This is a genomic window from Pseudomonas sp. 5Ae-yellow, from assembly GCF_014077575.1.
GTDB lineage: Bacteria > Pseudomonadota > Gammaproteobacteria > Pseudomonadales > Pseudomonadaceae > Halopseudomonas > Halopseudomonas neustonica.
The window spans coordinates 1-115,343 of record NZ_JACGWE010000008.1 but is presented as its reverse complement, the minus strand read 5'-3'; the positions used below and the strand labels follow the sequence as shown (position 1 = coordinate 115,343).

105 protein-coding genes and 3 tRNA genes (1 of these 108 running past the window's edge) are annotated in these 115,343 nt (G+C 55.3%); 31 read left to right on the top strand and 77 right to left on the bottom strand.

Annotated features, from left to right (window positions below; all coding sequences use genetic code 11):
• From H4J77_RS07510 to uvrB, 14 genes are all read right to left on the bottom strand, one after another.
• Positions 1-622, bottom strand: the 5' portion of a protein-coding gene (locus H4J77_RS07510) for a phosphoribosyltransferase domain-containing protein (RefSeq protein ID WP_123890546.1). 512 nt of this gene lie to the left of the window's left edge; the window shows 622 of its 1,134 coding nt (coding positions 1-622); it begins with the start codon at positions 620-622; the stop codon falls past the left edge of the window.
• Between the two features lie 71 nt (positions 623-693).
• The gene (locus H4J77_RS07505; RefSeq protein WP_123890547.1) at positions 694-1,830 is read right to left on the bottom strand and encodes a trypsin-like peptidase domain-containing protein; all 1,137 of its coding nucleotides are present in this window, start codon (positions 1,828-1,830) and stop codon (positions 694-696) included.
• 52 nt (positions 1,831-1,882) lie between these two features.
• Complete coding sequence (locus H4J77_RS07500; RefSeq protein WP_123890548.1) at positions 1,883-2,887, bottom strand: ATP-grasp domain-containing protein; 1,005 nt, start codon at positions 2,885-2,887, stop codon at positions 1,883-1,885.
• A 771-nt stretch (positions 2,888-3,658) separates the two neighbouring features.
• A tRNA-Pro gene (locus H4J77_RS07495) sits at positions 3,659-3,735 on the bottom strand.
• Positions 3,736-3,812: 77 nt separating this feature from the next.
• Positions 3,813-4,172 carry a MerR family transcriptional regulator gene (locus tag H4J77_RS07490; protein ID WP_123890549.1) on the bottom strand — a complete coding sequence of 120 codons (360 nt, stop codon included), beginning with the start codon at positions 4,170-4,172 and terminating at the stop codon, positions 3,813-3,815.
• Positions 4,153-4,455, bottom strand: coding sequence for an integration host factor subunit alpha (ihfA, locus tag H4J77_RS07485; RefSeq protein WP_083727852.1), 303 nt, complete (start codon positions 4,453-4,455; stop codon positions 4,153-4,155). Before ihfA ends, H4J77_RS07490 begins: the two co-directional genes overlap by 20 nt.
• Positions 4,456-4,458: 3 nt before the next feature.
• The gene (pheT, locus tag H4J77_RS07480) at positions 4,459-6,840 is read right to left on the bottom strand and encodes a phenylalanine--tRNA ligase subunit beta (RefSeq protein WP_123890550.1); all 2,382 of its coding nucleotides are present in this window, start codon (positions 6,838-6,840) and stop codon (positions 4,459-4,461) included.
• A 39-nt stretch (positions 6,841-6,879) separates the two neighbouring features.
• Positions 6,880-7,884 (bottom strand): phenylalanine--tRNA ligase subunit alpha, encoded by a 1,005-nt coding sequence (gene pheS / locus H4J77_RS07475; RefSeq protein WP_123890551.1) that lies wholly within the window; start codon positions 7,882-7,884, stop codon positions 6,880-6,882.
• Positions 7,885-7,989: 105 nt separating this feature from the next.
• Complete coding sequence (gene rplT, locus H4J77_RS07470) at positions 7,990-8,346, bottom strand: 50S ribosomal protein L20 (RefSeq protein WP_092283773.1); 357 nt, start codon at positions 8,344-8,346, stop codon at positions 7,990-7,992.
• Positions 8,347-8,369: 23 nt separating this feature from the next.
• Positions 8,370-8,564 (bottom strand): 50S ribosomal protein L35, encoded by a 195-nt coding sequence (gene rpmI / locus H4J77_RS07465; RefSeq protein ID WP_092283775.1) that lies wholly within the window; start codon positions 8,562-8,564, stop codon positions 8,370-8,372.
• 61 nt (positions 8,565-8,625) lie between these two features.
• Positions 8,626-9,177, bottom strand: a complete 552-nt coding sequence (infC, locus tag H4J77_RS07460) for a translation initiation factor IF-3 (RefSeq protein WP_177412355.1) — start codon at positions 9,175-9,177, stop codon at positions 8,626-8,628.
• The gene (thrS, locus tag H4J77_RS07455) at positions 9,174-11,099 is read right to left on the bottom strand and encodes a threonine--tRNA ligase (RefSeq protein ID WP_123890553.1); all 1,926 of its coding nucleotides are present in this window, start codon (positions 11,097-11,099) and stop codon (positions 9,174-9,176) included. The genes infC and thrS overlap by 4 nt, the downstream gene beginning before the upstream one ends.
• Before the next feature lie 178 nt (positions 11,100-11,277).
• Positions 11,278-11,354: transfer RNA gene (locus H4J77_RS07450), tRNA-Val, on the bottom strand.
• Between the two features lie 147 nt (positions 11,355-11,501).
• Complete coding sequence (uvrB, locus tag H4J77_RS07445; RefSeq protein ID WP_123890554.1) at positions 11,502-13,520, bottom strand: excinuclease ABC subunit UvrB; 2,019 nt, start codon at positions 13,518-13,520, stop codon at positions 11,502-11,504.
• 350 nt (positions 13,521-13,870) lie between these two features.
• On the opposite strand from uvrB, the gene H4J77_RS07440 reads away from it, so the two are divergent.
• Positions 13,871-15,073, top strand: coding sequence for an amino acid aminotransferase (locus H4J77_RS07440; protein WP_123890555.1), 1,203 nt, complete (start codon positions 13,871-13,873; stop codon positions 15,071-15,073).
• 80 nt (positions 15,074-15,153) lie between these two features.
• Positions 15,154-15,229: transfer RNA gene (locus H4J77_RS07435), tRNA-Asn, on the top strand.
• 51 nt (positions 15,230-15,280) lie between these two features.
• On the opposite strand, the gene H4J77_RS07430 is transcribed toward H4J77_RS07435, so the two are convergent.
• From H4J77_RS07430 to rutR, 8 genes are all read right to left on the bottom strand, one after another.
• Complete coding sequence (locus H4J77_RS07430) at positions 15,281-16,063, bottom strand: SDR family NAD(P)-dependent oxidoreductase (RefSeq protein ID WP_123890556.1); 783 nt, start codon at positions 16,061-16,063, stop codon at positions 15,281-15,283.
• A gap of 37 nt (positions 16,064-16,100) precedes the next feature.
• Entirely contained in the window at positions 16,101-17,030 is a 930-nt protein-coding gene (locus tag H4J77_RS07425; protein WP_123890557.1) for an ABC transporter permease, read from the bottom strand.
• Entirely contained in the window at positions 17,030-18,124 is a 1,095-nt protein-coding gene (locus H4J77_RS07420; protein WP_123890558.1) for an ABC transporter permease, read from the bottom strand. The genes H4J77_RS07425 and H4J77_RS07420 overlap by 1 nt, the downstream gene beginning before the upstream one ends.
• Positions 18,117-19,637: an ABC transporter ATP-binding protein gene (locus H4J77_RS07415; protein WP_123890559.1), complete on the bottom strand. Its 1,521-nt coding sequence runs from the start codon at positions 19,635-19,637 to the stop codon at positions 18,117-18,119. The genes H4J77_RS07420 and H4J77_RS07415 overlap by 8 nt, the downstream gene beginning before the upstream one ends.
• Positions 19,634-20,725 (bottom strand): BMP family ABC transporter substrate-binding protein, encoded by a 1,092-nt coding sequence (locus H4J77_RS07410; protein WP_123890560.1) that lies wholly within the window; start codon positions 20,723-20,725, stop codon positions 19,634-19,636. The genes H4J77_RS07415 and H4J77_RS07410 overlap by 4 nt, the downstream gene beginning before the upstream one ends.
• 43 nt (positions 20,726-20,768) lie before the next feature.
• The gene (locus H4J77_RS07405) at positions 20,769-21,155 is read right to left on the bottom strand and encodes a VOC family protein (RefSeq protein ID WP_123890561.1); all 387 of its coding nucleotides are present in this window, start codon (positions 21,153-21,155) and stop codon (positions 20,769-20,771) included.
• A gap of 1 nt (position 21,156) precedes the next feature.
• Entirely contained in the window at positions 21,157-22,164 is a 1,008-nt protein-coding gene (locus tag H4J77_RS07400; RefSeq protein WP_123890562.1) for an isopenicillin N synthase family oxygenase, read from the bottom strand.
• Positions 22,165-22,500: 336 nt separating this feature from the next.
• Positions 22,501-23,196, bottom strand: a complete 696-nt coding sequence (gene rutR, locus H4J77_RS07395) for an HTH-type transcriptional regulator RutR (protein ID WP_372237890.1) — start codon at positions 23,194-23,196, stop codon at positions 22,501-22,503.
• A 282-nt stretch (positions 23,197-23,478) separates the two neighbouring features.
• On the opposite strand from rutR, the gene rutA reads away from it, so the two are divergent.
• Genes rutA through rutF form a run of 6 tightly spaced genes read left to right on the top strand, consistent with a single transcriptional unit; the run spans position 23,479 to position 27,654 of the window.
• Positions 23,479-24,567 carry a pyrimidine utilization protein A gene (rutA, locus tag H4J77_RS07390; protein ID WP_123890563.1) on the top strand — a complete coding sequence of 363 codons (1,089 nt, stop codon included), beginning with the start codon at positions 23,479-23,481 and terminating at the stop codon, positions 24,565-24,567.
• A 59-nt stretch (positions 24,568-24,626) separates the two neighbouring features.
• Positions 24,627-25,322, top strand: coding sequence for a pyrimidine utilization protein B (rutB, locus tag H4J77_RS07385; RefSeq protein ID WP_235869754.1), 696 nt, complete (start codon positions 24,627-24,629; stop codon positions 25,320-25,322).
• The gene (gene rutC, locus H4J77_RS07380) at positions 25,319-25,702 is read left to right on the top strand and encodes a pyrimidine utilization protein C (protein ID WP_123890565.1); all 384 of its coding nucleotides are present in this window, start codon (positions 25,319-25,321) and stop codon (positions 25,700-25,702) included. The genes rutB and rutC overlap by 4 nt, the downstream gene beginning before the upstream one ends.
• Positions 25,703-25,718: 16 nt before the next feature.
• A complete protein-coding gene (gene rutD / locus H4J77_RS07375; RefSeq protein WP_123890604.1) occupies positions 25,719-26,519 on the top strand; it encodes a pyrimidine utilization protein D in 801 nt (266 codons plus the stop codon).
• Between the two features lie 11 nt (positions 26,520-26,530).
• Positions 26,531-27,121: a malonic semialdehyde reductase gene (locus H4J77_RS07370; RefSeq protein ID WP_123890566.1), complete on the top strand. Its 591-nt coding sequence runs from the start codon at positions 26,531-26,533 to the stop codon at positions 27,119-27,121.
• An 11-nt stretch (positions 27,122-27,132) separates the two neighbouring features.
• Positions 27,133-27,654: an NADH-dependent FMN reductase RutF gene (gene rutF / locus H4J77_RS07365; protein WP_123890567.1), complete on the top strand. Its 522-nt coding sequence runs from the start codon at positions 27,133-27,135 to the stop codon at positions 27,652-27,654.
• An 85-nt stretch (positions 27,655-27,739) separates the two neighbouring features.
• Here rutF and H4J77_RS07360 read toward each other — a convergent pair whose 3' ends face one another.
• Both H4J77_RS07360 and H4J77_RS07355 read right to left on the bottom strand, forming a co-directional pair.
• On the bottom strand, positions 27,740-28,342 hold the full coding sequence (locus H4J77_RS07360; protein WP_123890568.1) for an FMN-dependent NADH-azoreductase: 603 nt from the start codon (positions 28,340-28,342) through the stop codon (positions 27,740-27,742).
• A 103-nt stretch (positions 28,343-28,445) separates the two neighbouring features.
• Positions 28,446-28,766 carry a 3-phosphoglycerate kinase gene (locus tag H4J77_RS07355; protein ID WP_123890569.1) on the bottom strand — a complete coding sequence of 107 codons (321 nt, stop codon included), beginning with the start codon at positions 28,764-28,766 and terminating at the stop codon, positions 28,446-28,448.
• 105 nt (positions 28,767-28,871) lie between these two features.
• Here H4J77_RS07355 and H4J77_RS07350 point away from each other — a divergent pair, with 105 nt between their 5' ends.
• The 3 genes from H4J77_RS07350 (at position 28,872) to H4J77_RS07340 (ending at position 31,239) form a co-directional block, all read left to right on the top strand.
• Positions 28,872-29,762, top strand: a complete 891-nt coding sequence (locus H4J77_RS07350; protein ID WP_123890570.1) for a LysR family transcriptional regulator — start codon at positions 28,872-28,874, stop codon at positions 29,760-29,762.
• 66 nt (positions 29,763-29,828) lie between these two features.
• Positions 29,829-30,650, top strand: a complete 822-nt coding sequence (locus H4J77_RS07345; RefSeq protein ID WP_123890571.1) for an alpha/beta fold hydrolase — start codon at positions 29,829-29,831, stop codon at positions 30,648-30,650.
• Between the two features lie 28 nt (positions 30,651-30,678).
• On the top strand, positions 30,679-31,239 hold the full coding sequence (locus H4J77_RS07340; RefSeq protein ID WP_123890572.1) for a peptidylprolyl isomerase: 561 nt from the start codon (positions 30,679-30,681) through the stop codon (positions 31,237-31,239).
• Between the two features lie 15 nt (positions 31,240-31,254).
• Here H4J77_RS07340 and H4J77_RS07335 read toward each other — a convergent pair whose 3' ends face one another.
• On the bottom strand, positions 31,255-32,379 hold the full coding sequence (locus tag H4J77_RS07335) for a GNAT family N-acetyltransferase (RefSeq protein WP_123890573.1): 1,125 nt from the start codon (positions 32,377-32,379) through the stop codon (positions 31,255-31,257).
• 128 nt (positions 32,380-32,507) lie between these two features.
• Between H4J77_RS07335 and H4J77_RS07330 the strand changes: the two genes are divergently transcribed.
• Positions 32,508-33,431, top strand: coding sequence for a DNA-3-methyladenine glycosylase (locus tag H4J77_RS07330; protein WP_123890574.1), 924 nt, complete (start codon positions 32,508-32,510; stop codon positions 33,429-33,431).
• Positions 33,432-33,489: 58 nt separating this feature from the next.
• Here the strand turns inward: H4J77_RS07330 and H4J77_RS07325 are convergent, their stop codons facing one another.
• From H4J77_RS07325 to H4J77_RS07270, 12 genes are all read right to left on the bottom strand, one after another.
• Complete coding sequence (locus H4J77_RS07325) at positions 33,490-34,200, bottom strand: DUF2057 family protein (RefSeq protein WP_123890575.1); 711 nt, start codon at positions 34,198-34,200, stop codon at positions 33,490-33,492.
• Between the two features lie 176 nt (positions 34,201-34,376).
• Positions 34,377-35,426, bottom strand: a complete 1,050-nt coding sequence (locus H4J77_RS07320; protein ID WP_123890576.1) for a porin — start codon at positions 35,424-35,426, stop codon at positions 34,377-34,379.
• Positions 35,427-35,696: 270 nt separating this feature from the next.
• Positions 35,697-36,455, bottom strand: a complete 759-nt coding sequence (locus tag H4J77_RS07315; protein ID WP_123890577.1) for a DUF2063 domain-containing protein — start codon at positions 36,453-36,455, stop codon at positions 35,697-35,699.
• Positions 36,452-37,303: a DUF692 domain-containing protein gene (locus H4J77_RS07310; RefSeq protein WP_220469292.1), complete on the bottom strand. Its 852-nt coding sequence runs from the start codon at positions 37,301-37,303 to the stop codon at positions 36,452-36,454. The genes H4J77_RS07315 and H4J77_RS07310 overlap by 4 nt, the downstream gene beginning before the upstream one ends.
• Before the next feature lie 3 nt (positions 37,304-37,306).
• The gene (locus H4J77_RS07305) at positions 37,307-37,549 is read right to left on the bottom strand and encodes a hypothetical protein (protein WP_123890578.1); all 243 of its coding nucleotides are present in this window, start codon (positions 37,547-37,549) and stop codon (positions 37,307-37,309) included.
• A 111-nt stretch (positions 37,550-37,660) separates the two neighbouring features.
• Positions 37,661-37,912, bottom strand: a complete 252-nt coding sequence (locus H4J77_RS19930; protein WP_123890579.1) for a zf-HC2 domain-containing protein — start codon at positions 37,910-37,912, stop codon at positions 37,661-37,663.
• On the bottom strand, positions 37,906-38,511 hold the full coding sequence (locus tag H4J77_RS07295) for an RNA polymerase sigma factor (RefSeq protein WP_123890580.1): 606 nt from the start codon (positions 38,509-38,511) through the stop codon (positions 37,906-37,908). Before H4J77_RS07295 ends, H4J77_RS19930 begins: the two co-directional genes overlap by 7 nt.
• Before the next feature lie 27 nt (positions 38,512-38,538).
• Complete coding sequence (locus H4J77_RS07290; RefSeq protein ID WP_123890581.1) at positions 38,539-39,660, bottom strand: beta-ketoacyl-ACP synthase III; 1,122 nt, start codon at positions 39,658-39,660, stop codon at positions 38,539-38,541.
• Between the two features lie 209 nt (positions 39,661-39,869).
• A complete protein-coding gene (locus tag H4J77_RS07285) occupies positions 39,870-40,763 on the bottom strand; it encodes an alpha/beta fold hydrolase (RefSeq protein ID WP_158611290.1) in 894 nt (297 codons plus the stop codon).
• 67 nt (positions 40,764-40,830) lie between these two features.
• Complete coding sequence (hrpA, locus tag H4J77_RS07280) at positions 40,831-44,730, bottom strand: ATP-dependent RNA helicase HrpA (protein WP_182247777.1); 3,900 nt, start codon at positions 44,728-44,730, stop codon at positions 40,831-40,833.
• A gap of 87 nt (positions 44,731-44,817) precedes the next feature.
• A complete protein-coding gene (gene fadD1 / locus H4J77_RS07275; RefSeq protein WP_182247775.1) occupies positions 44,818-46,503 on the bottom strand; it encodes a long-chain-fatty-acid--CoA ligase FadD1 in 1,686 nt (561 codons plus the stop codon).
• 243 nt (positions 46,504-46,746) lie between these two features.
• Positions 46,747-48,435 carry a long-chain-fatty-acid--CoA ligase gene (locus H4J77_RS07270; RefSeq protein ID WP_123890585.1) on the bottom strand — a complete coding sequence of 563 codons (1,689 nt, stop codon included), beginning with the start codon at positions 48,433-48,435 and terminating at the stop codon, positions 46,747-46,749.
• A 242-nt stretch (positions 48,436-48,677) separates the two neighbouring features.
• Between H4J77_RS07270 and H4J77_RS07265 the strand changes: the two genes are divergently transcribed.
• Complete coding sequence (locus H4J77_RS07265) at positions 48,678-49,625, top strand: alpha/beta fold hydrolase (protein WP_182247773.1); 948 nt, start codon at positions 48,678-48,680, stop codon at positions 49,623-49,625.
• Positions 49,612-50,079, top strand: a complete 468-nt coding sequence (locus tag H4J77_RS07260) for a MaoC/PaaZ C-terminal domain-containing protein (protein ID WP_123890587.1) — start codon at positions 49,612-49,614, stop codon at positions 50,077-50,079. The genes H4J77_RS07265 and H4J77_RS07260 overlap by 14 nt, the downstream gene beginning before the upstream one ends.
• 170 nt (positions 50,080-50,249) lie before the next feature.
• On the opposite strand, the gene H4J77_RS07255 is transcribed toward H4J77_RS07260, so the two are convergent.
• The 3 genes from H4J77_RS07255 to H4J77_RS07245 form a co-directional block, all read right to left on the bottom strand.
• The gene (locus H4J77_RS07255) at positions 50,250-51,428 is read right to left on the bottom strand and encodes a VWA domain-containing protein (RefSeq protein WP_123890588.1); all 1,179 of its coding nucleotides are present in this window, start codon (positions 51,426-51,428) and stop codon (positions 50,250-50,252) included.
• Between the two features lie 140 nt (positions 51,429-51,568).
• Entirely contained in the window at positions 51,569-52,414 is an 846-nt protein-coding gene (locus tag H4J77_RS07250; RefSeq protein ID WP_123890589.1) for a MoxR family ATPase, read from the bottom strand.
• A gap of 152 nt (positions 52,415-52,566) precedes the next feature.
• Positions 52,567-53,637: a DUF748 domain-containing protein gene (locus H4J77_RS07245; protein WP_182247771.1), complete on the bottom strand. Its 1,071-nt coding sequence runs from the start codon at positions 53,635-53,637 to the stop codon at positions 52,567-52,569.
• Between the two features lie 130 nt (positions 53,638-53,767).
• Between H4J77_RS07245 and cysK the strand changes: the two genes are divergently transcribed.
• The 4 genes from cysK to H4J77_RS07225 all read left to right on the top strand — a co-directional run bounded on the left by cysK (position 53,768) and on the right by H4J77_RS07225 (position 57,919).
• Positions 53,768-54,742, top strand: coding sequence for a cysteine synthase A (cysK, locus tag H4J77_RS07240; RefSeq protein WP_123890591.1), 975 nt, complete (start codon positions 53,768-53,770; stop codon positions 54,740-54,742).
• Between the two features lie 115 nt (positions 54,743-54,857).
• On the top strand, positions 54,858-56,573 hold the full coding sequence (gene aceK / locus H4J77_RS07235) for a bifunctional isocitrate dehydrogenase kinase/phosphatase (RefSeq protein WP_123890592.1): 1,716 nt from the start codon (positions 54,858-54,860) through the stop codon (positions 56,571-56,573).
• Positions 56,574-56,858: 285 nt separating this feature from the next.
• A complete protein-coding gene (locus tag H4J77_RS07230) occupies positions 56,859-57,065 on the top strand; it encodes a cold-shock protein (protein ID WP_123890593.1) in 207 nt (68 codons plus the stop codon).
• A gap of 272 nt (positions 57,066-57,337) precedes the next feature.
• A complete protein-coding gene (locus H4J77_RS07225; protein ID WP_123890594.1) occupies positions 57,338-57,919 on the top strand; it encodes a TetR/AcrR family transcriptional regulator in 582 nt (193 codons plus the stop codon).
• Positions 57,920-57,943: 24 nt separating this feature from the next.
• Here the strand turns inward: H4J77_RS07225 and H4J77_RS07220 are convergent, their stop codons facing one another.
• The gene (locus tag H4J77_RS07220; protein WP_182247769.1) at positions 57,944-58,315 is read right to left on the bottom strand and encodes an MFS transporter; all 372 of its coding nucleotides are present in this window, start codon (positions 58,313-58,315) and stop codon (positions 57,944-57,946) included.
• Positions 58,316-58,369: 54 nt separating this feature from the next.
• Here H4J77_RS07220 and H4J77_RS07215 point away from each other — a divergent pair, with 54 nt between their 5' ends.
• Positions 58,370-60,388 (top strand): S9 family peptidase, encoded by a 2,019-nt coding sequence (locus H4J77_RS07215; RefSeq protein ID WP_182247767.1) that lies wholly within the window; start codon positions 58,370-58,372, stop codon positions 60,386-60,388.
• A gap of 75 nt (positions 60,389-60,463) precedes the next feature.
• On the opposite strand, the gene putP is transcribed toward H4J77_RS07215, so the two are convergent.
• The 3 genes from putP to H4J77_RS07200 all read right to left on the bottom strand — a co-directional run bounded on the left by putP (position 60,464) and on the right by H4J77_RS07200 (position 66,210).
• Positions 60,464-61,939, bottom strand: coding sequence for a sodium/proline symporter PutP (gene putP / locus H4J77_RS07210; RefSeq protein ID WP_220469290.1), 1,476 nt, complete (start codon positions 61,937-61,939; stop codon positions 60,464-60,466).
• Between the two features lie 92 nt (positions 61,940-62,031).
• Positions 62,032-65,187: a bifunctional proline dehydrogenase/L-glutamate gamma-semialdehyde dehydrogenase PutA gene (gene putA, locus H4J77_RS07205; protein ID WP_182247765.1), complete on the bottom strand. Its 3,156-nt coding sequence runs from the start codon at positions 65,185-65,187 to the stop codon at positions 62,032-62,034.
• 252 nt (positions 65,188-65,439) lie between these two features.
• Positions 65,440-66,210, bottom strand: coding sequence for an AraC family transcriptional regulator (locus tag H4J77_RS07200; RefSeq protein ID WP_182247763.1), 771 nt, complete (start codon positions 66,208-66,210; stop codon positions 65,440-65,442).
• 118 nt (positions 66,211-66,328) lie between these two features.
• On the opposite strand from H4J77_RS07200, the gene lon reads away from it, so the two are divergent.
• Positions 66,329-68,731 (top strand): endopeptidase La, encoded by a 2,403-nt coding sequence (gene lon, locus H4J77_RS07195; protein ID WP_182247760.1) that lies wholly within the window; start codon positions 66,329-66,331, stop codon positions 68,729-68,731.
• Positions 68,732-68,821: 90 nt separating this feature from the next.
• On the opposite strand, the gene H4J77_RS07190 is transcribed toward lon, so the two are convergent.
• Positions 68,822-70,837: a FimV family protein gene (locus H4J77_RS07190; RefSeq protein WP_182247758.1), complete on the bottom strand. Its 2,016-nt coding sequence runs from the start codon at positions 70,835-70,837 to the stop codon at positions 68,822-68,824.
• A gap of 338 nt (positions 70,838-71,175) precedes the next feature.
• On the opposite strand from H4J77_RS07190, the gene cmoA reads away from it, so the two are divergent.
• Together cmoA and cmoB are read left to right on the top strand one after the other, a co-directional pair.
• Positions 71,176-71,916 (top strand): carboxy-S-adenosyl-L-methionine synthase CmoA, encoded by a 741-nt coding sequence (gene cmoA, locus H4J77_RS07185; protein WP_182247756.1) that lies wholly within the window; start codon positions 71,176-71,178, stop codon positions 71,914-71,916.
• Positions 71,913-72,887, top strand: a complete 975-nt coding sequence (gene cmoB, locus H4J77_RS07180) for a tRNA 5-methoxyuridine(34)/uridine 5-oxyacetic acid(34) synthase CmoB (RefSeq protein ID WP_256671314.1) — start codon at positions 71,913-71,915, stop codon at positions 72,885-72,887. Before cmoA ends, cmoB begins: the two co-directional genes overlap by 4 nt.
• Before the next feature lie 23 nt (positions 72,888-72,910).
• On the opposite strand, the gene H4J77_RS07175 is transcribed toward cmoB, so the two are convergent.
• The 4 genes from H4J77_RS07175 to H4J77_RS07160 form a co-directional block, all read right to left on the bottom strand.
• Complete coding sequence (locus tag H4J77_RS07175) at positions 72,911-73,705, bottom strand: acyl-CoA thioesterase II (protein ID WP_182247752.1); 795 nt, start codon at positions 73,703-73,705, stop codon at positions 72,911-72,913.
• A 98-nt stretch (positions 73,706-73,803) separates the two neighbouring features.
• Positions 73,804-74,493 carry a hypothetical protein gene (locus tag H4J77_RS07170; RefSeq protein WP_182247750.1) on the bottom strand — a complete coding sequence of 230 codons (690 nt, stop codon included), beginning with the start codon at positions 74,491-74,493 and terminating at the stop codon, positions 73,804-73,806.
• Entirely contained in the window at positions 74,480-75,505 is a 1,026-nt protein-coding gene (locus H4J77_RS07165; RefSeq protein ID WP_182247748.1) for a TIGR01620 family protein, read from the bottom strand. Before H4J77_RS07165 ends, H4J77_RS07170 begins: the two co-directional genes overlap by 14 nt.
• Entirely contained in the window at positions 75,502-76,863 is a 1,362-nt protein-coding gene (locus tag H4J77_RS07160) for a YcjX family protein (RefSeq protein WP_182247746.1), read from the bottom strand. The genes H4J77_RS07165 and H4J77_RS07160 overlap by 4 nt, the downstream gene beginning before the upstream one ends.
• Positions 76,864-76,943: 80 nt before the next feature.
• Between H4J77_RS07160 and H4J77_RS07155 the strand changes: the two genes are divergently transcribed.
• Positions 76,944-77,345 (top strand): TM2 domain-containing protein, encoded by a 402-nt coding sequence (locus H4J77_RS07155; RefSeq protein WP_123891076.1) that lies wholly within the window; start codon positions 76,944-76,946, stop codon positions 77,343-77,345.
• A gap of 128 nt (positions 77,346-77,473) precedes the next feature.
• On the opposite strand, the gene H4J77_RS07150 is transcribed toward H4J77_RS07155, so the two are convergent.
• Both H4J77_RS07150 and rnd read right to left on the bottom strand, forming a co-directional pair.
• Positions 77,474-77,767 (bottom strand): YcgL domain-containing protein, encoded by a 294-nt coding sequence (locus tag H4J77_RS07150; RefSeq protein WP_123891075.1) that lies wholly within the window; start codon positions 77,765-77,767, stop codon positions 77,474-77,476.
• On the bottom strand, positions 77,764-78,912 hold the full coding sequence (gene rnd, locus H4J77_RS07145; RefSeq protein WP_235869784.1) for a ribonuclease D: 1,149 nt from the start codon (positions 78,910-78,912) through the stop codon (positions 77,764-77,766). The genes H4J77_RS07150 and rnd overlap by 4 nt, the downstream gene beginning before the upstream one ends.
• Positions 78,913-79,102: 190 nt before the next feature.
• Between rnd and H4J77_RS07140 the strand changes: the two genes are divergently transcribed.
• A complete protein-coding gene (locus tag H4J77_RS07140) occupies positions 79,103-80,530 on the top strand; it encodes a methyl-accepting chemotaxis protein (protein ID WP_182247744.1) in 1,428 nt (475 codons plus the stop codon).
• 39 nt (positions 80,531-80,569) lie between these two features.
• Here the strand turns inward: H4J77_RS07140 and H4J77_RS07135 are convergent, their stop codons facing one another.
• The 18 genes from H4J77_RS07135 to leuC all read right to left on the bottom strand — a co-directional run bounded on the left by H4J77_RS07135 (position 80,570) and on the right by leuC (position 100,225).
• Complete coding sequence (locus tag H4J77_RS07135; RefSeq protein WP_123891073.1) at positions 80,570-80,866, bottom strand: ComEA family DNA-binding protein; 297 nt, start codon at positions 80,864-80,866, stop codon at positions 80,570-80,572.
• Between the two features lie 165 nt (positions 80,867-81,031).
• Complete coding sequence (locus tag H4J77_RS07130) at positions 81,032-82,246, bottom strand: O-succinylhomoserine sulfhydrylase (protein ID WP_123891072.1); 1,215 nt, start codon at positions 82,244-82,246, stop codon at positions 81,032-81,034.
• 50 nt (positions 82,247-82,296) lie between these two features.
• The gene (purF, locus tag H4J77_RS07125) at positions 82,297-83,802 is read right to left on the bottom strand and encodes an amidophosphoribosyltransferase (RefSeq protein ID WP_123891071.1); all 1,506 of its coding nucleotides are present in this window, start codon (positions 83,800-83,802) and stop codon (positions 82,297-82,299) included.
• Between the two features lie 54 nt (positions 83,803-83,856).
• The gene (locus H4J77_RS07120; protein ID WP_123891070.1) at positions 83,857-84,339 is read right to left on the bottom strand and encodes a CvpA family protein; all 483 of its coding nucleotides are present in this window, start codon (positions 84,337-84,339) and stop codon (positions 83,857-83,859) included.
• A 129-nt stretch (positions 84,340-84,468) separates the two neighbouring features.
• Positions 84,469-85,068 carry an SPOR domain-containing protein gene (locus H4J77_RS07115; protein WP_182247742.1) on the bottom strand — a complete coding sequence of 200 codons (600 nt, stop codon included), beginning with the start codon at positions 85,066-85,068 and terminating at the stop codon, positions 84,469-84,471.
• Complete coding sequence (folC, locus tag H4J77_RS07110; protein WP_182247740.1) at positions 85,061-86,350, bottom strand: bifunctional tetrahydrofolate synthase/dihydrofolate synthase; 1,290 nt, start codon at positions 86,348-86,350, stop codon at positions 85,061-85,063. The genes H4J77_RS07115 and folC overlap by 8 nt, the downstream gene beginning before the upstream one ends.
• A complete protein-coding gene (gene accD / locus H4J77_RS07105) occupies positions 86,350-87,246 on the bottom strand; it encodes an acetyl-CoA carboxylase, carboxyltransferase subunit beta (RefSeq protein WP_123891067.1) in 897 nt (298 codons plus the stop codon). The genes folC and accD overlap by 1 nt, the downstream gene beginning before the upstream one ends.
• A 59-nt stretch (positions 87,247-87,305) precedes the next feature.
• A complete protein-coding gene (gene trpA, locus H4J77_RS07100; RefSeq protein WP_123891066.1) occupies positions 87,306-88,109 on the bottom strand; it encodes a tryptophan synthase subunit alpha in 804 nt (267 codons plus the stop codon).
• Between the two features lie 10 nt (positions 88,110-88,119).
• Positions 88,120-89,337: a tryptophan synthase subunit beta gene (gene trpB / locus H4J77_RS07095; RefSeq protein WP_182247738.1), complete on the bottom strand. Its 1,218-nt coding sequence runs from the start codon at positions 89,335-89,337 to the stop codon at positions 88,120-88,122.
• Positions 89,330-89,944 (bottom strand): phosphoribosylanthranilate isomerase, encoded by a 615-nt coding sequence (locus H4J77_RS07090; RefSeq protein ID WP_182247737.1) that lies wholly within the window; start codon positions 89,942-89,944, stop codon positions 89,330-89,332. The genes trpB and H4J77_RS07090 overlap by 8 nt, the downstream gene beginning before the upstream one ends.
• Positions 89,945-90,003: 59 nt before the next feature.
• Positions 90,004-90,864 carry a tRNA pseudouridine(38-40) synthase TruA gene (gene truA, locus H4J77_RS07085; protein WP_182247735.1) on the bottom strand — a complete coding sequence of 287 codons (861 nt, stop codon included), beginning with the start codon at positions 90,862-90,864 and terminating at the stop codon, positions 90,004-90,006.
• On the bottom strand, positions 90,864-93,737 hold the full coding sequence (locus H4J77_RS07080) for a FimV family protein (protein WP_182247733.1): 2,874 nt from the start codon (positions 93,735-93,737) through the stop codon (positions 90,864-90,866). The genes truA and H4J77_RS07080 overlap by 1 nt, the downstream gene beginning before the upstream one ends.
• 177 nt (positions 93,738-93,914) lie before the next feature.
• A complete protein-coding gene (locus tag H4J77_RS07075; RefSeq protein WP_123891061.1) occupies positions 93,915-94,925 on the bottom strand; it encodes an aspartate-semialdehyde dehydrogenase in 1,011 nt (336 codons plus the stop codon).
• A 104-nt stretch (positions 94,926-95,029) separates the two neighbouring features.
• Complete coding sequence (gene asd / locus H4J77_RS07070) at positions 95,030-96,142, bottom strand: aspartate-semialdehyde dehydrogenase (protein ID WP_123891060.1); 1,113 nt, start codon at positions 96,140-96,142, stop codon at positions 95,030-95,032.
• 80 nt (positions 96,143-96,222) lie between these two features.
• Positions 96,223-97,305 carry a 3-isopropylmalate dehydrogenase gene (gene leuB, locus H4J77_RS07065; protein WP_182247731.1) on the bottom strand — a complete coding sequence of 361 codons (1,083 nt, stop codon included), beginning with the start codon at positions 97,303-97,305 and terminating at the stop codon, positions 96,223-96,225.
• 44 nt (positions 97,306-97,349) lie between these two features.
• Positions 97,350-98,111: a class I SAM-dependent methyltransferase gene (locus tag H4J77_RS07060; RefSeq protein ID WP_182247729.1), complete on the bottom strand. Its 762-nt coding sequence runs from the start codon at positions 98,109-98,111 to the stop codon at positions 97,350-97,352.
• Positions 98,112-98,144: 33 nt separating this feature from the next.
• Positions 98,145-98,795, bottom strand: a complete 651-nt coding sequence (gene leuD, locus H4J77_RS07055; protein ID WP_123891057.1) for a 3-isopropylmalate dehydratase small subunit — start codon at positions 98,793-98,795, stop codon at positions 98,145-98,147.
• Entirely contained in the window at positions 98,792-100,225 is a 1,434-nt protein-coding gene (gene leuC / locus H4J77_RS07050; protein ID WP_123891056.1) for a 3-isopropylmalate dehydratase large subunit, read from the bottom strand. The genes leuD and leuC overlap by 4 nt, the downstream gene beginning before the upstream one ends.
• 153 nt (positions 100,226-100,378) lie before the next feature.
• On the opposite strand from leuC, the gene H4J77_RS07045 reads away from it, so the two are divergent.
• The 3 genes from H4J77_RS07045 to H4J77_RS07035 all read left to right on the top strand — a co-directional run bounded on the left by H4J77_RS07045 (position 100,379) and on the right by H4J77_RS07035 (position 105,421).
• A complete protein-coding gene (locus H4J77_RS07045) occupies positions 100,379-101,269 on the top strand; it encodes a LysR family transcriptional regulator (protein WP_182247727.1) in 891 nt (296 codons plus the stop codon).
• A 225-nt stretch (positions 101,270-101,494) separates the two neighbouring features.
• Complete coding sequence (locus H4J77_RS07040) at positions 101,495-104,728, top strand: EAL domain-containing protein (RefSeq protein ID WP_182247725.1); 3,234 nt, start codon at positions 101,495-101,497, stop codon at positions 104,726-104,728.
• A gap of 153 nt (positions 104,729-104,881) precedes the next feature.
• Positions 104,882-105,421: a glycine zipper 2TM domain-containing protein gene (locus H4J77_RS07035; RefSeq protein ID WP_182247723.1), complete on the top strand. Its 540-nt coding sequence runs from the start codon at positions 104,882-104,884 to the stop codon at positions 105,419-105,421.
• A gap of 80 nt (positions 105,422-105,501) precedes the next feature.
• Here the strand turns inward: H4J77_RS07035 and H4J77_RS07030 are convergent, their stop codons facing one another.
• The gene (locus H4J77_RS07030; protein ID WP_123891052.1) at positions 105,502-106,389 is read right to left on the bottom strand and encodes a LysR family transcriptional regulator; all 888 of its coding nucleotides are present in this window, start codon (positions 106,387-106,389) and stop codon (positions 105,502-105,504) included.
• A 101-nt stretch (positions 106,390-106,490) separates the two neighbouring features.
• Here H4J77_RS07030 and H4J77_RS07025 point away from each other — a divergent pair, with 101 nt between their 5' ends.
• Positions 106,491-107,264, top strand: coding sequence for a ferredoxin--NADP reductase (locus H4J77_RS07025; protein ID WP_182247721.1), 774 nt, complete (start codon positions 106,491-106,493; stop codon positions 107,262-107,264).
• Between the two features lie 94 nt (positions 107,265-107,358).
• On the opposite strand, the gene H4J77_RS07020 is transcribed toward H4J77_RS07025, so the two are convergent.
• The 4 genes from H4J77_RS07020 to aroC all read right to left on the bottom strand — a co-directional run bounded on the left by H4J77_RS07020 (position 107,359) and on the right by aroC (position 110,427).
• The gene (locus H4J77_RS07020; RefSeq protein WP_182247719.1) at positions 107,359-107,550 is read right to left on the bottom strand and encodes a PLDc N-terminal domain-containing protein; all 192 of its coding nucleotides are present in this window, start codon (positions 107,548-107,550) and stop codon (positions 107,359-107,361) included.
• 63 nt (positions 107,551-107,613) lie between these two features.
• On the bottom strand, positions 107,614-108,156 hold the full coding sequence (locus H4J77_RS07015) for a hypothetical protein (RefSeq protein WP_182247717.1): 543 nt from the start codon (positions 108,154-108,156) through the stop codon (positions 107,614-107,616).
• 10 nt (positions 108,157-108,166) lie between these two features.
• Positions 108,167-109,339: an MFS transporter gene (locus tag H4J77_RS07010; RefSeq protein WP_259364762.1), complete on the bottom strand. Its 1,173-nt coding sequence runs from the start codon at positions 109,337-109,339 to the stop codon at positions 108,167-108,169.
• The gene (gene aroC, locus H4J77_RS07005; protein ID WP_123891049.1) at positions 109,336-110,427 is read right to left on the bottom strand and encodes a chorismate synthase; all 1,092 of its coding nucleotides are present in this window, start codon (positions 110,425-110,427) and stop codon (positions 109,336-109,338) included. The genes H4J77_RS07010 and aroC overlap by 4 nt, the downstream gene beginning before the upstream one ends.
• Before the next feature lie 116 nt (positions 110,428-110,543).
• Between aroC and H4J77_RS07000 the strand changes: the two genes are divergently transcribed.
• Entirely contained in the window at positions 110,544-111,317 is a 774-nt protein-coding gene (locus tag H4J77_RS07000) for a sulfite exporter TauE/SafE family protein (protein WP_182247715.1), read from the top strand.
• A gap of 87 nt (positions 111,318-111,404) precedes the next feature.
• Positions 111,405-112,184, top strand: coding sequence for a hypothetical protein (locus H4J77_RS06995; RefSeq protein WP_182247713.1), 780 nt, complete (start codon positions 111,405-111,407; stop codon positions 112,182-112,184).
• A 12-nt stretch (positions 112,185-112,196) separates the two neighbouring features.
• On the opposite strand, the gene prmB is transcribed toward H4J77_RS06995, so the two are convergent.
• On the bottom strand, positions 112,197-113,108 hold the full coding sequence (gene prmB / locus H4J77_RS06990; RefSeq protein ID WP_182247711.1) for a 50S ribosomal protein L3 N(5)-glutamine methyltransferase: 912 nt from the start codon (positions 113,106-113,108) through the stop codon (positions 112,197-112,199).
• Positions 113,109-113,204: 96 nt separating this feature from the next.
• On the opposite strand from prmB, the gene H4J77_RS06985 reads away from it, so the two are divergent.
• Complete coding sequence (locus H4J77_RS06985; RefSeq protein WP_123891045.1) at positions 113,205-113,777, top strand: Smr/MutS family protein; 573 nt, start codon at positions 113,205-113,207, stop codon at positions 113,775-113,777.
• A gap of 17 nt (positions 113,778-113,794) precedes the next feature.
• Here H4J77_RS06985 and H4J77_RS06980 read toward each other — a convergent pair whose 3' ends face one another.
• Positions 113,795-114,589, bottom strand: a complete 795-nt coding sequence (locus H4J77_RS06980; RefSeq protein WP_182247709.1) for a hypothetical protein — start codon at positions 114,587-114,589, stop codon at positions 113,795-113,797.
• A gap of 153 nt (positions 114,590-114,742) precedes the next feature.
• Positions 114,743-115,207: a DUF4190 domain-containing protein gene (locus H4J77_RS06975; RefSeq protein WP_182247707.1), complete on the bottom strand. Its 465-nt coding sequence runs from the start codon at positions 115,205-115,207 to the stop codon at positions 114,743-114,745.
• Positions 115,208-115,343: the final 136 nt, after the last annotated feature.

Here is a 115,343-nt window from a genome sequence, read left to right as displayed (position 1 = left end):
CACTTCTGGTGACCGCACCCGCGGACCAATCGGTTAGTGTTGCAGTAACGACACGCTCAATGGATTTCAGTCCCGCATTAACCAATGAGTCATATAAGTTGATAAACGTTTTTCCGGTAGACGCTTCGTCATCCACCAACACTAACGAACGGGCATTGAGCATCATTTCGCGTGTATCTGCATCTACCGGGAGATGGATCAGGTGCGCGCTGGCGTGACTGTGTTCTTCCTCAAACCGAGCGAAAATTTCTGTGCCAAGAGGATGACGGGTACTAACAATATAAACAGAGTCTGGCCGGCGGCTACTCAATGCCCGGTGCACACCAGCGCCTAGACCAACCGCCGTCTCAGCCATACCCATGACAAGAATGGGGCCCGGCAAATCCTCAGGGATAAGTGAGGCAAGTTTTTCAAAGCTGCCTGACATAGCCGAGGGTCGTGCCGGAATGTGACGGCCAAGCACCTTTGAAACAAAGAGAAAAGCACGCTTTGGATTACGACGCTCAGCAAAGCCGAATAGGGCCTCGGGCTCGACGCTTGCTTTATCAATGTTGACCTCAAGCCGGCCACGCATAAGATCTGCTTGCAGTCGCTGAACATCTGAAGCGGTATTGTTGAACATGTACCTGTATGCCTATTTTCTGAAGCGGGAGGCCTAAGTAGCCTATATAGCTTTTACGTCAGCGAGGTGTGTTAAACAGCACTCGCCTCAATACGCCACAGAGACGCTTGTGCATCCTTGGCTATTTCAGTAGTGGTTCGTTGCTGACTGCTACCCCCCCGCTGCGCGTTGATGCTCGATGCGTCCAAAAACGCCAGTATCAGCGGGGACTTTACGGCGAAGTTCATACTCTGCGCATCTGCCATGGAAGATTTGACAAGCCCCACAACCAATCCCGAGCCATCAAACAAGGGGCTGCCACTGGAGCCAGGTTGGATCGCTGCCGTGAACTGAAGCAGACTGGCGTCGTCACGAATGCCAAAGAGCGCGGAAATCCCGCCTTGAGTAACATGCAGCCCGCGCCCAGCCAAACCAGACAACGGGTAACCGAGAGCGACTACTGTCTCTCCCAGCTCGCACCCTCTTCCTTCACGAAACGTAACAGGAACGAGTGGCTTGGCGCCATCAATCCGCAACAGCGCAATGTCGTTTCGTTCGTCTACAACCACCGGTTCCGCGCGGTATCTTCCCTCGAAAGACGCGATCGATACGCAGCTCATGCCCTCGATGACGTGGGCGCATGTCATTATGTGCGTCGGGCTGACGGCGAAGCCAGTCCCGGTAGCTGTCTCTGATCTTGAGCTCTCCGTCCGCGACGTGCCACGATTAGGATGGCTATCATCAATATCACGGCCCAAGCGCCGACCAAGGGCAGAAAGTCCATACGCTGAGCCTTCAGCTAGCGCCCTAAACTTCCATTCTGAGTTTCGGATGTAGAACTCACCCAAGACCACTGCTGCCTCACCAAAGCCAGCCAGACTATGTTTGTGCTCAATATGATCGTTCACGATCAAACGCACAGAACCGAGTTCGCTAATCGGCCCTGCCGCCGCATATACGTACGCTACGATCAGCACCTTCTCACAGCCTTGAGGGAGACTGCCAAAAGTTACTTTACAGCAAGCCTTTTCAGGGCCGCCGCTCCACTCCATCCACGGCTGTGGTGACTGAAACATTACGGGACTGCCGCAGGGGATGCGCTTGCCATCAACAGGCAAAAGCGCAAGGCCCGCGTAATCACCTAAAAGCGCTCCGCGGTCAGTCTCCATACTCCAACTGAAGTCATCATCACCGATACTGGCGTTTGCACCAGGTGAGAGAAAAATCATCCTTGTAATCTCCACATTAAAATCAACGACAATAGCTCCATGGGTAACACGGCTAACACCTACCGTCGAGAGAAATCGCCACATTAATAGGTTTAACACGAACGCCCATTTTCCATTGCGAAATAGGTTCTGGGAGACTCAGCCTGCGGCTGGCAAAGATGCCAGGCAAATTCACCCCCACTTCTCTGGTGTAACCGATACCACCGGAATAACGCGGATTGATTTCAAGCAGGTGCGGAATGCCTTCGCCGTCATCGCGAGTTTGAACGTTCACCAAACCATCGCACTTGAAATGCGTGGCCGCCCGAATCGCAAGATCTACAGCGCGCCCTTCACGCTCGAAAGTTTGGTAATAGCCTTGCTTACGCCGACCAACATAGGCGATGACATCACCCGCTTCGCATACCATATCAATCGAACACTCGCTGCCAGACAGGTACGGCATTAGCAAAAGAGGCGTTGGGGTTTTTGCCTGCGCATAGGTATCCGCGAATACTCGCAAGTTTGCTTCACATGCGCTGGCATTCGCAAAACAACGAAACGGATCAGTGTTTTCACTGAGCCTCCAAAAACCCTGCCCATAAACCCCTGCCACTGGCTTGACGCAAACCGGCCCCTGCAACACCAGATCATGGTAGACAGCCACCAACTGCTCGGAGCTCGTGACAGGGACGCCGGGAATACAATTCAAGCCACCAGCCAGCGCGGCGGCAGTAAACCGTCCTTTGTCTTCGACAATCTGAAGCCCTTCCAAGGAAATGCAGCCAGTCACCAGCCTGATGCCATTCGCTTCAAATCGCCCACGATGGGCTTCATAAAGTTGTCCAAATTTACCCGCTAATACTACTTCAATGCTGTTACTTAGGGCCTTGTCGATCACCCAATCTACTCTCACCGTATTGTCACTTGGCTCAGTCCAAGCAACATCAGCAAGCCCTGTAATCTCTGGGCGTTGCTCACGGTGAGAGGCGAAAATCTGAACTGACGGCGGTAGCGCATCTCGCGCGCCAGCGATCACGTCACGCTGGCTAGAATGTCCCTCAAGGACTAAAAGCATGCCTACCTTCCTGACAAATTGTTAACGCTAACGCACGTCGCAGACGAGATATTAGTGGCTCAATAGAAGCCTCGCACGATGCCGACCGGAACCGCCTAATTGAGCATAATGCGCCTTGATTACTTGCGTAAAATACTGGTGCGAGATTACTCCTTTTCATCGCCAACTACGGTGAACCAAGTCGATTTATATTGATTTTTTTCAACAATCTTTACCCCCATCGGAAGCAGACTGTAATCAATCAAGATCTCAAGCTAAGTGTGAGACGCCCATCAATGGCGCCAATGCTGTCATCACAACTTTCGGCGCGTTTAGCAGACGTCACCCTCTAGCAGGCTAACGCACCAAAGCCAACCTAATGAAGACCGGAGACGTTATCCAACCGTGGAACCAGCACTGCACACCCGAATTTAGGCGTCTATTATTTCAGTACTCAAACATGGACGATAAAATAAATAGCTAAAGACGGGAATGAACCAACTGGCACTTATCGGAATTTAAAGCCCCAAGCGAGTAACGAGGAGGTACGCTTGAATACTTAGAGGAAAGCAATCGGCTTCACCTCCATCCACACACGCAAAATTTCTTTAGCTCTCAGACATGAGCCGCAGTCGTCACGGAGAACACCGCCAACGAAGCATTTTTTTGCGGGCTGGTTCGGCCTCCGATATGCCTTTCGCCGACAAAACCCGTTAGATTTACGCGCATTTTGCGTACTCCAGACACAAAAAAAGGATCAGGCCGCTAAGTGCTTGATCCTTCTATTGAATTTGGTCGGGACGGAGTGATTCGAACACTCGACCCCTTGCACCCCATGCAAGTGCGCTACCAGGCTGCGCTACGCCCCGACGATGCTTCGATTTGTCTGTCGAAGCGGGTCGCATGATACATTAACTATCTGAAATGCGAAAGTTTTTTTTCGATATCAGCGCACGCGCAACACACTCAGAACTTCTTCCAACTCGGCAATAGTCTGACGGATCAGCTGCTTGTACTGAGTTACATCGTCCTTCGCTTCATCACCGGATAAACGCTGACGCGCACCGCCGATGGTAAAGCCTTGATCGTAAAGCAACCCGCGGATCTGACGAATCATCAGCACATCCTGACGCTGATAATAACGACGATTCCCACGACGCTTCACCGGTGAAAGTTGCGGAAATTCCTGCTCCCAATAACGCAGAACATGAGGTTTTACTGCACAAAGCTCGCTGACTTCACCAATGGTGAAATAGCGTTTGCCGGGAATCGCCGGCAGTTCGTCGTTATGGCTGGGTTCCAGCATAGGCTTCTACTCTTGCCTTGAGTTTTTGTCCCGGGCGAAAAGTCACTACCCGCCTGGCGGTAATAGGGATCTCTTCACCCGTCTTGGGATTGCGTCCGGGACGCTGACGTTTGTCACGCAGATCAAAATTGCCAAATCCGGACAATTTGACCTGCTCATTGGTCTCCAATGCATTACGAATTTCTTCGAAAAACAATTCAACCAGCTCTTTGGCTTCGCGCTTATTAAACCCTAGCTCTTCATAGAGCCGCTCAGCCATTTCCGCTTTCGTCAGAGCCCCCATAGGCTATTTCCTTAGTGTGGCATTGAACCCTTGCTCCAAGGACTGCAGCACTCTGTCCATGACAGCATTCACCTCTTCATCCGTTAGAGTGCGCGAGGAATTCTGCAAGGTCAAGCCGATAGCCATGCTTTTTCTATGCGGATCAATACCTTTGCCCTCATAAACATCAAACAACCTGAGGTTTTTCAAGTGCTCGCCCGCTTCGCGTCGAATACAAGACAACAAATCTTCGGCCAGCACAGTGCGGTCTACTACTAGCGCTATGTCTCTTCTGACCTCAGGGAAGCGCGACAATTCGCTGAATCGCGGCAATTTGCCTTGGCAAATCTTTGCCAATGCCAACTCGAACACAAAAACCGGCCCATTCAGATCAAGATCAGCGGCCAGCTTGGGATGCAGCGCACCCAACAAGCCAACTTGTTCACCATTGCGCTGGATACTGGCGCTCTGGCCAGGATGCAAGGCCGGATGCTCGACGGGAATAAAGGTGTAGGCGTCTGCTGCCCCACCATTGCCCAGGATTGCTTCAACATCAGCTTTAACATCAAAGAAGTCGAGCTTATCAGCACCATTGGCCCAGCCTTCCGGCAAGCGTGTGGCGCAGGCGATACCAGATAGCATGCGCTCTTGCAGCAACTCACCATCGGCTTGTGGCACAAAGCGCAAACCGCTTTCAAACAAGCGAACGCGACCTTGCTGGCGGTTCTGGTTATATTGCAGCGCTTTGCTCAAGCCCGGCCACAGCGACGGACGCATAACCGCCATATCGGTAGAGATCGGATTGGCCAGCGCCAAGGGTTCGATTTCCGGCTCAAACTGCTTGCTCAGGCCCGGCTCGATGAAGCTGTAAGTAATGGCTTCGTGGTAACCACGGGCAACCAGCAGACGGCGCAGCGTTGGCAGTTCGCCAAGGGTTTCTGGCTTGGCCGTCAGGTTGAGTGCTGCGGTAGGTGCAGTTGCCGGTAGGCGGTTATAGCCATACAAGCGCGCCAACTCTTCGATCAGGTCCACTTCGATGCTGATATCAAAGCGGTGACTAGGCACATCTACCTGCCATTGACCTTCACCTTGTGCGGTAACAGTCAGGCCCAGGCCTGTCAAATAGCCAACTACATCAGTGTGGCTCATTTGCATGCCGAGCATCTGATTGATGCGCTCGCCGCGCAGGATGATCTGCTTCAGTGTCGGCAGCTCGCCCTGCTCTACCGCCTCAATCACCTGGCCCGGCTCACCGCCAACGATCTGGAGAATAAGCGCAGTAGCACGCTCCATGGCCTCGCGCTGCAGCTGCCAATCCACGCCGCGCTCGAAGCGGTGCGAAGAGTCGGTATGCAGGCTGTAGCCACGCGCTTTACCAGCAATGGCAATAGTGTCGAAGAAGGCACTTTCCAGAAACAGATCCTGTGTACCTGTGCTTACGCCACTGTGTTCGCCGCCCATGATACCGGCCATAGCCAGAGGACGTTCGTGGTCAGCGATTACCAGGGTATCAGCGCGCAGGGTGATTTCCTGGCCATCGAGCAGCACCAGCTTCTCGCCCTCTTCGGCCAATCGCACGCGAATGCCGCCCTTGATCTCGGCGAGATCGAAGGCATGCAGCGGCTGACCCAGCTCAAGCATGACATAGTTGGTGATATCCACCACGGCGTCGATACTGCGAATATCGCTGCGACGCAGACGCTCGACCATCCACAGCGGAGTCGGTCGGGACAGGTCGACATTGCGGATCACGCGACCCAGGTAGCGTGGGCAGGCCTGCGGCGCCAACAGCTCGACCGGGCGCACGTCATCGTGCGTTGCGGCGACAGCGTCAACCTGCACGCGTGTCACTGCAGCGCCATAGTTAGCACCCACTTCCCGGGCCAGGCCGGCAATCGACAGGCAGTCACCACGGTTTGGCGTCAGATCGACCTCAATGATCGCATCGTCCAGCCCGAGGTATTCACGCACATCCTGACCAGCAGGCGCGTCTGACGGCAGTTCGTACAGACCGTCGTGATCTTCGGACAGCTTCAGTTCGGCAGCAGAACACAGCATGCCGAAGGATTCGACGCCACGCAGCTTGGCTTTCTTGATCTTGAAGTCATCGCCCAGGACGGCACCGACCATGGCGAAGGGTATTTTGATACCCACGCGCGCGTTCGGGGCACCACAGACTACCTGGAACTGCTCGCTGCCGTTACTAACTTGGCAAACACGCAATTTGTCGGCATCCGGGTGTTGCTCGGCACTGACAATCTCACCAACTACCACGCCGCTGAACGCGCCAGCGGCTGGGGTGACGCTGTCTACTTCGAGTCCGGTCATGGACAGGCGCGCTACCAGCTCGTCACGGGAGACGGCGGGGTTAACCCAGGTGCGCAGCCACTGTTCACTGAATTTCATTATTGATTCCTGCTTTCAAAAGGGTTGCGGGTGCGGCGCTCAGCGAAACTGCTCAAGAAAACGCAGATCGTTATCGAAGAAAATGCGCAAATCGCCCACGCCGTAACGCAGCATGGTCAGGCGCTCTACGCCCATACCAAAAGCAAACCCCTGGTATTTTTCCGGGTCGATGCCCGACATACGCAACACATCGGGATGCACCATGCCGCAACCCAGTACTTCAAGCCAATCGGCCTTCTCTTCACCGTTCTTGACTACGGTGCGGCGGATATCCACTTCGGCAGAAGGCTCGGTGAAGGGAAAGAACGAAGGACGGAAACGCACTTCCAGATCTGCCTCGAAGAATTCGCGCAGGAACTGCTCGATGGTCCCCTTCAGATCGGCAAAGCTCACACCCTCGTCAATCAGCAAGCCTTCAACCTGATGAAACATTGGGGAGTGAGTCTGATCAGAATCACAGCGGTAGACACGACCCGGACAAATGATCCGAATCGGCGGCTGCGTGGCCTCCATGGTGCGCACCTGAACCGGTGAAGTATGAGTCCGCAACAGGGTATTGGCATTAAAATAGAAGGTGTCATGCATTGCCCGCGCCGGGTGGTGGCCGGGAATGTTGAGCGCTTCAAAGTTATGGTAGTCGTCCTCTACTTCAGGACCTTCCTCGACGGTATAACCGACGTGGGCAAAAATCTGTTCTATGCGCTCCATGGTGCGCGTGACCGGATGCAGGCCACCGCTTAGCTGGCCGCGACCAGGCAGCGTCACATCAACACGCTCAGCAGCCAACTTGGCGTTCAGCGCTGACGCTTCCATCTCGTTCTTGCGTGCATTAAGCACACTGGATACGCGCTCTTTGGCTTCATTGACCATGGCGCCTACTTTGGGTCGATCTTCGGCCGGGATATTGCCCAGGGTTTTCATCACCTGAGTCAGCTCGCCCTTCTTGCCTAGGTACTGCACGCGGATCTGCTCCAGCGCATTGACATCAGCTGCCTGCTCGATAGCGTCAAGGGCTTGGGAGACCAGGGCGTCAAGGTTTTCCATTTACAAACTCCAGAAACAAAAATAGGGAAAGAGCGTTGAGGCTCTTCCCCTATCATTGACGTTGCCAACCACGCCTTGCAGCGCGGTGATTGTCGTAACGAGGGCTTAAGCCAGGCTAGCCTTTGCTTTTTCGACAATCGCGGTAAACGCCGCTTTTTCGTTCACAGCCAGATCAGCCAGAACCTTGCGATCGATCTCGATGGACGACTTTTTCAAGCCAGCAATCAGACGGCTGTAAGACATGCCGTTCTGACGAGCGCCAGCGTTGATACGAGCAATCCACAGCGCGCGGAACTGACGCTTACGCTGCTTGCGGTCACGATACGCATACTGACCAGCTTTGATAACGGCCTGTTTGGCAACGCGGAATACGCGTGAACGCGCACCGTAGTAGCCTTTAGCCAGTTTGAGAACTTTCTTGTGACGCTTACGCGCCATTACACCACGCTTAACACGAGCCATTCTTTATATCCTCGACCTTAGACTTAACGGAGACGCAACATGCGTTCGACTTTCTGGACATCGGCAGCATTAAGCTGCTGAGTGCCACGCAGTTGACGCTTACGCTTAGTGCTCATCTTGGTCAGGATGTGGCTCTTGAAAGCATGCTTGTGCTTAATGCCGTTCCCGGTTTTCTTGAAGCGCTTGGCTGCTGCGCTTTTGGTTTTCATCTTTGCCATGTTCAGTTACTCCACAGTGAAGTGCATCAGATAATCGCAAGGCCTGGCGTTGCCCTGGAGATTACTTTTTCTTTTTGGGGGCGAGGACCATCATCAGCTGACGACCTTCCATTTTCGGGTGCTGTTCGACAGTGCCGTATTCAAGCAGGTCAGCTTCGACCCGTTTCAACAACTCCATCCCCAGCTCCTGATGTGCCATCTCGCGGCCACGGAATCGCAAGGATACCTTGGCCTTGTCCCCGTCAGACAAGAAACGAATAAGGTTGCGAAGCTTGACCTTATAGTCTCCATCTTCCGTCCCTGGACGAAACTTGATTTCTTTAACTTGAATCTGTTTTTGATTCTTCCGAGCAGCAGCCTGCTGTTTCTTCTTTTCGAAGATACTCTTGCCGTAGTCCATAACGCGACATACCGGCGGCTCTGCATCAGGGGAGATTTCAACCAGGTCTAGCTTGGCCTCCTCAGCGTTAGCCAATGCTTCCTGAATGGACACGATACCGATTTGTTCACCATCGGCGCCAATCAGGCGCACTTCGCGCGCCGTGATATTTTCATTGATCGGCGGGCGTTGTGCGGCTCTTTTGTCTTGTCTCATCTCGCGTTTAATCGTTATAACTCCGAATTCGGGCGGCCTCTTAATGATACTGAGCGGGACAGGAATTCAGAAAACTCGGTTACAGTCATTGAACCCAGATCTTTACCCTCCCGCGTACGCACGGCCACTGTGTGCGATTCAACTTCTCTATCACCAATTACCAGGAGATAGGGGGTCTTTTGCAAAGTATGCTCACGGATTTTAAAGCCGATCTTCTCGTTTCTCAAGTCCGCAACAGCGCGATAACCCATTTCATTTAGGGTTTTCTCTACTTTTGCACAATATTCCGCCTGATTATCGGTGATATTGAGGACTGCCGCCTGGGTAGGCGCCAACCAAGCCGGGAAGTCGCCGGCGTAATGTTCGATCAGAATTCCGATGAATCGTTCAAATGATCCTAAAATTGCGCGGTGCAGCATGACCGGCGTTTTGCGTGCGCCGTCTTCTGCTACGTACTGCGCGCCAAGGCGGCCCGGCAGCATAAAGTCCAACTGCAGAGTGCCACATTGCCATACCCGGCCAATGCAGTCGCGCAGGGAGAATTCGATCTTCGGTCCATAAAAGGCGCCCTCGCCCGGCTGCAGCTCCCAATCCAGGCCAGCCTCATTAAGAGCGGCTTCGAGCCCCTGCTCGGCCTGATCCCAGAGTGCGTCGTCGCCAACGCGACTTTCCGGACGAGTGGACAGCTTCAGCTCGACATCATCGAAGCCGAAGTCCTTATAAACCTGCAAAGTAAGCGCAATAAACTCAGCCGCTTCCTTCTTGACCTGCTCATCGGTACAGAAGATGTGCGCGTCATCCTGGGTAAACCCACGTACACGCATCAAACCGTGAAGCGAACCGGAAGGCTCATTACGGTGACAAGAGCCAAATTCCGCAAGGCGCAGCGGCAATTCGCGGTAGCTCTTCAAGCCCTGGTTGAACACCTGAATATGACAGGGGCAGTTCATTGGCTTGATGGCGTAGTCGCGGCTTTCCGAATGCGTGGTAAACATCGCTTCGGAATAGTGCTCCCAGTGACCTGAGCGCTCCCACAACACGCGGTCGACTACCTGTGGTGTCTTGATCTCTTTATAGCCGCCATCGCGCTGAACCTGGCGCATGTATTGCTCAAGCACCTGATAGACAGACCAGCCGTGTGGGTGCCAGAACACCATGCCCGGCGCTTCTTCCTGCATGTGAAACAGATCAAGACGCTTACCGATCTTGCGATGGTCACGCTTCTCGGCCTCTTCCATGCGCTGAATATAAGCAGCCAGTTGTTTCTTATCTGCCCAGGCAGTGCCATAGATGCGCTGCAACTGCTCGTTCTTGGCATCGCCGCGCCAGTAGGCGCCGGAAATACGCGTCAGCTTGAACGCCTTCAGGAAACGAGTGTTCGGCACGTGCGGACCACGGCACATGTCGACATATTCTTCGTGGTAGTACAGGCCCATGGCTTTTTCATCGGGCATGTCTTCGACCAGCCGCAGCTTGTACTCTTCGCCACGCTCTGCGAACACCTTGATCACATCGTCACGTGGAGTCACTTTCTTGATTACGTCGTAATCAGTCGCGATCAGTTCGCGCATGCGCGCTTCAATGGCCGCCATGTCTTCGGGCGTAAAGGGACGCTCGTAGGCAATGTCGTAATAGAAGCCTTCATCGATTACCGGACCAATCACCATCTTGGCGGTCGGGTACAGCTGCTTGACGGCATGACCGATCAGGTGCGCGCAGGAGTGGCGGATTATTTCCAACCCCTCTTCATCCTTTGCGGTAATGATCTGCAACGTTGCGTCTTGCTCGATCAGATCACAAGCATCAACCAGTCTGCCGTCAACTTTGCCGGCAATGGTGGCTTTGGCCAGACCAGCACCAATAGATTGGGCTACATCAGCAACGGAAACAGAGTGATCAAAGGGACGCTGACTGCCGTCAGGGAGGGTAATAATGGGCATGTGTCGCTCCTGCTCAGTGGTGACCCCTACGCAAGGCCACATGATGAAAAATCCATTCGGACTGCTCGCTACAGTTCGTACCGACTCACGATCGTCGGCAGCCCTCATCAGGCTACTGCAGAAGCGCTCCAAACGGCGTAAAAACAAAAAACCCGGTCACAAGGACCGGGTTTAAATTTGGTAGGCACGATTGGATTCGAACCAACGACCCCCACCATGTCAAGGTGGTGCTCTAACCAACTGAGCTACGTGCCTGCAATGGCCGCGAACTTTACGCAGCAACCGGAACCCTGTCAAGCATAAGTGACTGAAAAATACGATTAAACCCGACTTTGTACAATAAACAATCAAGTTACCGCACTTAACCCTTCAGCCGCCTACTTCTCTTTCTAACCGTTTGGCTCAACCCAACCGGACCAGCTGATCACGTAGCTGCTGAATCTCATCCCGCAATTGGCCTGCAGACTCGAATTCTAGATCGCGGGCATATTGATACATCTTCTCTTCCAGGTGCTTGATCCGCTTGCCAATCTCCGCCGGCGTGCGCAACTCACTGGCTTTGTAGTCGGCAGCGTCTTCAGCCGCTTTCAGCTTTTTGCGACGATTCGATCGACTACCGGGCACCACAGCACCTTCAAGGATATCCGCAACACTCTTGGTTACACCCCTGGGCGTGATGCCATGTTCCTTATTAAAGGCGATCTGCTTTTCGCGGCGGCGATCGGTTTCGCCAATAGCTCGCTCCATTGAGCCCGTCATGCGATCAGCATAAAGGATGGCCTTGCCGTTCAGGTTACGCGCAGCGCGACCGATGGTCTGAATCAATGAGCGCTCAGAACGCAAAAAGCCCTCTTTATCAGCATCCAGAATTGCCACGAGAGAAACCTCAGGCATATCAAGACCTTCACGCAACAAGTTAATGCCAACCAACACATCAAAAGTACCAATCCTGAGGTCGCGAATGATCTCTACCCGCTCCACCGTATCGATATCGGAATGCAGGTAACGTACTCGGACGCCGTGATCAGCCATGTAATCGGTCAGATCCTCGGCCATGCGCTTGGTCAGCACCGTAACCAATACCCGGTCACCCTGCTCTACCCGCAGACTGATCTCAGACAGCAGGTCGTCGACCTGAGTGGTTGCCGGCCGAACCTCAATCACTGGATCAACCAGGCCCGTGGGGCGCACCACCTGCTCGACCACGCGACCCGCATGATCTGCCTCGTAGGGCCCAGGCGTAGCAGACACGAAGATGGCCTGCGGCGATATCGCCTCCCACTCGTCAAAACGCATAGGACGGTTATCCAGTGCCGACGGCAGGCGAAAACCATAATTGACCAGGGTTTCCTTGCGCGAGCGATCGCCTTTGTACATAGCGCCGACCTGCGGCACCGACACGTGCGACTCATCGATGATCAACAAGGCGTTCTCGGGCAAGTAGTCAAACAGCGTCGGCGGCGCGCCGCCCTGCTCTCTACCCGACAAATAGCGCGAGTAGTTTTCAATGCCGTTGCAGTAGCCAAGCTCCATGATCATCTCGAGATCAAAGCGCGTGCGCTGCTCAAGGCGCTGCATTTCCACCAGCTTATTCTCCGCCTTGAGCACCTCAAGGCGCTCAGCCAGCTCGACCTTGATCTTCTCTACGGCTTCAAGCAATGTCTCACGTGGCGTCACATAATGGCTTTTAGGATAGACAGTTACGCGCGGAACCTTACGTAAAACCTCACCTGTCAACGGATCAAAGAAACTGATGGTTTCCACGATATCGTCAAACAGCTCAATGCGGATGGCCTCCAAATCCGACTCAGCGGGAAACACATCAATCACATCGCCCCGCACCCGATAGTTGGCGCGCGCCAACTCCATGTCGTTACGGGTGTACTGCAACTCGGCCAACCGACGCAGCAAGGTACGCTGATCCAGGTGATCGCCACGGTCCACATGCAACACCATGCGCAAGTAGGATTTGGGATCGCCCAGACCGTAAATCGCCGAGACGGTCGCGACTATGATGGCGTCGGGACGCTCCAACAAAGCCTTGGTGGCCGACAAGCGCATCTGCTCGATATGATCATTAACCGAGGCGTCTTTCTCAATAAAGGTATCTGAGGAAGGCACATAGGCTTCAGGCTGGTAGTAGTCGTAGTAGGAAACGAAGTACTCAACCGCGTTGTGCGGGAAGAACTCGCGAAATTCACCATAAAGCTGCGCTGCCAGGGTCTTGTTAGGCGCCATGATAATTGTAGGGCGCTGCATCTGCTGGATAACATTGGCAATGGTGAAGGTCTTGCCGGAACCGGTTACCCCCAGTAGCGTTTGATGTGAAAGCCCTGCCTCGAGCCCCTCCACCAACTGCTTGATAGCGGTAGGTTGATCACCGGCTGGCTCGAACCGGGTTTGCAGATTGAATTCAGTCATCGACGGACGTACTCCGTGGTTCTGCGACAAACCCCCATCATAACGCACAAGACGCCCTGTCCGCCTGCAGCAACGTTAACAGGCCGATTAACTCGCAACCTCGCTTGGAAACCCGATTGGAGTTCTGCAATCACTTCTCTATAATGAACGGCCGCTCGCTTGCTGCTGAAAAGCACTGGCGAGACAGCCAAGACCAGGCAAAAATTGCCGAACAAGCAAAGTTTACGTAGTGTAAATACGCATTGTTTGGCGACTTTTAACGCCGCCTTGGCAACGCAGCCACGTTTCACTAGTCTGCGCAAGGCATAGCCCGACACCTTCCATTCACCTGTATCGAGTTAGCCCATATCATGAGTGTGTTTTCCCCGGTTGAACTGGCCCCGCGTGATCCCATCCTTGGTTTGAATGAAGCCTTTGGCGCTGATACCCGTGCTGACAAGGTCAATCTTGGGGTCGGGGTTTACTGCAATGAGAATGGCAAGGTGCCGCTACTGCGCGCCGTGCAGCAAGCCGAAGAAGCGCGTGTTGCCGAACATGCTGCCCGAGCCTATCTGCCCATCGATGGCCTTGCTTCCTACGATCTGGCTGTGCAGAAGCTGCTGTTTGGTAGTGACGCTGCGCTACTGGAGTCCGGCCGCCTGATCACCGCCCAATCCCTCGGCGGCACTGGCGCGCTGAAGCTGGGTGCCGATTTTCTCTACCGTCAGACCAACAAGCGCATGGTTGCCATCAGCAACCCAAGCTGGGAAAACCACCGCTCACTGTTTGAGGCAGCGGGCTACGAGGTAGTCGACTACCCCTACTACGATCCAGCCACCCACGGCCTGGACCTCGACGGCATGCTGGCTGGCCTGGAAGCCCTACCGGAAGGTACCGTCGTTGTACTGCATGCCTGCTGCCACAACCCTACCGGGGTAGACCTGGGACTGGCCGACTGGGCCAAGGTGATCGATGTAGTCTCTCGCCGTAAGCACGTGCCGTTCCTGGATATCGCCTATCAGGGTTTTGGCGAAAACCTGGAAGATGATGCGTTTGCGGTACGCCTGTTTGCTGAATCGGGTCTGGCGTTCCTGGTTGCCAGCTCCTTCTCCAAGTCGTTCTCGCTCTACGGCGAACGCGTGGGCGCACTCACACTGGTGACCGCCGATCAGACAGAGACCGCACCGGTACTTTCGCAACTCAAGCGCGTGATCCGCACCAACTACTCCAACCCGCCGACCCATGGCGCCAAGGTCGTTGCAGCTGTTCTTAATTCACCTGAGCTATATCAGCTATGGGAAGAAGAGCTGGCAGAGATGCGCGACCGCATTCGCGACATGCGCAGCGCCTTGGTCGCCAAGCTACAAGCCGCTGGCGTACAGACCGATGTCAGCTTCATCCAACATCAGCGCGGCATGTTTTCCTACTCGGGCCTGACTAAAGAACAGGTTGCTCGCCTGGCTGATGAGTTTGGCATCTACGCCGTGGGCAGTGGGCGCATCTGCGTCGCCGCGTTGAATACCAGCAACATTGATGCGGTAGCCAATGCCATGGCCGCCGTGCTCAAGGGCTGATCACAACGCTAAAGTGCATCACAATAAGGCTTCAAGACGTTGACTTTAATCACTATTTTGATAAAGTGCGCAGCGTCCGATCCGCGATAGCTCAGTTGGTAGAGCAAATGACTGTTAATCATTGGGTCCCAGGTTCGAGTCCTGGTCGCGGAGCCAAATTGAAAAAACCCGGTTAATCCGGGTTTTTTAATGTCTGCTATTTATGCCTTATGCGGTCTGTTCTTGCTCAACCGCGTCGCGGTGAATAGCGTAAGGCCCCCAGGCTTGTCGCACCGGCACGATTTCCAGACGGTTGATGTTCATGTGGGCTGGTAAGGCGGCGATATAAGCCACCTGCTCTGCTACATCATCCGCTGACAGTGGCACGGTATCGCGGTAGACCGCATCGGCTGCGCTCTCGTTACCCGCGTTGCGCACCAGACTGAACTCGGTTTCGGCAATGCCCGGCGACAGGTCTGTCACTCGCACGCCGGTACCTTGCAGGTCGCAGCGCAGGTTAAAGGAAAACTGCTGAACGAAGGCTTTACTGGCACCGTAAACATGGCTGCCCGGATAAGGGTTGCCGGATGCCGTTGAACCAATATTGATCACACTGGCCCCCGCCCCCCAGGCAATCAATCGCGGCAGCACCGCGTGAGTAACATTGACCAAGCCAGTAATATTGGTATCGATCATGGTATGCCAGTCACTCAAGTCCGCCTGCTGAGCCGGGCCCGGCGCTAGCGCCAAACCGGCATTGTTGACCAGCAGCTGAATATCCGCGAAAGCGGCCGGCAATTCGTCGATGGCTCGTGATACCGCCAGTGCGTCTCGCACGTCCATTTGTAACGCCAGAACCGGCGTGCTGGGCGATAACTCGGCGGCCAGCTTGTCCAACCGTTCCTGACGGCGGCCGCAAATAATCAGTGGCCAGCCCTGCGACGCCAACTGTCGTGCACTGGCAGCGCCGAAACCGGAGGTTGCGCCCGTAATCAAAGCTACACCTTGCATGCAAATATCCTGTTTTCAGTAAGTAGCGGATGCCGCCTCAGCGGCGCTCCTCGCGAATAAAGGGCTCGCCCAAGGCGCCCGGCTGGCTGCTGTTATCACGACTGACAATAGCCACCCAGATCATCACCCCAAGGGTGACCGCATACGGGGTCATAAAGACGAAATACTGCGGCAGACGAATGCCCGAGGCCGCCATCTGAGGAATCAAGGCTTCAATACAACCAAAGAGCACCGCACCGGCTAATGCCTTCCAGGGTGACCAGCGCGCAAAGATAATCAGCGCCACGGCGATCCAACCGCGACCACCGACCATATCGGCGATCCACATTTTGGTGCTTAACACCGAGATGTAGGCACCCGCCAGGCCGATCAGCGCCGAGCCAGCGGCAATCGCGGCGCAGCGGTAAGCCAACACCGGAATACCGGCGGCATCCGCTGCTTGCGGGTTCTCACCCACCGCCCGCATGCGCAGACCCAGCACCGTGCGATTCAGCACCAGCACGACCAACAGAAAGATGATGGGGGTTAAATAGACCACCGGATTCTGGATAAACAGCTTGCCTACCACCGGCAACTCCGACAGCGGCCACAATGGCTGTGCGTGCAGGCCCGGTACCGGTTTGTTGGTCCAGTTCATCAGCGTACCCAGCAACCCGGTCAGCCCCTGACAGAAAAACACCAGCGCCAGCCCGGCAATCACCTGGTTGATACGCATGACCAGTACCATGAGCGCGAACAACTGCGAGACCACCGCAGCCGCTATCATGGCGATGATCAAGGCCCAGAAGGTAGAGCCACTGGTCATCAGCGACGCACCGATACCTGACAAGGCGCCCACCAGCATCAAGCCCTCTGCGCCCAGCGCCAAGACGCCTGTGCGCTCGATAATGATCAAGCCCAATGCCGCCAGCGCGAAGGGCACGGCGAAGTCGGGGATATTGCCAATCCAGCTTGCAATCATATTCATCAGCCCTGCCCTCCCTGTATACGGCGAATACGGTGACGAATGAAAAACTCGGATGACGCGACACAGATCACCAGAATGGCCTGTATCAACTGCACCATAGAGAAGGGAATCTGATAGAACACCTGCAAGCTACGCCCGGCCACAAACAGGGTGGCGACCAGCAACGCGACAACGGTAGCCGCAATCGGTTGGTTGCGCGCCAGAAAGGCGATCAGGATGCCCGAGAAGCCATAACCTGCGTAGAACGAATGAGTTAAGCGGCCCTCTTGCCCCGCCGTCACCATGAATCCGGCAAGCCCAGCCAGGGCGCCTGACAGCAATACCGTGCCCAGAATCACTCGGCTGACCGGCACACCCACGGCGCGCGCCACACCGGGGCTGTTATCGACAAAGCGCAGATACAAACCTGCCCGCGATACGCCGGTAAACCAGAGTACAAAGAGGGCCACCAGCAAGGCCAGAACCACGGCCAGGCTCAGCCCGTCGAACAGCTCTGGCAAGCGTTCAAAAGCGCGGTACTGTGGTGAATAGGGGAAGTTGTCACGCGGGTCTTTCCAGCTGCCGTAGACCAGGTGCAGCAGGAAGTTCAGGGCGATGTAATTGAGCATCAGGGTCGAGATAATTTCGTTGACCTTGAGGTGCAGCTTCAACAGCACTGGCGCGAGCGCCCACAACAGGCCGCAAATCAGTGCCGACGCCATCATCAGCGGCAAGCGCAGCGACGGCGGTCCGATCTCGAATAAAGAGATGGCCGTGGCGCCAATTGCGCCCCAGATCATCTGCCCTTCAAGCCCCAGGTTCCAGAACCGGGCGCGGAACGCCAGGCAGCCTGCCAGCCCAACCATGATCAGCGGCGCCGCCTGAAACAGCACCGCCCGCAGGCTCTGGCTATCAAACAGGGTAAGAATCACAAACTCGTTGAGCAGCTCGCCAGCTGGAACCCCGGCAGCTACCAGAATCCCTGCCGATATCAGCAGACCAACTACCAATGCCAGCGCGATGACCACAGCCTGCCAGTACCAGGCCATTTGCTGACGGACTTCCAGCGTATAACGCCGTGCCAGCAAGGGTTGAAAGTTCGTTGCATCAAACATGGTTCACCATGGCCTGCCCTATCGCCTGGCGGTCTGCCGGTTGGGCAAACTCGCCAATAATACGTCCCGCCGACATCACACCAATGCGATCTGCCAGCGCCATTACTTCATCGAGGTCTTCGCTGATCAGCAACACCCCAGCACCTGCATCACGCGCACTGCGTAGCCGCTCATGCACCGCCAACGTAGCGCGCACATCCAGGCCACGGCTGGGGCTATGCACAATGACCAATTGAGGTTGCCGGTTGAATTCGCGGGCGATCACCAGCTTCTGCGCATTGCCGCCCGACAAGAGTGCGGCTTTCTGCTGCAGCGAGCGTACGCCCTGCACATCAAATTCGCTGACGGCGGCTGCGGTATCGGCGTCAATGCGGCCGCGACGCAGGAACCAGAAAGGGCCGTAGCGTCCACTGTGAATCTCGCCCATAGCGAAGTTGTCGCTGATCGATAACGGCGCCGCCAGCGCCGCGCTGTAGCGATCCGCGGGAATACAGGCGATGCCGAGTTCGCGCCGCCGGGCCGCGCTCAGCCCGCTCAGGTCACCCTCGCCAACCAGCGCCATGCTGCCGCTGACCGGTTCCGGTAACCCCATGAGAGCGTTGGCCAACTCGCTCTGACCGTTACCGCCGACACCGGCGATACCATAGATCTCACCGGCGCGCAGACTCAGGTTTACGCCACGCAATACCGGAGAATCAGGATCACTGGAGCGCAGATCGCTCACCTCGAGCTTTACCTCGCCGGCCGCGCGGCTGGCAGGGATCTGCGGTGGCGTTGGCGCATCGCCCACGGTGAGCTTGACCAGCTCGCCAACCGACACTGATTGCGGCTTGAGGCTGGCGACCGTGCGACCGCTGCGCATCACCGTCACTTGATCGGCGTAGCGCATGACGTCATTCATTTTGTGCGTCACCAGGATGACGGCAGCGCCCTCCTGATGAGCAAAATTGGTCACCGTGGTCAGCAGGTTCTCTGCTTCCGCATCGGTGAGTACTGCAGTAGGTTCATCCAGAATCAGAATACGAGCACCGGCCAACAGCACCTTGAGAATCTCAACGCGCTGCTGCTCGGCAACCGATAACTGATCAACCCGCGCAAAGGGATCAATGCTGAATCCCAGCTTGGCCGCCATGGCCTTGATGTCCTCGGCGGTTTGCTGCAAGCGTTTGCGGTAACCGAGGGCCTGCTCCGTGCGCAAGCCCAGCAGTATGTTCTCCACTACGGTGAAGGGTTTGACCAGCTTGAAGTGCTGATGCACCATCCCGATGCCCTGGTTTGCTGCATCCAGTGGCCCTTTGAGGCGCACCAGGTTGTCGTCAATGAACAGCGATCCGGTTTCCGGTGCATAGAGCCCAGCGGCAATGTTCATCAATGACGACTTGCCTGCGCCATTCTCACCCAACAGGGCATGGACTTCGCCCCAGCAGGCAGTAAAGGATGCCTCGGAAAGGGCCTTGAAGCCGTCAAAGGATTTGCTGACGGCATCGAGTTGGATCGCGTTCGTATGACTCATTGCTGGGTAACCACTCCCTTGACGAACCAATCCATCGACCACAGTTGGCCGTCATCCAGGCTCTCTCCCTCTGCCGCTTTGACGTTGCCGTCACGGTCGGAAATCGGGCCAGCGTAAATCAGCTTCTCACCCTTGAGCAGCTCGTCGCGCGCCGCCATGATCTCGGCCTTGTCTTCGTCGCTAACGGCCTTGCCACAGCAGGAAACGTCAGTACCGCCCTGCTCCATCGACAATAACGCGCCGTTCTCGGCAGGATGCCAGTTCCCCGCCATGATTTTCTTCAGCTCGGGAGCCAGAAAGCGATCCCACACCCAGACGGAAGAACACACGGTGGCTTCAGGGGCAAACTCGCTCATATCGCGGTGGTGGCCGGTGCCATAAACACCACGCTCTTGCGCAACGATTTGCGGCGTTGGGCTATCAACATGCTGGCCAATAACATCTGCGCCCTGATCAATCAGAGCCGTAGCTGCGGCGCGTTCCTTGACCGGATCATTCCAGGCGCCGGTGTAAATAACCGTAACGGTCGCGTCGGGATTCATTTCCTGAGCGCCCATGGCGAAGGCGTTCACGGTCCAGTTAACCTGGCCAAAGGGGTTGGCCGCGACAAAACCCAGCTTGCCCGTTGGCGATGCTGCACCAGCCGCCATACCGCACAGGTACTGACTTTCATAGGTACGACCGTAGAAAGATTCCAGATTGTCGGAGTTGGTTGTGCCTGAGCCGTTCAGGAACGCCACATCGGGATACTTGTCCGCCAACTCCTTGAAGGTATCGGAGTAACCAAAGGCAGTGCCGATGATGATGTTGGAGCCACGCTGAATAAGACGTTCAACTGTTGGTTTGATGGCTGATGCTGTTTCCGGCACGCTCTCCACGTACTGAATCTTCTGATCAATATCGGTTTCCAGGCGTTGGCGCGCTTCATCAAAGGCCTGGGTCCAGCCACCGTCATTGCGTGGGCTGATATAAAGCATGGCGATTTTCGCCGGCCCCTTGAGGGTAAAGCCGTCTTCTTCCGCCGAAGCAGAGTTCATCAGGCCGCACGCGGCCAGAGCACACAAGGTGCCCGTGAGCAGTTTTTTCATTGCCAAAATCCTTCTTGCGGTGGGTAATCTGAATAAACAGGGGTTAAAGCATGTGGTTGATCCGGAAAACATTACCTTCCGGGTCGATCAGAACGGCCTGATACCAGTTGTAATAAGTGGTATAGGGCGACTTGATCAGAGTAGCGCCGTGCTCGCAGGCGATCGGTACCATTCGGTCCACGTCATCGGGGCTGTCGACATCGATATTCAACAGGAACTTGCAGCCGCTGGTTTCTGCATACTCGGTAAGGTGCAGCAGGTCATAAGCGTCGGGCGCATTAAAACCGATGCAGCAGGTACCAGCGTCAAGACCGCGAAAAATCGGTGAGCGAATAGCCTCGACTTCCGGGAAGCCGAACACGCGCTGATAGAAACCGCTCAACGCGTCGATATCGCGAGCAAAGACGTTTACATAAGAAAGTTTGCTCATATCAGGCCACCTTGCTCCCGCCAAAAGTCGTCTGACGGACAAACTTGGATTGCAGATGATCACCCGAGCTAACCGGTGCGTAGCGTGGTGTCTCGCCTTCTGGCAAACAGCTCGGCAAACACTCAACCATCACGTCGTAGTTGGGTTGATGGAAGAACACCAGCGACTGCCGCTGCTGCTCGCCTTCTACGTCTTCCGGCGGGTTCACCACGCGGTGCAGGGTCGAGATCCACTGGTCGTTGGTCCACTGCATCATCAGGTCACCAATATTGACCACGAAACCGTCTTCAACGTAGGGCACATCGACCCACTCGCCTTCGCGGTTGCACACCTGCAGTCCGCCGAGGGCACCGTCGGGTTTAACGATGGTCAGGCTGCCGTAGTCGGTATGGGCACCAGCACGCAATTGGCCGTCCTCGATACCCTCTTTGAGATGCGGATAACGCAGGCTGCGAAACATGCTGATGTGGTTGTCGATCTTGTCGTCGAAGAAGGTTTCCGGCAGCGCCAGCGCCAGCGCAAAAATACGCATCAGGCTTCGGGCCAGATCACCCATCGCCTCAAAGTACTCCGCGTAAGCTGCATCAAATCCGGGCAACGCCGTGGGCCAGACATTAGGCGCAAAGTGCGGACCCGCCTGTTCCTCTGAGTAATAAGGTTCATCTGGCACATTCAATGGTCCGATCGAAAAGGATTCTTTCAGGTCACCGGGCGCGGCTTCTTCCATGGAGTACGAGAGACTCTCTTCGGCCACTGCACTGTAACCGCGCACCATATCCGGGCGCGGCCTGTTTGCCTTGCGTTTTTCATCCATAGGCAAATCGAAGAATTGGCTGGTTAATTTGCTGACGCGCTCAATCAACTCGGCGGGGATCTGATGCTGAGTAATAACCAGAAAACCAATATCACGACACGCTTGATTGACTGCTTTGGCCACAGCCGCCTTGCCCTCGGCGGTTCCGCTGAAATAGGGGCCAAGATCGATGATGGGAACATAGTGAAGCGTCATACGATTGCATCCTCCGACTAAAACTCAGGCGCCAGCTCAACCAGCTACCCGAACTGAAGAATCCGCAGACGAATCAAATCGCCCGCCGTTTCCGAACGAGGAAAACAATTGCAGCAACTATGCCAATAACGCTTTTTCTTTGAATAACAAGGTATTGAAGATTTGCCGAGGCTTAACTTTGATCAACTGGTCTGATTCAGAGCACCCGGTTTGTGCGGACAGCCCAATAACGGGGCGGCAATGCCAGGTATACAGAGGTTATTGGCCGCACCACCTTGCACTATCTAGCGCCTTCTGGAGGGTAAAGACTGCAAACATGGGGAATGCCTGGCAGCATCAAGGCCGAGGACAAATACCCTGCAGGACCAGCAGCTTGAGGTTGGCCAGCGTTTCAGCGAAGAAAGCAGGGTCGTCGAGCGTGCGCCCGGACACCGCCTCTACTTGCACCCGAAAGTCGGCATAGTGCTGGGTCGTTGCCCAAAGCGAAAAGATAAGATGGTGAGGTTCAATCGGGGCGAGCTTGCCGGCGGCAATCCAGGCATTGATGACCGCAACCTTGGACTCGACAATATCGCGCAGTGATGTACTCAGTTCTTCCAGAAGCAATGGCGCCCCTTGAATCACCTCAAGACAGAACAAGCGTGACTCGGCTGGATGATCACGCGACAGCTCGAGCTTGACCTTTAAGTAGTCACCAATCGCTTCCACCGGATCCTGCTCAACGGTAAAAGCCTGCAAGGGACGCAGCCATACCTCCATCAACTGACGCAATACATTGATGTACAAGTCATCCTTGGATGCGAAGTAGTACAGCAGATTGGTTTTGGATACATCGGCCTGGCTGGCTACCTGGTCGAGGCTGGTGCCGTGCAGCCCATAGCGCGAGAAGATATCCAGCGCGGCTTCCATAATTGCGCTGCGCTTGGTCTCCATCAGGCGCTTGCGTCTGTTTAATGTTGCCTCGCTTGGCACCCGGCTTCTTGCCGTTGGCTTCTTCGCAGGCACACCTGGCCGTGGTATCTGTTTGCTCACTCTGGTTCCAGCCTCATCCCTTGGTTGACCGCATTCTACCCTCTTGTACTGCCTATAGCTCAAGCCTTGCTCAACGCCCCAATTCGGACCGAGGCGCACAAACCAAGTGCTCTAATTCGGACTAACTGGTCCGTGATAGTTAGATAAAAACAATCAGGCCATTGATAAATAAAGAAAACCTGAATATGGCACGCTTGATGCTTTTGCCTTCGTACAGCCAAAGTGCAGTGCAACCCTGCCTGCACTGAGGCAACTCTATTACCAGACCCTGAGGGCAGAGCAATGAACGTAGGCATCTTCATCCCCATTGGCAATAACGGCTGGCTGATCTCAAAAAACGCACCGCAATACATGCCGACCTTCGATTTGAACAAGACCATAGTCCAGCGTGCCGAACATTATGGCTTCGAGTTTGCGCTCTCGATGATCAAACTGCGCGGCTTTGGCGGCGAGACTGAATTCTGGGAGCACAACCTGGAATCCTTCACGCTAATGGCTGGCTTGGCTGCAGTAACAGAACGCATCCAGCTGTTCGCCACCGCCGCTACTCTGACTATCCCACCCGCGATCGTTGCGCGCATGGCGTCAACCATCGACTCCATCTCCCATGGCCGTTTTGGGGTCAACCTGGTCACTGGCTGGCAGAAACCCGAGTACTCACAAATGGGGTTGTGGCCCGGCGATGAGTTCTTTGCCAACCGGTACGAATACCTGAGCGAATATGCCACCGTGCTGCGTGACTTGTGGAACACCGGTACCAGCGACTTCAAGGGCGAGCACTTCCAGATGGAAGATTGCCGAGTAAGCCCAAAACCGCAGGCCGACATGAAGATTATCTGCGCCGGTCAGAGTGAAGCTGGTATGGCCTTTACCGCCAAGTATGCCGATTACAACTTCTGCTTCGGCAAGGGTGTGAATACGCCCAAGGCCTTCGCCCCCACCGCAGAGCGACTGGAGCACGCCATCGCCGAGAGCGGCCGCGACGTTTCCTCGGTAGCGCTCTTTATGGTGATTGCCGACGAGACCGACGAAGCCGCCCGTGCCCGTTGGGACTCTTATAAAGAAGGCGTTGATGAAGAAGCGGTCGCCTGGCTGGGACAGCAAGGCGCCGCCGACACCAAGTCCAAGGGCGATACCAATATTCGTCAGATGGCTGACCCCACTTCAGCCGTCAATATCAACATGGGCACCCTGGTCGGCTCTTTCGAGAATGTCGCCAAAATGCTCGACGAAATCGCAGAAGTACCGGCCACCAGCGGCGTGATGCTCACCTTTGATGATTTTGTTGAAGGCATCGAAAACTTCGGTCAAAAGATCCAGCCGCTGATGAAGAGTCGCAAGCACGTAGTCGACATGTTGGAGAGCGCTTGATGAACAGTTCAAGCAGCCCGGTAGTTGGCTACGCGCCCAATCATAGCCACGACAACAGCATGATTTTACCGGCACGTCCGGAATCGCTGGCCATCAACGCCAACGACAGCGCCTTGATCGTGGTCGACATGCAGAACGCCTATTCCACCAAGGGCGGCTATCTGGATCTGGCTGGATTTGATATTTCCAGCACTGGCCCGGTGATCGAATCCATCGCCAAGGCGATAAAAGCGGCACGCGCCGCTGGAGTACAGGTGATTTTTTTCCAGAACGGCTGGGACCCGGAGTACGCCGAAGCAGGTGGCCCCGGCTCGCCTAACTGGCACAAGTCCAACGCCATGAAGACCATGCGCAAGAACCCGGAACTGATGGGTACGCTACTGGCCAAGGGCACCTGGGACTATGACCTGGTCGATGAGCTGAAACCACAGCCTGGCGATCTGGTCGTACCCAAACCACGCTATAGCGGCTTCTTCAACACTGCCTTCGATAGCCTGCTGCGTAGCCGCGGCATCCGCAACCTGGTGTTTACCGGTATTGCCACCAACGTCTGCGTGGAATCCACGCTGCGTGACGGCTTTTTCCTCGAATACTTTGGCGTAGTGCTGGCCGATGCCACCCATCAGGCAGGCCCTGATTACGTGCAGCAGGCCTCGCTCTACAACATCGAAACCTTTTTTGGCTGGGTTAGCACTGTCGATGACTTTTGCACCACCCTCGCCACCTCTACCCAGAACCAAGGAGCAACCGCATGAGCAAGAAAACTGTACTTCCAGCAGGCACCGGCAAACCTTTGGCCCCTTTCGTTCCTGGCTCAATGGCAGACGGCATTCTCTACGTGTCCGGCACCCTGCCCTTCGATAAGGAAAACAACGTAGTCCATGTGGGTGATGCGGCAGCGCAAACGCGCCACGTGCTGGAAATCATCAAGGGCGTCGTCGAAGAAGCCGGTGGCACTATGGATGACGTCACCTTCAATATGATTATGGTGCGCGACTGGAGCGACTACGCCGCCGTCAACACAGTGTATGCCGAGTACTTTCCGGGCGAAAAACCAGCGCGCTACTGCATCCAGTGCGGTCTGGTAAAACCCGACGCACTGATCGAAATCGCCAGCATCGCGCATGTCGGCTAAAGGCATGAGCGCTGGTATGCATATCGAGTTCCATGGCCGCCAGGAAGCCGATGCCCCAACGCTGGTATTCAGCTCGGGGCTCGGCGGTGCCGCCCATTTCTGGACGCCCCAGCTCAACGAGCTGGGCAAGGACTTCCGTCTGGTTCTCTACGATCAGTTGGGCACCGGACAAAGTCCCGCGACCTTGCCAGAGGGCTACAGCATTGGCAGCATGGCTAATGAACTGGTCAGCTTGCTGAGCGCTCATGATATTGGCGAGTACCATCTGATTGGCCATGCGCTGGGCGGCCTGGTCGGACTGGAGCTTGCGCTACAAAAGGCGCCAGGGCTTGCCAGCCTGACGCTGATGAATGCCTGGGCCAGTGCCAGTCCGCATACCGCTCGTTGCTTTTCGGTGCGTAAACAGCTACTCGCTGGCGCGGGTCCTGCCGCCTACGTCGAAGCCCAAGCACTATTTCTTTACCCGCCCACCTGGATAGCCGAACACATCGAGCAGCTATTAGTAGAAGAAAGGCGACAGCTCGCAGGGTTTCCGCCAGAAGCCAATCTGTTACGCCGTATCAACGCGCTACTGAAGTTTGGCCCAGGCGAAGCACTCATGAGCATTGCGCAGCCGACCTTACTGATCGCCAATCGTGACGACATGCTCGTGCCCTGGACCTGCTCGCAGGAGCTGCAGAACACACTGCCCCATTCGCAGCTGAAGCTGTTTGAGTACGGCGGCCACGCCTCCAGCGTCACCTGCGCAGACACCATCAATGCAACGCTACGCGATTTCATAGCCAGCGTTACGCATACCACCAAGACATTCGCCTGAACGAGGGCACTATGCAGCAATCACTGGATCAAAATACGCTCGCGCAACTTTTCACCGAAGCCCGCAGCCACAATGGCTGGCAAGATCTGCCGGTAGCCGACAGCCTGCTTGAACAACTTTACGACCTGGTAAAAATGGGACCGACCTCGGCCAACTGCAGTCCTGCGCGCTTCGTTTTCGTGCGCACCCGTCAGGGCAAGGAGATGCTCAAGCCGTGCCTGTCATCCGGTAACCTTGAGAAAACCATGAGCGCGCCTGTGACGGTTATCGTCGCCTACGACAGCCGCTTTTATGACGCACTGCCTGAGCTTTTCCCGCATGCCGATGCCCGTAGCTGGTTTACCGGTAGCCCAGAACTCATCCACGAGACCGCGTTCCGCAACAGCTCCATGCAAGCGGCCTATCTCATCATGGCCGCCCGCAGCCTGGGGTTGGACACCGGGCCCATGTCCGGTTTCGACGCCAATGCGCTGGACCAGGCCTTTTTCAGTGACAGCCATTGGAAATCGAACCTGTTGATCAATCTGGGTTACGGTGACAGCAGCAAGGTATTTGATCGCCTCCCTCGCCTGTCCTATTCAAAAACCTGCATACTTACCTGAAGGAGTTCGCCATGTTGGCAGTCCAAACTCAAGAGACAGCGCCTATGCAAGTTAGCCGCGACGCATTTCGTAACGCCATGTCGGTACTTGCCGCCGCCGTCAACGTGGTCACTACCGATGGGCCCGCCGGTCGCGCCGGCTTCACTGCAACCGCAGTCTGCAGCGTTTCTGATGAGCCACCCAGTTTGCTGGTGTGTCTCAACCGAAGTGCATCGGTATACGATATTTTCAGCGCTAACGGACACCTGTGCGTCAATACCCTGACCTCCAAACACCAGGCCCTATCAAACTTGTTTGGTGGCAAGTCGTCGATGGAAGAGCGTTTTGCGACCGCTGACTGGCACACCGAGTGCACAGGGTCTCCCATGCTCGATGACGCGCTGATCAACTTTGATTGCCGCATTATCAATCGAGTCGCCGCTGGCAGCCACGACATACTCATCTGTGAGATTGTTGGTCTCCGGCAGCAGGATAGCGGCGACGGCTTGATCTACTTCAACCGCGCCTACTGCAACGCTATACCGCAGGCGTAATGACCGAGTAACGGCAGCATAAAAAAGCCGGGGTGCTGAAGCGCCCCGGCTTTTTTGTCGCTAAGACAGAGCTTTGCCCAGTTGATCAGGCAGCCAACTCACTCAGCGCCTTATCAGCCTCAGCACGACCCTTACCGGCCTCTTCTTCACCCATTGCCTGACCTTCCACATGTATGAAAGTCAGATCCTGAATACCAATAAAACCAAAAGCCGTGGTGATGTAAGGCTGCTGATGATCCAGCGGTGAACCCTGGTGACGACCACCGCGCGAGGCCACAATGTAAACCTTGCGATCAGGCGTCAGACCAACAGGGCCGGTTTCGGTGTACTTGAACGTACGGCCGGCACGCAGCACGTGGTCAAACCAGGCTTTTAGCGTCGAGGTAATACCGAAGTTATACATCGGCGAGCCGATGACCACGATGTCACTGGCCAGCAGCTCATCTACCAGCTCATTGGAGCGGGCGTCAGCGGCGCGGTCTGCATCAGTCTGCTGGTCTGCGGGCTTCATCCAGCCGTTAAGCAGGGTCTCGTCAAGGTGCGGTACCGGGTTCGCGCCAATATCGCGCGTCACTACCTTAGCCTCAGGATGCTGCGCCTGCAGCTTGGCTACCAGGTTAGCGGTGTATTCACGTGACAGAGAACCGTTCTGACGCGCGCTGCTTTGAACTACCAGGATCTGTTGCATAAAAAGCCTCCATCAAATGTGTTGTGATGGAGGTATATTAGACCCAATAAAAAGATATAAAAGCGCAAAAATACGCTTATAACAATCGACAAAACTGATATGTTTACTTAGCTTTACAGTTCACGCTAACGCGAACGCGCGTTATCTCTCGTTCAAAGTGCTGAGTAAGCACTGTGCTCTCACCCGCATCCAGTTGGGTACGTCGCGGAAAAGGGCGCTCTGGCCCGCTGATAAAAGTGGCTTCGCATTGCGCAGTATTGCTGCCGTTATTTGTTAACGTCACTGTAGCAACGTTGCTAACGTCAGCCGACGTAGCCGACACACTGACCCCGTTGGCGTTCATTTCAACGTCGATAGGAAAAGAGGCCATGGCGACGGCCGGCAGCAGGCAACCGACCAGCAAGATCGAGTTGAGACGAGACATGGTGAAGCTCCTTGTTATTAGCCGTTATCGCACGGCCGCAATCAGTAACTCTAGCAGCTTGGCGCTAAGCGCACTGGCTCGCAAGCGCCATAAGAGGTAGTTGAGATGAAAGCACCCCGGGTAACCCTTGAGCAGTGGCGTACGCTGCAAGCCGTCGTTGATTATGGCGGCTATGCCCAGGCAGCAGAGGCCCTGCACCGCTCACAATCCTCGGTAAGCTACACCATAGCGCGCATGCAGGAACAGCTCGGGGTGCCGCTACTGGAAATAGAAGGTCGTAAAGCGGTATTGACTGAGGCAGGAACAACACTCTTGAGGCGTTCACGGCAAGTGGTAGAGCAAGCCAGTCAGTTGGAAGTGCTCGCCCACCAGCTGGAGTTGGGTTGGGAGGCCGAAGTGAATCTGGTAGTAGATGCGGCCTACCCCGCCGAGCGACTGGCGACCGCGCTGCAGGCCTTCATGCCCGCCAGCCATGGCTGCCGCGTTCAGCTCCGTGAGGAGGTACTTTCCGGCGTTGAAGAGTGCCTGGTCAACGGCAGCGCGGACCTGGCCATCTCAGGCATCAGTATTGCCGGGTTTCTGCCGCAGCAACTTAACGCCGTTGATTTCATCGCGGTTGCTCACCCAGAGCATGCATTACACCAATTGCAACGCACGCTGAACCACGATGATTTACAAGGCCATCTGCAGGTCGTTATTCGTGATTCAGGCAAGCGCCAACCCCGCGACTCAGGCTGGCTGGGTGCAGAGCAGCGCTGGACGGTAGCCAGCCTGTCTACCGCCGCCAAACTGGTAGCCCGTGGTCTAGGATTCGCCTGGCTGCCAGAGCATGAGATCAGTGAGCAGGTCGCCGCTGGCAAGCTAAAGATACTGCCGCTACAGCAGGGTGCGCGCCGCTCACATTACCTGTTTCTGTATGCCAACCGTGAGCGCCCCATGGGCCCTGCTACGCGCATTCTCGCAGATCTGCTGATTGAACATTCGATGACAGCCTGATTGCAGGCTTCTCATTGCAGCAAGTCCGTGTCTAGAATGGGACTTTGGCCATCAGGGACGCATCGCATGCCGCAGATCAGACTGAATGACTGCCTGTTTCACTATACCGATCAGGGGAGTGGCCCACCCCTGCTGCTGCTGCACGGACTTGGCTCAAGTGAACGCGACTGGGAATACCAGGTTCCGGCACTGACCGAACATTACCGCGTGCTCTGTCTCGACAGTCGCGGTCATGGCCAAACCGAAAAAGGGGGTAACGGCTACTCTATCCCCCTCTTTGCCGCAGACTGCTTGGCTTTCATCCAGGCCATGGAGCTGGAAAAACCGCATATTGTGGGGCTGTCGATGGGCGGCATGATTGCCTTTCAGCTAGCGACCAATTCACCAGAAACGCCTGCCAGCCTGACCATCGTCAACAGTGCGCCTGAGGTTATCCCAAGACGCCCTGCAGAATACTGGATGGCGGGTAAACGCCTGTTTTTCGCCCATATCCTACCCATGCGCGCTATCGCCAGTGGCCTGGGCAAAATGTTATTCCCCAAGCCGGATCAGCAACATCATCGCGATACCTTTCAGGCCCGCTGGTGCGAAAACGACCGCCGCAGTTACCTGGCCTCGCTTCGCGCTATCGTCGGCTGGGGTGTGAGCGCTCAGCTGGACCGCATTGTTTGCCCGGTGCTGGTCGTCAGTGCGGACCAGGACTACACGCCGGTGGAACAAAAACGCAACTATGTGAGTCGATTGGGTGATGCCAGACTGGAAGTCATCGCCGATTCACGGCACGCTACACCCGTTGATCAACCCGAGGCGTTCAATAGCCTTCTGCTCGATTTTCTGCAACAGGTGGACGCCACCCGGACCCTTACCCACGAAATAGATCCTGCCTAAGCAGGACCACATAATGACGGAGTAAAAGATGCTGAAACACCTATTGGGTGCTGCCACCCTAATGCTGCTGAGCTGCACTGCGCTGGCCGATGATCCGCGCGTCCAGCTATCCACCTCGCTGGGTGACATTGTGGTTGAGTTGAACCAAGAGGCTGCACCCATCAGCGTAGCCAACTTCTTGCGCTATGTTGAATCCGGGCATTACGACGGGGTTATTTTCCATCGTGTCATCCCTGGCTTCATGATCCAAACCGGTGGTTTTGACGCAAACATGCGCCAGCGGGAAGTGGGCAATCCGATCAAGAATGAAGCAGACAATGGCCTGATGAATAACCGCTACACCCTGGCGATGGCGCGTACCGGTGTAGTTGACAGTGCAACCAGCCAATTCTTCATTAACCTGGGTAACAACGACTTTCTGAACAACGGCAGCCGTGACTTTGGCTATGCGGTATTCGGTAAAGTCGTCAGCGGTGAAGGCGTGGTAGAGACCATCGGCAAGGTGGCCACTACCAGTAAAGCGGGACACTCAGATGTACCACGCAACCCCGTCACCATCCTCAGCGCCAAGGTTCTGGACGCCGAGTAAGCAGAGTAGTTATCGTCAGGTTTCCTGTTTGAATGGCAGGAAACCTGCAGACTCCGCCTGATAAGACCTCACCCCGGCGCGCTCGCGCTCAAGAAAGTCCGCTACCGCTTCATGCAAGCTTGGCTGCAACTTGTGCCAGGACTGGGTTAGTACCGGCTCAAAGCCACGCACCAGTTTATGTTCGCCCTGCGCGCCGGCATCAAAGCGGCTAAGCCCTTCGGCTATGCATCTATCCATGCCCTGATAGAAACAGGTTTCGAAATGCAGCCGATCATATTCTTCCAGACATCCCCAATAGCGGCCATACAAGGTGTCGTCACCAACGAGGAAGAGCGCACCGGCGACGTCTCGGTCGTCCTGACGGGCAAAGACCAGGCGCACTGCCTCAGGTAGCTCGGCAGATAGCTCACTGAAAAAAGCACGCATGAGATAGGGCTGCTGACCACGCTTGAGATAGGTCGCCGCATAAAAGGGGAAAAACCGTTGCCAATGCGTTTCAGTAATCTCCGCCCCTTGATGCCATTCAAAATGGATGCCTTGCGCCGCTACGGACTGCCGCTCCTTGCGAAAATTCTTGCGCTTGCGCGAGCTACAAGCAGCGAGAAAATCATCAAAACTGCTGTACCCACGGTTAAACCAATGGAACTGGCAGCCCAACCGCTGTACCCAGCCGGCACGCTCCAACAGAGAATTATCACTGTCTTGATTGAACAGCAGGTTTACCCCCGAGACCAAACCGCGTTGCAGGGTCTCATCCAGCGCTTGCAGAATGAGCTGTTGGCTGGCCTCACAACGGCCCAATAGGCGCGGCCCTTGTACCGGTGAAAAAGGCACAGCGGCGAGCAGCTTGGGATAATACGACTGCCCTGCCCGCTCCCAGGCCTCCGCCCATTGCCAATCGAAGACATACTCACCGTAGGAATGCATTTTTTGATAAAGCGGCAACAGTGCCTGCAAGCTACCATCGGCGTTCTCTACGACCAAATGCGCAGGTACCCAACCGGCATCAATACCAACCGACCCGCTACGCTCCAATGCGGCAAGAAAACCGTGGCGCAAAAAGGGATAGCCACTGGGCAATAGCGCATCCCATTGGCTGGCGTTGACCTGATCGATATGCGTAAGCTGGCGTAAGTTCATAGCGCAAAGAGTGCCACAACACGGCGTCCATACCGAACGAAATTCACTACTAAATGCGCGATCACGCCTGCTGGTTACTGCTAACGCGCCAAAGCCAAGTATTGCAACCCGACGAGAGGACATCTGATATGGCCCAAGGCAGCCAACTGAGCGTCACGCTCAGCCTACCCCGGGATTTTCGGGTGTATGACGTTTTGCGTTTTTATCAACGTGATAATCAGCAACTGGCTGAAGTCGTGCAACAAACGACAGTTAGCAAAGCCACCTTGTATCAGGGCATACCGGCTGCCATGACAATCAACTTCAGCCATGGCGGCGTCGCCAGCATTAGCTGGAAGAGCGACAGACCCACTCCCCTAAGCCGCAATGATCTGGTGGCATGGGGTGAGCACATTCTAGGCCTGTCACAGCCAGTGGATGTATTCGCACAACGTTATGGCCAACACCCGCAGATCGGCCCTCTTATTGCTGCCACACCCGGATTGCGTATACCGCAAGCAATAACCCCTTTCGAGGCTGGCTGCTGGGCGATTATTGGCCAGATGATCAGCGTTGCAGCAGCGATATCGATACGCCGCAGGTTGATCCAACAGCATGGCGTGCCACACAGTGGCGGGCTTACTTGCCATCCGGATGCAGATATCCTCGCGGGTCTGTGCATTGAGCAACTGACCGCCTGTGGCTTATCGCAAAGCAAGGCCAAAAGCCTGTTATCGCTTGCGCAGGAAACCATCAATGACAACCTACCGCTTCGGCATTGGCGTTGCGCCGAGGATCTGGACCCCAAGGCGCTGGCAGCCAAACTACTGGCGCTGCGTGGCATCGGACCCTGGACAGTGAGCTATCTAATGCTGCGTGGTTTTGGTTTGCTTGACGGCTCGTTGCACGGTGACGTGGTCATTCGCAAGCGACTGCAAAGGCTGCTGGCACAAGCGGAAACCCCGGATCAGCGCCAAACCGCCGCCTGGCTGGCAGCATTCAGCCCTTACCGCGCGCTGGTCGGGGCGCATCTATGGGCAATGGCGGCAAGCGAAAAAGCGGTCGATTATTAAAAGACAAAAAAATCCCCCGCAAGCGGGGGAATAAGGAGCAACACAAAAACCAAAAAACTTACTGGGCAGTCCAGTCAATAAAAGCCTCGCGGCTCTGCGGGGAAAGCATCAGCCAAATCTGTTTGAGCGTCGATAGCGTTGCGGCGTCCGCTGGCAGGGTCTGAACGGGAGTAGCGGCCTGAGAGGGTGCAGGTACTGCAGCGACGCTATGAGCAGCCTGCTGCTGGCTGCCAAGCGGAGCGATAGCAGTGCCCGCGTCTGGCACAGCCACGCCACCGGAGCCCAGCATCTGTCCCAACAGAGATACGTAAGCAGGGCCCTTCTCTGTCGCGACGCGCTCTCCTGTCCGAGTGTTAACGGCGGCACCAGAGAAACTATTCTCCATGTCCTGGGCTTCCTTCAGGTTATTCGGCTCAGTAAATTCCAAGCGCCATACTTCGCCGGCGTTGCCGTCAATTTTGAAGGTAGCACTGCGAGTACGCACCACTTCGTGACTCAGACCACCACCGATGTCGTAGCCATTTTCAAAGTAAGCGTTAATACGATACTCACCAGGCTGAAGCAGCAGCTGGCGTGTCTTATTACCTACCATCGCGTTCGCTGCCGGAGCTGGCTGGCCATTTATATCCAGCACTTCCAGCGTATTGGGCATTTCTACCACGACCACCTGTGACACCGGCTGCTCGGCACCGGAATAAAGTTTAACAGGAGCCTGTTGAGCACAGGCTGATAGCAGCGCAGCGGCGGCGATACAAAGCAGATGACGCATGGGTTAAAACTCCTAGCACGAGTGAAGATAGCGTTTGATCAAGCCATGGCCATGATTAGGTGACCACTGGGCGACAAGATTAAGACCGTATCGTTTCACTTTAATGACAAAGCCGGGCTGCTTTTACAAACAGCCCGGCTTTGGGGAGTACTTCAATCCGTTAACTAATAACCAGATTAGAAGTCGTAACGCAGGCCTACAGACAAGCCAGAGGCGTCTTCATTGACAGTGCCACCTGGTGCAGCGGAACGACTTTGTGCCCAAGGAGTCAAGTTGACGTTCTCGTCGTTTGAAACCAGAGCGTAGTTAGCGTAGACGCGGACAGCCTTGTCGAGTTTGTGCTCAACACCAACAACCCACATATCGCTGTCAAAGTTGTCAGCATCTGAATCACGCGTCATCCACATACCTTTCAAAGCCGTGTTTTCAGCGACCTTAAATTCGGCACCCAGACCGTAAGTATCGGAAGACAGTTGATCTTGTACAGCGTCCGTTACTGCGTCGCTGGTGTAGTCAACAGTCTGATAGAAACCAACCGCTTTGAAGCCATCAGTAATCTTGTAAGCTGCTGCAACGCGGATACCGTCACGTTCGCCACGACCGGTGTCTTCTTCCGCAGACTCATAAGCCAAAGCCGCTTCCAAGGCAGAACCCGCGTAGTTCAATGAACCACTCATTACGCTTTCATCTGCGTCGGAATCAGCTTCCTCGCCTTCTTGAACAGAGTAACCCAGCTTGGCAAAGAAGCCGCTCATGTCGGGAGTGGTGTATTCAAGCGTGTTGTCATAACGCTCGTCGAAACGGGCATTACCCACACGGGTCAAGTTACGCATATCACCGACCTGATCGCCGAACAGGTTAGCGGGACCGCGAGCGCCTTTGAATGGGCTGTCAAAACGCCCCATACGAGCGCTACCGAAACCACCCTTCAGACCGACGAACGTATCGCGGGTATTGAGCGTGTTATCGCTATCAGTGCCGAAATTAATTTCCTGCTCAATCTGAAAGAAAGCAGTCAAGTTTGAGTTAATCTCATGATCACCTTTGAAACCCAGACGTGAAGCGTTGCTGGACAGGTTGGTCTCGGAGTAATCCGCACCGTCGTCCAGATAGTCCACGGATACATGTGCACGGCCATAGATGCTTACGTCAGCCATGGCAACAGCAGGAATGGCAGCTGCCAGGGCGGTAACGGCGAATCCGGCAAAATGCTTACGCAGTGTCATTGAGTCTTTCCTCATTAGTGTTTTTGCGTTGACAGTTAAACAACACATTTGGGCTGCCTTGCGGCTTGATGCCCGGTGTTGGAACGAATCTTGGCAGCGCCATATTTCAAATCAGTTGCGCAAAGATGAACATTCAGTGACAACGGAACTTTTTGGCGGGAACACAGACCTGAGGACGTTCGCTCAAACGGCGATCGAGGTGTCACGAGGAAAATCAGTAGGATAGAAAAGAAATGGAGACCAGGCTTTAACTGGTAACAAGGGCTCGACTCAAGCAGGCAACACAATATCCTGCGCGACCCAATCGTTGAGCAAGGCCAAACCATTAGCCAGAAAACCCTCATCGCAGACTAACCCGTTCTGGTCGGCCACGTAGCCAAGCAAGGCTGCTGGCGTCCCCGCCCGCTCTTGTAACCGGGTCAGCAGCTGGAAGGTAAAGCTGGTCAGTTGCATAAAGCGCACTTTATCGTTGCGATCACGCCAGACCAGCAGGCAGGTAGGCTGCGCGGGTGCTTCAGTCGGCTGATAATCTGGGCCTATGCGATGGACCGGCCATTGATAAGCGAGCGGCCAGGCCAACGGCGAGGCACTCAGGGTACTACTATACAGGTCGAGCACGCCGCCCTCTGGCGCCTTTACCGGCAACTCAGCGGTTGCGGTATCCAACGCCAGCTCGACCCACTCATAATGCGCCAGCTCCAGCATGTAGGGCGGATCATCGAGGTCCCTGATATAACTTTGCTGTAGCCAGGCAATAAACTCCTGACCAATTTCCAGAAAGTACGGTGAGCGGCACTGGTGCTGTGCGATAAAGCCGCTGACCAGTTGAGCCCAGCGCTCCGCCGATAGCAGGCTATGTAAAACCGGAAAGGTACCGCGAACAAAGCTCTCGATACTGTTGTAAAACAATCGTTCATAGACGGCGACACGATCAGCCGGTATTGCGTCGGGAATCGGCGCAGCCGATGGGTTACGTATACGTGCCGCAAAGTCGCGCTGGTGCTGTTCACTGCGACTAGCGCGGCTCATGCGCGCAAAATCCGGGGCGCAGCCACTGCCGTCTGCATCTCACGGATCTGCCCCAACTCAGCATATAACTCGGCTATCGGCGGAAAATTGAAGTCGCGCTCCAGCAACGTTGGGCGCACGCCATGCTCAGCATAAGCGAGTTGCAAAAGCTGCCATACCGGATCTATCACCGGTGCACCATGGCTATCAATTTTCAACCCTGGCTGCGCATCGTGATGACCGGCTATGTGCATATAGGCAATGCGTGCACTCGGCATTGCCCGGATAAACTGCTCGGCATCAGTGCCAAAATTAATGCTGTTTACCAATACATTGTTAACGTCCAGCAATAGCTGACAGTCGGCCTCCTGCAATACTGCGTTAACGAATGCTGTCTCATCCATATCACCTGGCAGGCAGGCATAAGCCGAGACGTTCTCGATGATCAGTGGCCGCTGCAACGCGTCTTCCACCTGATTGATACGCTCAGCGATACGCAGAACGTTGAATTCGCTGAAGGGAACCGGCATGAGGTCATAAAGCTGACCATCGTCGGCGCAAGCCGAAAGATGCTCGCTATAGACACTGATCTGATGCTCATCGAGGAAGCACTTGATATCGCGAAGTAGCCGCTGATCCAGGGGGGCCAAGCCGCCCAAATTCAATGACAACCCGTGGCAGGCAAAGGTATAGCGTTCAGTCAGCGCACGGAATTGGCGACCAAAGCGGCCACCGATATTGATCCAGTTTTCCGGCGCCACCTCAAGAAAGTCGGCACCGGCGTGCGAACTATCGGCGATCTCACCAAGCAGGCTGCGACGCAGACCGAGGCCTGCGCCACTAAGGCCGGAATGCTGAATTACAGTCATTGCTCAGTTACCGCAGGTGCCTTCACCGCACTTGCCTTCGGCTTCGCTTTTGCTTTCTTCCTTCTCCTCACCACAACTGCCTTCGCCGCACTTGCCTTCCATGTCACCTTCACCGTGGTTGTCAGCAACGTTATAGCCGCTCTGCAGCTCCTGCACAGCAAAAGGGTTTTCGGCAGCATTGACGCTGACACCAGCGCTTACCAAGGTGACACCCAAGGTCAGCATCGCAGTATTGAATTTATTCATGGCCAATCTCCGTCTTTTTGAATGAAGGCATTGAGTGCCTCCCTACTAAACTAGACCAGGCTGACCTGTCGCGGTTACAAAAGCAGGCTCTTTTTTGAAACCTGATATGAATCAACGCTCGTTATGGTCGTCTGATTGAGCCGCGCGCTGCTCGCTGATAGCTCTCAGCAAGTGCTCAAGATCGGGAAGTGGCGCTTCGGGCAGAGTACGTATTACGCGTTGGCTGATCCGCATTTGTCGGATAAACCGTCGACAGTGAAAACAGATAGCCAAATGCGTCCGCGCGGCTAATCGCTGTCTAAAACTCAAGCTGCCATCCAGAAGATCACTGGATTGAGCCACCAGTCCCTTGCACGTCAACATTCGCCCGTGTCCTCAAAATGTTCCAGTGTTGCAAAGACGCTCAAGCGCGCACGATGCAACAGTACTCGAACATTAGAGTGCGAAATTTCGAGCAGGTTACAGATCTCTTCCAGCTCCAGACACTGTCGATCGCGCAGCAGCAGGACACTGCATTGCAGCTCGGATAGACTGGTCAGGGTATGGTCCAGGCACTCGCGTAGCTCCTGCTCATCGAGCAGGGCTTCAGGGGAGTCGGTATGCCAGCCAAGCGGCGACTGTTGCCAGTGCCCATCAGCTTTGAAACGGTCAGCGCCTATGGTGCCATGCGGACCGGCAATATCGTCGATAAAAACTTCTCGTCGTTGCTTTTTCAGACGAGTTTTAGCGGCGTTGGCGGTAATGGTCAGCAGCCAGGTCTTCAGGCTCGCTCGGCCGGCGAAGCCATCAATATTACGCACGACCGATAGCCAGCTGTCCTGCACTACCTCGTCGGCACTGCTCATGCCGACGATGGCGATGGCTATGGCGCGCATCGCACCCTGGTAACGCTCAACCAAGACTTTATAAGCCGCCTGCTCGCCGCTTCGCAGGCGCGCCAGCAACAGATCTTCATCTGTCACTGGCGATCCCTCCGGTGCGACCGGCTATTAATGCTTGCGCACCACCACACTGCCGATCGAGTAACCCGCGCCGAAGGAGCAAATAACTCCGTGGCTACCAACGGGCAGATCCTGTTGATTCTGGTGGAAGGCAATAATAGAACCAGCTGAACTGGTGTTGGCATACTTATCAAGCACGACAGGTGCTTCTTCTGCACTTGGGTCACGACCCAGCAGCTTGCGCGCAATCAGCATGTTCATGTTCAGGTTGGCCTGGTGTAGCCAGAAACGCTTGATATCTTCGACTGATAGCCCCACTTCCTGCAGGTGGTTGCCAATCAGTTCGGCCACCATAGGGCAGACATCGCGGAACACCTTGCGACCATTCTGTACGAACAACTTGTCGGCCTTGCCGATACCCGACTCGTCAGCGCGGTTAAGAAAACCAAAGTTGTTGCGGATGTTATTAGAGAACTTGGTTAGCAGCTTGGTACCCAGGATCTCATAGGGATGCTCGCACACGGCCTGATCGGCACGCTCGATGACAACTGCAGTACAGGCGTCGCCAAAGATAAAGTGGCTGTCACGATCACGGAAGCTCATATGACCGGTACAGACTTCAGGGTTCACCATCAGTACCGCACGCGCCTGACCCAATTGCACGGCACTGGCTGCATTCTGAATACCAAAGGTGGCAGAAGAACAGGCAACGTTCATATCAAAACCAAAACCATCGATACCCAGTGCTTCCTGCACCTCTACGGCCAGTGCCGGATAGCCTCGCGGCAAATTGGAGCAAGCCACAATAACCGCATCGATATCAGCAGGTGTGCGACCTGCGGCCTCAAGCGCCTGGTGTGCAGCCTTGACGGCCATCTCGCAAAGCAGTGACTGCTCTTCGTTAGCGCGCTCAGGGATATCCGGCACCATGCGATTGATGTCCAGAATACCGCTTTTGTTCATCACATAGCGGCTCTTGATGCCAGAGGCCTTTTCGATAAACTCGGTGCTGGAACAGGCCAGCGCTTCTACCGTACCGGCCTCAATGGCTGCGGCGTTGTCTGCATTGAACTGCTCGACATACGCATTAAAACTTTCCACCAGCTCTTCGTTGCTGATGCTTTCTGTAGGGGTGTACAAACCTGTTCCGCTGATCACTACTTTGTGCACGGTCGGCCCTCTTTTCGTGTTATGAACGCGGTTTACCCAGCGCCAGTGCGCCAAGATCGGTAAACCACTCTCTATTTCCAACAGGCCTTCACAACGCTGCATGGTTTACCAATGCTGCGTAAATTCAACCTGAAATGCTATTTCACAAACAGTAAAATCATATGATTCGACAGCTGTTGCCGTAGATTTACCTTTTGCAGGCAGCAGACCTACCGGGGCAAGTGCTGTTCAAGCCAGCCGAGTACCAACGGAAAATGATCGACTTCCGCCTGCGGGTGAGTCAGCAGGTCGTTATGGCTGTAACGCCTGGAACAGCCCTGCCCTTTCTCCAGCAACACGATCTGCGCGTCATGTGGCCCCATCTCTCGGGCAAAATCACGCACATCACCAATATGTCCCTGCTGACGATCCGACTCGCCTGCGAGATACAATGCAGGCGGCCAATCCAGCTTATCTATGGCGCTAGCATAGTCGAAACCATCCTCAAGATCACGCCATTCGCCGCGCATCCAGGCCAGATTGGCGGCGTAGATCGCGGTTGATTCATCGGCCGTGCCAATCGCCAAGGCGCGACCCGGTATGACCCCGTTGATTTTACCTAGCAATGGCAACAGACGCTGCCAAACCCATCGGCTCGCTAATCGGGTCAGTCCGGAGCCATGCTGCTGCCTGCGTCTTACGCCAAAGTGTAATAAGCCGCTGATAGCGGGAAGGAGCTCAGGATGGCGTATCAAGGCACTCACCATCCACACTCCGCCCCAACCATGACCGACGCAAAACAGCGGACGCTCGGCATGGCGTGCTCTGATAAACGCCAGCACAGCGGGCAGATCCTGGCTGATTAGCGCTGACTGCGTCATCCCTTCGGTAGCATCGGCCAGCGCTGGCTGACTGGCCCCATGGCCGCGCAGATCAACCACATAGACAGTGTGACCAGCCGCGACCAAGGTACCCGCCAGCCCTTGATCAGTGCGCGGATGAAAAACACGACCGTCTTCCAGGGCACCGTGCACCAGTAACAGCACAGCGCCGGTGTTGTCGCTGCCAAAGCAACGCAGTTGTAGCTCTACGGAGTTGACCGTTAACGCGTGCGTCTCAATCACACTCTGCTCCACCTGAAATCCTTGTAGCGTTTTGTTGTTGCCGGCCAGTGTAACGGCCGCCTGCTTCTCAGGCTGTGATTTCGCGCCAAAGTTTCGCCAGGCGCTTTGCCGAAACCGGCATGCGCGTACCTAGCTGCTGGGCAAACAGCGACACCCGGTATTCTTCGAGCATCCAGCGCCACTCATCCAATCGCGCATCCCAGCGGCCTTCGCGGCGCATTTTCTCGGCTAGCGCCTGATACTGTTGCCAAAACCCCTGCAGTTCGTCGGTCCAGGCGCGATCACGCGGCACCTGGCCTGGCAGCTTGTCGAGGCGCTGCTCGATAGCACTCAAATAGCGTGGGTACTGCCCTAGCCACTCGGTGGGTACGGTACGGGCAAAACCGGGGTAGACCAGGTTCGCCAGCTGATCACGCACATCATTCATCGCCAGCGCATGAGCCAGTTCCACCTTGCCCTTGAAGCGCTTACGCAGGCCGTGCCACTGCTTGAGTATCCCCAACACTTGCTGCGCCAGTTGTTCAGCACTGGGGACCCAATCTGCCCGTTTTTGCTCAAGCAGTTCCTTGAGCCCCGCGGGGTCACGAGGCAGCTCTTCAGCGTCCGCGAGGAAGACCCGGTCAATCGCGCCGAGCAACACGTCATCGGTGAGCTGTTTCTGGGTGCCCAACTCGCGATAGTAGATAGCCGCATCCTTGAGCGCCTGGGTCTTCTGCCTTAGCAGCCGGGCCTGTTCCGGTAGTGCCTGCAATAACAGGCGCTGTATACCCAGGCGATGCTGCTGAGCGGCTATCTGAGGCACATCGAATAGCTTTTCAATCACCTCGTCGCCCTGCTCTACCCAGGCCGGATAAACATTGACTGCGATACCTGCCTGCTTACGGATCAAACTACCGGGTAAAGCGTAGGAACCGGGCGGCTGAGTATTTTCGTCGCGCGGCGAGGCGTCTTGATCGCTGCTGGACTCGGGCTCCATCGGTCGCCCTTCCAGCTCACCGCAAAGCGCACTGTAATCTCGGCCGCTGCAGATCACGCTACCGCTGGCGTCGACCACCTCAATACGCATGTTGAGGTGGTCTTCCAGCTCAATGTTATCCCAGCTCTGCTCATCCAATCGAACCCCGGTCATGCGGGTCAGCTCGCGGCCCAGTGCCTGGGTCAGACTGCCTTCAGCAAACGGCATGCGCTCAAGCGCTGCGCGCACAAAATCGGGCACCGGCACAAAGTTTTTGCGCAATGCCTTGGGCAAGCCGCGCACCAGCGCCACGCACTTATCAAAGATCAAGCCGGGCACCAGCCACTCCAGCCGGCTCTGCGGAATACGGCGTAACAACGAAGCCGGTATTTTGACCGTGACACCGTCTTCGCGATGGCCTGGCTCAAAGTGATAACTAAGTGGTAGCGCAACCGATTCCCAACGCAACACATCGGGATAGAGATCGGCACTGACCTCATCGGCCTCCCGTTGTAGCAGGTCCTCACGGGTCATGTGCAATAACGTGGGCTGCTGTTCTGCATTGCGTTTCAGCCAACGCTCGAAGCTCGCCAGTTGGACGGTATCGGCTGGTATATGCTGATCAAAAAAGCGGTACAGCGTCTCGTCATCCACTACGATGTCGCGTTTACGCGACTTGGCCTCAAGCGCATCCAGCTCACTGATGAGCTGCTGATTGGCCTTGTTGAATGCCGCCCGACCATGCCATTCACCACCCACCAGCGCATGGCGAATAAAGAGCTCGCGCGACACCACGGGATCGATCGGGCCGTAGTGAACTTTGCGCCGCGGGACAATAATTAGCCCATAAAGCGTCACTTGCTCAAAGGCGACTACCTGACCGCGTTTTTTCTCCCAGTGTGGTTCGCTGTAGCTGGTTTTCGTCAGGTGGGCTGCCAATGGCTCAATCCAGGCCGGATCAACCTTGGCTGCCAGGCGACCGTACAACCGTCGTGTCTCGGTCAATTCCGCCACCATGACCCACGCCGGTTTCTTCTTTGCCAGCGCAGATGACGGATGCAGCAGAAACCGCCGTTGCCGTGCCCCGAGGTAGTCCCCTTCTTCGGTCTTGTTACCGAGATGACTAAGCAGGCCGGACAACAGGGCCTTGTGAATCGACTCATGGCCTGCGGCCTGGGTGTTCTCCTTGAGCCCCAGGTCACGGCACGTCAGACGGATCTGCCGATGGGTTTCGCGCCACTCGCGCAGCCGCAAAAAGTTGAGAAAGTTGCGCCGACACCAACTACGCAATTGCCCCTGTGTCAGCGCCTGACGTTGCTGTTCGTGCCCTGCCCACAAGTTAAGAAAAGCGGCAAAGTCCGACACCTCATCGGCCCACTGCGTATGCGCCTGGTCTGCGGCCTGCTGCTTCTCCATTGGCCTTTCACGCGGGTCCTGAACCGACAGTGCACTGGCAATAACGGCAACTTCATGCAGACAGTCCTGCTGTGCGCCTTCGAGCAACATGCGCCCAATTCGCGGGTCCACCGGCAGTCGGGCCAATTGCCGACCCAGATGACTCATCGCACCAGCGCGATCCACCGCGCCCAACTCCTGCAGCAAGGTAAAACCATCGCTGATGGCGCGGCTATCCGGCGGTTCAATAAAGGGGAAATCTTCGATACGGCCCAGGCGCAGATGCAGCATCTGCAGTATCACCGACGCCAAATTGGTACGACGAATCTCCGGATCGGTGAAGGCTGGACGGCCGTTAAAGTCATCCTCGGCATACAAGCGCACACAAATCCCCGGAGCAACCCGGCCGCAGCGGCCCTTGCGCTGATTAGCGCTGGCTTGCGACACCGCTTCAATCGGCAACCGCTGTACTTTCGAGCGCGGGCTATAACGGCTGATACGCGCCTCACCCGGATCTATCACGTAGACGATGCCCGGCACCGTCAGGGAGGTTTCTGCGACGTTGGTGGCCAGCACGACACGGCGGCCAGCGTGGGAGGCAAAGATCTTCTGTTGCTCGGCTGCTGACAACCGCGCGTAGAGTGGCAAAATTTCCGTGTGTTTGAGGTTTGCCTTGCGCAGATAGTCAGCCGTATCGCGAATTTCGCGTTCGCCCGGCAGGAAGATCAGTACATCGCCGGGCGGCTGCCGCTGCGTACGTTCATGCTCATCAATTTCGCGTAGCGCGGAGACGATGCCCTGATCAATACTCAGGTCTTCTTCTACAACATTACCTTCTTCGTCCTGTTCCGCACTTAGCGGCCGATACCAGACGTCCACCGGAAAGGTTCGACCCGACACTTCAATCACTGGCGCGTTATCAAAATGCTGAGAGAAGCGTTCAAGGTCAATGGTTGCGGACGTAATGATCACTTTTAGATCAGGCCGCTTGGACAGAATAGTTTTCAGATACCCGAGCAGAAAGTCGATATTCAGGCTGCGTTCATGGGCTTCATCGATGATGATAGTGTCGTAACGATTAAGAAATCGATCATTCTGGGTCTCGGCGAGCAGGATACCGTCGGTCATCAGTTTGATCAGCGACTTTTCAGAGCTTTGATCGGTAAAGCGCACCTGAAAGCCCACCAGTTCACCCAGTGGCGTCGCCAGCTCATCAGCAATTCGGCTTGCCACGCTCCGTGCCGCCAGACGACGAGGTTGTGTGTGACCAATCAGCCCGCGCGTGCCACGGCCCAGCTCCAGACAGATCTTGGGTAACTGAGTAGTTTTACCCGAACCGGTTTCACCCGCGATGACGACCACCTGGTGCGCAGCAATGGCCGCTTTGATCTGCTCACGCTTATCGGCGATCGGCAAACTATCGACAAAACGAATGTTCGGAATACTCGCCTGACGCGCCTCCACCTTGGCAGCGGAGGCCTCAAACCGTTTGACCCAGTCGCTGCTGGCTTTTGCGTCCGCGCCCTCACCCAGCTTGCGATACTGCTGCTGCAAGCGGTTGCGGTCAGCCGCCATAACACGGGAAAAGTCGGGAGTACGAGTATCTGAGGCGGGCATGGAGCATCCTGTAGCATGAAAAAGCCCCGCCGGGCTCAGCCAGACGGGGCTTCATTGTCGCAAAAATACGACCACTATTGCAGGCGTTTAGCCTGCCAGTTTTTTCAACTCTTCGTCACGTAGTTCGCGGCGCAGAATCTTGCCAACGTTGGTGGTCGGCAAACTGTCGCGAAACTCGACAAACTTGGGTACTTTGTAGGCGGTCAGGTTACTGCGCATGTGTTCCTTGACCTCTGCTTCGCTCAGGTTGGTGCCCGCACTCTTGACCAGGAACACCTTGATGGCCTCGCCAGACTTCTCATCCGGCACGCCAATAGCGGCACACTGAGCAACACCTGGAATGGCTGCCATAACGTCTTCCAGCTCATTCGGATACACATTGAAACCCGAGACCAGAATCATGTCTTTCTTGCGGTCAACAATGCGCAGATAACCATCTTCCTGAATAATCGCAATATCGCCCGTCTTGAGCCAGCCATCAGCATCGAGGATTTCTTCGGTCGCTTCCTTACGCTGCCAGTAGCCCTTCATCACCTGCGGCCCCTTCACGCACAACTCACCGCGCTCACCGAGCGGCAGTTCGTTATTGTCTTCATCAATCACTTTGCACAGCGTAGACGGGACCGGGATACCAATAGTGCCCAAACGGATGTCGCTGATGGGATTGACCGTCGCAACCGGGCTGGTTTCCGTCATGCCAAAGCCTTCACACACCGGGCTGCCAGTCACTTCCTTCCAGCGCTCAGCGGTAGCCAGCTGCAGCGCCATGCCGCCAGACAGGGTGATTTTGAAGCCGGTAAAATCCAGCGCCCGAAACGCTGCGTTATTACACAGGCCAGCAAACAAGGTATTGAGACCCACAAAACCGGTAAAGCGATGCTGCGCCAGCTCTTTGACGAAGGCATCCATATCGCGGGGATTGGTAATCAGAATATTGTGGTTACCGCTGAGCATCATCGCCATGCAGTGAAAGGTAAAGGCGTAGATGTGATATAGCGGCAAGGGGCAAATAATCACCTCTTCGCCATCAATCATGTTGGCGCCCATCAGCGCCTTGGCCTGCAACATGTTGGCAACCAGATTGCGGTGGGTCAGCATGGCACCCTTGGCAACGCCGGTTGTGCCGCCAGTGTATTGCAGCACCGCCAGATCTTCGGCGCCAGGTGTGGACTCAGTAAACGAGAGGCTGCGGCCTTTCGACATGGCATCGTTGAATTTGACCATGCCGGGAATTGAGTATGCAGGCACCATCTTCTTGACGTGCTTGACCACGGTGTTTACCAGGAACCGTTTCAAAGGCGGCAGCATATCGCCCACTTCGGTAACGATGACCTTCTTTACGCCCGTTTTAGGCACTACCTCTTCCGCCAAATGAGCCATATTGGCCAGGCAAACCAAGGCTTTGGCACCCGAGTCGTTAAACTGATGCTCCATTTCCCGCGGTGTGTAAAGCGGGTTAGTGTTCACCACGACATAGCCAGCGCGCATAGCGCCAAAGACTACGACAGGATATTGCAGTACGTTTGGCATCTGTACAGCAATACGGTCACCAGGCTGCAGGCCGCTGTGCTTCTGCAGATAGGCTGCGAAATGACCAGAAAGGGTGTAAATCTCACCGTAGGTGAGCGTTTTGCCAAGATTGGTAAAAGCAGGCTTATTGGCGAAGCGTTCGCAGGACTCTTTGAGAACAGCCAGAATATTAGGGTACTGATCGGGATTGATTTCTGAGGAAACGCCCGCTGGATATTTATCTTTCCAGAAATTCTCAAGCATAAAAGCCCGCTCCTGAACGCAATCGGCATGAATTTGCCGCTGATGTCTTATGGTTTTAAGGTGCTTATAAGCACATTTCGCTGCAGATTTATAAAATATCCTTATATCTGCAATCGAGGCGTTCCGAAGACTATCAGCTTTTCCGGGGGCAGACCAGCACCCCCGAAAACGGCTCTAACACGCGGACTACGCGCTGTTGCGCGATTCGTGTGATTGACTGAGCAGTCACACGCCTGAGAAATTCTACTTCTCGTCGCGCAGCTCCCGGCGCAAAATTTTGCCCACTGCGGACATAGGCAGAGACTCTCTGATCTCGAAGTACTTGGGTACCTTGTAGCCTGTAAAGTTAGCCCGACAGTAGTCCTTCAACTCGTCAACGGTCAGGTCTTTTGAGTTTGCGACAACAAACAGCTTAACGGCTTCACCGGATTTTTCATCCGGCACACCCACAGCTGCAGCATTGGCTACTTTGGGATGGGCGGCTACGACGTCTTCAATTTCATTCGGATAAACGTTGAACCCCGATACAATGATCAAATCCTTGATGCGGTCAACAATGGATACAAAGCCGTCAGCATCAATGATTGCCACGTCGCCCGTATGGAACCAGCCGTCGGCATCCAGCACTTCCTCGGTTGCCTCAGGACGGTTCCAGTAGCCTTTCATCACCTGCGGCCCCTTCACGCAAAGCTCACCACGTTCGCCGATGTCCAGCTCACGACCTTCCTCATCTACTACCTTGAGCGCTGTACCTACGGCGGCAAGACCTACACTGCCAATACGTGCCAGGCCATCACCCGGGCTTGAGGTCACCACGGGCGAACACTCGGTCAAGCCATAACCCTCACCAATCTTGCAGCCGGTTTTCTTCTCCCAGCGCTCCGCTGTCGCCTTCACCAGCGCCGTGCCACCGGAGCCTGTGGTTTTAAGGTGCGAGAAGTCGATCTGGTCAAATTCCGGATGATCCATCAAGGCAACAAAGAGCGTATTCAAGCCAACAACTGAGGAGAACGGCCACTTTTTCAGTTCAGCAACAAAGCCGGGAATGTCCCGCGGATTGGTAATCAATACGTTGTGGTGCCCGGCGATCATCATGCACATGCAATTAACGGTAAAGGCAAAGATGTGGTAAAGCGGCAACGGAGCAATAACAACTTCACCTGCGTCGTTGCTGATCTTTTTGCCGTCGCTGCCAATTTGCTGCATGTTGGCATACACCTGCTGCATATTCGCGACCAGATTACCGTGCGTCAGCATGGCGCCCTTGGCCACACCCGTAGTACCGCCGGTATATTGCAGCACGGCAACGTCATCGAGCGTTTTGGTCACTGCAGAGGGGCTCTGGCCCTGGCACTGTTTCAACGCTTTCTTGAAGGATACTGCCTGGGGTAGTTGATAGTCAGGCACCATCTTTTTGACGTATTTAACTGCCGCATTAGTGATGATGCCCTTGAGGCCAGGCAGCATGTCACCAATACGTGCTTCAAAAAGAAATTCGATCTCGGTGTCGGGTAGTACTTCCTGCACCAGGTGTCCAAACACATTCATGAAGATCAACGCGCGCGCGCCCGAATCCTTGAACTGGTGGCGCATTTCGCGGGCTGTGTATAGAGGGTTAGTGTTAACCACGACCAACCCCGCGCGCATCGCACCATAAACGGCGATAGGAAACTGCAGCACATTAGGCATCTGGACTGCGATACGGTCGCCAGGCTGCAGGTTGGTATGTTGCTGCAGATAGGCGGCAAACGCAGCCGAATAGCGGTCGAGGTCAGCATAACTGAGCGTGACGCCCATATTGCTGAACGCCGGGCGGTCACCGTGCTTGGCACAGGCTTGCTGGAAGACATCAATGATTGATGAGTACTGGGCGGTATCAATCGTGGTTGGGACACCGTTAGGCCGTTTATCGTCCCAGAAGGATGCGTCCATTATTTTTATCCTCTTTCGCTTAGTGCATTTGTTATGAGCTGATCTGGCTAGCGACAAGCCCTGACTCGATTGTCTGAGTCAGTCGATTGCGCAAAGATTCTCAAAACTAACAGCTGACTCACCAAATACAAACTGCGGATGTGTTTCATTTGGTTTGTGAATATCACGCATCTCTCGCCCCGAACGCAGGCACTGGATTAACCTGTCAGGACCCAGAATAAAAAATCAGGACACCATCCATTATGGATTCCGCCAGCAGCTCAAGCAGTGTTAACACCCGCGATTTGAACATGATGCCGCAATGGCAACCTGCAGACCGGATTCGCGCCAATCTGATCATTTGCCACGGCATGGCAGAGCATGGTGCGCGCTATGCCAGGCTGGCCAAGGCTCTTACTCGCCAAGGCATTGCCGTTTACGCCCCCAACTTGCGTGGCCACGGGCCTGATGCAGCCAGCCAGCTGGGCCAGTTAGTGGGGGGCTGGGCGGCACTGGAAGCCGATCTACTGCATTGGGTCCAGTCAGTGCGTTCACTCTGCCCTGACACTCCGCTGATACTACTTGGGCACAGCATGGGCTCTTACCTGGCACAGGGTTTTCTGCTGCAGCATTCGGCATTGATCGATGCAGTCATCCTCAGTGGAAGCAATGCTCATCCGCCCGGGCTCAGCCGGGTTGGCCGCCTGGCGGCACGTATTGAGGGCTTGATGCGCGCGGATGGCGCTGCCGCTGAGACACTGGGCAAACTCAGCTTCGGTCAATTCAACAAGGCATTTACCCCAAATCGTACCGAATTCGACTGGCTTAGCCGCGATCCAGCCGAAGTGGATGCCTATATCAATGACCCCATGTGTGGCTTCACTCTGAGCGCTGACTACTGGCAGGAGCTGTTTTCAACCCTGCTGCGAATTGCCAATAGAGAGCAGTTGCAGCACATAAGACCCACCTTGCCGCTACTGATCATGGGTGGCGACGCAGATCCGGTCAGCGCCGGCCACGGCTTACGCAAATTACAACAACGCTTGCAGCAGGCACAGCTCAAAAAGGTAGAATTGCTGCTCTATCCGCAAGCCCGTCACGAGGTCTTTAACGAGATCAACCGGGATCAGGTTACCAGCGACATGCTGAGCTGGATAATGACCACTCTTTCACTCGACAGCCTAGGAAATCCTGCTGATGAAAATGCTTGAAAACCGCACCTACGACGAACTCAATGTGGGCGATAGCGTTCGTGTTGACCACCTGGTCAAAGAGCGCGACCTGATCCTGTTTGCCGAGGTGTCCGGCGATGTAAACCCGGTGCACCTGGACGAGGCTTTTGCGGCCAACACCCCCTTCAAGGGCCGTATCGCCCACGGTATGTTTTCCGGTGCGCTCATATCGGCAACCATCGCCTGCGAGCTGCCTGGCCCGGGCACTATCTATATCGGCCAGGAAATGAGCTTTCTGCGCCCGGTACGCCTGGACGACACCATCAGCATCGAGCTGGAAGTGCTCGAAAAGCTGCCGAAAAACCGGGTCAAAATCGCTACCCGCGTGTTCAACCAGGACGGCAAAAAGGTGGTTGACGGTGTGGCAACCGTCATGGCGCCAACCGAAAAAACAGCTATTCCTAAACCGGCACTTCCGCCTATCAGCTTTTAAGCTGGAAGCTGGAAGCTGGAAGCTGGAAGCTGGAAGCTGGAAGCTGGAAGCTGGAAGCTGGAAAGTCTTGGGGTTCAGAGACCTAGGGGCAACTGAGAGAGCCAAAATTAATTCCAGCCACTTCAGACTTTTAGCTTCAAGCTTCCAGCATTTGAGTAAATAGCGGCTGGCTATTTACTCAAATGTCGCATCCCGTCCTCTAAGCCCTGCAAGGTCAGCGGGTACATTTTGTCTTCGATCAGATCACGCATGATCTGGGTCGAGGTTGTGTACTCCCAGGCATCCTTGGGATACGGATTGATCCAGATAAGCTTTTTGTACTTCTCTTTAAAGCGCTGAATCCATACGTGACCGGCTTCCTCATTCCAGTGTTCAACACTGCCGCCAGGCTGGGTGATTTCGTAAGGTGCCATGGCAGCATCACCGACGAAGATCACTTTATAGTCAGGACCATACTTGTGCAGCAAATCAATGGTCGAGGTGCGCTCACTGGTGCGACGCATATTGTTCTTCCAAACTGATTCGTAAACACAGTTGTGGAAGTAATAGTATTCAAGGTGTTTGAACTCGGTTCTGCAGGCCGAAAACAACTCCTCGCACACCTTGATATGCGCATCCATAGAACCGCCGATATCAAACAACAAAAGCAGTTTGACCGCATTGCGGCGTTCCGGACGCATCTGAATATTCAGCAGCCCCGCATCCTTGGCGGTGTGATCAATGGTGCCGTCAATATCCAGCTCGTCTGCGGCGCCCTGGCGAGCAAACTTGCGCAGCCGTCGCAGTGCAACCTTGATATTGCGAGTACCCAGCTCAACCTGGTCGTCCAGATTCTTGTACTCGCGCTGATCCCACACCTTGGCTGCCCTGCCCTGGCGCTTGCCGGCGTCACCAACGCGAATGCCTTCGGGATTATAACCACCGGAGCCAAACGGACTGGTGCCGCCGGTTCCTACCCACTTGTTACCACCTTCATGCCGCTCTTTCTGCTCTTCGAGACGTTTCTTGAACTCCTCAATCAGCTTGTCGAGACCACCGAGAGACTCAATCTTGGCCTTTTCCTCGTCACTCAGCATGCGCTCGAACTCTTTGCGCAGCCAGTCATCCGGGATCATCGCCTCGATCAGTTGATCAAGGTTTTCCAGCCCCTTGAAGTAGGCGCCGAACGCACGGTCGAACTTGTCGAAATGACGCTCGTCCTTAACCATGACCGTACGCGCCAGATAGTAAAACTCGTCCATGTCGGCAAAAACGACGTGGTGCTTGAGCGCGTTGATCAGATCGAGCAGTTCGCGTACCGATACCGGCACCTTAGCTGCCCGCATTTCATTGAACAGGCCCAGTAACATGGGCACCTCCCAGTCGGGGAAACACAGTAAAAGTCAGCACGCGAGTTAAAACAGACAGGGCAATACAGCCTCTGCACCGCCCTTACCCTTGTTAGCAATAACTAGCTGCCATCTCGCGCACTATGGTCTTCGGTGTTTCCTTAGCGGTTTTGACGGCGGGTCATGAAGGCCAGACGTTCAAGTAGCTGCACGTCTTGCTCATTCTTGACCAGCGCCCCGTAAAGCGGAGGAATCGCCTTGGTGGGATCGCGGTCACGCAACACCGCTTCGGGGATCTGATCGGCCATCAACAACTTAAGCCAATCAACCAATTCAGAGGTAGAGGGCTTCTTCTTCAGGCCGGGCACCTTGCGCACGTCAAAGAAGATATCCATGGCCTCAGACAACAAATGCGTCTCGATCTTGGGGAAATGCACATCAACGATCTTCTTCATCGTGTCGCGATCAGGGAATGCGATGTAATGGAAGAAACAACGGCGCAGGAACGCATCCGGCAGCTCTTTTTCGTTGTTGGAGGTAATGATGATAATTGGACGTTTTTTAGCCTTGATCGTCTGATTGGTCTCGTAGACGTAGAACTCCATCTTGTCGAGCTCTTGCAGCAAGTCGTTCGGGAACTCGATATCGGCCTTGTCGATTTCATCGATCAGCAGAATGGCGCGCTCTTCAGACTCAAAGGCCTCCCAGAGCTTGCCCTTCTTGATGTAGTTGGCGACGTCGTGCACCTTGTCGACACCCAGCTGAGAATCACGCAAACGGCTGACCGCATCGTACTCGTACAAACCCTGATGCGCTTTGGTCGTGGACTTGATGTGCCAGGTAATCAGTTTGGCGCCCAAAGACTCTGCCAATTGCTCGGCGAGCATGGTCTTGCCCGTGCCAGGCTCACCCTTGATCAGCAGCGGACGTTCCAGGGTAATGGCAGCGTTAACTGCCAGTTTCAGGTCGTCGGTAGCGACGTAGGACTGAGTGCCTTCAAACTTCATCGGATATTCCTTGGGCCGAAGCCCGGTTAGACCAGGCAATACGTAGGAGAAATGTGATCTGAAACTATAGCGCGCAGGCAAATCAGCTGTAAACGCAGGTAGAGCATTCAAAATTTGAATGATATGGCGCCATCACTATAAGCAAGACCGCTTTAACGCTCGTCCTGAACCTGCTCAAAGCGCGCACTGAAGGCCTCGACAAAGGCGTTCCTGAGAATGCCGAGGAAGGCTTGAAAAGAGCTGACGTCAGCCTGCTCCACACTGCCGGATAGCTCGACACGGGTGGCAAACTGATCCAACTTTTGATTCTGCAGCACTTGCTGACTGCCGCCAACAAGCGCTTCCCAGATACCTCGAAACAGGCCTTTGTCCTCGTTCTGAAGGTCCTGCTTCATATCAAACACATCAACGTTGCGCAGCAGTGGTTTGACGTAGCCGCTGAGCTGACTGTCACGCACCTTGGCTTCAACCACCAGATCACCCGTACCATCTTTAAAGTCGAAGTTGCCGTAAGCAGAGGCAAAGTCGTTCAGACGAGGCAACTGCAGATCCGTCATGCGCAAACGAAAATCAAAATTCTGCATGCGCACCAGCGGGTCAAATTTGGCTGAGGCTTCAATTGGCGCCTGCCCGAGAAACAACCCCTTCCCCTCAGCGCTGGCGTCGCGCGAGCCCTCTTGCTGCTTGGCATTGGTCAAATTCAGAATCGTCAGATCAAGCTCATTCACATACAGGTTAACCGGCGGCTCAGAGTTGAAATTGCGGAAGGCGACCATGCCTTTATTGACATCGACTCGGTCAAGCAGCACAGGCAGAATCGACTGGACTTTTTCACGCCAGTCCACGCCTTTACCGGCCTGTTTCTGCTCATCGGTATCACCATCAACAAAGTTTAGCTGAGGTTCATTGAGTTCCATTTCGGCGACCAGAACACCATCACTCCAGAACGGACGCAGACGAATCTTGACGTTGGTTTCGGGTAACCGCAGGAAAGGCGCCTGAGTATTGCCATTTACCTTGATAATCTCGAGGCCTTGCATGCGGTATGCACCCCGCCACAGCACTATGTCTACGTCGTCAACGTGGCCACGGTAATCCCCCATACTGGCCATCTTCTGGTTAAGCACGTCCTTGACATAAACAGGCAGCAAAAAGTGCACCAGCAATAACAAGATTGCCAACAGCACGATAGGAATCAGCAGGTAACGCGTTTTTCGGTTCATTGCAGATTGACCTTATAGGCTAACGACAGTTCATCTCAATTGACGGATATTGCCCCCGGGCATAGGCTAAATGGCTTATCTATCGTTAGCCATGCTACCGCATACCACCACTGCCCACAGGAGTTCAGGCATGAGCCGTATTTTTGCAGACAATTCACAAGCCATCGGCAATACGCCACTGGTGAGGATCAATCGACTCGGCCCGAAAGGCGTGAATATCCTGGCCAAGATCGAAGGGCGTAACCCCGCCTATTCAGTCAAGTGCCGCATCGGCGCCAGTATGATCTGGGACGCCGAATCATCCGGCCGCTTAAAGCCGGGCATGACCATAGTCGAACCGACCTCAGGTAATACTGGCATCGGCCTGGCCTTTGTCGCCGCCGCCCGTGGCTACAAACTCATGCTAACCATGCCTGCGTCCATGAGCCTGGAGCGCCGCAAGGTACTCAAGGCACTGGGCGCTGAACTGGTGTTGACTGAACCTGCCAAGGGCATGAAAGGGGCTATTGAAAAGGCCACTGAACTGGCGCAACAGCATCCCGAGGACTTCATTTTATTGCAGCAGTTCGAGAACCCGGCCAATCCGAGTATCCATGAAAAAACGACAGGCCCGGAAATCTGGAACGACACCGAAGGCAGCATTGATGTGCTGGTATCCGGTGTTGGAACGGGCGGCACCATCACGGGTGTTTCCCGCTATATCAAACAGACCTGTGGCAAGCAGATCATTTCCGTCGCTGTTGAGCCTGTCAGCTCACCCGTCATCAGCCAGACCCTTGCTGGCGAAGAGGTAAAACCCAGTCCGCACAAGATCCAGGGCATTGGCGCTGGCTTTGTACCGGGCAACCTGGACCTGAGCCAGGTTGATCGCGTCGAGCAGGTCAGTGATGACGCGTCAAAAGAAATGGCCCTGCGCCTGATGCGCGAAGAAGGCATTCTGTGCGGGATTTCCTGCGGCGCTGCAATGGCCGCAGCCGTGCGCATTGCTGAAGAACCAGAAATGCAGGGCAAGACTATTGTGGTCATTCTGCCTGACTCGGGTGAACGCTACCTCTCGACCATGCTGTTTGCCGATATGTTCAGCGAACAGGAAAACGTTCAGTAAGCAATGATCGCTGCCGCCACGGATGTGTGCGGCAGTTTCTATCTCGCTGACGCTTCCGCACAGCGCCTCGACTAGCTATGCTGCTGGGATGACTCTCCGCAACAGGCTATCTTTAATGCCCTACTCTCCCGATCTCATTGCGCAACAGATACTGGCAGGCTTCGATTTATACCGTGCCGAGTTCCGTGAATTGACTGCCGGTGCCCGTGAGCGCTTCGAACAGGCGCGCTGGAACGATATTCAGGAAGCGTCAACCCAGCGTATCAACGCCTATGAAGACCAGGTGCATCGTACTGCAAAGGAGCTTGCAGCCTCCGAGGCAGGCTCCTCAGTAACTGACGCTGCCAACTGGCCCGCTATTCGCCTGGCCTACATAGACGCCATTGAGGAGCGTTTTGACGGTGAGTTGGCAGAAACCTGGTTTAATTCCATCTTTTATTGTCTGCATCGGCATGACCAGATCAGCGATGAAACCATGTTCGTGCATAGCACTCGACCAGCCAGTCGGCCGCCGTCGCGCAATCCTTTAACCCGTGGTTTTATATCCGATGGCTCACTGCAGAACCTGGCTCGCCAGGTTCTGCAAGAGTTCAGCTTTACTACGCCCTGGGAAGATATTGACCGCGACACCAACATGATTGTCGCTGAACTGCAGCAAGGCCTGCCCGACTGGGCACAGATGGATCACGGACTAACCATCGAACTGGTACAAAACGTGTTCTATCGCAATAAAGGCGCCTACCTGGTCGGACGATTGATCAGCCAACAGGAGCAGTGGCCTTTCGTTCTGCCTCTACTGCACCGCGAGGGTAAGGGCATCAGCGTTGATACCCTGATCACTGATGAGTCGGAAGTTTCGATCATTTTTTCCTTTACCCGCTCCTACTTTATGGTCGAGGCGGCGGTACCCAGCGAAATGGTTGCCTTCCTAAAGCGATTACTCCCTGGAAAGCACATAGCAGAGCTTTATACCGCCATCGGTTTTTATAAACAGGGCAAGTCTGAATTTTACCGCGCGTTGATTTCGCACCTGGCCAATTCGGAAGACCGCTTCATCATGGCGCCTGGTGTACGCGGCATGGTGATGAGCGTATTCACCCTGCCCGGCTTCAATACCGTATTCAAGATCATCAAGGACAAATTCGCACCTTCCAAGAACATCAGCCGCGCCACCGTCATTGAGAAGTATCGACTGGTGAAGCGTCACGACCGCGTGGGTCGTATGGCCGACACCCAGGAATTCGCCGATTTCCGTTTTCCCCGCGATCGCTTTGATCCTGAGTGTCTGCAAGAGCTTTTGGAGGTAGCACCTTCAACTGTGATTGAAGAAGGTGATGTCATCCTGATCCGCCACAGCTGGACCGAAAGGCGCATGACGCCACTCAATATCTACCTGGAAACGGCCAGCGAAACCAAAACCGAAGAAGCACTCTACGACTACGGCAAGTCCATCAAGGAACTGGCAGCGGCCAATATCTTCCCAGGTGACATGCTGCTGAAAAACTTTGGTGTAACCCGCCACGGCCGAGTGGTGTTCTATGACTATGATGAAATCAGCTATCTCACCGAGATCAATTTTCGCGTCATTCCGGAAGCCCTTTACCCAGAGCAAGAGATGGCCTCAGAGCCCTGGTACTCGGTATCCCCTAACGACGTCTTTCCAGAGGAGTTCCCGGTTTTTCTGTTTGCCGACATAAAGCACCGACGACAGTTCTGCAAAATGCATGGCGACCTGTTTGACGCCAGCTACTGGCAGGGCCTGCAGCAGCAGATCAAGGATGGCCAGGTTATTGACGTGTACCCGTACCGCCGGCATCAGCCTGCGGTATAAATAGGTAGCGCTCTTTATATTGTAAAAAAACCGACGAAAGGCGTGTTATTTCTGAAAACTGTCGTATACTGAATTTCGTTTATTCGAGCCCGACAGTGATAAGTGAAGACCTCTTGACTTGTACTACTGAAAGGCGCAGAGTGAGCGCGTAGGTTTTCAAGAGATAGAGTTGTAGGCTGCAAGCGCACTTTTCAGTACGTAAGTTTGTCATTCTCGCAATCTTTGATTCCCACGCTTTAATTGAGTGCAAGCTCAAGTATTTCAATTTGATAGGAATTATCCGAAATGGCAACTGGTACAGTTAAGTGGTTCAACGACACTAAAGGTTTTGGCTTCATCACTCCAGATGGCGGTGGTGATGATCTGTTCGCCCACTTCTCCGAAATCAAGGTACAGGGCTTCAAGTCACTGGCCGAGAACCAGAAGGTGTCTTTCGACATCACTACTGGTCCTAAGGGCAAGCAGGCTGCAAACATTCAGATCGTTGGTTAATCCCAACCTCTGAACCAAAAAACCCGGCTTAGGCCGGGTTTTTTGTTGCCCATAATTTAGTCCCTGCCCTGCCCACGCGCAGAAAAATTGCTCGCCTCACAAGCTCTTACATCGTACCCTATGGCGCATACAGTAGAGGCTTCGGTACCTGCACCATCGCTTATTCAGGCGACGGGTTAACAGCATCCCCATTAGCATCACGCCTCGTTTACCGCAGCCAGCAATACACTTCCCGCCGGCAGCGTCGACCACTATCAAAAGGGGGTTTTTCAGTGGACAATTTGGGTCGTAGTCAAAACCCGGAAGCAGTTAAGGTCATCATCTTTCGTGCCGCCGAGGCTATCGTTAGCGAGCTTGGCGCATCACAACTGACATTTGAAACACTTAGCGCACGCACTGAAATCGCCGAGCCCGATATCAGGTCTCTATTCCCTGACCGGGAAGCCCTACTGACCGCGATGATTGAGTATCGTCTGGAACGCTTCAGGGTGCGCTGGGGTGCTTACGAAAGTGTGCTGCCTGACGAACCCATGCGCGAGCTTAAGGCCTTGCTGCTCAGCAACATGAGTGAGTCCAGCGAGGAAAAGAATCTTGATTCAGCGATCTTCGCAGCAGCCGCTAGTGATCCAGCGTTATTGCAAACCAGCGCGGACAACGTACAGGGCTTGTTCGACATACTGGCGAAGTCACCGCTGGGCCTGGCCCAAGCCAGCATTCTGTTTTTCTCGGTTCGCGGCTACCGGCTGTTTGAACAGCTGGGCATGTGCCCAATGACCGATGCGCAACGTACCGAGTTTCAGGAACAGATAATGCGTCTTGCACGCATTATGAACGAGCAGCGTAGCGGCGAATAATCGCCGCTCGACACTCAGCTTACTTCACTGCTCACTAACGGCCGGCTCACCCCGGCTCCGCAGATAGTGATACAGCGCTCGAAGACCGGCAAACAAAAGGTAGGCAACCAGCGCCCCACCCATTACCAAGGCTATCTCGCCCAGCATACGCGCCTGGTTATCTCCAGTTGATAGGATGGTATCCAGCAGGTAGATCAAAAACGCGGGCGCCTGCCATGCTGAACTCGCCGCCACTTGAGTTGGCGTAAACAGCAAAACGGCCATTGCTACCCACAATGGTTCACGAATAAACCACCACTTGATCAATCCAGTCAGCTTCCACCAAACCAGCCAGCAGCCTGCTGCTGCTGCCAGATAAAACAGCCACACGGTTTGGTATTCTGATTCATTGAACATCGACAGTTTTCCACTCGGCTAAATTACGCGGCCCATCATAACGGTTTTTATTCCATGCGTCCTGATAACAAACAGCCTCTAGCCCGCCGCCAGAACGGTGCTGACCCCTACGTCTGGTTAGAGCAGCGAGAAGCTCCCGAGGTAACCACCTACCTTAATGCAGAGAATGCGCATACCGACGCCTGGCTAGAGCCGCATAAAGCGCTCGAACAGTCTTTATTCGAGGAGATTCGTGGCCGTATTCGTGAAACCGATCTGGGCTTACCCAGCCCAAAAGGTAACTGGCTCTACTACCAACGCACAGAAGCAGGCGCCGAATACCCCCGCTTTTACCGCTGCGAAAGATCCGTTGCCGATAGCTTGGAGATACACAAACCCAGCGAGCAACTAATTCTGGATCTGAACAGCCTCGCCAGCGGTGAAGAATTCCTGCAACTTGGCGACTTCAGTATCAGCCCCGACCAGCGCTGGCTAGCCTACAGCCTGGACACACAGGGCGATGAGACCTACCGATTGTTTCTGCTCTCACTGGACGACATGCAAACACAGGAACTTAGTCTGGACGACGCGGACGGCAGCCTGTGCTGGGCACAGGACAACAAGACACTCTTTGCTGTCAGCATGGATGAGACGTCACGCCCGTCGACGCTATGGCGCTTACAGCCAGGCACTGAGCCGGCACAGGTGTTCCATGACCCGGACCAGCGTTTCTATGTCAGCGCTTACCTGAGTAGCTCAGAGCGCTACATCTGCGTCAGCAGCAATAGCAAAAACACCAGTGAAATACATTACCTTCCCGCAGACAAGCCAACAGCTCAGTTGCGCTGCCTCGCCAGTCGCGAGGCTGACCACGAGTATGATGCGGACCACGGCAGCGATGGCTTCATGATTCGCAGTAATCGGCTTGGCGAGATGTTCTGCCTCTATAGCTGCGATGCCGGCAAGCCCGGTCTGGAAAACTGGGAACTGGTGACGCCACCAGACCCACAGCGCACGCTGGAAGAGATAAGCCTGCAGAGCACTGCACTGGTACTGCAATATCGCCATCTCGGGCTTACCCAGCTAGAGGTGCGCGTAACAGGCAACAATAGCTACACCCTGGCGATGCCAGACGCGGTCTATAGTTTGAGCGTGCAGGGCGGTGAAGAATATAGCAGCCCACAAATTCGCCTGCGTTACGAGTCGCTCAATCGCCCCGCCGAAGTGCGCGCGCTGACGCTGGCAACCGGCGAACAACATGTGCTCAAGCAAACGCCCGTCGAAGGTATTTTCGATCCCGACGATTATCTGATTGAGCGCTTATGGGCCAAGGCAAAGGACGGCACGCACATCCCCATCAGCTTGATCTGTCACAAAGACACCCAGGGTGAAGCCCCGCTATATCTTTATGGTTACGGCTCCTATGGCGCCTCCATGGACCCCTGGTTTTCTCACGCTCGCCTATCATTGCTACATCGTGGCTGGGTATTTGCCATCGCTCACGTACGTGGCGGTGCTGACATGGGAGAACACTGGTACCAACAAGGCAAGCTGCAGCATAAAGAGAATACCTTCTCCGACTTTATCGCCTGCGCCGAACACCTGATCAGCACCAACAAAACCAGCCCCCAACACCTGGTCATAGCGGGTGGCAGTGCTGGCGGACTATTGATTGGCAATGTCATTAATCAGCGGCCGGAGTTGTTTGCTGCGGCGGTGGCAGACGTCCCCTTTGTCGATGTCTGGAACACCATGAACAACCCTGACCTGCCACTCACAGTCGGCGAGTACGAAGAGTGGGGGGACGCACGCGAGCCTGAAGTTGCAGCGAGGATTAAAGGCTATGCACCTTATGAAAACGTCACGACTCAAGACTACCCTGCCCTATGGGTTACCGCAGGATTTCATGACGTCAGGGTACAGTACTGGGAAGCAGCAAAGTGGGTTGCCAAGTTACGTCACCTGCGCACCAACGACCAACCCCTGCTGCTGCGCACCCAGATGACCGCCGGCCATGGTGGCGCCAGCGGACGCTACCAGGCGATGCGCGAAGTTGCCGAAGAGTACTGCTTTCTGCTGACGGTAATTACTTAATCTAGCGAGTAGATTAGCCGGACATAAAAAAACCGAACCCATTGCTGGGTTCGGTTTTTTTACAACTAGCGCGCCTTAGAAGCGTGCGTTTACTTCATCAAACTGTGCTTCGATGCTCTTAGACGGTGGTGCCGTCATCAGCGAAACAACAATGATGGCGATCGTTGCAAGGATAAAGCCTGGGATGATTTCGTACAGCCCCCAGATACCCAGTTGCTTCCAGACCACAACGGTAACGCCACCAACTATGATGCCGGCCAACGCGCCATTGCGGTTCATACGACGCCAGAACAAGGACAGAATCATGGCTGGACCGAAGGCTGCGCCAAAACCTGCCCAAGCGTAAGATACCAGGCCCAGCACGGTGCTTTCCGGGTTGAATGCAAACATCAGTGCCAGTGCAGCGATACCAATTACTGCGAAGCGACCAACCCATACCAGCTCCTGTTGAGTCGCGTCACGACGGAACAGTGCCTTGTAAAAGTCCTCAGCCAGAGCCGAAGACGATACCAACAGCTGGGAGTCAGCAGTCGACATGATAGCGGCAAGTACGGCGGCCAACAGGATACCAGCAACCAGAGGATGCATCAGCGCCTGAACCAGTGCCAGGAAGACCGTTTCAGCATCAGCCAAACCAGCTTCACCGAAGTAACCGATGCCAATCCAGCCAATCAGCAACGCGGCTACCAGGCACACGCCTGACCAGATCACCGCAATGCGACGTGCAGTCGGCATCGCAGCATCACTTTCAATCGCCTTGAAGCGTGCCAAAACGTGTGGCTGGCCAAAGTAACCAAGACCCCAACCTAGCAGTGAGATGATCGCCACAAAGCCCAGAGGTGAGCCGTCAACACCAGTCCAGATATCCAGCAACTCAGGGTTGCGGGCCTCCATAGCACCGTGTACTGACTCCCAACCACCAAGGGTATTCAGCGCCATGATAGGCACCAGCACCAACGCAGCTGCCATCAGCAAGCCTTGAATAACGTCGGTCCAGGAGACCGCAAGGAAGCCGCCAAAGAAGGTGTAGGAAATGATTGCCAGCGTACCGACAATAACCGCAATGCTGTAATCAAAACCAAAGGTGCTTTCGAACAGCTTGCCTGCAGCCACCAGACCAGAACTGGTATAAAACAGGAAGAACAACAGAATAAAGATCGCTGAGATAACGCGCAGCAGGCGGCTTTTATCTTCAAAACGATTTTCAAAGTAAGCCGGTAGCGTCAAGGAGTCACTGGCAGTGTGCGAGTAGACCCGCAAACGGCGTGCGACTATCAGCCAGTTAAGCCAGGTACCAGCCAGCAGGCCCGCAGCAATCCAGATGGCTTCGTAGCCTGCAGTCAAGGCGTAGCCGGGCAAGCCCAACAATAACCAACCACTCATATCTGAGGCGCCAGCTGATAGAGCTGCTGTTCCCGGCCCCAATGATCGGCCGCCCAGAATGTAATCGGATAGATTGGTGGTGCGCTTGTAGGCTATGTAACCGAGGGCGAGCATGACCCCGATATAGACCACGAACGTGGCCGTCACAATTGCGGTGTTACCGTCCATTATTCTTCTCTCTCTTGTTTGCTGAAGTGTCCCAGCTTTAACTATCCTTGCTGAATAGGCTTCCCTGTTGCTATAGCACTTACCAGCGAGCCTTACGGCTCGCCATCCCCCAGCGACAGCAAACTGGCATTACCACCAACCGCCGTCGTGTTGATCGTTCGCGTGCGCTCAGTCACGAAACGCAGCAGATAATGTGGGCCACCGGCCTTGGGACCAGTCCCCGACAGACCTTGACCGCCAAAGGGTTGAACACCGACAACGGCGCCAATCTGATTGCGGTTGACGTATACATTACCAATTCTTACCCGTGAGTCGATATGTTCAGCCGTATCTTCATTGCGACTGTGAATACCCATGGTCAAACCAAACCCGGTGGCATTGATGTCATCAATGATCTTGTCCAGGTCCTTGTTACGCCAGGTAACCACGTGCAGCACAGGCCCAAACTGCTCTTTCTCAAGTTCACTGATGCTATCCAGTCGGAAGGCAACCGGCGCAACAAAGTAACCATCAAGATCGGCCGGCAAGGGTGTTTCGGCAATCAGGCGGCCAGCCGCTTTCATTTTCTCGATGTGCTGCTGCAGACCCGTGCGCGCTTCGGCGTCAATCACCGGACCGACGTCCGTTGAACGGTAACCCGGATTACCGATATTCAACTCGGCCATGGCGCCTTTGAGCAGCTCGATTACGCGCTCGGAAATATCTTCCTGAATAAACAGCACACGCAAGGCAGAACAGCGTTGACCTGCGCTCTGGAAGGCCGAATGTACTACATCCTTGATAACCTGCTCGGGCAGCGCCGTAGAGTCCACGATCATTGCGTTCTGGCCACCGGTCTCGGCAACCATAGGCGCGATGGCACCATCACGTGCGGCGAGTGCGCGGTTAATAATATGTGCGGTTTGCGTAGAGCCAGTGAACGCCACACCGGAAATTCGCGTATCAGAGGTAACAACGCTACCCACTTGTGCGCCATCACCGGGTAACAAGGCCAACACCTCTTTAGGCAAGCCAGCTTCGTGCATGAGTTCAACACAGCGCATAGCGACCAGACTGGTCTGCTCTGCAGGCTTGGCAACCACGGTATTACCGCAAACCAGCGCAGCGGAAACCTGGCCAAGGAAGATAGCCAGCGGAAAGTTCCAAGGGCTGATACAGGCGAAAACACCGCGACCCTGCAGGTAAATTTCGTTGCTCTCCCCTGTTGGTCCTGGCAGCGTGATAGTTGCAAAACGCTCGCGCGCCTGCAGCGCGTAGTAGCGGCAGAAGTCGACCGCCTCACGCACCTCATCAATGCCATCCTGCAGGCTCTTGCCGGCTTCAAGCGTACACAGCGCCATCAATTCGGGCATGTGCTCTTCAAGCTTGTCGGCTGTGCGTTCAAGCACGGCTGCACGCTGATCAACAGGGGTCGCGTTCCAGCCAACAAAGGCTGCGCTGAGTTGATCAATCGCATCACGTGTTTGGTCTGCACTGGCCCAGACCACTTCACCAACCTGACGTGACAACTGATAAGGGCACATGACCTTGCGCGCATCACCGCTGAGGCGCTTACCACCAACCAGCGGAGCCGCACTCCACTGTTTATCCCACCACTTGTTTAGTTCTGCCTCCAAGGGGGCCCATTCGTTGAGAATATTCATATTGATCCCACGGGAATTGCGTCGCTCCGCGCCATAAATGGCTGGCGGCAGAGGAATACGCGGATTAGCAAAGTTGGCGTGTCGCTGCAGGCTGGTTACCGGGTGCTCGATCAAGCCTTCGACCGGAACACGCGAATCGACCAGTTTGTGCACGAAAGAGGAGTTAGCACCATTCTCCAGCAGGCGTCGCACGAGGTAGGGCAACAGGTCTTTATGGGCGCCAACGGGGGCGTAAATACGCACTGGGCAACCAGCCTTTTCAATCACGGTGTCATAGAGCGCATCGCCCATGCCGTGCAAGCGCTGGAACTCGAAGGATTCGCCATCGGCCATCGATAGAATGCAAGTCACTGTATGCGCATTGTGAGTAGCAAATTGGGGATAGATGAGCTCACGGGTTAGCGGACTAAGCAGGTAGCGAGCACAGGCAAGATAAGAAACGTCGGTCGCTTCCTTGCGGGTAAACACCGGATAGCCTTCGATACCCGCTTGCTGGCACCACTTGATTTCGGAATCCCAATAAGCGCCTTTCACCAAACGCACCGGAATCAGGTCACCCTGCTGCTTCGCTAGCAAGGTCAACCAGCACAATACGGGCAATGCACGCTTGGAGTAGGCCTGCACTACCAGACCAAAGTTACCCCAACCTTTGACATCCGGGTGCTGATAGATTTTTTTGAACAGCTTGAGCGATAGCTCCAGACGATCAGCTTCTTCGGCATCAATAGTGATACCGACATCGCCCAAACGCGCCTGGCGGATCAGCTTCAGAACGGTTTCGCTCAGTTCAGCCAATACCTGCTCTTCGCGCGCCGTTTCATAATGCGGGTGCAGGGCTGACAGCTTGATAGAGATGGTCGGCTTGGGGCTCTTGCCCTTGTACTTATCGTCGACCAGGGCAGCGATAGCATCACTGTAGTCTTTGAGATATTTCTCGGCGTCAGCATGGGTCAACGCCGCTTCGCCCAGCATATCGAAGGAATAAGTATAGCCATTGTCACGCTGCGGCTTGCCGTTTTTCAGTGCTTCCTTGATGGTGCGACCCAGCACAAACTGGCGCCCCATGATCTTCATGGCCTGCATCATGGCGGCGCGAATAACGGGCTCACCACTGCTCTTGACCAAGCGGCCGAGCACGGTGCCCGGTGTGCCATCCTGGCGCTTGTCGAGGTTCACCACCTTACCGGTCATGACCAAACCCCAGGCAGCAGCATTGACCAATGTGTGCTCACTCTGGCCAACATGCTTATCCCACTGGGCGGCATTCAGCTTGTCGCGAATCAAGGCGTCGGCCGTATCGCCGTCAGGTACACGCAACAGGGCTTCAGCCAGACACATCAGCATAATGCCTTCCTGGGTATCCAGGCTGTACTGCTGTAGCAGAGCATCGATACTGTCTACTGCGTTATCGCGCTTGCGCACGTCCAGAATCAGCTGACGCGCCTGTTGCGACAACGCATCAAGGTCACGCGCGCGCGCAAGTTCCAGCAACTCCTGCAGATAGGCTGACTCGTCAACCGAGTAGTTTTCGCTTACTTCATACAGGAAATCATCTGGATTGCTGCCCAAAAAATCACCCTGTAAAACCGTGCTCGCTTTAAACATCCTGGCATGCTCCTGGAATCGCCTGTCGTCGTCAGCCACGACAACAACAGCTGAATGAGTTCGCCTTTCTACTAACCCTAGACCATGGTCGGCAATAGAACGAATCATCCGTTGTTATTGAAACCAAACGGTAAAAAGCAGACGTTAAAACGCCCGGAATCGACCAACCATCGACTGTAGAAGCAGCCAAGATAAAAATATTGTTGGAATCTATGGTTTTTTTGTGAAAAACAGGGAAGCTAGGGCTAAATCCTAGTGCAGCCGACCCAATCGTAGCTGCCGCGGGGTAACGCCAAGCTGACGACGCATGGCGTGGTTGAGTGCGCTCTGACTGGAAAAACCGCAACGACTGGCCAGCTGCGCTACTGGCAGATCCGTCTCACGCAGCAATCTCGATGCCTCACGCAAACGAATCTCAAGCACGTATTGATGGGGGGGTTTACCCGTTGCATCGCGGAACAACGAATGAAAATGACTCGGACTCACACAGACCAGACTCGCCAGCATGGCCACGCTGACACCTTGATCAAGGTGCTCTTGCACAAAAATATCGATGTAGCGCAATTCAGCGGCATCCAGCCCCGTCGAGCGTGCCTTCTCGGGCGCGGAAAGACGCTCGTGCAGCGCATGCAGCAGTACACCGCCAAGATGCCAGTTCATACCCGCTGCGCTGCGTGACTGACTCAAGGTGTAATCCGCAAAGTCCAGCAAGCCCTGTAAGTGATGATCCAGCTCGATGAATCGAGGCCGATCAAATAGCACTTCAAGCCGTTCATCGGCATAACCCGACAACCCCTGCGCCTCAGCCGGCAAGTCCATAATGAGCATATGATTATGCCCACGACCGGAAAACGCATGCGCTTCCCCGCCCGGCACCAGACAGGCATGCAGACGGTTAACAGCGCCACCCTGCCCCATCACCTCGAAGTCCGCACACCCCTGCAACCCGACCACCAACTGGTGCTCAGGATGCGCATGCGTGGCCGCTTGCGTAGGCAAATCGAGGATGCGTGTTTTGATCATGTGCTGATGTTGCCACAAACGCGAAAAAATTACTCGCCATTGAAATTAGCGCTTGGCGGCTCCACCTTTTAAACAACATGGTAAAAAACATCCCTTTTGCAGCCGCAAGGTAGACCCGATGACAGAGCAGCAACCAGAAACCTCAGACTTTATTGAGCGTGACAACGAAGCAGTCTCAGGTACCCATTTGGCAGTGCCCAATCAACGCTTGCCCCCTCGGCTACACCTGCTACCCATCCACAACCGGCCCTTTTTTCCGGCACAGGTAATGCCTGTGGTCGTCAACGAGCAACCCTGGGCAGAAACCATCGACCTGGTCGCTAATACCGAGCACAAGGCACTCTCGTTGTTTTACATCGACCAACCGGTACCAGCCAGTGGTGAGCTGACAGCTGACATGCTGCCGGAGACTGGCTGTGCCGTACGTATCCATCATGCCGTGCGTGAAGATGGCAAGATTCAATTCATCGCCCAGGGCCTCAGCCGCGTCAAAATCACCAAGTGGCTGAGTAAGAAGCCGCCCTACTTGGTTGAGGTCGAATACCCCACTACGGCAAGCGATGAGCGCGACGAAGTACGCGCCTACGCCATGGCGCTGATCAACGCCATCAAGGAGTTGCTGCCGCTCAACCCGCTATACAGCGAAGAGCTAAAGAATTACCTGAATCGATTCAGTCCGAATGAGCCCTCTCCGCTATCCGACTTCGCCGCCGCGCTAACCTCGGCAAAAAGCGGTGAGCTGCAGGATGTGTTGAATACTATTCCCGTGCTGCGGCGCATGGAGAAGGTACTGGTGCTACTGAAGAAAGAAATCGACGTTGCTCGGCTCCAAGGTGAAATCAGCGCCGAGGTTAACCGCAGCATCAGCGCGCACCAGCGTACGTTCTTCCTGAAGGAACAACTCAAGGTCATTCAAAAAGAACTGGGGTTATCCAAAGATGATCGCACTGCCGATATTGAGCAGTTTCGTGATCGCCTGACCGATAAGCAGGTACCCGAAGCGGCCCAGAAAAAGATTGATGAAGAACTGAACAAGTTATCCATTCTGGAAACCGGCTCGCCCGAATATGCTGTCACCCGCAATTACCTGGATTGGGCCACGGCCATGCCGTGGGGCGTTACCCATACCGACAAGCTCGACATTCAACACGCGAAAAAGGTGCTGGACCGCGACCACGACGGACTTGAGGACGTAAAACAGCGCATTCTTGAGTTCCTGGCTATCGGTGCTTTCAAAGGCAGCGTTTCCGGCTCAATCGTCTTGCTTGTAGGCCCACCAGGCGTGGGTAAAACCAGTATTGGTCATTCCATTGCAGAAAGCCTCGGTCGCCCCTTTTATCGATTTAGCGTCGGCGGCATGCGTGATGAAGCCGAGATAAAGGGGCATCGACGAACCTATATCGGCGCCATGCCAGGCAAGTTCGTGCAAGCACTAAAAGATGTTGGCGTGATGAACCCGGTAATAATGCTGGATGAGATCGACAAGCTGGGCAGCAGCCATCAGGGCGACCCCGCCTCGGCGCTACTGGAAACCCTGGACCCCGAGCAGAATAATCAGTTTCTGGATCACTACCTCGACCTGAGGATGGATCTATCCAAAGTACTTTTCGTGTGTACAGCCAATACCCTGGACAGCATCCCAGCAGCACTGCTCGACCGTATGGATGTGATTAGGCTGTCCGGTTATATCACCGATGAAAAACTGGCTATCGCCAAGCATCACTTGTGGCCACGGCAATTGGAGCGTGCAGGTCTGCGCAAAAGCCAGCTGCGTATTACCGACAAGGCCCTGCGCCAGGTCATCGAAAACTACGCGCGCGAAGCCGGTGTACGCAATCTGGATAAACAACTGGCCAAATTGGTGCGCAAGTCGGTGATGCAACTACTGGAAAACCCGGATCAGAAGCTCAGCATCAAGCCAACAGATCTGCAAGCCATGCTGGGTAGCGCGTCCTTCAAGACAGAGAAACGCCTAAAGGGCACCGGTATCATTACCGGCCTTGCCTGGACCTCTATGGGTGGCGCAACCCTGCCGGTAGAGGCAACGCGCATCCACACGCTGAATCGTGGCTTCAAGTTGACCGGCCAGTTGGGCGACGTAATGAAGGAATCGGCAGAAATTGCCTATAGCTATCTCTGTGCCAACCTGAAAACTTATCACGCAGATAAAACCTTCTTTGATGAGGCCTTTGTTCACCTGCACGTACCCGAGGGCGCCACTCCAAAGGATGGCCCATCTGCGGGGGTAACCATCGCCAGCGCCCTGCTCTCTTTAGCACGCAATCGCGCGCCACGCTCGGGTTTGGCCATGACCGGCGAGATAACGCTAACGGGCTATGTGCTGCCAGTCGGAGGTATTCGCGAGAAAGTGATTGCCGCGCGACGCCAGGGAATCCATGAACTGATTTTGCCGGACGCAAACCAGGGCGACTACGAAGAACTGCCCGATTATCTTAAACAGGGCATGACGATCCATTTCGCCACTCATTTCCGTGATGTAGCCAAGAAGCTTTTTGACTAAAGCGAGACGCAGGCACAAAAAAGGGCGATAGTTATCGCCCTTTTTTACGTCCTGCTGGTGACCTCACAAGAGCCTCTAAAGACACTCGACTCAGTCGTCTCGGCTGCCTCGAGGGGTGTCTGATGTCACACTGAAGCGATGATCTTCATCAAGCTCTTCGATTACCGGAAATTCATGCAAACTGCTCTCGAAGTCGTCGTCGACCTCCTGCGGCTCAGCGGGCTTTTTGTCAGCTGACTTGCGAGCAGGTGTCGGCGATAGACCCTCAATCAGGTCCCAATCAGGATCCAGGGTAAAATCGTTGAGATTGAGTCGGGTGTCAGCCAAGGTTTCATCATCAGCCAGCACATCTTCAACCGTATCGACAGGTGCGGCTGCAAAACTATCCGCCTCGAGCTGCGGGAAACGCGCCTTCAACTGATCGACTCGGGCCATATCACCACCAAGCGACTCAATTACCCGCGCCTGCTCAGCAAAGCCGTCTGCATCACCCAACTCGCCCATAACGCGCGCCTGCTTGTAGCGCAGCTCCAAACGCTCGGGGTCTTGTGCGATGGCCTTATCCAGCATACTACGCGCCTCAGGGAAGCGGCCGTAGGTAATATAAAGCTCTACACCATCCATATCGTCCAGGCGATCAACCGGTGGCTCTGAGGCCTGCACCTCGGCGAGCGCCTGCTCTTTTTCGACCTTCTGCTCACGCGGTGATGCCATACCAACCGCACCCGCTACGACCGGCGTGGCTGGCTGCGGCTCATGGGCCTCACGCTTACCCATTGCACGCAAACGAGCAATAACCCAACCCAGCAGAAACGCCAGGGCAATCAGCGGCAGCGACCACCAGCTGAACCAGGAGCTGGACTGCGCAGAGCTTTCTGGCTGATCACTCGCCTCAGCAGGCAAGACGTCGGCAGATACCGCACCGGCAGCAGGCTCATCGCTGCCATTCGCCGATGCGTCCACGCCGCCATTACCCAACCCTATTGTTCCAACGGCAGCCGCACTGGCAACCGCTGCCTCATTCTCCGCCTCGCGCGCCGCACGCAGCACGTCAAGCTCGGCCTGCAGGCTGGCGATCTTACGATCGCGGTCATCCAGCTCACTCAGCATGACGTTGAAACGGCTTTCCAGTTCCGTCAACCTGCCGCGCATTTCGCCCGTTTCAGTCTGCGTCTCAGCAATATCAGTCTCTTCAATTCGCAGGCGTGCTTGCATACCGTCATTTGCAGCCACGGATGCTTGATCAGCCAACGCCTGCTCTTGCTCAGTGGCAGTATCTGCATCGGTCAGTGCGGCCTGATCCCGCGCAGCAGTCTGCGGCTGACGGACTACATCTTGTTCAGCAGCGCTCTGAGCCGCGCCTGGCGGACTCACTGACACGCCCAACTGCGCGGCCGTCGGCAGGATCAATGTTTGTCCCAGCTTTAGCCGATTTCGATCGCCGTTAATAAACGCTGCTCTGTTCAGCGCGTGAATGGCAATCATAGTGTCAGCAACACTGGCGCTTTCAGCCGGCCGGCTGCGATTAGCTATATCCCAGAGTGTATCGCCCGATACCGTGGTGTACTGTTTTGCGCCAGCTTGTGGCTGCAGGTCTGGCAGCGGCTGGGCGACCGGCGCCGCAACCGGAGCGGGCGCTCGGGCTGCCGATTGAACCCGTGCCGGCGGCGCGGCCTGCGGCATGCTTGGCGCGCGCGCGTTATTCCCGTAGAGCGGCGGATCAAGCAGCAAGGTGTACTCGCGCAACAGGCGCCCATTGGGACGACGCAGCTCTACCAGGAAGTTAAGGTAGGGCTCGCGCACGGGCTGGCTCGATTGCACCTGAATGGCTAGCTTATTACCCCGCAAGACGGGTTTGAAGCGCAAATCGGTCAGGAAGAAAGGTCGATTAATACCAGCATCATCAAATGTAGCGGCATCTGCCAGAGAAACCAGCACATCATCAGGCGACAGGCCCTCTGCACCCTGCAACACAATGATCGCGCTAAGTGGCTGATTAAGCGCAGAATTCAACTGCATCTCGCCTAGCCCCAGCGCACTGCTAACTCCTACGTAGAGTGCCGCCAAAGATGCGGCTCCCAGGACTATCTGGCGCTTAACAGCCATACCTTCTTCCTCATTTCCTGTGAGTTTCGACAGCCTGTTGCGACATCGAAAATCTGCTATCCGTTGCTTGTTATGATCACTCAAACAAAAAACACAATGGGTGCGCGACTAGCTGCCTGCGGTCATTATGCCATTACGAAAATTAAAAAAATAACCCGCAAAGAGTTTATGACAGAAAATAGACTCTAAAACCTCAATCACGGAACAAACAGTCATTAATTTGACCCATTTTTTGGGCGCGACGCATATCTGTTAGTCAAGCAATCACTTGCCATACCTGTCAAGGCGACGGAGTTACGCTAGAATAGCGCGCTCGTTTCTGTATTCGGAATATCGGCATGACCGACCTCGACAACCTCTTCGCCAGCCCTTTCAGTAAGGTGGCCGACTTCGCCTTTGACGAAAACGTAGCCCGCGTCTTTCCAGACATGATCAAGCGCTCGGTGCCAGGCTACCCCACCATTATTGAAAGTATTGGACTAATCGCAAACCAATACGCGCGTCCCAACTCAATCATCTACGATTTGGGCTGTTCACTCGGTGCGGCCACTCAGTCCATGCGCCGCCATGTCAGCAGCGAAGGCTGTCGAATCATCGCCATAGACAATGCGCAGGCCATGGTCGAGCGTTGCCGCGAGTATCTGGTGGCGCAGGACGCCATGATTGAGGAAGCCATTCCGGCTGAAGTCATTACCGGTGATATCGTCGACTACCCACTGCAGGCCTGTTCTGTGGTCGTACTCAACTTCACGCTGCAGTTCATCAAGCCAGGCGAGCGACTGGCCTTACTACGGGCTATTCGCCAAGCCCTATTGCCCGGTGGCGTGCTGATTCTGTCGGAAAAACTCAACTTTGCCGAGCCCAGCACTCAAAACAGTCTTGAAGAGCTGCATTACGCGTTTAAGCGTGCCAACGGGTACAGCGAACTGGAAATTGCACAAAAGCGCAGTGCAATCGAAAACGTTATGTTGCCCGACACCCTCGAGCAGCATCAGCAACGGCTACAGCAGGCTGGTTTTGAGCACAGCCATATCTGGTTTCAATGCCTCAACTTTTGCTCAATAATTGCTCGCACGTGATTGATTACACAGGCTTTCTCGACAGTTTGAAAAGCGGACCACTGGCCAAGTGGCGGCACCCCATCAGCCAAGGGCTGGAGCAGCGCCTGGATAGCCTGCAGCACGGCGACCTGGAACGCTGGCAGGCTAGTCTGGACAAGCTGCCGGCACTCACTCACGTTGAAGCCGACATGTCATCAGGCGTTTCTCTGCGAAGCGATCAGACACTCAGTGAGGAAGCTCAGGACAAGCTAACCGAAGGCCTGCAGGGACTTCACCCCTGGCGCAAGGGGCCATTCGACCTCTTTGGTGTGCATATCGACACCGAATGGCACTCCGACTGGAAGTGGCAGCGCGTCTCGCCGCATATTGATCTACGTGACCGTCGTGTGCTGGATATTGGCTGTGGCAACGGCTATTACATGTGGCGCATGTGGCAAGCGGGCGCCAGCATGGTGATAGGAGTAGATCCTAACCTGCTGTTTCTTAACCAGTTTGAAGCGGTCAAGCGCTACCTGCCGAGCGCGCCCGTATGGCAACTACCCTTCACCCTCGAAGCGCTGCCCGAACCCAGTGATGCCTTCGATACCGTCTTTTCGATGGGTGTGCTATACCACCGACGCTCACCTATTGATCACCTCTTGCAGCTCAAGGCCTGCTTGCGACCCGGCGGCGAGCTGGTGCTGGAAACCTTGGTAATTGAGGGTGATGAGAGTCGCTGCCTGCTACCAGAGGATCGCTACGCGCAAATGCGTAACGTCTGGTTTCTACCGTCAGTACCTATGCTGGAGCGTTTTCTGGCCCGTGCGGGCTTCAGTGATATTCGTTGCGTAGACCTCAATCGTACCAGTATCGAGGAACAGCGCAGCACCGACTGGATGCGTTTTCAATCACTGCCGGACTTTCTTCAACCCGATGACGCAAGCAAGACATTGGAGGGACATCCTGCCCCCTTGCGCGCCACTCTCATCGCAGTGAAGCCTGGCCCTTAAACCCGGCCAGGCGGACGCCAGTATCAACCAAACACAGTAACCGTCTGGCGACTGATAGCGACCAGTTCACCCGACTGACTCCAGATCATTGCGGCGACATGACCATAGCCATCTCGCGCATGCTCAATATTGGCCTTGTACAAAAACCAGTTATCTTTGCCCAGTTCTGGCTGCGGCTGCACGAACTCAATAGTCCAGGTCAGCGAGCTCGCCGGGGCTCGCTCTTTCAGGTGCGGCAGTACCGCTGGTGGCCATACATCAACCAGTCCAACAAGATGCTCCGTATCAAAAGACGCCACAGTTTCATCAATACGCATCCAGCCGCCCATTTCCCGTTTGCGACTGTTGGTGCAGGGGTAATCACCGAAGGTCCAGCGCACATCAAAATAACGCATAAACGAAGGCATTACGCCTTCGATATAAGGCATACGCTCACACAGCTCTGGTGCCGGAACGGTTGGCGCAGGCTCTGCAGCCACATCCACAACGGACTCACGACCAGCGCCGAAACTACCCTGAATAATGCACATGGTTTGACCATTCTGCATGGCCCTGCCTAAAACCTGACTGACAGCCTTACCCTCTCGAAGTACTTCGGCTTCAACCGACATGCTCTCGCCCGGTGTTACCGGCCCAACAAAGGTTATTGCCAAGGATCGAACAGGGCGTCCGCTGGCAACTTTGGCACGCATGCCCGCGAAGACTAACGCCGCAACCAGTCCGCCATACCCGGCACGCCCCTGCGCCCAACTGGTCGGAATGGTGAGGCTGTTATCGGGAGATGCAGCGAAGGCGTTTAGCAGTTCAGCAAATGTCATGTCAGTATCCTGAGAAAACCAGCCGAACATACTAATTTAAAGCGCTAGCGGATCACCAGCTGTAAACACGAAAAGTAGTAGCTTGAGTGTCGAGGCAGTCACTCAGCACGCGTTAGCCGTAAACCGCACAGCCAGCCTATGGCAAACCACGCCGGGGGCATATCAGGCCAGTCGGCGTCGTTGAGGTCTGTCAGGGTAAAATCAGCAACGCCCGCTCGGGCCATCAACCGCTCATACCACCACACCACATAATAGCCGTGGCCAGTGCTGTGCTTGTTGGCTAATTGGCTACGCAAACGCATGGGTAGCGAGGCAAACAGCAACTGATCCAGCGCGACAAAAATTCGCTTTTCATTTTCAAGATAGGCCGCCTCTGCCGCAACCTTGCATTCCATCTGGTTTGCCAGCACCACTAGCTGCGCGGCGTACTCCCGATGACTTTTCAACGGGTTCAATTGACTACGCCAGTCCAGCTGTTGGCGCTCCAAGGCATCAATTAATGTATTGCTACCCGCCATTGGCGCGCCCAGCAAAGCGGCTAGCCAGCGGCGCTGAAACAAGGGTAACTGATCTACCCAGAGCAATAGCTCGGCGCTACTGCTACCCGCCACGGGCTGCCATCCACCTACCTCACCGTCTGGAATATGGCCTGCATGCGCCATGCGCTCAGGCCAACTCGCCGACACAAATTGCTGCTGAAACAGAGTCCATTTCCCGTTCAGAACGGCTTTGCGTTCTTTTAACCAGCGCTCGGCCAACCAACGTCGCCGCGATTTATAACTTGTCATCCGATGTACGTCCCAGCCGTTCCTTCATGGTTCTGATAATCCCTTTGTTATCTTCCAGCAATGCACCCGTTTCAGACAAGGGCACCGCACGACATAAGTCGAGGGTAAAGTGCCCCAAACGAGCGCTGTAAAGGCCGATCCCCATACCCTGCCCTATGCGCGCCGCCAGCTTTTCCAGCAAGCCTGACAACAGCGAGTCACTCAGCGCACCCATCGCCATCTCGGTACCGCCCGCGAGCGCTATATTACGCAATACGTGACGCGCCAAACGCCAGCGACTCAAGCGGCCAATGGGCAGTCCGTAACACACCGCGATGCGTTGCATCATGCGGATATTGCGCCACACCACCAGCATAAGGTCGACAGAGACCCACGGACTTGAGGCCACCAGCAGACCTGTACCCACTGACTCGTTGCGCACTATCTGCCGCGCCTGCTGGTCGATAGCCTGATAAAATTGCAGATTCAATCTGCGCGACACTTCTTCCGCATCGTGGGCCGCATCCAGGTCCGCGCAAGCAGCGCTGAGTCTTGCGGCCAGCGGTGTTGCCGCATAGACGTGGGCCAGCCGATCCAGCCAGTCTACCGCCAGGCGTTGGCTGGGATCTTTCAAAGCGGACTGCATTTCATGACGTAACTGCTCAAGCTCACTGAGCCGATGACGTTGACGGCGCAGATCACGCAGGGCAAACAAGCCCACAGCACCAAGCAACGCGCCCGCCCCCGCCACCAGGCCTCCAGCAACCGGGTGCCATTGCCAGCTCGCCCAAGCCCACTGACTCCACTGCAAAGCAGCGCCACCAAGCGCGACCATCACACCGAGTTTTAACAAACGGCTCGGCCACCGGCTTTGCGGCGGCGCGTTCAAGGTTCCCGGCAAAGGCACTTCGCTGGCCGTGGCCTGCATCTGTAAGGCGTCAACGTCGCCCAGCAGCTCGGTTACTCGAGCCTCGCCGGTCTCATCCGGGATGTCCCAGCTGTCCAGGATGCGTGTTTTGTTTTCATCTTTCACAGGCGCTCTCCACCCAGTAACCAGGCTACCAGGTCGTCCATACGATAGTGCGGGAAAGGTTCATTGCGGTGCAGGCCAGGAGGCGGTCTTAACGGCAGCAGCTCGGGACTATTAACCTCTAACGACTGCGGTAAGTGCGCGGGAATATCGCCCGGCTGGTAACGTATCCAACCGGTTTTACCCTGCAAACCAGCCACTAATGACTCGCCCTCTTGCCGGGTAGCACGAATAGCGGACAGCGGAATACCCTTGATCTCCACCCCGCCGTGCCGCACGTCCGCCAGACGATCTACCATAAGGTCTTCAAGGCACTGTTGTACCGCCCTCTGCTGACGCGGCCCCACCTTATCCACCTTGGTAGCGCACAGTGCCAGACGTCGAATACGCGGGCGAAAACGCAGCAAGCGAGCCAGAAGACCATTCTGACCATAATGAAAGCTTTCAAGCACCGCTTCCATGGCATCCTTCAAATCGGCCAAAGCAGCTTGACCGGCGTCCATCGGCCCCAGCATATCGACCAACAACACCTGCTGATCAAGATGCCTGAAATGTTCATCATAAAAACCACGTACGATAAAATCGCGGTAGTAATTAAAGCGCGCTTCACAGAGAGCCCACCAGCTACCAGCAGCAGCCTCGGTGTGCTGGTTGGCTTGCAGCAGGGGCACAAAGTGCAACATTTGCGCTGCCACATCGCTGCCAGGCTGCAGGAATCGCGCGGGTTGGTTGCGTGAAAGCCCCGCCTCAATGCGGCAACGCTGCAGGAAAAGCGTCCAATCAGCCGCCAGCTGGGCCAAGCTTTCTGTATCAGCCAGCGCCGTCGGATCGATCGCCTGCAAGCGAGCGCGTAACTCGGCCGCCAACTCGTCACGCGGTGGGCGGTCAAGCCATTGCGCCATCTGCTCGCACCACTGACCGTAACTGAGGTTCAGCAAAGGCAAATCAAGCAGCCACTCTCCGGGATAATCAAGAATTTCGATACTGAGTTCGCGCGCGCCCTGAAGCTTGCCCAGCAGCCCCTGAGGTTTAAAACGCAGATCCAGCAGCACTCTCGAAAAGTCCGCGGTCGAGTCCGGCCAGGCCGCTGGCTCGGCTGACAACGCGGCAATGGAGTCCAGGTAGGGAAAGGGGCGTTCAACATCATCACGACGCCAACGCACTGACTCCAAACGATCAAAGGGCGCACGTTGAGCCAGCAGCCCTTTTTTATGATTCTCCAGCTGGTTAATCAAACTGGTAATAAAGGTGGTTTTACCCGCGCCACTAAGGCCGGTCACACCCACGCGCAAATGCGAGCGGCGCAACGGATTCCTGGCTTTTGCGGGTTGCTTGAACCAGTTCGCACTTTTATTTCCCACGGTGCGGGCACTCCCCAAATCATTTATGGTCTATGACGAGTATTACATAACCAACTGACGGAACGGAGGAGCACACCCCCATGGCCTATTCGGACACTCACAGCAAAGCTATCGGATATCTACTTTGGATATTCGGCTTTATGGGGGCTCATCGGTTTTATTACGGAAAGCCTATTACTGGCACGCTGTGGTTCTTCACGCTGGGGTTTTTCTTCATCGGTTGGATTGTCGACTTCTTCCTTATTCCTTCCATGGACCGTAGTGCCGACCGCCGGTTCCGTACCGGACCGATCAACTTTAACCTGACATGGATCCTGCTGACTTTTCTTGGCATTTTTGGCGCTCACCGCCTCTACATGGGCAAGTGGGTCACAGCCATCATCTACTTCTTTACCGTGGGTTTGTTTGGTGTCGGTATTCTTTATGACTACTGGACGCTAAACGAGCAGATTTCGGTCAAAAATATGCAGCGTGACTGGTAAGTACAGGACCCCTTCTGCGACTGGGGAAAGGTGGGGGAAAACCAGGGATCGCAGGGCACAGCAAGGCGTAAAACCAAGCCAGCTTAAAACCCAAAACCGGCGTCTACCGCCGGTATAGACCTTGCCGGTCAGACAGGATCGTTGCGAGTCAGCAACTCGTCAGGAAGATGCACAATATAATCGTCCTCCTGCGGTGGCATCTGCACGTGGTACCCCTGCTCCCGAAGATTGAGCAGCACCTTGCCGATATCTTCCTGGGCAAGCTTGCGCTCTTCAGTGAGCACCAGATCCATTGCGTGTTCGGCACGCCCGAACAAAGTCTTCAGCTCAGCGGGCACCTCCGCCAAGCCTTTTTCTCTGGGCACATACAAGTACATCCCCATTTTCTTGCTGCTACGGTAAATGGAGCAAAGCACCTTCATTGCGCTTCCTCAGTATGGTCGTTGGCAACCGCCAAGAGCGCGTCGCCCATTAGGTCCCTGCGCCAACCAGTGAGCTCTTCCGGCAACTGATATGGTCCGTTAGGAAAGCCCGTGCGCAGCATCGCTTCCAGTACTTTCTTGCGCAGTATGATCTCGGGAGCAATATTCAACCTGTCCGCCTCAGCCTGCCCTACTTTGCGCATCAGTTTTAACAGACGGTTAGCCGCTGCGGGCAAGGGTTCCGGCAAGCGCTCTGGGTAGTCTGTAGGATCGGCAGCCTGACCTTCACGAATAAGTCTAAGCAGCGTTTCGCCATCCTGGCGGACGGTTCGTGGGTGCATATCCTCGATCCGAGATAGCGCCTGCAGGTTATCAGGCTGCTGCTGCGCCAAAGGGCACAGTGCGCGCTCGCGCACCAGCCGGTTGCGTGCCTGGTCGCGCTGACGCGCCTCGGTTTCACGCCAAAACGCCAAGCGCTGCAAAATAGCCAGCTGCGGCGGATTAAGGCGCCAAGCCTGTTTTACCTGCTGATAAGCCAACTCAGGATTCGTCGTCTGACCGCTGGCAGCAACCTGGTCTGCAGTATCTGCAAACAACCATGCCTCAACACCTGCCTCGGCAATCCGCGGTGCGAGTATCTGATACACCTCCGCCAGGTGCTGAGCATCTCGCGCCGCATACTCGATTTGCGCTGCGCTAAGCGGTCGCTGGACCCAGTCCGAGCGGGTTTCCTCCTTGGGCAGGTCAATATTCAATAGCGCACTGACCAATCTCGAGTAACCCATCGAAAAATCCATACCCAAAAAGGCTGCTGCCAGCTGGGTATCAAACAGGGGCAATGGATGCACGCCGCAAAGGCGAGAAAAGACCTCAAGGTCTTCGCTGCAGGCGTGCAGCACTTTAACTACATCAGGCGCCTGCAGCAGCTCAACCAATGGTGCCCAATCCGTTATTGCCAAGGGGTCAATCAGGTAAGCGCGCTCGCCATCACCGATCTGAATCAAACCGGCGATAGGATAGAAAGTCTCGGTACGAACAAACTCGGTATCAACGGCAACGTAGGGTAGTGTCAGCCAATGCGCGCACCAGGTTGCCAGCTCGGCATTTTGGTCGATCATCAGCGGTGGAACCAACGGGCTATTCATGGGAAGCCTTTTCAATAAATTGTCGCCAGTATAACTGATCTGTAACCGCTCTGCCCCGGCGACATTTTGCTGTAATGCACTATCAAGTTTGATCAGGATCAACCGATAAACAAAGAGTATTGATCATACTGTAAGCTGCTACGCACAAGCGCTGTCAGCCATCACCATCAACTGCAAATTTGGAGTATGCATGCAATTTCTTCAGCACCTGCCACTGAAGTACAAATTCTGGGCAGTCAATAGCGTCGCATTTATCTCAACGCTATTGCTGGTTCTGGTGGCTGTAGGGATAGAGCAAGACAGCATTCAGACACACCGCATGCAGTTAGGCAAAGCGCTAATCACGCAAGAGACGCCTGAGCGCCCGGTACTGCCCGGTTTGCGCTGGGTAAACAACGCTGCGCTGGGCTCCGCTACCGGAGCATCGGCAACCTGGTATGCAGCAGCCGAGCTACCAGCAGGCCTTCCCACTGACCTGCATGGCGTATGGGTGAAACAAGATCGTGCGCTGGGTATTGAAAGCCAGGACTACATTGACTTGCTGTTTCAACGCGCTCCCTTTTATGCTCTGGTAGTTTCCGTGCTGATGGTGCTGGTATTGGCCGTGTCGCAGCTGCTTATCCTGTTTATTACCCGGAATATTATCAGTTTGCGCGATACCATGACCCAAGTGCAAAACACGGGTGACCTGACTTTGCGCGCCAAGGCTACCAGCCGTGACGAAGTAGGCTCCATGGCAACCGCCTTCAATGCGATGCAGCAAGCACAACAACAAGTGGTGTCGGCTGTACGGCAGGCATCGCTTGAGCTTGACCAGGGTGCAAGCAACCTTGCCAACTTGATGAGTCAGGTACGCGATGGCATGGTGCAACAACAGGGGCAAACTGATCAGGTAGCCGCGGCCGTTAACGAAATGAGCGCCACCGTGCAGGACATCGCCGGTAATACCTCGACCACCCGCGATCAATCAACCCAGGCAGACACACTAGCCAGCGGCGGTCGTGATCAGGTCGAGCAGGTACGCCGAACTATCACCGGACTGGCCACCAGCATTGAGCGTTGCACACAGCATATGCAGACACTGGCGGAAAACAGCGAAGATATCAGCGGTGTTGTCCAGGTCATCCGCAGCATTGCCGAGCAAACCAATCTGTTGGCACTGAACGCCGCTATTGAGGCCGCTCGTGCGGGCGAGTCTGGGCGAGGTTTTGCTGTGGTAGCTGATGAAGTGCGCGCCCTGGCCCAACGGGTGCAAAACTCGACCGACGATATCCAGCGCATGATAGAAACGCTGCAGACCGGCACGCAGGTGGCCGTACAGGACATGCAAGCCAGTTCCGGCCTGACTCATGATTCCGTAGAACAGGTCGCTCAGGCAGGTGAGTCGCTACACGAGATCGCCAGTGCGGTGAGCCAGATCAGCCAGGGCAATAGCGAGATCGCTTCCGCGGTTGATCAGCAAAGCCAGGTGGCTGAAGCAATCACTCAGAGCATCGTAGAAATACGCGATGTGACCGAGCGCACCGTGGACCAAACCATGCAGAGCGCCGCCACCAGTGATCAGCTGGCGAAACTGGCGCACCAATTGAAGCTTTCAGTCAGCAAATTGAAATCATAAAAAACGGCCCTTAGGGCCGTTTCAATGAACAAGTGTGATTCACTCCAGCTCAATACGATCACTATTGTTGGCCAGTGTGCTCGGGCCTATACCCTTGACCGCAGTCAGACCTTCTACTGAAGTGAAGGCCCCATTCTGCTCACGGTAATCAACTATCGCCTGTGCTTTGGCAGCGCCCACACCCTGCATGACTTCGGCAATTTCATCAGCACTGGCTGTATTGATATTGACGCTTACCAACGGTTCCGTGGCCGCAGCCCCGGTTTCATCGGCGAATACCGGTGACATAAGACAGCAGGATAAAACCAGGCAGAACGCGGTAACGAGTTTACGCATGTGACTCTCCTTAGCATTGTTTGAATGTGCCGCACTGAAGGAACGCACTTCAGCAGCATTGCTCGCTGTCCCTGCGGCATCAAAAACACTAAAGCAAAGGCCGGCCGAGTAAAAACCCGGCCGGCCTTGAATGTGACACCAATCTCGTTTGCCTTGCTAATTAGTTCAACGCTGAGCGTCCAGGCCGCGCTGCAAGTCAGCCTTGAGATCTGCAACCTCCTCCAGGCCAATAGCCAAACGAATCAACCCATCACCAATCCCGGCCGCTGAGCGCGCCTGCGGCGTCAGCCTGCCATGCGTGGTAGTTGCCGGATGCGTGATGGTGGTTTTGCTATCACCCAGATTCGCGGTAATTGACAGCAAGCGGGTAGCATCAATGAAGCGCCAGGCTGCATCACGGCCGCCTTTTAACTCGAAGCTGACAACCGCGCCAAAAGCGGACTGCTGCGCTTTAGCCAGCTCGTGCTGCGGATGGCTTGGCAAGCCAGCGTAATAAACGTGCTCAACTTCAGGCTGCTGATTCAACCATTCGGCAAGCGTCTGAGCAGACTCACAATGGGCACGCATGCGCAGGCGCAAGGTTTCCAGCCCCTTAAGAAATACCCAGGCATTGAACGGGCTGAGTGTCGGTCCTGCCGTACGCAAAAAGCCGACCAATTCCTGCATGTGCTCTTTTCGCCCACACACAACGCCGCCCAGGCAGCGGCCCTGCCCATCAATGTACTTGGTGGCTGAGTGCACGACGATATCGGCACCCAGGGTCAACGGCTTCTGCAATGCAGGCGTACAGAAACAATTATCTACCACCAACAACGCACCCTGCTGCTTGGCCACGCCAGAAAGCGCGCGGATGTCCGCCAATTCAGCCAGCGGATTGGACGGCGATTCAAGAAACAGCATCCGCGTATTGGGCTTGCATGCGCTTTGCCAGGCGCTCACATCCGACAGCGGGACGTAGTCCACCTCAACGCCAAAGCGCTTAAGATACTTTTCGCAGAGGGTTACCGTGGAGCCAAACACACTGCGCGAGACCAGGATATGATCACCCGCGGAGCAGAGGCTCATGACAGTCGCCAGAATAGCCGCCATTCCAGAGGCTGTCGCAACCGCTTGCTCAGCCTCTTCCATCAACGCAATGCGCTCCTCAAAGGTGCGCACTGTGGGATTCATGTAACGTGAATAGACGTTGCCATCCGACTCACCAGCAAAGCACGCAGCCGCTTCTGCGGCGCTGCGAAACACATAGCTGGACGTCAGGAACAAGGCCTCTCCGTGCTCGGCTTCAGGGCTACGGCGTTGCCCGGCGCGCACCGCCAATGTGTCAAAGCCGACCCCTTCCAGATCACTGTCGAGACGACCTGCCTGCCAATCTTGCGTCATGCTAAAAACCCCTTGTACTGCGCCTTGGAGCTAAAGCGCAGGCATTACTATCAGTTGTTATGCAGATCGATGACTGCGTCCGCACTTTCAGCACTGGATTTAGCCGAATCGTTACGCGCCTGTTCAATCTTGCCGAGGTAGGCCTCACTCACATCGCCGGTCACGTATTCGCCGTTGAACACCGAGCAATCATAGCGCTTGATGTCCGGGTTGCCCTCAGACACAGCATCAATCAAGTCGTGAAGATCCTGATAAATCAGCCAGTCAGCGCCAATCAACTCAGCCACCTCTTCGGTGGTACGCCCATGGGCAATCAGCTCATGCGGTGTCGGCATGTCGATACCGTAGACATTGGGGTATCTCACCGCAGGCGCGGCCGAGCAGAAATAGACACTAGCCGCACCGGCTTCGCGAGCCATCTGGATGATCTGCTTGCAAGTGGTCCCGCGCACAATGGAATCATCTACCAGCAAAACGTTTTTACCGCGGAACTCCAGATCGATCGCATTCAATTTCTGACGTACCGATTTCTTGCGTGCGGCCTGCCCAGGCATGATAAAGGTTCGGCCAATATAGCGATTCTTGACAAAGCCTTCACGGAACTTGACGCCCAAGTGATTAGCCAGCTCCACTGCAGACGTACGACTGGTGTCCGGAATCGGGATAACCACGTCGATACCGTGGTCAGGACGTTCGCGCTCAATCTTTTCAGCCAGCTTCTCGCCCATGCGCAAGCGCGCTTTGTAGACCAACACCTTGTCGATCATGGAGTCGGGGCGCGCGAGATAAACGTGCTCAAAAATGCACGGAGAGTATTCCTGGTGAGTAGAACACTGGCGGGTGAAAAGCTCGCCCTTGTCGGTGATGTACACCGCTTCACCGGGTCCCAGATCACGAATCAAGTCAAACCCGAGCACATCCAGAGACACGCTTTCTGATGCAATCATGTACTCAACGCCGTTCTCGGTTTCGCGCTTACCAAAAACGATAGGTCGAATAGCGTTTGGATCGCGGAAGCCGACGATCCCGTACCCAGTAACCATAGCCACCGCAGCATAACCACCACGACAGCGCTCATGCACTGCCCTTACCGCATTGAAGATGTCATCTTCGCTCGGCTGCAGCTTGCCGCCGCGCGCCAACTCGTGGGCGAACACGTTCAGCAAGACCTCAGAGTCAGACGTCGTATTCACATGGCGCAAATCGGACTCGTAAATCTCACGAGACAGCTGCTCGACGTTGGTCAGGTTGCCGTTGTGCGCCAGGGTTATACCGTAAGGCGAGTTAACATAAAACGGCTGAGCTTCAGCAGAGCTGGAGGAACCAGCGGTTGGGTAACGAACATGACCAATGCCCATGTTGCCGACCAGGCGCTGCATGTGACGCTGATGAAAAACATCGCGAACCAAACCATTATCCTTGCGCAGGAACAGACGTCCCCGATCGCAGGTCACAATGCCGGCGGCGTCCTGGCCGCGGTGCTGCAGGACGGTCAGGGCATCATAGAGCGCCTGATTGACGTTCGATTTGCCCACTATGCCAACAATGCCACACATGCCTAAACACCTTTTTCGTTGAGAAAATGAAAATCATCCAACGCTAGCGCCGGATCAGCGGCCAGCCAGTTGCAGAATAAAATTCTTGGACCAGTCGGCCACGAGTAAAAAGTGAGGAATCATGACTGACTCTCGCCACCAGGTATCACCGTCGACTGGCGCCAGGCTCAGCAGCCCCACCATCACCACGACCAGCAGGCCGCCGCGAGCGGCGCCAAATACCATTCCTAAAAAGCGATCAGTACCACTAAGACCTGTCGCCTTTACCAGTTGGCCGATCAAGTAATTGATCAAGCCACCCAGTAGCAAAGTCAGTATGAAGAGAATAGAACAGGCTGCGATGACACGCAGCGACGGGGTGTCAATATAGGGAGCCAGCAGCTCGGCCAGTGCACCGCCAAACAACCAGGCGACCAGGCCAGCCAGAACCCATGTGACCAAGGACAGCGCTTCTTTAACGAAGCCTCTGGTCAAGCTGATCAGGGCCGATACAACAATGATGGCGATGATAGCCCAATCAACCCAGGTAAACGACACGGTCACGACACCCTGTTACGCAAAGAGCGGTATTCTAGCAGAGCAGTAAAGGCCATCGAAACAGCAATCTTGCCCTACTCTGCTTTTAGCTGGGTTGGCGAGCCAACCAGAACGCCTCAAAGGACCGAGTCAACCCCGACCGCTGTCCTTGTCATAGGCAACAACCAGCCCCTTGCTACCGCGCTTGCTCGCCAGTTCGTCACGCACGCGGTTAGCTGCATCGCGGCTCGCTAACGGCCCAACATAAACCCGGGTGATTGGCTTGCCTTGTATGGTTACCGAATAGGTATAAGAGTTGTAGCCTTGGCTGCGCAGCGTTTCACTCAAACCTTCGGCGTTACTGTTACTGGAGAAGCTGCCCAGCTGAATCACCCAGTCACCCGTCGCCTTGGGGGCTTCTTCTACCGGCGCAGGCTCAGGGGTGACTTCAACGACTTCGGGATTCGCTTCCGGTTCCGGTGCCTTGGCCGCTTCAGCCTCTACTTGCTCCTGCGCGCGCTGCTCGGCAGCAGACTGTGGCGTTGGGATAGTGGGGACCTGGGGCGTGGCAGGCAGTACTACTGGCTCGGCAGGTGCGATAGGTTGCTGATTGAGAACCGGAGCCTCCGGCACATCAACCACCACCTCGACTGTTTCATCCTGCCCAGATAGCAGCATGGGCAAAAACACCACTGCCGCAATAACCAGCACGACCGCACCGATGATGCGCTGTTTCAGACCTTCATCCATCTATCAGTACTCCGGACGTCTCAGACAACCAGAGTATGGCGGCAGCGACAGAGAAAAACGACCCAAAAATAACAATTTCGGTCTGCGCATCAGAGTTATCCAGCGCTTGCGCTATGGCAGAGGCAATCGACGGGCATTCCTGCACACGCTCGCCCTGTCCGGCCAAATAACGGCAAAGATCGGCACTAGGTCGACTGCGCGGACTCTCGAGCGGCGCAACGTACCAGCACTCAAACAGCGCACCAAGCGGCGCATGAACGCCAGCAAGATCCTTGTCGGCCAGCAGCCCAAACACCGCCACCCTGCGGGCGTTGTGTCCAGCGAGCGCTGTTGCCATAAAGTTTGCCGCGTGCGGGTTGTGGCCAACATCCAGATAGAGGCAGCGGTCCTGTCCACGCCACACCAACTGTCGGCGCTCCAGCCTGCCAGACGCCTTGGCGTCAACAAGCGCCTGCTTTACTTTTGCCTCGGATAACGCCAAATCAGCAAGCAAAAAAGCCTGCAGCGCTGCGCTCAAATTATCGCGAGGCAAGGAAACACTCGAAATACCGGCGTACTCCACAGGCTTAGAGCCAACCTCGGCGAAGGCACTCCACTCGCTTTCAGCCTGCGAATGCCAGCCAAAGTCATGCCCCCGCTGGTAGAGCTTACAACCAAGCGCATCTACCTGACGCAAAAAGCTGTCAGGCAGATTCTGTTCACCGCTAACGACCGGGCGCCCTGACCGCAGAATACCGGCCTTCTCAAAACCGACCGACTCCAACGTATCACCCAGATACTCCTGGTGATCAAGGCCAATGCTGGTGACAACCGCTACATTGGCGTCCACCACGTTAACCGCATCAAGACGCCCACCCAACCCAACCTCAAGTACCACCGCGTCCAACTCCGCTGCGGCGAATAACCAGAGCGCAGCCAGGGTGCCAAACTCAAAATAGGTTAATGACACATCGCCGCGCGCTTCATCTACTACCGTAAAGGCCCGACAAAGCGCTTCATCGCTGACCATTTCGCCATTGATGCGCACTCTTTCGTTGTACTGAAGCAGGTGTGGCGAGGTGTAGCAGCCTGTCGCTTGACCCGCCGCCTGAAGTAACGACTCGAGCCCCGCACAAGTGGAGCCTTTGCCGTTGGTTCCCGTTACGGTAAAAACCAAGGGCGCAGGCTTGAGCACATCCAGTCGCTCGGCAACCTGGCGCACGCGCGCCAGGCCCATATCAATTTCTGTCGGATGCAGCCCCTCAAGCCGGGTCAACCACTCAGAAAGACTGCGCTTGGACATCAAGCCTCGCTTTGCTCAACCAGGTTTTCAACGGCTGGCGCCGGAGAGTTGGTAAAGATAGACAACATGCTACCCAGGCGATCACGCATCTCACTGCGGGCAATGATCATGTCGAGCGCACCGTGTGAAAGCAAAAATTCACTACGCTGAAATCCGGCAGGCAGCTTCTCACGGACGGTCTGCTCGATCACACGGGGGCCGGCGAAGCCGATAAGCGCATTAGGCTCAGCCACGTTGATATCACCCAACATCGCCAGGCTGGCAGACACACCGCCGTAGACTGGGTCGGTCATGACCGAAACAAAGGGAATACCCTCTTCCTTCAGTCGAGCGAGGGCGGCACTGGTCTTGGCCATCTGCATCAGCGAAAACAAGGCTTCCTGCATGCGCGCGCCACCGGAGGCGGAGAAGCAAACATAAGGGATACGTTCACGCAATGCGATCTCGGCACCCCGAACAAAACGTGCCCCTACGACACTACCCATAGAACCGCCCATGAAATTAAACTCAAAGGCACTGGCTACAATCGGAGAGCCCTTGAGCTTGCCCTGCATAACGACCAGCGCATCTTTTTCACCGGTAGCTTTTTGCGCGGCAGTCAGGCGATCCTTGTATTTTTTGCTGTCACGAAACTTCAACCGATCAACCGGCTCAAGCTCGGCCGCGATTTCGGTGCGCTCTCCCTCGTCGAGAAAGATGTCCAGGCGCCGACGAGCGTTTATGCGCAGGTGATGACTGCACTTCGGGCAGACATCCAGGTTCTTTTCCAACTCGGGGCGGTACAGTACCGCTTCACATGAAGGGCACTTACGCCACAGTCCTTCAGGCACGCTACTCTTCTGTGCTTCCGAGCGCACGATGGAAGGAATCAGTTTATCCACCAGCCAATTGCTCATCGCCATTCCTTAATCTGTTTATCTGGTCACTCAGCCATCAGGGCCGCGTGATTAAATCTTTACCGGTCCATTGCTCCGCGCATTTCGCCAATAATAGCCGCGATACCTTTACGCGCGAGCTCTGGCTGGGACGCATGTTCGGCTATTTGATTAACCAATACCGACCCCACTACAACCCCGTCTGCCACGGCAGCAACGGCAGCAGCCGAAGCGCCATCACGAATACCAAAGCCAACACCAATCGGCAAATCAGTGACAGTGCGCAGCATATCCAACCGGTTTGCTACTTCGGTGACGTTCAAAGCACTGGACCCGGTCACACCTTTCAATGAAACATAATAGACATAACCACTTGCCTGCTCACAAATCAGCCGTGCGCGCTCTTTTGTCGTCGTCGGCGAAAGCAGGAAAATAGTGTCGAGTCCTTGTGCCTTGAACACCGGTGAGACGTCTGTGGCCTCTTCTGGCGGCAGGTCTACCGTCAACACGCCATCAACCCCAGCACTGGCCGCAGCCTCGGCAAATCGGGCATACCCCATACGTTCAATCGGGTTCAAGTACCCCATCAACACAACCGGCGTCTTATCATCATCCTCGCGGAAGCGCCGCACCATGTCCAGCACCTGAGCCAGGCTCACGTGATGAGCCAGTGCCCGCTCCATTGCCAATTGAATGACCGGACCATCAGCCATGGGGTCAGAAAATGGAATACCCAGCTCGATAATGTCTGCTCCGGCCGCAACCAGGTCATGCATCAGCGGCAAGGTCACCTCAGGCGCGGGATCACCAGCAGTAACATAAGGGATCAACGCCTTGCGTCCTTTGGCCTGCAAGGCAGTAAAACAGTTTTTGATTCGGCTCATGTGACTCTCGTTAAATGCTGATGCCGTCAATGCCGGCGACCGTATGAATATCCTTGTCACCCCGACCAGACAGGTTGACCACCACAATTTCATCGGGGCGCATGGTTGCCGCTAATTTCATGGCGTAGGCAACCGCGTGACTGGACTCCAGTGCGGGCATGATGCCCTCAACCCGAGTCAGCTCACGAAAGGCTGTAAGGGCTTCTTCGTCGGTGGCGTCAACATACTCAACCCGACCGATATCCTTGAGCCAACTATGCTCAGGTCCAACACCAGGGTAATCCAAACCGGCAGAAACAGAATGTGTTTCAATAATCTGCCCTGCTTCATCCGACATCAGATAAGTGCGATTACCGTGCAGTACACCCGGTTGACCGGCGCTCAATGGCGCCGCGTGCTCACCCGTGGAGATGCCATGCCCACCAGCCTCGACACCATACATCTTGACGCTGTCATCATTGAGGAAGGGATGAAACAGGCCAATGGCATTGGAGCCACCGCCAACACAGGCCACCAACGCATCCGGTAAACGACCCGCCTGGATAAGGCATTGCTCGCGCGCCTCACGCCCGATCACGCTCTGGAAGTCGCGAACCAGCTGAGGATACGGATGCGGACCTGCCACGGTACCAATGATGTAGAAGGTATCGTCGATATTGGTTACCCAATCACGCATTGCCTCGTTCATTGCGTCCTTCAGCGTCCTTGAACCTGAGGTTACCGGAATAACTTCGGCGCCCAGCAACTTCATACGATAGACGTTCAACGACTGGCGTTTGACGTCATCCGCTCCCATATAGACTTGGCATTTAAGGCCCAAACGAGCGGCGACGGTGGCTGTGGCGACGCCATGCTGGCCAGCGCCCGTTTCAGCGATCACCCGGGGTTTGCCCATGTGCTTCGCCAGCAAGGCCTGACCAACCGTGTTGTTTACCTTGTGAGCACCGGTATGGTTAAGGTCTTCACGCTTCAGGTAAATTTGTGCGCCACCCACCTTCGCGGTCAGCCGCTCGGCAAGATACAGCGGCGAAGGACGCCCTACGTAGTGCGCCAGGTCTCGATCGAACTCCGCCTGAAACGCAGGATCTGCGGACAGCGTACGGTAAAGTTTTTCCAGATCATCCAGCGCTTCCATCAGCGTTTCAGAGACAAATCGTCCGCCATAGGGACCAAAATGCCCACGCACATCGGGGACCGCAGAGTAATCGGTTTTGCTGAACTCAGACACGCTTCACCTCTTGAACAAAAGCGTTAATTTTCTCGACATCCTTGATGCCCTTGGCAGACTCGACGCCACCACTGACGTCCACAGCCCAAGGGGCGACTTCAGTAATAGCCTGCGCGACATTATCTACCGTCAAACCGCCGGCCAGCACCAGATTCCAGGGACGCTCGCCGGGCACCAAAGCCCAATCGAAAACCTCCCCTGTACCACCTGGCAAACCGGGTTTATAGCTGTCGAGCAGGATACCGTTAGCCTTTGGCCAGGCAGCGGCAACCGCAGACACATTCTGCTCAGGACGAACCCTGATTGCCTTCATATAGGGCCGGCTGAACTGGTCACAATAGGCTGCATCTTCGTCACCATGAAATTGCAGCAAGTCCAGCGGCACCTGTTGCAGAATCTCGCGCACGTATCCCGGATCAGCATCGACAAACAAGCCAACGGTGGTGATAAAAGGCGGTAAAGCGGCCACAATTTTAGCCGCTTGTTCAGCGTCAACAGCACGGGGGCTGGGCGCATAAAACACCAAGCCGATGGCATCTGCGCCTGAGTGAGCAGCAGCCAAAGCATCTTCAACACGAGTAATACCGCAGATTTTAATACGCGCCATAGGTGCGTTGGGACCTCTATTCGACAAGGGGACGATAGTAGCAGATAGCACTGCAGGCGTCAGTCAGCGACATCCGGCAGCGCTGACAGGAAGTGAGGACCCAGGTAACGCCGTGGTAATTCGAAGTGCTCAGGATAGGTCACATCTACCAGATATAAGCCATAGGCCGGCGCGGTAAGCCCGCCCTGCGCCCGATCGCGCGCCCGCAGCACCTCCGCAGCCCACTCAACCGGGCGCTCGCCGCAGCCTATCTGCATCAATACGCCGACGATATTGCGTACCATATGGTGCAAAAAGGCACTGGCCCGAATGTCCAGCACGATGAACTGACCATGACGCAACAGCTCAAGATGGTGAATGGTTTTGATCGGCGACTTTGCCTGACAGCCGACCGCGCGATAGGAGGTAAAGTCGTGCGTACCCAAGAGTGCCTGCGCTGCCTGACGCATCAGATCAATATTCAACGGACGGTAATTCCAGGTTACCTCCCGTGAAAGATGTGCTGGGCGCACTGGGTCGTTATAAATAACGTATCGATAGCGCCGAGCCATGGCAGAAAATCGAGCATGAAAATCGTCGCCCATCGGCTGTACCCAGCTGAGCGAAATATCTGCCGGCAGATTGGCATTTGCGCCATGGATCCAGTTGCGCGGTGAGCGCACGGCGTCGCTGTCAAAATGGATAATCTGACAAGAAGCATGCACGCCGGCATCCGTGCGACCGGCACAGAAAACCTGGACCGGATGATTGGCAACCCGGCTCAAGGCTTTTTCTACCGCTTCCTGAACGCTGGGCACGCCAGATTGCTGGCGCTGCCAGCCTCGATAAGCACTGCCGCGGTACTCGACACAAGCGGCCACCCTTGAAACAACAGCGGCCGCCTCAGGGGCGGCCGCTGGGTCCAGCTGATCAACATCCATCAATCGGTCAAGCGCTCCATCATCTCGCGAGCTTCCTGCTTCTGCTGCTCGTCACCTTCTTCAACCACTTCGTTGAGAATGTCACGAGCACCTTCACTGTCACCCATATCAATATAGGCACGAGCAAGATCAAGTTTGGTTGCAGACTCATCCGTTCCGGAAAGGAAATCAAATTCGTCGTCTTCGTCCAGATCACCAGCCACAGGCTCCTCCATCACATTATCGAGCGCCATCAACTCGTCATCTTTTTGCTCTTCATCTAACTCCAGCGAGTCCAGAGGCAGCGCAACATCTGCGTTCTCAGCGCTTCCGGCGACTTCATCAAGCTCAAGCTCGAAATCGGCAAGATCATCGTCAGAAAGACTAAAGTCTTCTTCTGCTGTCTTCTCAGTATTGGCTGTCTCATCCAACTCGAGGGACGCAAAATCATCTGCCGAGCCAGTTGACTGCAGATCATCAGTCAGCGACAGATCGAAGTCATCATCCAGGGTTATCTTGTCTTCAACAGCAGGCTCCAGACTCTCAACCTCGGTAAACTCAAGGGATTCGTCCAGCGACACGGCAGCGTCAGCAGCACTTGCACCGGGCTCGACAGCACCCTGCAGATCCTGATCACTCAAAGTGTCATCCAGATCAAAATCAAGATCAAAGTCCACTTCCTCTGGCTCTTCTGGCTCCAGCTTAGGTGCGTCTTCCGGCACAGCCGCTGCTGCAGGAGTATCGCCTAGTTCGAACTCGCTGAAATCGAAATCCATATCTTCTTCTGGAACTTCAGCTTCAGTAGTATCTGCTGGCATCTCAAAAGAGATGTCCTCGTCCGCACTGGCATCATAGGCAAGGCCAGCAGCCGCGCCTGCTACTGCAGCAGCCATCAACGGGAAGCGCGCATCCATCGCGTCAACCTGATCGTCTACGGTTCCAGCGGCACGCAGCGCCTCGTGCTGAGCACGATAACCCTCTGCGTTATCCAGCATACCTTCCACTTCCAGCAACTTGAGACGCAGGTCAGTGCGCTCTGGCTCGCTATTCAGGGCCTCGTTGAGGACCGCACGCGCCTCCTGTGGCTTACCATAAGCCAGCAGCCCCTCGGCTTCAGTCAGAGGGTCGACCGCAATACCGGAATCACCATCATCAAGCTCCGCTGCCAGGGCAACGTTGAAATCATCCGACTCTAGAGAAGAAGAATCACCGTCTTGCCCTTCGGCGGCATTGGCAATGAAGTTGTCGTTCATATCCGCTTCACGGCGCGCATTACGGCGAGACACTGCCATCAGCACCATCAATAGCAACAAGATCGCGACAACGCCACCGCCAGCCAAGAGCATCTGATTCTGCATCATGCGCTGCAACAGCGACTCTGCAGTCGCCATTTTCGGTTCTTCAGCGGGCTGAGCAACAGCTGCTTCAGACTCGGTTTCAGCCGCCTCAACCACTGGAGCAACGGGCTCCTCAAGGTCGACAGGCGCATCCTCCGCCTGCGGTTCTTCTGCGGCCAGATCTTCAGAAACCAGCTCCGGATCAACAGCCTCAACCTCTGGCTCAGTCGTTTCCATCACCTCAGCTGCTTCAGCCAGGGTCTCTTCATTCGCAGCTAAACCATCCGCCTGTTCCTCAGCAATTGCAGCCTCAGAGGCCTGCTGCTCAAGCGCCGCAATTTCTTCCAGGTCAGCCTGAGGTTCGGCGGGCAGCTCACTATTCTGACCACTGGCGCTGATTTCTTGCTGTAGTGCTGCGAGCTGAGCATCCTTCAACTCCAGCAAGCGCTGCAATGTTTCCAGCTGGCCTTGAACGTCATCGAGGCGACCGACCATTTCAGCTTTTTCACGCTCGGCCGCGTCGAGTTGCTCCTTGGTCATATCCAGAGAGTCGCGCAGCTTGGCGGTGCTATTACCACCGGCCTCACCATCGCCAGCCCCCTCACTTACCTGCTCATCAGCACCGGACACCAGGCGCAGCGAGTCTTCGGCATCAACTTCTTCCGGCGCACTGCCAGCGTTTTCGCGTTGGCGTGCATCAAGTTGCGGTGCGGATGGCTCTTGCGGTGCCCTGGTAACAGGTGCCGAGCGGCCTTCTTGCCAAGCCCGATTTTGTTCCGCCACTTCCGCAACGGCCTGACTACCGCTGCGTCTGGTAGCCTGCTCACTGGTCGGTAGCTTTAAGGTTTGACCGGACTTGAGTTGATTTATATTGCCATTGATAAACGCGTCAGGATTCAGATCCAGAATCGCCAACATGGTCTGATGCACATTGGCACCAGAGGGACGTGACTTAAGGGCAACTTCCCATAAAGTGTCAGCGCGACTGGTACGCCACTCTGTCGAGCTGCGCTGCGGCGCGGCAGCTGGTGCCGATGGTTCCGCGTAAGGGCTTGCGCCTCTTGGTTGCGCTGGTGCAATGGTTGGCTGTGGTCGCGAAACAGGTGCCGCCGAACGCGGAGGCGTTACGGGCGTGCTGCTGACAGCAGAAGAAGGCTGATACAGAGGCGGATCAAGCAGTACGGTAAACTCACGCAGCACTTTGCCTGAAGGCCAACGCACTTCCATCAGGAAGTTAAGATAGGGTTCGTTAACTGGCCGGTTTGAAGTAACGCGGATAACCGACTTGCCGTTGGGCTTAACTACCGGAGTGAACTTGAGATCAGTCAGAAAGAACGGGCGTTCAATACCTGCTCGCCCGAAATCGTCCGGCGAGGCCAGCATTGTGCGAATCTCTTCACTGCTGAGATCACGCACTTGTAGCAGATCAATCTCAGCATCCAGCGGCTGGTTTAACGACGAGCGCAGGTTAATGTCGCCTACTCCCAATGCTTGAACCATTCCCGTGGACATCAAGGCACTTGCTGCGGCAACAGCTATAACCAGTTTGCGAACCATAGCGAAAATCCTTTGCTTTTATCGTTTTCTCACGCTTCAACAGACCCTGCTGTGCTCAGACTGGCCTAAAACAAAAGCCCCCACCCAGTCTGGGAAAAAACAGCAACCGCCGAATCTAAACAGGGTTTGTATGCACAAACCTAAACCGCTTAGTACAGAAACACCAGCAAGTATCGATTACAAATAGTCTTTTATCAACAACTCGGCAAGCATAAGACTGTTAATTGCGACACCTTTCCGAAGATTATCAGAGACAATCCACATGTGAATAGTGTTCGGCTCAGTAGCATCTGCCCGGACACGCCCAACCCAAACGTTATCACTTCCAGTGGCGTCTGTTATGGGCGTGGGGAACCCACCAGCAGCTGGCTTATCCAGCACTTTGATACCCTTGGCGCGCCGCAGCATGTTAACAATGCGCTTAACGTCGGGCGCTTCAGCAAAGGTGACCTGCATCATTTGCGCACTACCGTAGAACAAAGGCACCATCACCGCATTGACCAAAACCGGCAGATCGGGAGCTTCGAGACAAGCCTGCACACCCGCAGTCAGCAATCGCTCTTCACGACTTGCGCCCGCCTCGTCCAGCTCGCTGACACAAGGCGACAGATTGAACGCGGCCTGCTTATCAAGCACGCCTTTATCTACTGGCTGGCCGTTAAGCAACTTACTGGTCTGCATTGCCAGAGCCTCGACTGCCGCTCGGCTATGGGTGGACATCGATTGATAGGTTGCAATACCCACACGCTGGATCGGCGCGATAGACGTCAGCGCCTTGAGGACAATCGCACTTTGTACAACCTGACTGTCCGGCGAGAACACCACGCCTTTCTCTTTCGACGAAGCCAGTGCGTGCGGATTAACCTCGGCAACCACAGCCTGACCACCCAGACTGCCACTGGTATCAACCAACAACGCGCCAGCCGCACGAATCTTGGGCGCCCATTCCTGAACGAATGCGGCATCGCTCGCCATCACAACAACAGCGATCTGGCTGAAGTCAAAGCGCGAGATCGGCTCGACTCGCATGCTTTGCCCTTTGATCATGCGCCGCTCACCGGCCTCATCATCGGCGTCCACCAAATGGAGATCGGTGAAGCTGAAGGTGTCGTCTTCCAGCACGCTGATCAGCATATCGCCTGCCAAGCCGCTTATACCAACAACCGCAACACCTGTTTTCTTACTCATAATCACCAACCAGTATTTGAATTCACTAAAAGACAAAGGGCACCCCTGACCAAGTCAGGGGTGCCCCGTATCAGCTCTTATCGAACTGAGCGGCCGTAAAAGCCTTAACCTTCTTGCAGGATACGCAGCATGCGACGCAGCGGTTCGGCCGCGCCCCACAATAGCTGATCACCTACAGTAAAGGCAGAAAGATACTGCGACCCCATATTCAGCTTGCGCAGGCGCCCGACTGGCACATTCAGCGTACCGGTCACTGCGGTAGGCGTCAGTCCGGCCAAGGTCGCTTCCTTGGTGTTCGGAATGACCTGCGACCAGGGGTTATGCTCAGCCAGCAAGCCTTCGATATCGGCCAGCGGCACATCCTTGTTTAGCTTGATGGTCAATGCCTGGCTGTGGCAACGCATGGCACCCACGCGCACACAGATACCATCAACCGGAATAGGACGAGCGCTGCGACCAATAATCTTGTTGGTCTCAGCCTGCGCCTTCCACTCCTCACGACTCTGACCGTTAGGCAGCTGCTTATCAATCCAAGGAATCAGGCTACCCGCCAGCGGCACACCGAAATGCTCAGCCGGGAAGGCGTCATCACGCAGCGTGGCCGCAACTTTGCGATCGATTTCCAGAATAGCACTAGCAGGGTCAGCCAGCTGCTCGGCGACCGAGCCATGAATAGCACCCATCTGGTTAATGAGTTCGCGCATGTTCTGCGCACCAGAGCCGCTGGCTGCCTGATAGGTCATGGCACTCATCCACTCGACCATTCCCTGCTCAAACAGACCACCCAGCCCCATCAGCATCAAGCTGACAGTGCAGTTGCCACCCACGTAGGTTTTCACGCCATCACGCAGCGCCTGATCAATGTTGCGGCGATTAACCGGGTCCAACACGATCAGGGCCTCGTCTTCCATGCGCAGAGTGGAGGCGGCATCAATCCAATAGCCATTCCAGCCGTCAGCACGAAGCTTGGCATAGACTTCGCTGGTGTAATCCCCACCCTGACAGGTGATGATCACGTCCATGGGCTTGAGCGCTTCAAGGTCAAAGGCGTCTTTCAGCGCTGGGGTGTCCTTGCCAATATCCGGACCTTTGCCACCTACGTTCGAGGTGGTAAAAAACACCGGATCGATATCAGCAAAATCATTTTCGTCACGCATACGCTGCATCAGCACGGAACCAACCATGCCACGCCAACCAACTAGACCAACTCGCTTCATAACAACACCCCCGTGGGGTAACAAATTCAAAGAAGAAAGACGCCCGAGCAAAGTCGGGCGTTTTCGAATAATCGAACAGATTACAGGTTTTTGAGGGCCTCGGCCACGGCATCACCCATTTCAACGGTGCCTACCTTGCGGCACCCCTCAGAATATATGTCGCCGGTACGCAGGCCCTGATCCAGCACCAGGCTAACCGCTTGTTCAATGGCATCGGCCGCCTTTGTCTGCGCAAAGCTGTAACGCAGCATCATGGAAACAGACAGAATCGTCGCCAGTGGATTGGCGATACCCTGCCCGGCAATATCAGGCGCACTGCCGTGACATGGCTCGTACATACCCTTACCGTTCACATCCAGCGATGCCGAAGGCAGCATGCCGATGGAGCCAGTCAGCATCGACGCCTGATCAGACAGAATGTCACCGAACATGTTGTCAGTCACAATCACATCAAACTGCTTGGGCGCGCGCACCAGTTGCATGGCGCAGTTATCGACATACATGTGCGACAGCTCGACGTCCGGGTAGTCCTTGGCAACTTCTTCAACCACTTCACGCCACAACTGACTCGACGCCAGAACGTTAGCCTTATCAACTGAACACAGCTTCTTGTTGCGCACCATCGCCATATCGAAACCTACCTTGGCAATGCGGCGAATTTCGCTTTCGCTGTAGGGCAAAGTGTCGTAAGCCTGACGCTCACCATTCTCGAGCACGCGCTTCTCTCGCGGCTGGCCAAAGTAGATACCCCCGGTCAGCTCACGCACGATCAGAATATCCAGCCCCGAGACCACCTCAGGCTTGAGCGTGGATGAATCAGCCAGTTGCGGATAAAGAATCGCTGGCCGCAGATTACCGAACAACCCCAACTCGGAGCGGATCTTCAACAGGCCGCGCTCAGGACGCAGGGCGGGATCAATCGTATCCCACTTGGGGCCACCGACGGCGCCCAACAAGACTGCATCGGCCTTGCGTGCCCGTTCCAGCGTCTCATCGGCAAGGGGCACACCGTACTTATCATACGAAGCACCACCCAGCTCGCCAGACGACAACTCAAAGCCCAAATCAAACTTTTGATTGGCCAGGTTCAACACCTTGACCGCCTCAGCCATGATTTCAGGACCAATACCGTCACCCTGAAGAATCAGAATCTGTTTAGTCATTCACTTCTCTCCATAAAGCGCCATTCAGGCACTAACAATACGGTTCAGCGACCGGCCCAGAGCACGATCACATCCGTGCTGAACGAGCCATCCGCGGTAATTTCAAAATAGCGCCGGACTTCTTCACCCATCGCCTGCTGCAGCGTTTTTATCGCCGTTTGCATCACCAACGGGGTACGCATGCGCTCTACCCAGGAAGTGAATTCGAGACGCAGGCGCTGTCGGCGCTGACGCTCAACCTGCAAACCCGCCTGGCTCATTTCCAGCAACCACTGCGCCGCCGAGTAATCACGTACATGGCTGGTATCACGCAGCACTTCAGCAGCCTGCAAGTAGGTATCGAGTTGCGGCAAACCGGGCGACATGACATCAACAAAAATCACCTGACCACCGGGCTTGAGCACCCGATGCACCTCGCGCAGAGCGCGTCCCAAATCCTGCCAGTGATGTGCCGAGTAACGACTAAAGACGAAATCGAAACTGGCATCCGCAAACGGCAAATATTCAGCAACGCCCTGCTGCAGCTTGATGTTATCCAGACCACGCTCAACCGCCGCCGCTTTAACCGTATCCAGCATCGCCTGGGATAGATCGTAAGCAACCACTTCGGCAAGCTGGCTGGCCACACGAAAACTGACATGCCCAGCGCCACAACCCAAATCCAGCGCCCTGGCATGCGAGCACCCGGCGACCGCCTCATCCAGTGCAACAAACTCCTCGCCAGTGCTGTGCACCGTACTGGTGAGGTAAGCACTCGCCTGATCGCCAAACTGCCGCTCGACTACGCTGTTGTGCTCGCTTGTCATAAGGTGGCTCCTCGCCGGTTCAAGGCGTATCGGTTACGGCTGAATTGCACCGAACAGCCAAGGCTGACTCTGCTTGTGCTTCTGCTCAAACGCCGCAATGGCATCGGCGTCCTGCAACGTCAGGCCAATGTCGTCTAGGCCGTTGAGCAGGCAGTGCTTACGGAACGCGTCCACTTCAAAACTGTAGGTCCTGCCATCAGGGCAGATAACGGTCTGCGCCTCAAGATCAACCGTCAGCTCATAACCCTCTTGCGCTTCCGCCTGATCAAACAGATAGTCGATATCTTCTTCAGGCAAAACAATGGGTAACAAGCCATTCTTAAAGCTATTGTTATAAAAAATATCGGCATAACTGGGCGCCAGAATGGTGCGAAAGCCGTATTCTTCCAAGGCCCATGGCGCATGCTCACGGCTCGAACCGCAGCCAAAGTTCTTACGCGCCAGCAGCACGCTAGCACCCTGATAGCGTGGCTGGTTAAGCACAAAATCGGTATTCAACGGACGGTTAGCACAGTCCTCACCCGGCTTGCCCTCATCCATATAGCGCCACTCATCAAACAGATTCTGGCCAAAGCCAGTGCGCTTGATCGACTTGAGAAACTGCTTGGGAATGATCTGATCGGTGTCTACGTTGGCACGATCCAGCGGCGCTACCAGGCCAGTGTGTTGAGTAAATGGCTTCATGCGCTCACCTCCTGATTCATCATTTCACGTACATCGACAAAGTGACCGGCGATCGCGGCGGCGGCGGCCATGGCAGGGCTGACCAAATGGGTACGCCCACCGTTGCCCTGACGCCCCTCAAAATTGCGGTTTGAGGTCGAAGCGCAATGCTCACCCGACTCCAGTTTGTCTGGGTTCATAGCCAGGCACATGGAGCAGCCCGGATCACGCCACTCAAAACCGGCAGCCTTGAAGATCACATCCAGGCCTTCCTGTTCTGCCTGCTCCTTGACCAGACCAGAGCCGGGGACAACCATCGCCTGCTTGATGCTGGGCGCAACACTGCGACCCTTGGCAACGGCGGCAGCGGCGCGCAGGTCTTCAATGCGCGAGTTGGTGCAAGAGCCGATAAATACACGATCAAGCTGAATAGAAGTAATTGGCTGATTGGCCTCCAGGCCCATGTACTGCAGCGCGCGCTGATAGCCGCTGCGCTTGACCGAATCAGCTTCCTGAGCCGGATCCGGCACCAGTGCATCAACGGCGACGACCATTTCCGGGGAAGTACCCCAAGAGACCTGCGGCTTGATCTCCGCCGCGTTCAGGTCTACCACAGTGTCAAAATGCGCATCCGCATCGGAGACCAGATCTTGCCAGGACTCGACGGCCACTGCCCAGTCAGCACCCTTGGGCGCATAAGGACGACCCTTCACGTATTCGACGGTCTTCTCGTCGCACGCCACCAGGCCAACGCGCGCGCCCGCTTCAATCGCCATATTGCAGATCGTCATACGGCCTTCAACCGACAGGTCGCGAATGGCTGAACCGGCAAACTCAATGGCATGCCCGTTACCACCGGCAGTACCGATTTTGCCAATAACCGCCAGCACCACGTCTTTCGCCGTGACGCCAAAGCCCAGTTTGCCCTCAACGTTGACCAGCATGTTCTTCATTTTTTTGGCAACCAGGCACTGGGTAGCCAACACATGCTCGACTTCAGAGGTACCGATACCATGGGCCAAGGCAGCAAAAGCGCCGTGCGTCGCGGTATGCGAATCACCACAAACAATGGTCATACCTGGCAGTGTTGCGCCCTGCTCCGGCCCGACTACGTGAACAATACCCTGGCGGCGATCGGTCATCTGAAACTCGACAATACCGAACTCGTTACAGTTATCGTCGAGGGTGACGACCTGCAGCTTGGACACCGCATCATCAATGCCTGAGACACCCGCAGCCCGATTGGTGGTGGGCACGTTGTGATCCGGCGTCGCCAGGTTGGCGTCAATCCGCCATGGCTTGCGGCCAGCTAGGCGCAGGCCTTCAAACGCTTGTGGCGAAGTTACTTCGTGCAGCAACTGGCGATCTATATAGATCAATGCCGAACCATCATCGCGCTGCTTAACCAGATGGTTGTCCCACAGCTTGTCGTAAAGCGTTTTCGCAGACATGCGGTACTCCTCAAATCAGACTATGACCGCTATCGACCATCACCGGAGATGCCCGGGGCGCAGCGATTCTTTGAACGGGCCAAGGATAAAATTTAGCTAAAGATAAAACAAAGGAATATTATTTATTAAATAGATAACCAAAAGGAATTCGAGATGGATACCGCCAACCTTTCTGCCTTTCTCGCGGTAGCAACAACGGGTTCATTCTCGCGCGCAGCGGAACAACTCCATCTAACCCAACCGGCCGTCAGCAAGCGCATCGCCATGCTGGAGCAACAGCTGAACGCGCGTCTGTTTGATCGCATCGGCCGCAAAGTCGCCTTGACGGAAGCTGGGCGCGCACTCAAACCCAGAGCGCATGAGGTTTTGGGGTTGCTGAATGATACGCGCCGAGCGCTAAGCAATCTATCCGACAATGTACAAGGGCGTCTCAGCATGGCGACCAGTCATCACATTGGCCTGCACCGCTTGCCTCCGATCCTGCACGAGTTCACCCGCGCCTACCCCAAGGTCGCACTGGACATTCAGTTCCTCGACTCGGAGATCGCCTACGAAAAGGTGTTGCACGGTGAGATTGAGCTAGCCGTCATCACCCTCGCCCCCGAGGTTGAAGCGCCCGTGGTATCGGAGCTTATCTGGCATGACCCACTGGATCTGGTCATTGCGCCCGAACACCCGCTGACGCAGTCAAGCCAACTGGAGCTGGCCCAGTTGGCGGAATATCCCGCCGTGTTCCCCGGCGTTAACACCTTCACGCACAGGATCGTCAGCACCTTGTTTGAGCAGCACAAGATCACCCCTAATATCAGCATGAGCACCAACTACATGGAAACCATCAAGATGATGGTTTCCATTGGCCTGGCCTGGAGTGTGCTGCCGCGCAGCATGCTCGACGAGCAGGTCAAGGCGCTGGCAATTCCCGGCATACAGATGCAGCGTGACCTTGGCTGCATTTGGCACAGCGGTCGCACCCGCTCCAATGCGGCGCTGGCACTCATTAAGCTTTTACAGCAGGCGGGCGATATAAAAGGTGAAAAAGCGTGAACCCTTGCTTGTTGCACCTAGCCACAGGGGCTATCTTGGAGAGAGACTAAGTTGCATTACGAACCTAGTCAGGCGAATCATCGCCATGCTGCGGCTTAAAAACGAAGGCAAAGAATGTCCTTGTGCCCGGCAACAAGAGGCCGAGAGTGCCGCATGCAAAAGCTTAAAAGCCCAGCCGTGCGAGGCTTCTTGATCTAAAGGATTAGTTAAGCCCGCGGAGAATCTATGTCACCTACCACCGGTGCATTTCCAGCCGACCTACTGGCTAATACAGGTAGTGCATTCGCTACTCTCTTTGCGACCATGCCGGCCGCCGGAATGCTGGTGGATGCCAGCAGTCAACGGGTAATCCAGGTCAACGACGCCTTTACGCAACTATTCGGCTGGCAGGCGCAGCGCATCGTCGGCCAACCAGCCAATAACTTTCCACTATGGTGCGGTAGCGATCGCTGGGACAACTTGCTGCGCAAGCTGGATCAGAACAAAACACTGAGGGGCGTGCGCCATGAAGTGTGCAGCCGCAACGGTAGCCTTCAGCACTGCATACTGAACATAGAACCGATCAGCCCGGGATCGAGCTGCCTGTTGATAACCTTGCAGCAAGAGCGTCCGTCGGCGCCAGCTACCACCGGTATAGATGAACGACACCTAAAGATTTTCAACGCCACAGGCGAAGCACTGCTGCTGATCGACTCCGATGGCTACATTTTGGAGGTCAACAGCAAGTTCGAACGGCTCACAGGCCTGAGCAACAGTGATTGCGTCAATAAAAAGCTCAGCGCGATGCAGATACTCGATACCGAGACTGCTGCTCGCCTACTTTCTCAGCTGAAGCGTCGCGGACGCCTGGACAGTGAAGAAATCCGGGTTCAAATAAAACCAGGCAGTGAACCCTATGACGTACTAGTGCATGCAAAAACAGTGCAGCTAGCCGGTCGTACCTGCCTGGTTGTTACCGCACGGGACATTACCGCGCAAAAATTAAACGAGAAAGCCCTAAACGAAAGTCAGGAGCGCCTGAATCGAGCATTGGATGCCAGTGAAATGGGCGTATGGGACTGGCAAATAAGCAGTGGTGAGCTGCACTGCTCACCGCGTAGCGCCGAATTGAATGGACTTGCCGCAGACCATATTGAAGGCAATATTCGTAGTTTTACCCAGCATGTATTACCGATAGACCAACGCAGCTTAAGGCGCGCCTACCTATCTATCTGCCGCAGCCAGAACCGCTACCACAAGTTGACTTACCGCGTACTGAACAGCGATAGCAAAGAGCGCTGGATCGAAGCAACGGCTACACTGCATAGGAACGACGCTGGCAAACCGGTAAGACTGGTCGGCACATTGCTCGACATCACTGTGCGCCGAAAAAGTGAAAAAGCGCTGGTCGACAGCGAAGCCAAATTCGCCGCGCTATTTCAAGGCGCACCGGATCCCTATTGCCTGGTGCACAGCCAGAGCCGCCGAATTATCGAGGTCAACCTCAGTTTTACCAGTACCTTTGGACATACGCCACAAAGTATCGTTGGTCACACGCCAGACGAGGCCGGCGTATGGAGCAAAGCGGAAATGCATGCCCCGCTAGACGACGCCATTCGCGGCAAGCGCGTGCTCAATGGGCTGATCGAAACCTTTGCCACTTATCAGGGCAAGCTATTGATCTGCGAAGTGTCCACTTCCAATCTCAGTATCAATCGCCAGCCCTGCGTGCTGTTCAGCTTTCGTGATATCACGGCGCGCAAGCAGGCCGAAGCCGCATTGCGCGCCTCAGAAGATAAATTCGCGCGCGCTTTCAAGGGCAGCCCGGACAGCATTAGCATTACTGAAAAAATCAGCGGTAAGCACCTTGAAGTCAACGATGGCTTTACCCGCCTTACCGGCTACAGCGCGGAGGAGGTGATCGGCAAAACCGCACAAGAGTTAAATATCTGGGCGCAAGCATCGGACCGGCAGACACTGATCGACGAACTGGACCGGCATGGCCGCGTGCACCATCATGAAATGACGGTCAATACCCGCATGGGTACACAGATGCAGGTTGCCGTATCCGTGCAGCCACTAAATATCGATGGCATCGACTGTATCCTGCTTACCTCCAGGGATGTCACTGAGCAGAAACTGATCGAGGCCAAGGTAAAGCACCTTGCTTACCATGACGCGCTCACCAATTTACCCAACCGCCTCCTGCTGAGCGATCGCCTCAGTCAACTGAACGCACTCAATAACCGCCATAATATGCATGGCGCCTTGTTGTTCTTTGACCTTGATCACTTTAAGCATATCAATGATTCGCTGGGACACTCCTGCGGTGACGCCGTGCTTCAGGAAGTCACATCACGACTGCTCACCCTGGTACGCGCAGAGGATACCGTTGCTCGCCTGGGCGGCGACGAGTTTGTCGTGCTGCTTAGTGGGTTAGAGGCCATCGGGCAGCAACTGGAGCAGGAGGTTGAATGCACGGCCAGAAAGCTACTCAACGCCATTTCCGATCCCATGCAGATTGACGGGCACACGCTACAGCTAAGCGCCAGTATTGGGGTGGCCTTGATGCCCGAGCATGGAAGCACGCCCGACGACCTGCTGAAACGGGCTGATATCGCGCTGTATAAAGTGAAAGCACTGGGCCGCAACGGCATCGCCTTTTTCGAGCAGACCATGCAGGTTGCTGCCAGCGAACGTCTAGCCATCGAATCCGAGCTACGCGGCGCACTGAAGAAAAAGGAGTTTGTGCTCTATTACCAACCGCAGATCAATCATCTTACCCGCGCAATCGAGGGCGCAGAGGCGCTAATACGCTGGCAGCATCCGCACAAGGGGACGGTAGTCCCGGGCGCCTTCATGCATGTACTGGAAGAGACCGGCCTTATACTGCCAGTTGGCGAATGGGTATTACTGGAAGCCTGTTGCTTTGTCTCACGCCTATTGCAGGAAGGCGCAATAGACGCCAACACCTTCAGTCTCAGCATCAATATTAGCCCCCGCCAGTTCCGTCAAAGTAGCTTTGTCAGCGACGTACTGCAGGCGATAGAGACCTATAGCATCCCCCCCCAATGCCTTAAACTGGAGATCATCGAAGGTATCGTCATTCAAAACGTAGCGGATACTATCGATAAAATGAATTTTCTGCGTGAGCGCGGCGTGCATTTTGCTATTGACGATTTTGGTACCGGCTACTCCTCACTCAGTTATCTGAAAAAACTCCCGGTTGACTTGCTCAAGATTGACCAGTCCTTCGTACGCGAGTGCACGAGCAACCCCAATGACGCCGAAATCATCCGCGCGATCATTGCTATCGCCTCCAGTCTGCGCATGGACTTGATCGCGGAAGGGGTAGAAACGACCGAGCAACTGATTTTTTTGCACGAGTTGGGCTGCGATCATTACCAAGGCTATTTATTTAGCCCACCGGTAGATGAGCACGCCTTTCGACTTTTGCTTAACTCACGGCAGCAAACCTGAAAAACGACCTCGCAATGCCTATCACGTCACACATGCAAAACCAGCCCCTCGAAATACGCACCTGCGAATTGAACCTGTACAGTCAGTCTTAGTCTATATCTGCGTAGACCACGGCCGCTGCCGTGAATAAAAGAGAGAGCAGGAGTATTCATCATGAACAAGTCTATGTTGACCGGTGTTCTAATTGGAGCGGCAGTTGCCACAGCAGGCGGCGCTATTGCGGGCTATACCGCGTTCGCGGACAAAACGCCCGACCAGGCCAACGTTCTTGATGTTAGTGAGATCAAGGAAACCAAAAGTACCCCACGCGAAGTCTGTAACGATGTTGCCGTCACCCGGCAAAGACCCGTGCAGGATCAGCACCAGGTTCTCGGCTCGGTAGCAGGCGCCGTGATTGGTGGCGTATTGGGTAACCAGGTCGGTGGTGGTAACGGCAAGAAAATTGCCACGGTAGCAGGTGCTGCGGCAGGTGGTTATGCCGGCAATAAAACCCAGGAGCGAATGCAGGCCAACGACACTTACACCACCATGGAGCGTCGCTGCGACACTGTTTACGACAAGCACGATGAAGTGGTCGGCTACCAGGTAAAGTATGAAATTGGAGAGCAGACCGGCTCAGTGCGAATGGATCACGATCCGGGCGATAGCATTCCGCTGAAAGACGGCGAATTGGTACTCAGCCGTAACCAGTAATAGTTTTACCCTGCAGTCAGTGAAAAGGCATCCCTTAACCCGGATGCTTTTTTATTCGGCCGATTACCCACGCAACCGCACTACTCCTCCAAACTGCTGCGACAAAGCTGCAACCAACGCTCGATACCTGCGCTACGAAATTTCTGCCGGTGCATCGCAAAGTAAAAGCGGCGATGAAAATTTCGCTGCGGTACCGGAAGCGGTACCAGACTGCCACGCCGAAAAGCGTCCACCAGCGTAATCTCTGATAGGCAACCCACCCCCAAACCCGCCTCCACTGCACGCTTGATCGCCTCGGTATGCTGCAGCTCCAGCTTGATCTGCAAGTGAGGCAGTAGCCCCTGCATTGCCCATTCAAAGTGCTGGCGCGTACCTGAGCCCTGCTCACGCACGATCCACTGCGCCTCCAGCAATTCGTCATCACTCAACCAGGGGCGTCCGGCCCATGGGTGATCCGGCGCGCAGAATACGGTCAACTCATCATCGCGCCAATGCAGTAACTCGAGCTCAGGGTGCCGCGTTTCACCCTCAATCAAGCCGATATCCAGCTCGAAATTCGCCACCTTGCGCACTATGGTCTCAGTGTTGGCTACTTCTAACTCGACGCGCGCGCCTTCCTGCTCACCCATGTAGCGCGCCATAATCTCGACAGCAAGATAGTTGCCAATACTCAGCGTAGCGCCCACCTTCAAGTGACCAATGTCCTGGTGTCTTGCCAGAGCGCTTTCCAGCCCCCTGGCTTGCTCCAACAGCGCCTGCGCCTTGGGTCTGATGCTCTGCCCCAGCTCATTAAGCTGCAGTCGCTTACCCACGCGATCGAACAACTGGACGTCAAACTGGCTCTCCAGATCTTTCAACGCGCTGCTCGCAGCAGATTGCGACATCGCAAGACTGGTCGCCGCACGCGTCAGGTTCTCGTGGTGGGCGGTTGCGAGAAAGACCTCAAGCTGACGCAGGGTATATTTCATAATCGGTTTTCCCGAATACAGTAATAACAATAATCCATTTATCCGATAGGTTAACGGGATGTAGACTCCACGCCAATACTTCATTCATGCCGGGAGGCGACATGGCGGGCTTCAATAACGAAACGGTACTCAGCGTTAATCACTGGACAGACAACCTGTTCAGCTTCAAGACGACCCGCGATCCGGGGTTCCGCTTCAAGAACGGCCACTTCATCATGATCGGCCTTGAGGTCGAAGGCCGCCCACTGATGCGCGCCTACAGCATCGCCAGCCCCAACTATGAAGAAACGCTGGAGTTCTTCAGCATCAAGGTGCAGGATGGCCCGCTGACCTCGCGCCTGCAGAACATCCAGCCCGGCGACCAGATCATGATCAGCCGCAAGCCCACCGGCACGCTGGTCCTGGATCACCTGCTGCCCGGCCGCAATCTGTATTTGCTCAGCACCGGCACCGGCCTGGCACCCTTTATCAGCATCATTCAAGACCCGGAAACCTACGAGCAATATGACAAGGTCATCATCACTCACGGCTGCCGTCACGTTCGCGAGCTGGCTTATGAAGACCTGATCACCAACGAGCTGCCAAACCACGAATACTTTGGCGACATGGTGCGCGACAAGCTGATCTATTACCCCACGGTCACCCGTGAGCCGTTTCGTAACGAAGGCCGGCTGACTGATCTGATGACCAGTGGCAAGCTATTTGACGATATCGGCCTGCCCCAGTTTGATCTCGAGCAAGACCGCTTCATGCTCTGCGGCAGCCCCAGCATGCTGAAAGACTGCTGTGAAATCCTCGACGCCAAAGGCTTTATGGAAGCCCGCCATGGCGACCAGGGGCACTACGTTATTGAGCGCGCTTTCGTAGAGAAGTAAGCGTACCTGAGTAACAAATAAAAAAAGCCCCGGCGTGTTGATCACGCCGGGGCTTTTTTGTGTCTATGGCACCGCTAAAAAACAGGTGCACTGGCTACATTCTGCTACCACGGGGGCCGGCAAAGAACCAAATAACAAGACCAAGAACGGGCAAAAACAAAACCAGCAAAACCCAGAGCAGCTTAGCGCCCATGCTGGCACCGCTTTGCAGGATGTTAATGATCGCCCATACATCTGCGATCAGAATCAACACCCCCAAGATCCCTCCACCGGTATTTAAGCCCATCGTACTCTCCTAACGCCATTTTGATGTTTCCACTATAGTCGAGGCCGGCAACTTGGCTACCCATCAGATATCCAAAAGCTGCAACTCACTGAGCTTTGACTGTTTGGTATCAGAGTCGTTCAGCGCAGCTTCATCACTTGCCATACTGAGCCAGCGACAAGAGTGGCTAGGCGCGGGCACCAGCGCCCATTCCATACCAGCGGGAAGCCACAGCAGATCACCAACATGACAAGCCAATACCGAGGCCCGACCAGTGACGCTGCCAGCCTCACCAACGCAGAGCCTGGCCTGACCGGCGCAGAGCAGCAACCACTTGCCGGCCGAGCGCGTCACCTCCTCTGCCGCAAGCTGAGTCGGCACCTCGGCGTAGCCGGGAACACCATCGCGTTCATCCATACGGCTTACCAGGGGCCCAGGCAAGCCCTTGGTAACAATCAAGGCGGCGCACTGGTTCAGTAACTCGGCTGAGTCGGTAGCCAGTGGCGTAGCGAGCCGCATCAGCTCAACGCCCTGCTCGGCCAGAACTGTCGTAATGTCGTCCAGATGGGTCAACACCCGCGCCGGGCAATGCCACTGTCCGCCTTCATACATCGCCAGAATACTCATCACTCGTTCCTTAGTCTCGCTGCAAACACAGCGCCAAAATGATTGCACCGGCCAGCGCCGCCAGCGACGCTATACCAAAGGTCCAGGCCGCCCCCAGACTATCCCAGACGTAGCCAGAGTAAAGTGCACCCAAAGCTCCGCCAACCCCGGCCAAGGTCGCATAGAATGCCTGCCCCTGCCCTTGCAGCCGTGCGCTGAATTTGTGCTGCACAAAATGAATGGCCGACACATGAAAAGCACCAAATGTAGCAGCGTGCAGGCACTGGGCCAACAGCAAGGTGAGCAGCGAGTCCGCCAGATTACCCAGCAGCACCCAGCGCATTGACGCCAGAGCAAAGCTGGCTACCAACAATGACTTCAGGCTGAAACGTGCCAGAAGCGGTCGCATCAACAAAAAAAGCACAATTTCTGCCAACACACCCAATGCCCATAACAGGCCAATAACGCTGCGGCTATAACCGAAGTCTTCCAGGTGAATGCTCAGAAAGGTGTAATAAGGCCCATGCGACAACTGCATCAACGCGACGCAGAGAAAAAACGCCAGCACGCCAGGGCGGCGCAGCTGCGCCAGCAGACCATCTCCGACCACACGATTGATAGCAAATGAAGGCGGCGCCGGAATCAGCATGCTACAGCCGATAATCACGCACATGACCGCTAACAACACGCGCGGATAAGCCACCATCCCGAAGCGCTCCAGCACCTCACCCAGCAACACCACCGTGAGGATAAAGCCAACCGAGCCCCATAGCCGAACCTGGCTGTAACGCGAGGCCTGCTCTTTTAAATGAGCCAGCGTGATAGCCTCAAACTGCGGCAGGATCGCGTGCCAGAAGAACGCGTGCAATGCCATCACAGCCGCCAACCACCAGTAGTCCTGGCGATAAAAAATAGCGGCGAAGCTTAGCGCAGTGAAGATGGCGCCAAGGCGCACAATCAGCAACCGCTGGCCGGTAGCGTCGCCAATCCATCCCCATAAATTGGGCGCAAGGCAACGCATCAGCATCGGAATAGCCACCAGCTCGCCAATGCGCGCAGCAGAAAAACCCAGGGATTCAAAATACAACGCAAGAAAGGGAGCTACCCCGCCCAAGAGGGCAAAATAGCTAAAGTAAAAACCAGAGAGGCGCCAGTAAGGCAAGGGCTGGCTGCCAACCCCTTCCTTTTGAAGCGCTGAGCTCAAAGCTGGCCCAGTACCGGCGTATTGACCTTAACGTCTGCATTCTGCGCGCGCTGGCGCAGCAGATGATCGATCAACACCAGCGCCATCATTGCCTCGGCAATGGGCGTGGCGCGAATGCCAACACAAGGATCATGGCGGCCCTTGGTGATCATATCGATCGCCTCGCCATTGACGTCAATCGAGCGGCCAGGCGTCGTTATGCTGGATGTAGGCTTGAGCGCCAGGCTGGCAACGATCGGCTGACCGGAAGAAATACCGCCCAATACACCGCCGGCGTGGTTGCTGACAAACCCCTCCGGGGTGAGTTCATCGCGATGTTCAGTGCCGCGCTGCGCCACCGAGGCAAAGCCTGCGCCCACCTCCACACCCTTAACCGCGTTGATGCTCATCAACGCGTATGCCAGCTCGGCGTCCAGGCGATCAAAGACCGGCTCACCCAAACCTGGCGGCACACCGTCGGCGACGACGGTGATCTTCGCGCCGACCGAATCCTGATCGCGACGAAGTTGATCCATGTAGGCTTCAAGCTCGGGGATCTTATCCGGGTCAGCGCTGAAAAACGCATTATCGTTAACCCCATCCCAGCTCTTGAATGGGATCTCGATAGGACCAAGTTGACTCATGTAGCCGCGGATCTGAATGCCCTGCGCCGCCAGATACTTCTTGGCAATAGCACCCGCCGCAACCCGCATAGCGGTTTCACGCGCAGAAGAACGGCCGCCACCGCGGTAATCGCGTACGCCGTACTTATGATGATAGGTATAGTCGGCATGCGCCGGCCGGAAAACATCCTTAATTGCGGAGTAGTCCTTGGACTTCTGATCTGTGTTGCGAATCAGCAACCCAATCGGGCAACCGGTGGTGACCCCCTCAAACACACCCGACAGAATCTCGACCTCGTCCGCTTCCTGACGCTGGGTAGTGTGTCGGCTGGTCCCGGGCTTGCGCCGATCAAGATCAAACTGCAGATCGGCGCTCGACAGTGCCAGTCCTGGCGGGCAACCATCAACAATGGCGACTAGAGCAGGACCATGACTTTCACCGGCGGTGGTGACGGTGAAGAGGGTTCCAAGGGTGTTTCCAGACATAAGACTAAACCTGATATAAGCGAAGGCAGTTGGGCAGTATACCGTCCGCTCTGCGTGGGTGACAGCTTGAAATCAACCCGCTAGGCTAGCAGCCTGCCAACCTCACAGGATTCAGTATGCCAGGCTTTTTGGCGCAGTTGCTGCCCGAGCATTTCTCCCCCCTGCTGGCACTGGCATTGATTGTCTGCTCAGCCATTACCTCAATGATCACCGCCGCATTAGGCGCCGGCGGCGGCGTGATGCTGCTGGCGATCATGGCACTGAGCATGCCAACCGCAGCGATCATACCGGTGCATGGCATGGTTCAGCTCGGCTCCAACGCCAATCGCGCCCTGATGACCTGGCGGCATATCAACCTTCGGGTCATCGCCTGGTTTCTGCCGGGCGTGATCCTTGGTGCCTGGCTGGCCAGCCGTCTTTTGATCAACGTGCCGCTGGGTGCCATCCAGCTCAGCATCGCCCTGTTTATCCTTCTGCTCTGCTGGGGACCAGCTATACCCAAGGTAGCTACCGGTAAAATAGGTACGCTACTGGCCTCTACGCTAACCAGCTTTCTCAGTCTCTTTGTGGGTGCCACCGGACCGCTCGTTGCGGCTTTCATCAAGCAACAACACGCCAACAATCGCATGCAAACCGTTGCCACCTTCGCTGCCGCGATGACGCTGCAACATGCCCCCAAAGCCCTGGCCTTTGGTGCAGCGGGCTTTGTATTTCACAACTGGCTACCGCTCATTGCCGCCATGATAGCCGCCGGTGCCTTGGGCACCTGGCTAGGATTGCACATACTCTCGCGCATTAGTGATCGACACTTCACCCGACTGTTTAATCTGGCCCTCACCCTGCTTGCCATACGCCTGACCTGGCAAGCCATCACCACAGGCTTTGCATGACTTTTGCAAAACATGCAGATAAATTACAGAAAAGACTGCGAACGCCGATAACTCTCGTGTGACCGCGGTAGTAACCCAGGACCCGTAATGAGCGAAATAGACACCTCAACCTCAGAAGCCAGCCCGGAAGCGGAAGTCGCACGTGATCCCTTTGCGCGTGCCAAACCGTCAGACTTCTACTGGGTTCAGCTCAAACCGGTGTTCAAAGCCAGGATACTGGTTCATCAGGAAAAGCTCGCCCAGATCGCCGTCACCCAGGAAAAGCTCGGCCTGCTGGAGCTATTGCGACTTCAGGTGCGGTTTGAAGGTGAAGCACTGCCCGCCTCTGGCAATCGCCTTGAAGTGCTGGTCGATCACAAACGGAAGCGAGTACGCTTTGGTCCTATCAGTGATCTCAGCATTCAGCCAGCACAACGCGGCCTGGGCATGTTCATGCTGGCGCAATTGATTCACTGGTGTCAGCGCTACTGTGGCGACTATGCCGTTACCCCAATCAGCCTGAACACCGAGAGCTTCAGCAATAACGATGCCCGTACCGCGCTGGAGCAGATCCTCACGCGAGCGGGCTTCAGCATTAACACGCTGGATGAAGAAAGCAAAAACAGCGTTGCCATGGCTAATCGCGTGAACGATTTGATCGGCAGCTGGAACACCGAAAAGATTCAGCCCCTGCAGATCAACAGCTTACTCGGCCAGCTACGTGAACATGAAGCACTCAACCACAAGCAGACTGTGCAGCTTAACCAGCTACAAAACATGATTGCCAACTATAAGCGCACCGATATAGGCAACCGCTTTGCTATCGGTTGCCTGATCGTATTCTGCATTTTTCAGGCGCTGATGCTGCTCTGGGTCGTACTACGTTAAACGCCGTTCGTGTTAGCGGCCACCAGCAAATAGCGGCTGAAAGTGACGGCATTGCTCGGCACTGAGTACAAAAACCCCATGCCCACCATGCGCGAACTTGACCCACTCAAAGTCAACTTCAGGCCACTCAGCCATCACGTGCACCATGCTGTTACCCACTTCGATTACCAACGCACCGTCTTCGGTAAGGTAGTTGGCTGCTTCGGCCAGCATGCGCCTAACCAGGTCCAGACCATCATCACCGGCAGCCAAGCCCATTTCCGGCTCGTGGTGGTATTCATCCGGCAGGCCATCCATGTCTTCGGCATCCACATAAGGTGGATTACTCACAATCAGATCAAAGCGCTCGCCGGCCAAGCCATCAAAGCCGTCTGACCAACGCGCCTCGACGCGTTCCGTCAGCCCGTGCATATCAATATTGGCTTCCGCGACAGCCAAGGCATCGGCAGACAGATCCGCCAACACCACCTCAGACTCGTCGAACGCGATAGCACAGGCAATACCGATGCAGCCACTGCCAGTGCACAAATCCAGAATTCGCTCCGGATCGCGTTCTAGCCAGGGAGCAAAGCGCGAATCAATTAACTCGGCAATGGGCGAGCGCGGTACCAGCACACGATCATCCACAATAAACTCCAGCCCGGCAAAGCGCGCATGGCCGGTGAGATACGCCGCCGGAATACGTAGGCGCACCCGTTCCAGCAACAGCCCTACCGCGGCCTCACGCTCCTCTTCGGTCACTCGACACTGCAAGTAGCTTTCTGGCGTTTCCCAGGGTAAATACAGCGCGTGCAATACCAGCAGGCGTGACTCATCCCAAGCGTTATCAGTACCGTGGCCAAAGTACAGCTCGGCCTGGTGAAAGCGGCTGACGCCCCAACGTATCAAGTCCTGAACACTTTTCAGTGCAGCGTATTCACTCATGATGTAAATCCTTGTCCAATCAGGCGTCCATTCTACGCTGCCGCGTGCCAGCGACTACTGGTACACTTCGTTTTTTTAGCAGCAGACTAGTGGACAATGTCTCAGGATAACGTCGGACCCGATGACGAAAACCTGTTCCAGCAGGCCATCAAGGGTGTCAAACCGCTCAAACAACAGCAAGCTGATGTTGGCAAAGCCAAAGCTGATCGCGCTCGAATTGCTGCCAGTCGCGCCCGCGCAACCCACAGCGCAACCCAGATCGTCATGGACGGTCTGTCAGATCAATTTGTGATTGATGTGGCGCCGGAAGAAGAGTTGATGTGGGGCGGCAATGGCGTGCAAATGAGCCAGCTACGCAAGCTCAAGAGCGCGCAAATCCCCTTTGATGGCTCAATTGACCTGCATGGCATGACAGTCGAGCGCGCCCGCGAAGACCTCTGGGCATTCCTCGCCGAAGCGGTCAAGCAAGAGATTCGCTGCGTGCGCGTAACCCATGGCAAGGCGCAGCGCAAAGACGGCCGCACCCCTATCCTGAAAAGCCACGTCAACACTTGGCTGCGGCAACACACCAGCGTACTGGCCTTTACCTCCTGCATCCCCCGCCACGGCGGCACAGGGTCGGTTTATGTACTGCTCAAGCGCACCATGCTGGAAGGTCGCGACGACTAAAACGGCGCAGCACCTTGCTAGGCCAAGGTACTGCTTCTGGACTCATTGCACAGGCTATCGTGCAAGCGAATCACCGGCTCTGTGGAAAAATCCGAGCCCACCGACTGAATCAGCTTCACCACGCTATAGCGCGCAGATACCGCCGCGTAATCCTGCGCCCAATCCAGATACGCCTGAGTCTCACAATCCAGCGGACTTTTGATTTTGATCGTTTTGAACTTCATACGAAAAGGCTTGGGCGTGACCCGGGCGCGATAGCAATTCTGCTTTTGCGACAAGACGATATACAACCAATCAACCCGCAGCTTGCGCATTAACGCCGCATAACCCTTTCCAGACGGCTCGATGTACTTCTTGCCAATTACCCGCACGCCCTTGGTCGTCTCATAGATACGAAAGTCAGTGCCCAGCTCCGGGCATTTGCTTAAGCGCTGCAAAAACTTGGCGACGATGCGTTCCTTCTTCGGCAGCTTGCGCAGTGCCCTGAACATGTCCAGAAAATCGACAGGATAATCATCCAGGTCGAGCACCGTGTACTGGCAGGTATTCAGAATCCTCGCGCCGTAGCGGCAGATGGTAATGATATTGGCATCATCCACCACCTCGTCCACGTGTTCCTTGATGGGCGCCTCGTAATCGTCCTCCGGTGCCTCGCCTTTAATTTTCTGCTCAACATAACGGGAACGCTTTGTCGCTTCACGCCTGGCGTCGTCTTTCGACTGGTTGGAGCCAGACAGAACAGTAACGAACTGCGCGGACTCACCAACCTGAATCTTGACCGACTCTTTAACCCAGAACTTATAGTATTTCACTTTGTTTTCCCTGTCGGTCTTCGTACATGGCTAGCGGGCGCTCGACCAGCAACCCAGCCAGATGCGCAAAACGAGATTCAAATAGCACGACGACCTGTATTAACCCTCTATAGCGACCAGATCTAAGATCACAAGTAAGCTGCAGATCAGGGGCTATGCGATGACCGCAAAAAGCCCCAAAAACAAGAACCATGCGCCCCATAACGCGATGCCAATGTAGCCCGTGATCAGTCCTGCCAGAGCCAAACCGTCACCGGCCAAGCGGCCATTGCTTTCTTTAATTAGTGATCGGGCGATATGTCCGCACACAATTGCGATAATCGAGCCAAAGAAAAACAGGCCCAGAATACCGGCGACCAGACTGGCAACCGCTGGTGCAGACGTGGTGGGAACGGCCGGTGTTTGTTCTACTGGCGCTGCGGCGGTCTGAACAGGAGCGCTCACGGCGTAAATCTCAGTCGCATTGCTCTCCTGCGCGACAAAATCGACCGCTATACCCGGCTCTGGCAACCCCGGACTTTTCCATTGCGCTTGGCCAAACTCATAGCGCTCATCACCCTCGCCCTTTATCACGCCTACTGCGCTTTGCGCGTCAAACCCCAATACCGTACCTTTCATCTAATACACACGGCGGTTGCAGGAGCTGAGTGCAACACGGTTATTGAATTGACGCAGGAGCATCATATTGCATAGCCAAGGCTTTCTGCATCACTTCGCTCATGACTTCGATAGGACATTTGAAATCGAAGCGCTT

Bases quoted from the DNA above. Each gene is read 5' to 3' on its own strand.
- H4J77_RS07115 (WP_182247742.1), bottom strand. From the start codon at position 85,068: ATGGATGAAGGTCTGAAACAGCGCATCATCGGTGCGGTCGTGCTGGTT.
- H4J77_RS07150 (WP_123891075.1), bottom strand. From the start codon at position 77,767: ATGAAGGTGCTTTGCTCCATTTACCGTAGCAGCAAGAAAATGGGGATG.
- putA (WP_182247765.1), bottom strand. From the start codon at position 65,187: ATGTTTAAAGCGAGCACGGTTTTACAGGGTGATTTTTTGGGCAGCAAT.
- lon (WP_182247760.1), top strand. From the start codon at position 66,329: ATGACAGAGCAGCAACCAGAAACCTCAGACTTTATTGAGCGTGACAAC.
- H4J77_RS07425 (WP_123890557.1), bottom strand. From the start codon at position 17,030: ATGAATATGATTGCAAGCTGGATTGGCAATATCCCCGACTTCGCCGTG.
- uvrB (WP_123890554.1), bottom strand. From the start codon at position 13,520: ATGACTGAATTCAATCTGCAAACCCGGTTCGAGCCAGCCGGTGATCAA.
- H4J77_RS07015 (WP_182247717.1), bottom strand. From the start codon at position 108,156: ATGAGTATTCTGGCGATGTATGAAGGCGGACAGTGGCATTGCCCGGCG.
- H4J77_RS07135 (WP_123891073.1), bottom strand. From the start codon at position 80,866: ATGCGTAAACTCGTTACCGCGTTCTGCCTGGTTTTATCCTGCTGTCTT.
- pheT (WP_123890550.1), bottom strand. From the start codon at position 6,840: ATGAAATTCAGTGAACAGTGGCTGCGCACCTGGGTTAACCCCGCCGTC.
- H4J77_RS07045 (WP_182247727.1), top strand. From the start codon at position 100,379: ATGGATACCGCCAACCTTTCTGCCTTTCTCGCGGTAGCAACAACGGGT.
- rutF (WP_123890567.1), top strand. From the start codon at position 27,133: ATGTTGGCAGTCCAAACTCAAGAGACAGCGCCTATGCAAGTTAGCCGC.
- H4J77_RS07020 (WP_182247719.1), bottom strand. From the start codon at position 107,550: ATGGGCTTAAATACCGGTGGAGGGATCTTGGGGGTGTTGATTCTGATC.
- H4J77_RS06995 (WP_182247713.1), top strand. From the start codon at position 111,405: ATGAGCGAAATAGACACCTCAACCTCAGAAGCCAGCCCGGAAGCGGAA.
- ihfA (WP_083727852.1), bottom strand. From the start codon at position 4,455: ATGGGGGCTCTGACGAAAGCGGAAATGGCTGAGCGGCTCTATGAAGAG.
- H4J77_RS07060 (WP_182247729.1), bottom strand. From the start codon at position 98,111: ATGACAAGCGAGCACAACAGCGTAGTCGAGCGGCAGTTTGGCGATCAG.
- aceK (WP_123890592.1), top strand. From the start codon at position 54,858: ATGCCCTACTCTCCCGATCTCATTGCGCAACAGATACTGGCAGGCTTC.
- H4J77_RS07350 (WP_123890570.1), top strand. From the start codon at position 28,872: ATGAAAGCACCCCGGGTAACCCTTGAGCAGTGGCGTACGCTGCAAGCC.
- trpA (WP_123891066.1), bottom strand. From the start codon at position 88,109: ATGAGCCGAATCAAAAACTGTTTTACTGCCTTGCAGGCCAAAGGACGC.
- H4J77_RS07315 (WP_123890577.1), bottom strand. From the start codon at position 36,455: ATGAGCCGCGCTAGTCGCAGTGAACAGCACCAGCGCGACTTTGCGGCA.
- H4J77_RS06975 (WP_182247707.1), bottom strand. From the start codon at position 115,207: ATGAAAGGTACGGTATTGGGGTTTGACGCGCAAAGCGCAGTAGGCGTG.
- H4J77_RS07410 (WP_123890560.1), bottom strand. From the start codon at position 20,725: ATGAAAAAACTGCTCACGGGCACCTTGTGTGCTCTGGCCGCGTGCGGC.
- H4J77_RS07250 (WP_123890589.1), bottom strand. From the start codon at position 52,414: ATGAAGTTTGAAGGCACTCAGTCCTACGTCGCTACCGACGACCTGAAA.
- H4J77_RS07490 (WP_123890549.1), bottom strand. From the start codon at position 4,172: ATGCTGGAACCCAGCCATAACGACGAACTGCCGGCGATTCCCGGCAAA.
- H4J77_RS07405 (WP_123890561.1), bottom strand. From the start codon at position 21,155: ATGAGCAAACTTTCTTATGTAAACGTCTTTGCTCGCGATATCGACGCG.
- H4J77_RS07355 (WP_123890569.1), bottom strand. From the start codon at position 28,766: ATGTCTCGTCTCAACTCGATCTTGCTGGTCGGTTGCCTGCTGCCGGCC.
- rpmI (WP_092283775.1), bottom strand. From the start codon at position 8,564: ATGGCAAAGATGAAAACCAAAAGCGCAGCAGCCAAGCGCTTCAAGAAA.
- H4J77_RS07340 (WP_123890572.1), top strand. From the start codon at position 30,679: ATGCTGAAACACCTATTGGGTGCTGCCACCCTAATGCTGCTGAGCTGC.
- leuD (WP_123891057.1), bottom strand. From the start codon at position 98,795: ATGAAGCCATTTACTCAACACACTGGCCTGGTAGCGCCGCTGGATCGT.
- H4J77_RS07140 (WP_182247744.1), top strand. From the start codon at position 79,103: ATGCAATTTCTTCAGCACCTGCCACTGAAGTACAAATTCTGGGCAGTC.
- H4J77_RS07335 (WP_123890573.1), bottom strand. From the start codon at position 32,379: ATGAACTTACGCCAGCTTACGCATATCGATCAGGTCAACGCCAGCCAA.
- H4J77_RS07440 (WP_123890555.1), top strand. From the start codon at position 13,871: ATGAGTGTGTTTTCCCCGGTTGAACTGGCCCCGCGTGATCCCATCCTT.
- H4J77_RS07430 (WP_123890556.1), bottom strand. From the start codon at position 16,063: ATGCAAGGTGTAGCTTTGATTACGGGCGCAACCTCCGGTTTCGGCGCT.
- H4J77_RS07080 (WP_182247733.1), bottom strand. From the start codon at position 93,737: ATGGTTCGCAAACTGGTTATAGCTGTTGCCGCAGCAAGTGCCTTGATG.
- purF (WP_123891071.1), bottom strand. From the start codon at position 83,802: ATGTGTGGCATTGTTGGCATAGTGGGCAAATCGAACGTCAATCAGGCG.
- folC (WP_182247740.1), bottom strand. From the start codon at position 86,350: ATGTCCAAGCGCAGTCTTTCTGAGTGGTTGACCCGGCTTGAGGGGCTG.
- accD (WP_123891067.1), bottom strand. From the start codon at position 87,246: ATGAGCAATTGGCTGGTGGATAAACTGATTCCTTCCATCGTGCGCTCG.
- rutA (WP_123890563.1), top strand. From the start codon at position 23,479: ATGAACGTAGGCATCTTCATCCCCATTGGCAATAACGGCTGGCTGATC.
- H4J77_RS07040 (WP_182247725.1), top strand. From the start codon at position 101,495: ATGTCACCTACCACCGGTGCATTTCCAGCCGACCTACTGGCTAATACA.
- H4J77_RS07220 (WP_182247769.1), bottom strand. From the start codon at position 58,315: ATGTTCAATGAATCAGAATACCAAACCGTGTGGCTGTTTTATCTGGCA.
- pheS (WP_123890551.1), bottom strand. From the start codon at position 7,884: ATGGAAAACCTTGACGCCCTGGTCTCCCAAGCCCTTGACGCTATCGAG.
- H4J77_RS07310 (WP_220469292.1), bottom strand. From the start codon at position 37,303: ATGACTGTAATTCAGCATTCCGGCCTTAGTGGCGCAGGCCTCGGTCTG.
- H4J77_RS07320 (WP_123890576.1), bottom strand. From the start codon at position 35,426: ATGACACTGCGTAAGCATTTTGCCGGATTCGCCGTTACCGCCCTGGCA.
- H4J77_RS19930 (WP_123890579.1), bottom strand. From the start codon at position 37,912: ATGTTGACGTGCAAGGGACTGGTGGCTCAATCCAGTGATCTTCTGGAT.
- H4J77_RS07325 (WP_123890575.1), bottom strand. From the start codon at position 34,200: ATGCGTCATCTGCTTTGTATCGCCGCCGCTGCGCTGCTATCAGCCTGT.
- H4J77_RS07130 (WP_123891072.1), bottom strand. From the start codon at position 82,246: ATGACGCAAGATTGGCAGGCAGGTCGTCTCGACAGTGATCTGGAAGGG.
- H4J77_RS07030 (WP_123891052.1), bottom strand. From the start codon at position 106,389: ATGAAATATACCCTGCGTCAGCTTGAGGTCTTTCTCGCAACCGCCCAC.
- H4J77_RS07245 (WP_182247771.1), bottom strand. From the start codon at position 53,637: ATGAACCGAAAAACGCGTTACCTGCTGATTCCTATCGTGCTGTTGGCA.
- H4J77_RS07330 (WP_123890574.1), top strand. From the start codon at position 32,508: ATGGCCCAAGGCAGCCAACTGAGCGTCACGCTCAGCCTACCCCGGGAT.
- H4J77_RS07415 (WP_123890559.1), bottom strand. From the start codon at position 19,637: ATGAGTCATACGAACGCGATCCAACTCGATGCCGTCAGCAAATCCTTT.
- H4J77_RS07305 (WP_123890578.1), bottom strand. From the start codon at position 37,549: ATGAATAAATTCAATACTGCGATGCTGACCTTGGGTGTCACCTTGGTA.
- H4J77_RS06985 (WP_123891045.1), top strand. From the start codon at position 113,205: ATGTCTCAGGATAACGTCGGACCCGATGACGAAAACCTGTTCCAGCAG.
- thrS (WP_123890553.1), bottom strand. From the start codon at position 11,099: ATGCCCATTATTACCCTCCCTGACGGCAGTCAGCGTCCCTTTGATCAC.
- H4J77_RS07255 (WP_123890588.1), bottom strand. From the start codon at position 51,428: ATGTTACTGGGCCTGTTCAATGAAATGCGGGCAGCTAAGGTGCCGGTA.
- H4J77_RS07270 (WP_123890585.1), bottom strand. From the start codon at position 48,435: ATGGACGCATCCTTCTGGGACGATAAACGGCCTAACGGTGTCCCAACC.
- H4J77_RS07090 (WP_182247737.1), bottom strand. From the start codon at position 89,944: ATGGCGCGTATTAAAATCTGCGGTATTACTCGTGTTGAAGATGCTTTG.
- H4J77_RS07170 (WP_182247750.1), bottom strand. From the start codon at position 74,493: ATGACAAGTTATAAATCGCGGCGACGTTGGTTGGCCGAGCGCTGGTTA.
- rutD (WP_123890604.1), top strand. From the start codon at position 25,719: ATGCATATCGAGTTCCATGGCCGCCAGGAAGCCGATGCCCCAACGCTG.
- rplT (WP_092283773.1), bottom strand. From the start codon at position 8,346: ATGGCTCGTGTTAAGCGTGGTGTAATGGCGCGTAAGCGTCACAAGAAA.
- H4J77_RS07420 (WP_123890558.1), bottom strand. From the start codon at position 18,124: ATGTTTGATGCAACGAACTTTCAACCCTTGCTGGCACGGCGTTATACG.
- H4J77_RS07345 (WP_123890571.1), top strand. From the start codon at position 29,829: ATGCCGCAGATCAGACTGAATGACTGCCTGTTTCACTATACCGATCAG.
- rutC (WP_123890565.1), top strand. From the start codon at position 25,319: ATGAGCAAGAAAACTGTACTTCCAGCAGGCACCGGCAAACCTTTGGCC.
- H4J77_RS07400 (WP_123890562.1), bottom strand. From the start codon at position 22,164: ATGACGCTTCACTATGTTCCCATCATCGATCTTGGCCCCTATTTCAGC.
- H4J77_RS07505 (WP_123890547.1), bottom strand. From the start codon at position 1,830: ATGATTTTTCTCTCACCTGGTGCAAACGCCAGTATCGGTGATGATGAC.
- H4J77_RS07025 (WP_182247721.1), top strand. From the start codon at position 106,491: ATGGCGGGCTTCAATAACGAAACGGTACTCAGCGTTAATCACTGGACA.
- H4J77_RS07215 (WP_182247767.1), top strand. From the start codon at position 58,370: ATGCGTCCTGATAACAAACAGCCTCTAGCCCGCCGCCAGAACGGTGCT.
- cmoA (WP_182247756.1), top strand. From the start codon at position 71,176: ATGACCGACCTCGACAACCTCTTCGCCAGCCCTTTCAGTAAGGTGGCC.
- leuC (WP_123891056.1), bottom strand. From the start codon at position 100,225: ATGTCTGCGAAAACGCTTTACGACAAGCTGTGGGACAACCATCTGGTT.
- H4J77_RS07190 (WP_182247758.1), bottom strand. From the start codon at position 70,837: ATGGCTGTTAAGCGCCAGATAGTCCTGGGAGCCGCATCTTTGGCGGCA.
- H4J77_RS07265 (WP_182247773.1), top strand. From the start codon at position 48,678: ATGGATTCCGCCAGCAGCTCAAGCAGTGTTAACACCCGCGATTTGAAC.
- asd (WP_123891060.1), bottom strand. From the start codon at position 96,142: ATGAAGCGAGTTGGTCTAGTTGGTTGGCGTGGCATGGTTGGTTCCGTG.
- H4J77_RS07000 (WP_182247715.1), top strand. From the start codon at position 110,544: ATGCCAGGCTTTTTGGCGCAGTTGCTGCCCGAGCATTTCTCCCCCCTG.
- H4J77_RS07230 (WP_123890593.1), top strand. From the start codon at position 56,859: ATGGCAACTGGTACAGTTAAGTGGTTCAACGACACTAAAGGTTTTGGC.
- prmB (WP_182247711.1), bottom strand. From the start codon at position 113,108: ATGAGTGAATACGCTGCACTGAAAAGTGTTCAGGACTTGATACGTTGG.
- H4J77_RS07370 (WP_123890566.1), top strand. From the start codon at position 26,531: ATGCAGCAATCACTGGATCAAAATACGCTCGCGCAACTTTTCACCGAA.
- leuB (WP_182247731.1), bottom strand. From the start codon at position 97,305: ATGACTAAACAGATTCTGATTCTTCAGGGTGACGGTATTGGTCCTGAA.
- fadD1 (WP_182247775.1), bottom strand. From the start codon at position 46,503: ATGCTTGAGAATTTCTGGAAAGATAAATATCCAGCGGGCGTTTCCTCA.
- H4J77_RS07360 (WP_123890568.1), bottom strand. From the start codon at position 28,342: ATGCAACAGATCCTGGTAGTTCAAAGCAGCGCGCGTCAGAACGGTTCT.
- hrpA (WP_182247777.1), bottom strand. From the start codon at position 44,730: ATGCCCGCCTCAGATACTCGTACTCCCGACTTTTCCCGTGTTATGGCG.
- H4J77_RS07075 (WP_123891061.1), bottom strand. From the start codon at position 94,925: ATGAGTAAGAAAACAGGTGTTGCGGTTGTTGGTATAAGCGGCTTGGCA.
- H4J77_RS07175 (WP_182247752.1), bottom strand. From the start codon at position 73,705: ATGACATTTGCTGAACTGCTAAACGCCTTCGCTGCATCTCCCGATAAC.
- rnd (WP_235869784.1), bottom strand. From the start codon at position 78,912: ATGAATAGCCCGTTGGTTCCACCGCTGATGATCGACCAAAATGCCGAG.
- H4J77_RS07200 (WP_182247763.1), bottom strand. From the start codon at position 66,210: ATGATCAAAACACGCATCCTCGATTTGCCTACGCAAGCGGCCACGCAT.
- H4J77_RS07260 (WP_123890587.1), top strand. From the start codon at position 49,612: ATGAAAATGCTTGAAAACCGCACCTACGACGAACTCAATGTGGGCGAT.
- aroC (WP_123891049.1), bottom strand. From the start codon at position 110,427: ATGTCTGGAAACACCCTTGGAACCCTCTTCACCGTCACCACCGCCGGT.
- truA (WP_182247735.1), bottom strand. From the start codon at position 90,864: ATGGATGTTGATCAGCTGGACCCAGCGGCCGCCCCTGAGGCGGCCGCT.
- putP (WP_220469290.1), bottom strand. From the start codon at position 61,939: ATGGACGGTAACACCGCAATTGTGACGGCCACGTTCGTGGTCTATATC.
- cysK (WP_123890591.1), top strand. From the start codon at position 53,768: ATGAGCCGTATTTTTGCAGACAATTCACAAGCCATCGGCAATACGCCA.
- rutB (WP_235869754.1), top strand. From the start codon at position 24,627: ATGATTTTACCGGCACGTCCGGAATCGCTGGCCATCAACGCCAACGAC.
- H4J77_RS07035 (WP_182247723.1), top strand. From the start codon at position 104,882: ATGAACAAGTCTATGTTGACCGGTGTTCTAATTGGAGCGGCAGTTGCC.
- H4J77_RS07500 (WP_123890548.1), bottom strand. From the start codon at position 2,887: ATGCTTTTAGTCCTTGAGGGACATTCTAGCCAGCGTGACGTGATCGCT.
- H4J77_RS07155 (WP_123891076.1), top strand. From the start codon at position 76,944: ATGGCCTATTCGGACACTCACAGCAAAGCTATCGGATATCTACTTTGG.